Source organism: Amycolatopsis sp. NPDC039088, assembly GCF_055598845.1.
In genome coordinates, this window is the sequence record NZ_JBVKAE010000026.1 from 1 (window position 1) to 113,899 (window position 113,899).

The window sequence follows — 113,899 nt, forward strand, 5'->3', positions numbered from 1 at the left end:
GGCTCACCGGAACCCCACGCGCCACCACACGAACCAGCCCGATCCGCCACCTCGCCCTAGCCCCAGCCGCCTGACCAGAGAAAACCAACAGCATCACTCAACGTCCCAATTCCTTCATAGACGTCGGCCTGCGCCATGATCAAGAGGTCCCCGACCTGCACGATCCCGACATTGCCGGGACCCTACTCTCAAGGTAGGGAAGGAGGCCTTTACGGACTTTCCCGGCTAGAGGCTCGCGGTGAGAGATGGGCTGGATGGGCTGTCAGACACCGGTGTTGTTCCACGACGCGGGGTCGCTGCCCGGCACGTGCGTCGCTTCTGTCCACTGTGGATTCGCTCCGGGCAGCACGCCGGGCATCCTGACCCTGGTCAGCCGTCCGAGCTGGCTGTCGACGTCCTCCAGCCACTCGGTCCCGTCGAAGCCCGAGGGACCGGGTTCCTTACGCCCCAACGAGTCCAGCCACTGCGCGGTGCCAGCCAGCGAGGTACGAACGTGCCAGCTGCCGCCCTCGGTCATCGCCCGGCGCAAGGCGGTCATGATCGCCGCCGCGGTGAGCCAGCCGGTGGCGTGGTCGAGCGCCTGCACCGGAAGCGGTCCCGGACCGTCGAGCCCGGCGGCCTTCCCGCCTTCGTCGGCGATCCCCGACGCCATCTGCACCAGGCTGTCGAACCCGCGCCTGCGCGCCCACGGCCCTTCCCAGCCGTAGGCCGACAGGTCCGCGACCACGATCCCCGGATGGAGTTCGGCGAGTGCCTCCGGCGAGAAACCCTTGGCCACCAGCGATCCCGGCCGGAAACCCTGCAGGACGACGTCGGCGCGGGCGACCAGCTTCCGCAGCCGCGCCCGGCCGGCCTCGGACTCCAGGTCGACGTACGCCGACCGCTTGCCCATCCCGGTGTCGACCGCCAGCGGCGGCACGGTCGGCAGGTTCGCCGAACCGACGTGCAGCACGGTCGCGCCGTGCGCGGCGAGTACCCGGCCCGCGACCGGTCCGGCGATGACATGCGTCAGTTCCAGGACCCGTACGCCGCCCATCGGCCGGTCGGACTCGAAGAGCCGCCGGGGTTCCGACGGGCCGAGCGGCCGGATCTCGGCGACCGGCAGCGCGGACGAGGCCTGCCCTTGCTTGTGCGCCAGCCACTCCTCGCGGGAGCGCAGCACGGCCGCGGCGCCACCGGCGCCGATCACCGCGGACTCGACCTCGTACTTCGACTTGGCCGCGACGACCTTCTCGAACGCCGCGCGGGTCGCGGGCACGCCGAGGCCCCAGCACACGGCGGAGACGTGACGCGGGTAGTTGCAGTGCAGCCGCACCCAGCCGTCGTTCGCCCGGTAGTCGCCGGACAGCGGCGCGCTGAACGGCACCGGCTCCCCGTCGACCCGGATGTACTGCTCGCTGTGGAACGACGCCGCGGCGTGCCGGGTGTCGACCGAGACCTTGCCCGGCTCGATTCCCCGCACCCGCAACAGTTCCCCGGCCGCCAGCGTCGCCGCGGCGATACTCGACGTCGCCGCCTCCTCGACCCGGAAGATCCCGGGCAGGACGGACCCGGGGCCGGTGACCTCGACGGCGTCTTCGGCCAGGGTGTCGCCGGTGAGCGTGGTCCAGACGCGGGCGTCCACTGGGGCGTTCACTACGGCAGCAGGGCGATCAGTTCGGCGGGGGCCACCTTGGTCCCGGTGTAGAACGGGATCTCCTCGCGCACGTGGAGGCGGGCCTCGGTGCCGCGCAGGTGGCGCATCAGGTCGACGATGCGGTGCAGTTCGTCGGCCTCGAAGGCCAGGATCCACTCGTAGTCGCCCAGTGCGAACGACGCGACCGTGTTGGCGCGGACGTCCGGGTAATCGCGGGCCTCCTTGCCGTGGTCGGCGAGCATCTTGCGGCGCTCGTCGTCGGGCAGCAGGTACCACTCGTAGGACCGCACGAACGGGTAGACGCAGATGAACTTGCGGGCCTCTTCACCGGCGAGGAACGCCGGGATGTGGCTCTTGTTGAACTCCGCCGGGCGGTGCAGCGCGACCTGGCTCCACACCGGAACCGAGGCGCGGCCGAGCGGCGTGTGCCGGAAACCGCTGTAGGCCGCCTGGACCTGCTCGATCTCCTCGGCATGCCACCAGATCATGTAGTCGGCGTCGGCCCGCAGCCCCGAAAGGTCGTAAACCCCGCGGACGACGACGCCCTTGGCCTCCAGCGCGTCGAGGTACTCGGTGGTCTCCGCGGTCGCCTGCGCGCGGTCGTCGCCGAGCTTGCCCTGCTCGGCCCGGAAGACCGACCAGGCGGTGTAGCGGATGGTGTCATTGAGCTCGTTGTAGTTCAGCCGCGCCATACCGCCATCTTGGCACTGCCGGTGCTCAGGAGCCCTCGTGGGTCGGTGTGATCCCGGCGATGCGCCGGGCGGCCGCGTCGGCGGTGGCGATACACGCCGGGAGCCCGACGCCGTGCAACGTCGCGCCCGCCACGGCGAGCCCCGGCACGGCCGCGACGGCACGTTCGATCCGCTCGACGCGGACGAGGTGCCCGGTGCCGTACTGCGGGAGCCCGCCGCCCCAGCGGGTCACCAGGGTGTCGATCGGCTCGGCCGTGACACCGGTCAGCCGGGCCAGGTCGTCGCGGACCACGCGGACGAGTTCGTCGTCGTCGGCGTGCAGCGCCCCCGGTTCGCCGAAGCGACCGACCGAGCCACGCACCAGCACCGGGCCTTCGCCGTACTGCGCCCACTTGCGGGAGGAGAAGGTGAACGCCTTGGCGGCGAAGGGTTTCCCGGCAGCGTCCCGCTCCCCGGCGCCGATCAGCACCCCGGACGACTCCGGCAGCACGGTCCCCGGCGGGAGCGCGAGCGCGACCACCGCCATCGAGGCGAGTTCGACCTTCGCGAACACCGACGAGGCCACTCCTGCGACACCGTCGAGCAGCCGCCGCGCCGAAGGAGCCGGGACGGCGAGAAGGACGGAGTCGGCTTCGAGGTCGTCGACCTGCCAGCCGGTGGCGGTGCGCTCAAGCGCCGTCACGGTGGTCCCGGTCCGGATCTCGGCGCGGGACAGCTCCGCGAGCCGGGCGATCAGCGTCCCGAGGCCGCCCAGCAAAGTGCCGAAGACCGGCGCCGTACTCGGCGAGGCGGGCATGAGCGACGCGGCGCCTTCGGTGAGCGAGCGTGCGCCGCGATCGATCGCGGACGCGAGACCGGGCATCGTGGCACGCAGCCCCAGCCCGTCCGCTCCCCCGGCGTAGACGCCGCCCAGCAGCGGGTCGACGAGCCGGTCGACCAGTTCGTCGCCGAACCGTTCGCGCAGCAGCGGGCCGAGCGGTACGTCCCCGTCGGGCAGTTCCATCGGCGGCAGCGACGATTCGGCCTCGACCAGGGCGCGGCCCTTCTCCGACAGCACCCCGGCGACGGCGTCGGCCGAGGCGGGAACGCCCATGACCGTGCCCGGCGGCAGGCCGAGCACGGAACCACCGGCGTGGATCTTGGCCCTGGCCTTGGTGGGGTGGACCAGGCTTTCGCTCAGCCCGACCTCGCGGACCAGGGCCAGCGCCTCGGGACGGCGGGTGAGGAAAGCCTCCGCGCCGACGTCGTAGCGTGCCCCGGCGAGCTCGACCGTGCGGAGTTTCCCGCCGAGGGACCCCGTCGCTTCGAAGACGACGATCCTGGCGTCTTCGCCGAGCAGCGTCCGCAGGCGGTAGGCCGCGGTCAGTCCCGAGATACCGCCACCGACGACGGCAATGGTCTTCACGCCCTTCACGGCTGAAGCTCGTGCACCAGCCCGACCACGCGCGTCAATACGTCGGGGTCGACACCGGGCAGCACGCCGTGGCCGAGGTTGAAGATGTGGCCGTCGGCCGCGCGGCCCTCGGCATGCACGCGCCGGACCTCCGCTTCGAGCACCGGCCAGGAGGCGTGCAGCAGCGCCGGGTCGAGGTTGCCCTGCACGATCCCGCCACCGAGCCGCCGGACCGCTTCGTCGAGCGGGATGCGCCAGTCGACGCCGACCACGTCGGCACCCGCGTCGCGCATGGCCACCAGCAGCTCGCCGGTGCCGACGCCGAAGTGGATCCGCGGCACGCCGTACGCGGCGACCGCGGACAGCACCTTCGCCGAATGCGGCAGGACGAACTCGCGGTAGTCCCGCTCCGAGAGCGCGCCCGCCCACGAGTCGAACAGCTGGATCGCGTCGGCCCCGGCGTCCAGCTGCGCGCCGAGGAAGGTGATCGCCATGTCCGCCAGGCGCCCGGCCAGCTCGTGCCACAGCTCCGGCTCGGAGTGCATGAGCGCCTTGGTGTGCTCGTGGTTGCGGCTCGGCCCGCCCTCGATGAGATAGGAGGCCAGGGTGAACGGCGCGCCCGCGAAACCGATCAGCGGCGTCTCGCCGAGCGACCCGACCAGCAGCCCGACGCCCTCGGCGACCCGCTGCACCTGCTCCGGGTCGAGGACCGGCAGCGCGCGCACGCCCGCGGCGTCGCGGATCGGCGAGGCCACGACCGGGCCGGTACCGGCGACGATGTCGATGTCGAGCCCCGCCGCCTTGAGCGGGACGACGATGTCACTGAAGAGGATGGCCGCGTCGACGCCGTGACGGCGGATCGGCTGGAGGGTGATCTCCGCGAGCATCTCGGGGTCGAAGCAGGCTTCGAACATCGAGGTGCCTTCGCGCAGTGCCCGGTACTCGGGCAGCGACCGGCCGGCCTGGCGCATGAACCACACGGGGGTATGCGCCGGGCGTTCGCCGCGCGCGGCGGCGAGGAACGGCGCTCCAGGCAGGGCGCGACGGGCCGCCGGGACGGTCTGCGCGGGAGAAGCAGCTGAAGGAGACATCACGGTTCATGGTGCCATGGGCGCTCAGCGGCCTTACTCTCGGCGCGTCTGCGCCCCGAACCGGACTATCGCGTCCTACAGTCGGTTGGTGACCGCGATGACGTCAGTACCCGATCTCTTCCGTGAAGCCGTCGCGGCGTTGCAATCGGTCCGGCCCCGTCCCGAAGTGCAGCTGGAGACGATGCGTCCGCCGCAGCGCCTCGCGCCGTGGTCGTACGCGGTGAGCTGCGAGGTGGAGGGACCCGCGGACGTACTGGCGTCGGGACGGCTGGTGCTGCTGCACGATCCGGATGGCCAGGAAGGCTGGGACGGCGTCCTGCGGCTGGTCATGTACGTCCGCGCGGAACTCGACCGGGAACTGGCGACCGATCCCTTCCTGCCCGCCGTGGGCTGGTCGTGGCTGACCGACGCGCTGGAAAGCTCCGGCGCGGAGTGGACGGCGCTGGGTGGCACGGTCACCGAGACGTCGTCGGCCCGCTTCGGCGACATCTCCGGTCCCGCGCGCACCGACGATCTGGAGCTGCGGGCGTCCTGGACGCCGACCGACGCCGCCCTGCGGCCGCACGGACAGGCCTTCTGTCAGGTGATGGCGAGCGTCGTCGGACTGCCTCCGGTCGGCGTGACCCTCTTCGGACAACGCCAGTCCTCCTGAGCCCGGCCGCCTCCTGAGCCTCGCCGCGCGTCCCGACACGCCGGAATCCCACTAATCGAGACATAGCATTCGGGTTATTTTGCGATTCCCGGTCGGCTAGCGCTGCTAGGAAAGCTAGCGATACTAAAGGTCCCTTGCTCCCCCGCGCGAACCGCGGCTGGAAGTACGTGAAGGACCCCTTCACTGCGCCTAGCGCAAGCAAGGGGACCTTCATGCACTCGCGAGCCCCCGCGAAGCGCCCGTAGACGCCTTCGCCTACGCCGTACGCGAGACCCTGAGAGCGTCCGTACGCCGTCGAGACCGCCCATAGGGCCATCTGGACTAGACCAGCCCCGACCAGCGGAGAGCCTGCCGTCCAGAGGTCTGGACCACCCCGTTCGTGCTACGCACAGTGTCACTGACCGCAACAAGATCAAGTCTGCCGGAACCGGCTCTCGTGACACCCCGAGTTGCTTCCGGAGCGTTACGGTCACGGTCACCGAGCGAAGTGATCATGACGCTCCGCGAAGTTGATCAAGCCCCATGCCGGAGGGACATTCCGCCCTCCGCCGCACCGCCGTCCGGCGGTACCGGGAAGAGGCACCGGCAGGTGCACGACCCATCTGCACAGTCGGTTGAGCCCCGGTAACTGAAGTCCATCGCGTTCATTTGGCGATGTGTTAGCCACCGGCTGTGTACTAGCCCGATCGTGTTACTACGAACTCCCTGAGTGACTGCCGGTTTGAGATAGATACCCGTTCGATCCCCCCGCGACGGCCTCAGGGCGGCTACAGTGCCATCGACGACACCACTTTCGGTCTAAAGCTGGCGCGGCTGAACGGCCGAAAGTCCCGGTGCCGGTCGGGGGGCACGACCGACTCCAGGGAGGTAGTGACGTGGCTACCGTCGGCATTTCTCAGGCCGTCCGATCCACGCCAGCCGGTTCATTGCCGGCGAGCATGGTTCCGCACCCGCGGGAAGAGCTTTTTTCCGTGTTGGTGGTCGATGACCACCCGCTGTTGAGGGAGGCAATCTCAGCAAGACTCGCACAGATGGGTGCGGGCACCGTCCACGAGGCCGCCACGGTGGCCGAGGCGAGGGCGCGAGCACAGGCCACTGGGCCTTGTGATCTGGCGATCCTCGATCTCGGACTGCCGGATGGCAGTGGCATCGAGCTGGTTACGGAACTCCGTAGCCAAGGCTGGCCTCGAGTAGTGGTGCTCGCTTCATCAGACGACCCGTACGCGGTCAGGTCGGCGTTCCAGGCCGGCGCCCAGGCATACCTGCTCAAGTCGGCATCGCCGGTCGTAGTGACCGACGGCGTCCGCAGGGTGCTCGAGGGCGGCGTCTACGCGGACCCGAGCGTCGCACCGGTCCTGGCCACCGGCACCCGAGTCGCCGGCACCGACAACACCCCGCGCGAGCTTTCGGCGCGCGAGGTCGAGGTGCTGCAGCTCGTCGCCGACGGCCAGTCCAACAAGGAGATCGGCGAGGAACTCAGCCTCTCCGCTCTCACCGTGAAGTCTCACCTCTCCCGCATCGGGCGCAAGCTCGGCACGGGTGACCGGGCTCAGATGGTGGCGCTGGCCATGCGTGCCGGCGTGATCCGCTGACAAAGGCGAACTGCCCTGCGGGGCGGGCGGACCAGGCGCGGTCCGCTCGTCCCGTAGGGTCTTCACCTATGGAAGGCGACCGACCAGGAGCACCAGAGGCGGACTCGACGACCGGCACCGAAGACTCCGGTGCACCGGTTCTGCTACGCGAGCCCTCCGAGGGCACTCCACCGGTGATCGCCGACGCGACCGCCCTCGCCGAAGCCTGCGCGAAGATCGCGGGCGGCAGCGGGGCCATCGCGGTGGACACCGAACGCGCGTCCGGCTACCGGTACTGGCCCAAGGCCTATCTGGTGCAGCTGCGCCGCGAAGGTGCCGGCTCCTTCCTCATCGACCCCATTCCCCTCGAAGGGCAGCTCGCACCCCTCGCGGAAGTGCTCAACGACGCCGAATGGGTGCTGCACGCGGCCTCACAGGACCTGCCGTGCCTGGCCGAACTCGACCTGCGTCCGAAGAGCCTGTTCGACACCGAACTCGCCGGACGTCTCGCCGGGTACGAACGGGTCGCCCTCGGCACCCTCGTCGAACTCCTCCTCGGCTACCAGCTGGAGAAGGGGCACAGCGCCGCCGACTGGTCGAAGCGCCCGCTCCCGGTCGATTGGCTCAACTACGCCGCCCTCGACGTCGAGCTGCTCATCGAACTGCGCGAGAAACTCGAAGCCGACCTGGCCGCCCAGGGCAAGCTCGAATGGGCCCAGCAGGAGTTCGAGGCCGTCCGCACCGCGCCGCCGCCCGCACCTCGGGCCGAGCCGTGGCGCCGGACATCGGGCGTGCACAAGATCCGCAGTGCCCGTGGCCTCGCCGCGGTGCGCGAGCTGTGGCAGGCACGGGACGAACTCGCCCGCAAACGCGATCGGGCGCCGAGCCGGATCCTGCCCGACAGCGCGATCATCAACGCCGTCACCGCGGATCCGAAGACCGTCGACCAGCTGCAGGCGCTCCCGGTGTTCAGCGGCCGGGTCCAGCGCAAGTACACCGCGAGCTGGCTGCGGCACCTCCAGAACGCCCGCTCGCTCCCGGCCGACGAGCTGCCGACCCCTGCCCAGCAGACCGACGGCCCGCCGCCGGTGAACCGCTGGTCCGACAAGGATCCCGACGCCGCCGCCCGGCTTTCGGCCGCTCGCGCCGCACTGGCCGCAATCGCCGAAGAGCGCAAGCTGCCGGTGGAGAACCTGCTGCTGCCGGAACTCGTGCGCCGCACCTGCTGGCGTCCGCCCGCCGATCTGAGCGAGGAGTCGGTCGCCAAGGTCCTCGGCGACGGCGGCGCCCGGCCGTGGCAGATCGAGCTGACCGCGGCGGCGCTGAGCAAGGCACTGCACTCGACCGCCGCCGCCTGACGGAGCCCGATCGGACCCACGCCTCACCGCGGCCTTCTTCGTCAGCTCTCCAGCAGGGCCCGGGCGGAAGTGCGCAGACCGGCGTCCGGTTCCCCGAGACCGGCGAGCCTCAGGACGCTGTCCGCGCCTTCGACGGCGTGCGCCTCGACGTCCAGGTCCGGGCGGTCGCGCCGGACGATCGCGATGCTCTCCACGAGGCCGAACACGAGGTCGGTCCGGATGCCCGCGAGGTCGCCGGGGACCCCGGCCGCCTCGACGAGGGCACCGTAGACGCGTTTGAGTTCCGCCCGTTCGGCCCGGAACCGCGCCAGCCTCGGCGAGGAGATCTCCGGTAGCAGGTACAGCGCGCCGAGGTTGTGCCGCGCGCTGCCGAGCAGGTGGATGTCGGCGTAGGCGAGCGCCCACAGCCGGACGCCGACCGGCGCGTGCACGGCCGAGAGCTCGCCCGCGACGTCGAGCGACGGCCGGACGGTGTCCTCCAGCAGTGCCGCCAGAATGTCCTCTTTGGACGGGAAGTGGTAGTAGAGCGACGCCTGGCGCAGGCCGGCGCGTTCGGCGATGGCCCGCGTGGTCGTCGCCGCGTATCCGGCGCCGGTGAACAGCTCCCCCGCCGCGTCCAAAACCGCGAGGCGCGCCTCCCGCTTGCTCGCCGCCGCGCCGCTGGCCCTCGGCCTGCCCACCCCGGTCGTTTTCGTCATCTATCCGATCCTGCCATTTCTTCGCGGCGATCTTTGTTACGTCCGGCGGTCGGCTCAGGTTACCGAATCCGGTATCTGTTAACACCGCACTTACCAGGCGGAGATGAGAAGGACCCCGCATGCCCTTAATTTCGGTCAGCCGATCGAAATTCGGCCCTTCAGACAGGAGCCCTCGCAATGCCCTCCGAAGACCTTTCCGCCTTCGGGTATCGCCAAGAACTTCGCCGGACGCTCGGCGGTTTCTCGGCCTTCGCCGCCGGTTTCTCCTTCGTTTCGATCCTGACCACGGTGTTCCAGCTGTTCGCCTTCGGCTATTCCTTCGGGGACACGCTGTTCTTCTGGACGTGGCCGCTGGTGCTCGCCGGGCAAATGCTCGTCGCGCTCAACTTCGCCGAACTCGCCGCCCGTTTCCCGCTGGCCGGATCCGTTTACCAGTGGGCGAAACACCTGTCGCCGGGATTCGCGGGCTGGCTCGCGGGCTGGATGATGCTGGTGGGCTGCGTCGTCGCGCTCGCCGCGGCCGCGATCGCGCTGCAGGTGGTGCTCCCCTCGGTCTGGAGCGGCTTCCAGCTCGTCGGCGGTGACCCGGCGGTCACGTCGCCGACCGGGGCCACCAACGCGGTCCTGCTCGGCGCCCTGCTGATCGTCTTCACCACGGCGGTCAACGCAGCCGGCGTGCGGCTCATGGCACGGATCAACGACGTCGGGGTCGCGGCCGAACTCGTCGGCGTCCTGGTGCTGATCGCCGGTCTCGCGTTGTTCGCCGTCCGCGGTCCGCAGGTCGTGCTCCAGCCCGCCGTCGAAAACCCGGGCGTAAGCGGAGTACTCGCTTCCGCCCTCATGGCCGCATACGTTCTCTACGGTTTCGACACCGCCGCCTCGGTCGCCGAGGAGACCAAGGACGCCCGCCGCACCGCGCCGCGCGCCGTGCTCCGCGCGCTCCTGATCTCCGGGCTCGGCGGGCTCGCGGTCGTCCTCACCGCGCTGATGGCGGCACCGAGCCTGACCGACGGACAGCTGGCCGGGAAGGGCCTGCCGTACGTGATCACGGCCGTCTTCGGCGACACCCTCGGCCGGATCTTCCTCGCCGACGTCGCGATCGCGGTCGTCGTCTGCACCCTGACCATCCAGACCGGCACCGTCCGGCTGATCTACGCGATGGCCCGCGACGGCGCGCTTCCCGGCGCCAAACGGCTTTCCGCGGTCAACTCCCGCACCGGCACACCGATCGCGCCCGCCATCCTGTCCGGGGCGCTCGCCATCGCGCTCCTGGCGCTGAATCTCGGGAACCCGACCATCTTCAGCACCATCACCGGTACCTCGGTGGTCGTGGTCTACCTCGCCTACCTTCTGGTGACCGGACCGCTGCTCCTGCGGCGCCGCCAGGGCCGGTTCACCGCCGAACCAGGCCATTTCTCCCTGGGACGATGGGCTATTCCGGTCAACGTCGCGGCAGTAGGGTACGGCGCGATGATGATCGTCAACATCGCCTGGCCACGAGCCGCGATCTACGACCTGGCGGGCACCGGCTCCGTCTGGGTCCTGTTGTTCCCGATCGAGTTCGTCGGCGCCGCGCTGCTCACCGGCTACCTCTGCTGGCGCCGCCGCTCCGCGCTCACCACGGTTCCCGTCCCCACGATCTGAAGGAAGGTTCCATGAGCACGACATCGACCACGTACGGCGCTCGCGACCACGCCCGCGCCCAGGCGGGAACGGTCGCCGAGACAATGCCGTCGATCCCGGCGTCCACCTGGCCGGACCCGCCGCCGGGGATCGACCCGGCGAAGCTGGTCTGGGCCGAGACCGTCGCCGGTGGCGGCTACACGCACAAGGTGCTCGCCCGCGGCACCGAGCTACGGTTGACCGACGTCGAGGGAGACGCCTGCGCGCATCTGCTGCTGTTCAACGCCGACCAGCCGTGGGAGCGGCTGAACGTCGCGGACACGGTCAAGGTCCAGTGGAACGCCTACCTCGGCGAGGCGATGGCACTGCTGTCCGATCAGGCCCGCGTGCTGGCGACGGTCGTCGCCGACGAGAGCGGCAAGCACGACGCCCTGTGCGGAACCTCCACTGTGGACGGAAACGCCGAGCGGTACGGCGACGGCAGCCCGCAGGGTGGTTCGCCGTCGGGGAACGCGCTGTTCACGCTCGCGGCGGCGAAACACGGGCTCACGCCGCGCGATCTGCCGCCTAGTCTTTCCTTCTTCCAGGGCGTCCGCGTGGAAGCCGACGGCGGGCTGACGTTCACCGGCTCGGCCGGACCGGGCAAATCCGTGGTCCTGCGCACCGAACTCCCGGTCGTCGTCCTGATCGCCAATGTGGCGCATCCGCTCGACCCGCGCCCGGACTACCCGGTCACCCCGCTGCGTGTCCTCGCGCAGCGCAGCGCTCCATCCACACCGGACAGTCCTGAGTGGACAGCGTCGCCGGAAGCCCAGCGCGCCTTCGAGAACACCGCCGACTACCTCACCGCCAGGGGGATCGCATGACCACGACGATCGTCTCCGACACCGAGGTCGCCGCGCGGGCACCGTACTCCACCGTGCTCCGGCGCGGCGAGACCTTGACCATCATCGACCTCGGCGGCAACCAGGCCGTCGACTTCCTCTGCTACGACGCCGCAGACACGGCCAAGAGGTACAGCGCGGCCGCCACGATCGCCGCGCAGCGCAACATCTTCCTCACCACCGGCAGCGTGCTGCGCACCGGCGAGGGCGCGCCGCTGCTGACCGTCGTCGAGGACACCTGCGGGCGGCACGACACCATCGGCGGCGCCTGCAGCAAGGAGTCGAACAGCCTCCGGTACGGCCAGCACACGCGCCACCAGCACGCCTGTGTGGAGAACTTCCTCACCGAGGGCGCGAAATGGGGCCTCGGCAAACGGGACCTGGTCAGCAACGTCAACTGGTACATGAACGTCCCGGTCGAACAGGACGGCACGCTCGGCATCGTCGACGGCATCTCCGCGCCCGGTCTCGAAGTCAAGCTCCGCGCCGAAACCGACGTCCTGGTCCTGGTGTCGAACTGTCCGCAGATCAACAACCCCTGCAACGGTTTCGACCCGACGCCGGTCAGGATGATCGTCACCGGCGGTGGCGAGTGAAGCTGCTCGTCGCCAACCGGGGGGAGATCGCGGTCCGGATCCTGCGGACCGCCAAGGAGATGGGCATTCCGACGGTGGCGGTCTACTCCGACGCGGACCGCACCGCCGCACACGTGAGGCTCGCCGACGAGGCCGTCCGGCTGGGTCCGGCGCCCGCCAGGGAGAGCTACCTCCTCGGCGACGCCATCATCGAGGCCGCGCTGAAGACCGGAGCGGACACGATCCACCCCGGCTACGGTTTCCTGTCCGAGGACGCCGCTTTCGCCAGGGCGGCGGAAGCGGCCGGGATCAGGTTCGCCGGACCCACCGCCGAACAGCTGGAGGTGTTCGGCAGCAAGCACACCGCCCGTGACAAGGCCGTCGGCGCCGGTGTCCCGCTGCTGCCGGGTACCGGGCTGCTGGACACGCTCGCCGACGCCGAAGCCGCGGCCGCCGAGATCGGCTACCCGGTGATGCTCAAGGCCACCGGCGGGGGCGGCGGGATCGGCATGCGCGCCTGCGCTTCGGCCGGAGAGCTGCGGGACGCCTGGGACGCCGTGCAGAGCATCGCGGCGAAGAGCTTCTCGACCTCGGGCGTCTTCCTCGAACGGCTGGTGACCCGCGCCCGGCACGTCGAGGTGCAGGTGTTCGGCGACGGTACGGGTGAGGTGCTGGCGCTGGGCACGCGGGACTGCACCCTGCAGCGGCGCAACCAGAAGGTGCTCGAAGAATGCCCCGCCCCGGGACTTTCCGAAGGGGTGCGGGAGAAATTGGTCTCGGCGGCCGTCGATCTCTGCGCGTCGGTGCGCTACCGGTCGGCGGGCACGGTCGAATTCATCTATGACCCGGACCGGGAAGAGGCCGCCTTCCTCGAAGTGAACACGCGGCTCCAGGTGGAGCATCCGGTCACCGAGGCGGTCTACGGGATCGACCTCGTCGAGTGGATGCTCCGGCTCGCCGACGGTGACACCGGGATGTTCGCCACCGCGCCGGAACCACGCGGGCACGCGGTCGAAGCCCGGGTCTACGCCGAGGACCCGGCGGCCGGACACCGGCCGAGCGCCGGTCTGCTGACCCGCGCCGACTTCCCCGACGGGGTCCGCGTCGACACCTGGGTCGAGGCCGGGACGACGGTGACCACGCACTACGACCCCTTGCTGGCCAAGGTGATCACCGTCGGCGCGGACCGGGCCGGGGCGCTGGCCGCGCTGGGGGCCGCGCTCGCGGAAAGCCGGGTGGACGGCGTCCGCACGAACCTCGGGCAGCTGCGCGCGGTCGCCGCCGACCATCGGCTGCGTGAGGTCACGCACGACACCGCGACGCTGGACGCGATCACCGATCCCGAACCGCGGATCGAGGTGGTGCGGGGCGGCACGATGACCACCGTGCAGGAATGGCCGGGACGGCTGGGGTTCTGGCACGTGGGTGTGCCGCCGAGCGGACCGATGGACGACCTCTCGCTGCGACTGGGCAATCGCGCGCTGGGCAATCCCGAAGGCGCACCGGGTCTCGAGTGCACTGTGGACGGTGTGTCACTGCGGTTCACCGACGCCGCAATCGTTTGCGTCACGGGTTCCCCGTCACCGGTCACCGTGAACGAGGAGGCCGTTCCGCAGTGGACTCCGGTCGAGGTGCCCGCGGGCGGTGTCCTCGACGTCGGCACCGGCACCGCCGGGCTCCGCGCGTACGTCCTCGTTCGCGGCGGGATCGACGTGCCGGGCTTCCTGGGCAGCGCGGCGACGTTCACCCTGGGCGGTTTCGGCGGGCACGCCGGGCGCGCGCTCGCGACCGGCGACGTCCTCTCCCTCGGCCCGGAACCGGAGAACGCCGTAACGGGACCGGTTCCCGAGTCCGAACGTCCGGTGTTCGCGACGCACTGGGAGATCGGCGCGTCCGAGGGACCGCACGCGGCTCCGGAGTTCTTCACCGCGGACGACGTCGAAACGTTCTACGCCACCGACTGGGAAGTGCACTTCAACTCCGCGCGCACCGGTGTCCGGCTCGTCGGGCCGCGTCCGCGCTGGGCCAGGGAGGACGGTGGCGAGGCCGGGCTGCATCCGTCGAACATCCACGACACGCCGTACGCGATCGGCGCCGTCGACTACACCGGCGACCTGCCGATCCTGCTGGGCCCGGACGGGCCGAGCCTCGGCGGTTTCGTCTGCCCGGCGACGGTGGTGACCGGGCAGCGCTGGAAACTCGGCCAGCTGCGGCCGGGCGACACCGTGCGGTTCGTGCCGATCACCATCGAGCACGCGGGCGCGTTGCGGACGGACCCCGCCACCGCGGTCAAGGCGAGCCGGAAGCCGATCGACGACGGCGGGATCTTCGGCCGTCTGTCCACATCGGACGAGAACCCCGAGGTCACCTACCGGCGCAGCGGCGACGACAACCTGCTGATCGAGTACGGCCCGATGAAGCTCGATCTGGCCTTGCGGATGCGGGTCCACGCCCTGGCCGACAGGCTGGCCAAGGAGGGGCTCGACGGCGTCGTCGACCTGACGCCCGGTATCCGGTCGCTGCAGGTGCACGTCGATCCGGACGAGCTGCCGGTCTCGAAGCTGCTCGGCATCGTCCAGGAGGTGGAGCACGATCTGCCGCGCACCGCCGACCTGGTGGTGCCGAGCCGGACGGTGCGACTGCCGTTGTCCTGGGACGACCCGGCGACCCGCGAGGCGATCGAGCGGTACATGGCAGGCGTGCGCGACGACGCGCCGTGGTGCCCGTGGAACATCGAGTTCATCCGGCGGGTCAACGGTCTGTCCAGTGTGGACGACGTCTACCGGACGGTGTTCGACGCCGAATACCTGGTGCTGGGTCTCGGCGACGTCTATCTCGGCGCCCCGGTGGCGACTCCCCTGGATCCACGGCACCGGCTGGTCACCACGAAGTACAACCCCGCGCGCACGTGGACCGCGGAGAACTCGGTCGGCATCGGCGGTTCGTACCTGTGCATCTACGGGATGGAAGGTCCCGGCGGGTATCAGTTCGTCGGGCGGACCGTGCAGGTGTGGAGCGGCTGGCGGCAGCGCGGGTCGTTCGAGCCGGGGTCGCCGTGGCTGCTGCGGTTCTTCGACCGGATCTCGTGGTACCCCGTTTCCGCCGAGGAACTGCTGGACCTGCGGGCGCAAAGCTCGGCGGGGGAACTGGAACTCGACATCCGCGACGGCGAGTTCGCGCTGGCCGACCACGAACGGTTCCTCGCCGACAACGCCACCGACATCGCCTCGTTCCGGGCGAAGCAGAGCGCCGCGTTCGAGGCGGAACGCCGGGCCTGGGCGGCCGCGGGCGAATTCGACCCTCGTCCCGAGCCCGTAGGCGCGAAGGTCCCGAGTGCGAAGGTCGAAGTCCCTCCCGGCGGTCACGTCGTCGAAGCGCCGTTCGCCGCGACGGTGTGGCGGGTGGACGTCGAGCCGGGCAAGCGGGTGGACGCGGCGGAGACGCTGGTGATCCTCGAAGCGATGAAGACCGAGGCGCGGATCCCCGCGCCCGCCGCTGGGGAGGTCGTCGAAGTACTCGTCTCCCCCGGCGACCAAGTTGCCCCCGGCACTCCGCTGGTGGTTCTGGGAAGGAGCGCGGGATGAGTGTGCTGGAGCGGGTTCGTGCCGCGTATCACCGGATCGCCCGGGTCGACCGGCCCGAGATCTGGATCGACCTGCGTCCCGAGGACGACGTGCTCGCCGACGCCGAGAAGCTGGAAGCCCGTCGCGCGGCCGGGGAGCCCTTGCCGTTGTACGGGAAACTCGCCGCCGTCAAGGGGAACATCGACGTCGCCGGGCTGCCGACGACGGCGGGATGTCCCGAATACGCCTACCGTCCGGACGAGGACGCGCCCGTGGTGGCGCGGCTGCGCGCGGCCGGGGCGCTGATCCTCGGCACGACCAACCTCGACCAGTTCGCGACCGGCCTGGTCGGCACGCGCAGTCCGCACGGCGCGGTCCGGAACGCGATCGACCCGGCCTACGTTTCGGGCGGGTCGAGTTCGGGCTCGGCGGTCGCGGTGGCGCTCGGGATCGCGGATCTCGCGCTGGGCACCGACACCGCCGGATCCGGCCGGGTTCCGGCGGCGCTCAACGGAATCGTCGGCCTGAAGCCGACGCGGGGCCTCTTGCCGACGACCGGTGTCGTGCCCGCGTGCGCGAGCATCGACTGCGTGACGGTGTTCGCGCGGACGGTCGACGAGGCGACGGCGGCGTTCGCTTGCCTGAGCGAGCCTCGGGATCTTCCCGCGGTCAACCGTCCCGTCCGGATCGGCGTGCCGGAGGCGTTGGGTCCGCTGCAGGATGGCTGGGCGGAGGCGTTCTCCGCAGCGGCCGAGTCGTTCCGTGCGGCCGGGGCCGAACTGGTCCCTGTCGACATATCGGCGTTCCTGGCCGCGGCGAGCCTGCTGTACGAGGGCGCCTTCGTGGCCGAGCGGTACTCGGCGGTCGGTGAGTTCATCGACGCGCACCGGGACGTGGTCGATCCTTCGGTACGGCAGATCATCGGCGCGGCCAAGGACATCCCGGCGCATCGGCTGTGCACCGACCTGGCGACGCTCGACGACCTCAAGCGGGAGACGGTGGCCGTTCTGTCTACTGTGGACTGCCTGCTGACGCCGACGACGACCGGGCATCCGACGATCGCCGAAGTCGAGGCCGACCCGCTCGGCGTGAACGCGCGGCTGGGCCGGTTCACGAACTCGACCAACCTGCTGGGTCTGTCGTCGCTGGCGGTACCCGCCGGAACCGTCGCCGGCCTGCCGTTCGGGGTGATGCTGGTCGGCCCCGCCTACGCCGACCGGATCCTCGCCGACGTCACCCGGCTGGTGCCGCGCCGGACGCGGATCGCCGTCGTCGGTGCCCATCTGCGCGGGCAGCCGCTGAACCACGAACTGACCTCGCGGGGCGGCCGGTTCGTCGCGGCGGGGCCGACGGCGGCCGAGTACCGGCTCTACGCGCTGGACACCGTGCCGCCCAAACCCGGCCTCGTCCGGGTCGCCTCGGGTGGCGAACCGATCGAGGCCGAGGTGTGGGACCTGCCGCTGGCCGGATTCGGCGAGTTCGTGGCGGGTGTCCCCGCGCCGCTGGCGATCGGGAAGGTGCGGCTGGCCGACGGGAGCGAGGTGTCCGGGTTCGTCTGTGAGCCTTCAGCGATCGAGGGTGCCGAGGACATCACACGGTTCGGCGGCTGGCTCGGTCACCTGGCGCGGTGATTCCCTGGTGCGGCGCGGGCCCGGCTCGCGCCGCACCAGGGAACAAGCCACCGCGCCGAGCGCGACCACCGCGATCGGCAACGCCAGTGTCGGGCGCAGCGCGTCGGTGAACGTCGCGTGGTGGGCGAGCCGGTTCTGCAGCAGCGCACCGACAGCGGCGCTGCCGAGCACGGTGCCGACCTGGCGGATCGTGTTCAGCACGCCGGACGCGGCCCCGGTGAGTTCCGGCGCCACCCCCGCCATCGCGAGCGAGACCATCGGGCCGAACACACAGCCGATCCCGGATCCGGCCACGATCAAGGCGGGCTGGAACTCCCACCCCTCGCGGCCGTCGTCGGCGATCACCGCGAACCAGGCGAGCCCGGCCGCGAACAGGACCAGCCCGGTCATCAGGACGTACTTGCCGCCGAACCGGTCCGCGACCCGGCCCGCGATCGGCGACAGGACCGCAGACACCACCATCGCGGGCGCCATCACCAGCCCGGCGAGGAGCGCGCTGAAGTGCAGCACCGTCTGCAGGTACAGCATCACCGGGAGGAAGAGCCCGATCATGCCGACCTGGACGGTCGCGGCCACGAACCCCATGACCGCGTAATCCCGGCCACGGAAGAGCGCGAACGGCAACAGCGGTTCGCCGCCCTGCCTGCCGCGCTGGTGGAGGAGGAACACCGCCAGCAGCACCACGGCGCCGCCCAGCAACGCCCAGATCCCGCCGTTCCAGCCGTAGCGCTGCCCTTCGGTGAGCGCGAAGGTCAGCGCGACGAGGGCCGCCGTGACGATCACGGCGCCGAGGATGTCCAGTTTGTGGCGCGTGCCGCGGCGGACGTCGGGGATCAGGGTGAGCGCCAGAACGAGCACGAGCGCGCCGATCGGGACGTTCACGAAGAAGATCCAGCGCCAGCCGACGGTGCTGACCAGGAGGCCACCGAGCGTCGGCCCGGCGATCGTCGCCACCCCCGCGACCGCTCCCCAGACCCCGAGCGCCGTCCCCCTGCGCTCAGGCGGGAAGGTGGCGACGATGAGCGTCATCGACTGCGGGATCAACGCCGCCGCGCCGAGCCCCTGCAGCGCGCGGGCGGCGATCAGCTGAGCCGGATCACGCGACAGTCCACAAAGGATGGACGCCGCGGTGAACAACGCGACACCCCAGAGGAACATCGTGCGCGGGCCGCGCAGATCACCCAGCCTGCCCGCGGTGATCAGCAGCGCGGCGAGCATCAGGACGTAGACGTTGATGACCCACAACAGCTCGTCCAGCGGCGCGTGGAACTCGTCGAGCATGCCGGGGAGCGCGACGTTGACCGCCGTCAGATCCAGCAGGGTCATGAAGAACCCCAGGCTGAGGATCAGCAGTACCGCCCAGGGATCGCCGCGCCTCATGCCGTCTTGGCGGCCTGGAGGCTCCAGATCCGGCCGTCGGGGTCGCGGACGGTCATCTCCCTCGTGCCGTAGTGCGTGTCCTCGAACGGCGTGACCACCTCGACCACCGGGTCGGGACGGAAACCGTCCTCATCGGACACCTTCAGCGCGATCTGCAGTCCGGGGTCACGGTTCTCCGGGACCTCGACGACGACGAAGTACGCGCCCTCGCCGTTGCGGAAGACCCCGGACCCGTCGCCGCTGGTGAGTTCCAGCTCGAAACCGAGCTCCTGGAAGAACTTCGCGGCCTTGCCCCAGTTCCTGGTCTCCAGGAAGACGGCTTCGATTCCTTCGGTCGCCATGTCACTTCTCCTTGTCTTCGTCGGCTTCATCGAGGTAGGCGCGCAGGGCGTCGGCGACCAGCGCCGACAGGGACGAACCCGACTCGATGGCACGGAACTTGACCTGCTTGATCAGCCCGACCGGCAGGTACACGTTGAACTGCTTGACCTCCTCGTCACCCATGGGTCGATGCTAGCACTCTAGGTTGCTAGCAAGCTAGGGTTAGTTCTCACCAGGCGTTTTCCGATTTGGTTGGCCTGCCGGGGTGTTCTGGGAACAAGGTCACAAACCCTGGCGGCCCGCCGGTCGCGCGGTAGCTTCGGAGTGGTGTCCACCACATTCACCGCCAGCCGCAGGACCGCGATCAGCGTGCTCGTGGCGCTGGGACTCGTCGGGATCGCGATGGTGTCGCTGGGGGCCACCGGTGGTCTGCCGTTCGCCGTCGAACCGGTGGCCGGTCAGCCGCTCGCGATCCTCGAAGAGGTCCCGGGACCCGAGACCGGCCCGACGTGCGCCGTCGACAAACGGTACGTCGACGAGGAGACCTTCGGCATGCGCCCGGACGTGGTCGACGCGTGGAAAGCCCTGCGCGCCAAGGCCAAAGCCCAGAACATCACCCTCTGCGTGAACGACGGCAAGCGCAGCCGGGCACAGCAGCAACGCGAGTTCGACAAGGCCGTCCAGCGATTCGGCTCGGTGGAACAGGCCAAGAAGTGGGCGTTGCAGCCGGAGACGTCCATGCACGTCAAGGGGATCGCCGTCGACATCCAGCCGCTGAATTCGGCGTCGTGGGTGGACAAGAACGGCGGCGCGCTGGGCTGGTGCCGCCGCTACGACAACGAGAAGTGGCACTTCGAGTACGACCCGGCCTACATCACCGGCGGCTGTCCCGCCCTGCTCCCCAGCGCCACCGGCAACTAGACGTCCGCGCGACGGTCGTGAGCGCCGCGTGTCGTCCGTCTGGGTACGCGTGTCGTCCGCTCACCCCCACGACTAGGGCGTGTTTCACAAGTCTGTTCGATGGGCTTCGTGATCCAGGTGGTTCCTGGCGGTGCGGGCGGATCGGCCTCGTACCGGGTCGTACTCGGCCGCATCCGCCCGTGCCGTCAGGGACCACCTGGGCGCGAAGACCGCGAACATGACTTGTGAAACACGCCCTAGGCCACAGCGAGTGTCTCCACCACATACTTCGTGGCCTCGGCGAGCAGTGTCTCGTCGTAGGGGGCGTCCTTGGCCGCCTTGCTCGACATGATCGCCACGACCATCGGCGCCCGGTGCGGCGGCCATACGATCGCGAAGTCGTTCATCGTGCCGTAGTCGCCGGTCCCGGTCTTGTCGGCCACGGTCCAGCCGGACGGCAGGCCCGCCCGGATCCGCTGGGCGCCGGTGACGTTGCGCTGGAGCAGGTCCCGGAGGAAGTCGCGCTTGTCGGCCGTCAGCGCGTCGCCAAGGACGATCTTCTGATAATCGGTGCCGAACGCGCGCGGTGTCGTGGTGTCGCGCGGATCGCCGGGGGTGGCCTCGGTGATCGCCGGTTCGAGCCGGTCCATCCGTGTGACGGTGTCGCCGAGGCCGCGGGCGAAGGCCGTCAGCTCCCCCGGTCCGCCGAGATCACGCAGCAACAGGTTGCCCGCGGTCCCGTCGCTGAATCGGACGGCGGCGTCGCACAGCTGGCGGATCGTCATCCCGGTGGCCACGTGCTGTCCGGTGACCGGGGCGTGCTTCATCAGGTCGCTCCGGGCATAGGTGACTCGGGTTTCCAAGTGCGACAACGGATTGCGCTGCAGGACGGCAGCGGCCGCGACCCCTTTGAACGTCGAACAGAACGCGAAGCGCTCGTCGGCGCGGTGTTCGACCGTGGCACCGCCCTCGGTGTCGAGCGCGTACACGCCGAGCCTGGCGTCGAACTTCTTCTCCAGCTCCAGCAACCGGTCGTGGAACTGCCGGGCGGTCGAAGGCGGCGGAGGCGGTGGCGTGGGAACGGACGGCTTCGCGGGCGGAGCCCCTCGAGTGCACGCGGCCAGCGGTACGAAGACCGCCATCCCCAGCAGCCCACGACGGGTGACGGCCGGACCCGGCGATGTCATCGTGATCCCTCCCCCTGATCACTTCGAACATAGCAACTTCTTGACCTTCGCCGGATCGGCCAAGCGGCCGACGCCGGCCCCTGGAATGCCCCCGGGAGTGTGCCTTCCCCCACTCGACCGGGCCACCATCCTGGTTACCGACGGGTAACCGGGGCTAGGGTGCGGTCAGGACTACCTCTACTTCAGGAGCATTCGTGGCCGCAGGAGCAACACCGCTCGCGCCGAACGCGCGGTCGGTACGCAATGTCGCCTTCGTCGAAGGGGTGCGAACGCCCTTCGGCAAGGCAGGCGAAAAGGGCATGTACGCCGGCACCCGTGCCGACGACCTCGTCGTCAACGCCATCCGTGAACTGCTGCGGCGGCATCCCGAGCTGCCGCCCGAGCGCGTCGACGAGGTGGCGATCGCCGCCACCACCCAGATCGGTGACCAGGGTCTGACCATCGGCCGCACCGCCGCGCTGCTGGCGGGCCTGCCGAAGTCGGTGCCCGGTTTCGCGCTGGACCGGATGTGCGCCGGGGCGATGACCGCGGTCACCACCACCGCGAGCGGGATCGGTTTCGGCGCCTACGACATCGCCATCGCGGGCGGCGTCGAGCATATGGGCCGCCACCCGATGGGCGAGGGCGTCGACCCGAACCCGCGCATCATCGCCGACAAGCTCGTCGACCCGACGGCGCTGGTGATGGGCCAGACCGCGGAGAACCTGCACGACCGGTTCCCCGAGATCACCAAGCAGCGCACCGACGCCTTCGCCGCGCGCAGCCAGGAGAAGTACGCCGAAGCCGTGAAGACCGGCAAGATCGGCCCCGAGCTGGTCCCGGTCGCCACCCGTTCGAAGGAACTGGGCTGGGGGCTGGCGACCGAAGACGAGCCGCCTCGCCCGGGTACCACGGTCGAGCAGCTGGCCGGGCTGAAGACGCCGTTCCGGCCGCACGGCCGGATCACCGCGGGCAACGCGGCGGGCCTCAACGACGGCGCCACCGCCGCGCTGCTCGCCGACGAGGACACCGCCCGCGAACTCGGCCTGCCGATCGGCATGCGGCTCGTCGGCTACTCCTTCGCCGGTGTCGAGCCGGAGGTCATGGGCATCGGCCCGGTGCCGGCCACCGAGAAGCTGTTCAAGCGCACCGGCCTGTCGATCGACGACATCGGCCTGTTCGAGATCAACGAGGCGTTCGCCGTCCAGGTGCTCGCGTTCCTCGACCACTTCGGCATCGCCGACGACGACCCGCGGGTCAACCAGTGGGGTGGCGCGATCGCCTGCGGTCACCCGCTCGCGTCGTCCGGGGTCCGGCTGATGACGCAGCTTTCGCGTCAGTTCGCCGAGCGCCCCGACGTGCGCTACGGCCTGACCACCATGTGCATCGGTATCGGCATGGGCGGCACTGTGATCTGGGAGAACCCGGCCTACAACGGCTCCGAGGGGGCGAAGTAATGACTTTCACCGCTGAGCAGGCGAAAGCCGCTTTCCCCGACGAGGTCGTCACGAACGCGGTCACGCGCCTGGTGAAGGTGCCCGGCCTTGAGAAGCCGGTCGCGCTGATCACCTTGGACAACGGCCACGACCACACCCGGCCGAACACCTTCGGCCCGCAGGGCCTGGTGAGCCTCAACGCCGCGATCGACGCCGCCTTCGCGGCCGAGCCCGCCGCGATCGCGGTCACCGGGAAGCCGTTCATCTTCGCCGTGGGCGCCGACCTTTCCGGTGTCGAAGCGGTCGCGGATCCCGCGCTGGCGCGGGAGATCGCGCAGACGGGGCACGATGTGTTCCGTCGTCTCACCGAGACCGAGATCCCGACGTTCGGGTTCATCAACGGCGCGGTGATGGGCGGCGGGCTCGAACTCGCGCTCTCCTGCCACTACCGCACGTTGTCGGAGAACACCCCCGCGATCGCGTTCCCCGAGGTGTTCCTCGGCCTGTTCCCGGGCTGGGGCGGTACGCAGCTGCTGCCGAACCTGATCGGACCGGACGCCGCGGTCACCGTGATCATCGAGAACGCGCTGGCGCAGAACAAGATGCTCAAGGTCGCGCAGGCGGCGGAGCTCGGCATCGTCGACGAGGTCTTCGGTTCGGCCGACTACCTCGAGCAGTCCCTGCTGTGGCTGGCGAAGGTCGTCAACGGCGAGATCACCCCCGCCCGCCGCGAGATCGACCGCGGCGCCGGCTGGGACGCCGCGATCGCCCGCGCCAAGTCCATTGTGGACGGCCGGACGAAGGGCGCGTCCCCCGGCGCGACCAAGGCCGTCGAGCTGCTGGAGCTGGCGCGCGAGAACGATCTGGACCGCGGCTACGCGGCCGAGACCGACGGGCTCGCCGAGCTGCTCATGGACGACACGCTGCGCGCCGGGCTGTACTCGTTCAACCTGGTCAACAAACGGGCGAAGCGACCGGCGGGCGCACCGGACAAATCCTTGGCGCGCAAGGTGAACAAGGTCGGCATCGTCGGCGCGGGCCTGATGGCCAGCCAGATGGCGCTGCTGTTCGTCCGCCGTCTCAAGGTGCCGGTGGTGCTCACCGACGTCGACCAGGAGCGGGTCGACAAGGGTGTGTCCTATGTGCACGGTGAGATCGACAAGTTGCTGGCCAAGAAGCGGGTCTCACCGGACGGCGCGAACCGGCTGAAGGCGCTCGTCACCGGCTCGCTCGACAAGTCCGCCTTCGCCGACGCCGACTTCGTGATCGAAGCCGTGTTCGAGGAACTGGGCGTCAAGCAGAAGGTCTTCGCCGACCTGGAGCAGTACGTCTCCCCCGAGGCGATCCTGGCGACGAACACCTCGTCGCTGTCGATCACCGCGATGGCGTCGCAGCTCGAGCATCCGGAGCGCGTGGTCGGTTTCCACTTCTTCAACCCGGTCGCGGTGATGCCGCTGCTGGAGATCGTCCGCGCGGAGAAGACCGACGACGCCACCCTGGCCACCGCGTTCGCGCTGGGCAAGCAGCTCAAGAAGTCGAGCGTGCTGGTCAAGGACGCGTCCGCGTTCGTGGTCAATCGGCTGCTGCTGCGGTTCCTCGGCGAGGTGCTGGTGACCGTCGACGAGGGCACGCCGTTCGACGTCGCGGACAAGGCGCTCGAACCGCTGGGCCTGCCGATGACCCCGCTGACGCTGATGCAGCTGGTCGGCCCGGCGATCGCCCTGCACGTCGGGGAAACCCTGCACGAGGCGTTCCCGGACCGGTTCACCGTCAGCGAAAACCTCGACCGCTTCGTCAAGGCGGGCAAGAAGGGCGTCTGGCAGTGGGATGACAAGGGCAACGCCACCGTCGATCCCGAGGTCGCGGAACTCTGGCAGCGCGGCGACTCGCCGTCGACGTCCGAGCAGGTGCGTGACCGCGCGCTGGCCGCGATCGCCGAGGAGATCCGGATCATGCTCGACGAGGGTGTGGTCGCCGAGGCGCAGGACATCGACCTGTGCCTGATCCTCGGTGCGGGCTGGCCGTTCTGGCTCGGCGGCATCACGCCGTATCTGGACCGGGCCGGGGTGTCCGAGAAGGTCAACGGCAAGCGGTTCCTGGCTCCGGGTGTGGCGAGCGTTCCGCTCTCCTGACCTCAGCGTGAAAGGCCACCGTCGGCGATCTCTCGATCGCAGGCGGTGGCTTTTCGCGTATTTCGCCGACTTTGTGGCACTTGCCCGCGATTTCCGGAACACTCACCCACACCTGGGTTTCCAGGTACTGGGGAAGAGAACACACTGGGAGGAACGATGAACAAGATCGTCGTGCGCGTGGGCCTGGGGGCCGGCGCGGCGGTTCTGGGAATGATGCTCGGAGCGGGTGTGGCGGGCGCTGACGACAGCGTCCGCATCACCGGTGACGAGACCGGCAGCGTCCGGATCACCGGAGTGGACAACCGCGACTTCGGTGTCACCCCGGCCAACCGGGACATGTAGCGGGGAACCCGGCTCTCCGGCCATCCGCCGGGGAGCCGGGCTTTCACCGCTCCCCGGAAGGCGGACAGGGCGGGGGCGTGACGTTCATCCGGGCGGCGAGCCGTGCGGGGTCGAGGACGTCGACCTTGTGCGCCTTGGGGAATCGCTGCCGCAGTTCGTTCGCCCACGCTTCGGCGTCGGTTCCGGCGACAGGTACGAGGTGCACGACCGCGGGAAGGGCCTCCGGGGTCGTCTGCTTCACCAACTCCGGCTGGCTCGCGAAGATCTCCTTGAACCGTTCGTAGGCCTGCTGCTTGGTCTCGGTCAGCACGCGACGCGCTTTCGGGTCGTCCCGGAGCCCTGCCGCGGCGGAGGTCATCTCCTGGTCTGTTCCGACGTACATGACCAGCTGGACCCCGCAGAGTTCCCGCTTGCCGAGCGCGGCGGGCGCGGTGTCCCGGCTCTGGGCCACCAGGTAGGCAGGCGTGGCGCCGATCCCGCCGAGCACCACAAGGGCCGTCGTGACGGCCGCGACGACCAGCACGGCACCGGCGCTGAGCACCCAGAGCGACCGGCGTGACGCTCTGGGTCTCCTTCTCTCTTCTTCCACAGGGACGATCATCACACGGCGCCGTCCGTTGGCCGTTCGGCCACCACCTGTTCAGCGAAGCTCTTTAGCGTGCCGCCGGTGAACAACGAAAATCCCGGCGTGGACCGGCGCGGTTTCCTCAAGCGGGCGGGCCTCGTGTCCGCGGCGGCCGTGGGCGCGCCGCTCGCCGCCACGGCCCCGGCCGAAGCCCTCGATCTCGAACTGGACCTCGACATCGATGTCAGACGACTCTTCGGCCGGGACCGCTACCGGTGGCTGGTGGGCGATCACCACATCCACACCCAGTACTCCTACGACGCGATGTACACAGTGGACGGAATCGCCGACGCCGCCCGCCGTCACGGTGCCGACTGGGCGGTGATCACCGACCACGGCCACGCCACGCACGAGAAGTCTTCGGTGGAGCGGACGAACGCCGCGGTCAGGGCGGCGCAGCGCGAGCACCCCGATATCCTGCTGTGGCAGGGCATGGAGTGGAACGTGCCGGGCGCCGAGCACGCGACGCTGTTCTTCCAGGCCGGCGCGGACCAGGCGGTGAAACTGCGTGAGTTCGAGCGCGCCTTCGACTGGCGTCTGACCGGAACCGAACCCGGTACGCCGTCGAACGAGGCCCTGGCTGTCGCGGCGATCCGCTGGCTCGCGGCCGAGGAACGCGCGCGGCGGATCCACGCGCCGGTGGTGGTGATCAACCATCCGCTGCGCAACGGCAGGATCGCGCCGCACGAGATCCGCGCGTTGCGCGACGCCGCGCCCGGCATCGTCATCGGGATGGAAGGCGCGCCGGGCGCACAGGCCGACGGTTTCCCGAAACCGCTCGGGAGCGGCGGTGGCGCGCGTGGCGGGTACGGCAACTCCCCCGGCTCGAACTCGTGGTCCGGCTTCCCGGAGTCGGCCTACCGCACCTACGGCGGCTTCGACTGGAGCACCGCGACCGTCGGCGGGCTGTGGGATTCCCTGCTCGCCGAAGGGAAGCCGTGGTGGATCACCAGCAACTCCGACTCCCACTACAACCGCGGCGACACGCTCGTGCGGCCCGGCGTCCCCGACGGGTACTACGACGAGCACGGTAACTACCCGGACCCGATCGACACCGGCGTCCCGCAGACTCTGCCCCCGTACGCGGACTTCGCCCCCGCCGAGTTCAGCCGGACCGTCGTCGGCGTGACCCGCAAGAGCCACGAAGGGGTGCTGGAGGGTCTGCGGGCAGGCCGGGTCTGGGTGGTCCACGGCGGGCTGGCGCAGGAACTGGAGTTCGGCGCGTACAGCGGCTGGAGCTCGGCCACCATGGGCGGAAGGCTCCGCGTCCGGCGCGGCGACGACGTCACGGTCGTGGTCTCGGCGCGGCTCGCGGCCCGGCCGAACGGCGGCGGCACGATCCCCCGGCTCGCACGGCTCGACCTCATCGCGGGACCGGTCACCGGCCCCGCGGCCGACCCTGACACCCAGACGGCCCCCGGCACGCGGGTGGTGAAGTCCTTCGAACCGCGATGGGCGCCCGGACGGCAGGTCGCCTTCCGGTACACCTTCCGCAACGTGCGTGAGTCGTTCTTCGTGCGGACCCGCGGCACGGACGGCAGGGAACACGTGCCCGGCGGCATCGAGCCGAGCGCCGACGTCATCGGGCGATCCAACCCATTCGAGGACCTGTGGCTCTACGGCAATCCGGTCTTCGTGGACGTCCGCCAGGCGTAGGGTTCGCCCATGCTTTCACTGAGCAGGAGACTGCTCGTGCGTTCGCTCATGGCCGCCCTCCGGTTCCTGCTCGGTCTTCCGGAACCTCTGCTGCGCCTGGTCGCCGGCCGCCCCGTCCGCCTGGACGGGCAGCGGCTGGCGACCAGTTCACAGGTACTGATCAAAATGTCCAGATTGGCGCCGTTCGACTATCCGCACCGCAACGGGAGCGTCGCACGGGCGCGGGCCGAACTGAACCAGGCTGGGGCACTGGCCGGCGCCGGGATCGGCGGGGACGTCCGCCAGTCCGATCACGTCTTCACCGGTCCCGCCGGGCCGGTGCGGATCCGGCTCTACGAACCGGCGGACGCCGCGTCGCCGGGTCCGGCGCTGGTGTTCTTCCACGGCGGCGGCTTCGTGCTCGGCGGGATCGAAACGCATGAGGGAGCGTGCCGCTACCTAGCCGAAGAGGCCGGGACGCGGGTGGTCTCGGTCGATTACCGGCTCGCTCCGGAACACCCGTTCCCCGCCGCCGTCGAGGACGGCATCGCCGCCTTCGCCCACATCCACGCGAACGCCGGCCGCTACGGCCTCGACCCGGCACGGCTCGCCGTCGGCGGGGACAGTTCCGGCGGCAACCTCGCCGCCGTCGTCGCGCACGCGGGCGCCCGCGGCGAGGTCGCGCGGCCGGTGTTCAGCCTCCTGCTGAACCCGGCGACCGACGCGTTCGGCACGCATCCGTCCCATGAGCTGTTCGGCCTCGGGTTCCGGCTCGACACCGAGGAACGCGCTTGGTACCGCGACCGCTACCTCTCGGACGAGACGCTTTACCGCGACCCGCGCGCGTCGGTGCTGTACGACGAACACGTCGCGGGCCTGCCGCCCACTTACATCGCGACGTCGGGCTTCGATCCCTTGCGTGACGAAGGGGAGGCCTACGCCCGGAAACTGGCCGACGCCGGTGTCCCGGTGATCCACCGTCGGCATCCCGGGCAGCTGCACGGCTTCGCGAGCCGGGCGGGCATCGATCCGTCGGCTCGGCAAGCCCTGCTGCACGCGGCCGGCGTCCTCCGAGCGGGACTGGCCCTCGCTCACCGCGTTTAGAGGACTGGTAAGGCGAATCTGACGTGTCGCGAAAGCCACTTGCAGGACGTCACATGTCCCGAAAGTGGCTTTCGCGACATGAGCAAGCGGGCGCCGACTCGAGGAAACGCGCACCGCGGAGTGCCGGCCACGACGCCATTGCCTTACCCCTCGGACCCGGGTTATGCATGAAGGAATCGGGACACTCAACGATGCTGTTGGTTTATTCGGGTGGGTCACGCGCCGAGGAGTTGCGCTAGACCGGCCGCAGGGGCGATCAGCTGCCCACAAAGAACCAACCCCATGCCTGAATGGGCCTCTTCTGATGGTCCGTGAAGGCCTCCTTCCCTACTTTGATGGTAGGACCCCGGCAAAGTCGGGACCGTGCAGGTCGGAGGCCTCTTGATCATGGCGCAGGCCGACGTCTATGAAGGAATTAGGACGTTGAGTGTCCCAATTCCTTCATAGACGCGGGGTCGCACCCGGTTGCGAAGCTTGATCAACAGAACTTCAGGGGCATGCCCCTGAACCTGGTGTACCTCGAGTGTGGAGGATTGGGGACGTTCACCGTCCCAAATCCTCCACACTCGGACCCCGCAGGCATCAGCGATGCCACATCCGAACCACCAAGAACAAGTGCCAACCAGCAACTCTGCGACTTTGCCGCAACCCTGACTTTCAAGGTAGGGAAGGAGGCCTTCACGGCACGCGGGCAGCGAATCGCAGGCTGGAGCGCCAACCCCAAGGCTCACCGCGTTTAGAGGATTAAACGCGGTGAGCGAGCGGTCAAGAGAGCGTGTCCGGGTCCGGCCCCAGCCGCTTCCCCTGCTCCAGGGTCGCGATCGCGGCGCCGTCGTGCGCGTCGAGCGCGAAGTCGAAGACGTCCATGTTCTCCGCGATCCGCTGCGGCGTCACGGACTTCGGGATCACCAGGTGGTTCATCTCGATATGCCAGCGCAGTACCACCTGCGCCGGTGTCTTGCCGTGCTTTTCCGCGATCGTGGTGATCTTCTCGTCGGAGAGCAGGTCCCCGCCGCGCGCCAGCGGACCCCAGGCCTCGGTGACGATCTCGTGCTTCTCGTGGAAGTTCCGGAGCAGCGGCTGTTGCAGCCACGGGTGGCACTCGATCTGGTTCACCGCCGGCACGGTCCCGGTCTCCTCGATCAGCCGCTCCAGATGCGGGATCTGGAAGTTCGAGACGCCGATCGCCTTGGCGCGGCCGTCGGAGGCGATCTTTTCCAGCGCCCGCCACGTTTCCACGTACTTGTCCCGCGACGGCAGCGGCCAGTGGATCAGGTACAGATCGACGTACTCGAGACCGAGTTCGCGAAGGCTGGTGTCGAAGGCGCGCAACGCCGAGTCGTAGCCGTGCTCGGTGTTCCACAGTTTCGTGGTGACGAACAGTTCCTCACGCGGCAGTCCGCTGGTGCGGACGGCCTCGCCCACACCCCGCTCGTTGGCGTACAGGGTCGCCGTGTCGATGGCGCGGTAACCGGCCTCGATGGCGGTGCGGACCGCGCCGACGACCTCGTCGTCGCCGATCTTGTACACCCCGAATCCGAGCTGGGGCAGGGACGTTCCGTTGTTCAGCCTGATGCTGGGGACCATCCTTGAACCGTAACCCCGGCGAGGGCTCAAGGCAGAGCGGGCAGGTGGACGGTCACCGAAAGGCCGCCGCCCACAACGGGTTCCGCGGACACCGTGCCACCGTGGGCGTCGACGGCGGCCCGCACGATCGAGAGGCCCAGCCCGGCGCCGGTGCGGGCGGTCCGCGCGACGCCCGCGCGGCGGAACGGTTCGAACAGCTCGGGTACCGCGGCCGGATCGAGGAGACCACCGGACGACCGCACCCGCAGCACCGACCACTGTGGACCGGCCTGGGTGACGACGTCCAGCCAGCCACCGTCGACGTTGTGCCGCACGGCGTTCTCCAGCAGGTTGCCCGCGATCCGTTCCAGGAGCGCGGGATCACCGAACGTCGGCGCGCCCGGGGTCGCGAATTCGACGCGGAGACCGCGTTTCTCCGCTTCGGCCCGCACCGCCCGCCACGCGCTCGCGACGATCACCGCGAGATCGACCGGCTCCCTGGCCGCCAGTCCCGCGCCGTCCGTGCGCGCGAGCAGCAACAGCGAGCCGACCAGCCGTTCGGCCCGTTCGGTCGCGTCGCGGACCACCTCGGCCATCCGCCGCAGTTCGGCTTCGTCGGCGTTTTCGTCGGACAGGGTGACGTCGAGTTCGGTGCGGATGACCGCGAGCGGTGTCCGCAGTTCGTGGCTGGCGTTCGCGACGAAGTGCCGTTGCGCGTCGAAGGCGGCCTGCAACCGGTCGAGCATGTCGTCGAAGGTCTCGGCCAGTTCGGCGAGTTCGTCTTTGGTGCGGACTTCACCGATCCGCTCCCCCATCGACTCGATCGAGAGACGCCTGGCCGTACCGGTGATCTCACGCAGCGGCTGCAGGACCCGCGCGGTGAACGTCCACGCGAGGATCCCCGCCGCCAGCACGACGAAACAGAACGCGACGGCGCCGAACAGCAGCACCCGGTTCCGCGAGTACACCCGCAGATGCTCGGTGACGGCGGAGGCGTCGACGTCGATCCCGTCGACCCGCACCGTGGTACCCGGCGGCAGTCGCGGAACGGCGGAAACCGCGTCGCCGACCAGATTCCAGGTCAGCCAGAGCAGCAGGACGCTGACCAGAGCCACCAGCCCGGTCGCGAGCAGCGTGACCCGCGCGCGCAGGCTGCGGGCGCCGGACAGGTTCACCCGCGTGCGGTCCCCTGCTCCGGCACTCGGTACCCGGAGCCGACGACGGTTTCGATGATCCCCGGCTCGCCGAGTTTCTTCCGCAACGTCATCACGGTGACCCGGACGGTGGTGGTGAACGGATCGGCGTTCTCGTCCCACACACGTTCGAGGAGTTCCTCGCTGCTGACCACCGAACCGGCGGCCGACAGCAGCACTTCCAGCACGCCGAACTCCTTGCGGGTCAGCTCGACCGGCCCGCTCGCGCGGCGGACGGTCCGCCTCGCCGGATCCAGTTCGACGTCGCCCGAGGTCAGCAGCGGCGGCGCGGCCGGGGTCGCCCGGCGACCCAGGGCCCGCACCCGCGCGACGAGTTCGGGGAACGCGAACGGCTTGGCGAGATAGTCGTCGGCGCCGAGGGAAAGGCCGTCGACACGGTCCGACACGGAACTGCTCGCGGTGAGCATCAGCACGCGGGTCAGCTCGCCGGACGCGACGATCTCACGGCACAGGTCGTCACCGGACATGCCGGGCAGGTCGCGGTCGAGCAGCACGACGTCGTACCGGGTGACGGTGGCCTTCTCGTGCCCGTCGTCCCCGGTGAGCGCGATGTCCACCGCCATCCCCTCGCGCCGCAGGCCGCGTGCGATCGCGTCGGCGAGGGGTTCTTCGTCTTCGACTACCAGAATTCGCACGACCCCACGTTGCCACATTTACCTGAGAGTGACCTGATTGGACTCAGCCGCAGCCTTACGCCCAGCGGAGGGCGAACCACAACCGCATCCGGATCTCCGGATCGGCCAGGTCCACGCCCAGTGCCCGTTCGATCTGGCCGATCCGGTGCCGGACGCTGTTGCGGTGCACACCCAGTTCGGCGGCCGTCCGGTCCCAGCCGCCGTGGTGCGCGAGCCAGGTCCGCAGCGTGTCGACCAGTTCGCGGTCGCCTTTCTCATCGAGTTCGCGCAGCGGCGCCAGCGCTTGGGCGGCGAATCCGGCCGCCGCGCCGGGGGCGATCAGCGCGTCCAGGCCGAGCCCGGACGCCTCCGCCACCACCGGCCGCTCCAACGCGGCCGCCCGCCGCAGCAGCAACTCCACTTCGGCGCCCGCTTCCGGGAGCCGCTCGGGCGGGACGGGCGAACCCACGACCGCCAGCCAGCCGTCGGCACGGAGCCGGTCGAGGTCCTCGATCTCGGGCGCCTCACCGACGATCGCGGTGAAGCGCGGCCCCGGCAGCAGCCGCACGAGCGGGGTGTCGAGCCGGGCGCGCAGCCAGTCGTAGCGCGCGGCGACCTCGTCGGGGCCCCGGCGGTAAGCGATCCCGGCGACCAGACGGCGTTCGTCCCCGCCGAGCACGTCGGTTTCGCCGAGCAGCAACGCGGTCGCGGTGGCGCCCAGTCCGGCCGCGTCCGAACCCGCGCGGCCCACCAGTCCGAGCAGCGCCGCCCCGACCGACAGGATCGAGCGGTCCGCGCCGTCGAACCGGGCGGCGCGGCCGACCACGACCAGATGCGACGCCGTCGCCTGCGGGTACACCGGTTGAGCGACGACGTGCGTGCCGTCGGCCAGTTCTGTCGTCGCGCTGCGGATTCCCCGGCCCGACCGCAGGGTGGCGAGCAGCTCCCCGACCTCCGGCGGCAACGGTGACGGGGCCCCGTAGTCGGCGGCGAGGATGTCGCCGACACCGACCATCGCCACCCATGCCCGTAGCCGCCCGGCCAGCGCGCTCGCCAGTTCACCGAGTCCGTCACCGGCCGCCCTGGTCAGCGCTTCGCGCGCGGCCGTGATCCGCCGTTGCTCCCGCTGTCCCGCCTCCGCCAGCGCGACCGACACCGCCCGGCTGATCGCCAGGAACGGCGTCCGCGGCGGGACGACCACCAGTGGCAGACCGTGCCGCGCGCACGCCGACCGCAACGGCGGGGGCAGCGTCTCGTGGGTCCCGGGCGTGAGCCCGAATCCCAGTGCCGAGATCCCGCTGTCGGTCAGCCGCCGGACGTAGCGGTCGACCTCGGCAGGCTCCACCGGCAGGTTCACCCCGGCGGTGAGCAGCAGCTCCGCGCCGAGCAGGTACGGCGCGGGGTCGCGTAACTCGCTGACGTGGGCCCAGCGCACCGGGGTGTCGAGCGCGCCCGGCCGCAGCGTCTCCACGACCGGGTCGAGTGCCAGTTCCGGGTTGCCGACCACCGCCCGTAACGGGACATTCACCTCGGAGCCGAGTGGATCGTGGGTTTGGGTCATTTCGTCCTCAACTGTACGCAACCTTGGCTGGATCATCCTATGTCGTTCACCAGGCGAACGAACCTACGGTGACCCGAACGAAGCGAACAGCCCAAGGCAAGGAGGACACCGTGGCCGGTGACTACGCGGTGATCGCGCTTTACATAGCGGGCATGATCGGGGTCGGCTGGTTCGGTCTGCGCCTGGCGAAGACCAAATCCGACTACCTGGTCGCGGGCCGCCGCCTCGGCTGGTTCATGTACTCGGGCACGATGTCCGCGGTCGTCCTCGGCGGCGCTTCGACGGTCGGCGGCGTGAAACTCGGCTACACCTACGGCATCTCCGGCGCCTGGCTCGTGATCGCGATCGGCGTCGGCATCCTGGTCCTGCACACACTGTTCGCGCGGCGACTGGTGAAACTGCGCGTCTACACCGTCGGCGAGATGCTCGACCTGCGCTACGGCGGTTCCACCAGCGCCATCTCCGGGGTCGTCATGTGGGCGTACACGCTGATGCTGACCGTCACCTCGACGCTGGCGTTCGCCACCATCTTCAAGGTCCTCTTCAACGTCCCGAGCTGGGCGGGTATCGCCATCGGCGGGTCGATCGTGGTGCTCTACTCGGTACTCGGCGGCATGTGGTCGATCACGCTGACCGACATCGTCCAGTTCGTCATCAAGACCATCGGTATCCTGCTGATCCTGCTGCCGGTCTCGATCGTCTCGGCGGGCGGCTTCGACGGGATGGCCGCGCGGCTCGACGAGAGCTACTTCGAGCTCACCGCCATCGGCGGCGACACGATCTTCACCTACTTCCTCATCTACAGCTTCGGCCTGCTGATCGGCCAGGACATCTGGCAGCGCGTGTTCACCGCACGCACCCCGGGGATCGCCACCGGCGGCGGTGTCGTCTCCGGCGTCTACTGCCTGGTCTACGGCCTCGCCGGCGCGCTGATCGGCACCGCGGCGAAGGCGCTGTACCCGAACCTCGCCAGCGCGCAGGACGCGTTCGCCACCATCGTCGAGCAGCAGCTGCCTGCCGGGATCCGCGGCCTGGTGCTCGCGGCCGCACTGTCGGCGATGATGTCGACCGCGAGCGGCGCGCTCATCGCCTGCTCCACGGTCAGCACCTCGGATCTGCTTTCCAAGCTGGGCCTCAAGAAGGCCGTCGACGAGGTCCGCAGGAACCGGGTCACCACGCTGATCCTCGGTATCGTCGCGATCGGTATCGCCATGGTCGTGGACGACGTGGTCAACGCGCTGACCATCGCCTACGACATCCTCGTCGGCGGCCTGCTGGTCGCGATCATCGGCGGACTGGCCTGGAAACGCGGTACCCGTCAGGGCGCGCTCGCGTCGATGGTCGTCGGCACGGTCGTGGTCATCGCGTTCATGTTCGTCGACGGCGTCGAAGCGAACAGCCCGATCTACTGGGGGCTCGGCTCCAGCCTCGCGGTCTACCTCGTGGTCAGCTTCCTGACCCCGCGCACCTCCGAGGAGATCCTCACCGTGTGGACCCGCCGCCTGAACGGCAGCGCGGTCGCCGAAGAAGAAGAGGCGAAACTCGCCGCTTCGAAGTCCTGAAACCCTTATACCCCAAGAAGGAGACACCGTGCCTGAGCAGCGCCCGATCGGACCCGTCGACTCATCGAAGGTGCCCCGGTTCGCCGGTTTCGCCACCTTCGCGAGGCTGCCACGGATCGATCAGGTCGAGCGTGCCGACGTCGCCGTCGTCGGAGTGCCGTTCGACGCCGGGGTGTCCTACCGCCCCGGCGCGCGGTTCGGCCCCGCCGCGGTGCGTGAGGCCAGCAGGCTCCTGCGCCCGTACCACCCGGAACTCGACGTCTCGCCGTTCGCCGAAACGCAGGTGGTCGACGCCGGCGACATCGCGCTCAACCCGTTCAACATCGGCGAGGCGATCGAGACCCTGCAGGACGAGGCCGAGGCGCTGACCGCGAACGGGACGCGCCTGGTGACCGTCGGCGGCGATCACACGATCGCGTTGCCGCTGCTGCGCGCGGCGGCGAAGAAGCACGGTCCGGTGGCATTGCTGCACTTCGACGCGCACCTCGACACCTGGGACACCTACTTCGGCGAGCCGTACACCCACGGCACCCCGTTCCGGCGGGCGTCCGAGGAAGGCATCCTCGACACCGAAGCGCTGTCCCACGTCGGCACGCGCGGCCCGCTGTACGGCAAGCGGGATCTGGAAGAGGACCGCCGCCTCGGATTCGGCATCGTCACCTCCGGCGACGTCATGCGCCGCGGGGTCGCCGAGACCGTCGACGCGCTGCGCCAGCGTATCGGCGGTCGCCCGCTCTACATCTCCGTCGACATCGACGTGCTCGACCCCGCGCACGCGCCGGGCACCGGCACCCCCGAAGCGGGTGGCATGACCAGCCGCGAACTGCTGGAGATCCTGCGCGGGCTGCGGGACTGCAACCTCATCGGAGCGGATGTGGTGGAACTGGCCCCGGCTTACGATCACGCCGAGATCACCGCCATCGCGGCCTCCCACGTCGCCTACGACCTGGTGAGCCTGCTCAGCCTGGGAAAGAGCGAATGACACAACGGATAGGCGGCGACGTCGTCGTCGAAACCCTGCGCGCGCTCGGCGCGGACACCGTGTTCGGGCTGCCGGGCCAGCACGCGCTCGGCCTGTTCGAAGCGCTCCGGCGCGCGGACGACCTGCGGGTGATCAGCTCACGGGTGGAGAACAACCTGGCGTTCGCGGCCGACGGGCACGCCCGCGCCCGGCTCGCCGCGGACCCCGAGGGCCCGGTCCCGGTGACCCCGATGATCGTGTCGACCGGCCCCGGCGCGCTGCTGACCTTGGCCTCACTGCAGGAATCCCGGGCGGCGTCGGTGCCGGTGCTCGGCATCTCCAGCCAGATCCCGGTCGCCGGACTCGGCGGTGGACGGCACGGCTATCTGCACGAACTGCCCGATCAGCAGGCCAGCTTCCGTGACGTCGTGAAGTCGGTGCACGTGGTGCGGACCGTGAGCCAGATCCCGACGGCGCTGCGTGAGGCCTGGGAGTCGGCGTCGACAGCGCCGTACGGTCCGGTGTGGGTCGAAATCCCGCAGGACATCCTGCTGGCGCCGACGGAACTGCCGCGGATCACGTCGGTGACCGCTCAGCCCGCTCCGCTCGCGCCGTTGCCGGAACTGCTCACCGAGGCCGCGAATCTCCTTGGCGCGGCGAAGAATCCGGTGATCCTGGCCGGTGGCGGCGCGTTGCGCTCGGGCTCCCACGCCGAACTGAAGGCACTCGCCGAGGCCTTGCGCGCGCCGGTGCTGTCGACGTTCGGCGGCAAAGGCGTCTTCGGCTGGGACCACGAACTCTCCGGGCAGTCCTGGCTCGAAGACTGGCACAGCACCGAGTTCCTCGCGAACGCCGATGTGCTGCTCGTGCTGGGCTCCGGGCTGGGCGAGCTGTCCAGCAATTACCGCGAGTTCGCCCCGCGAGGGCGGATGATCCAGGTCGAGGCCGATCTCGGGAAGCTGGAGTCGAACTACCCGGCGCTGGGTATCCACGCCGACGTCCGCCTTGTCCTGCAAGGACTTCTGGAGCAGGTGCCGTTCAGCCAATCCGACGGTGCCGCCGAAGCGGCGGTGGCGGATCTGCTGGCCAAGGTGCGCGAACGCCTCGGCGCCCAGCCTCTCGATGTCGAGCGCAAGCTGATCGACGACATCCGGGCGGCGGTGCCCGAGGGCACGCAGACGTTCTGGGACATGACGATCGCGGCCTACTGGGCCTGGTCGGCGTGGAACCCCGATGGCGCGCCGATCCACACCGCGCAGGGGGCGGGAGGGCTCGGCTACGGTCTGCCCGGCGCACTCGGCGGCGCGGCCGCGACCGGCGGCCCGGTGCTGGCGGTGTCCGGCGACGGCGGGGCGATGTACGGCATCGCCGAACTCGCCACCGCGGTCCAGCACGGACTCGACGTCACGTGGCTCGTCATCGACGACGGCGGTTACGGCATCCTGCGCGAATACCTGACCGGCGCCTTCGGCCAGTCCACGGCCACCGAACTGGCGCGACCCGATTTCGCCGCGCTGGCACGCTCTTTCGGTCTCTCCGCCACGGTGTCCTCTTTGGACACGATCGGCAAGGACCTCGCCGACGCGCTGGGCACGCCCGGTCCTTCGGTGGTCGTCCTCCCCGCTTTGCTGAAGATGTTCGAGCCGACCCACCTGGAGAAGAAATGACTCAGGTCCTGAACTTCGTCGACGGCACCGAGGTACCGGCGGCGGGCTCGCGGACGCTCGACCTGGTGAACCCCGCGACCGGTGAGGTCTTCGGCACCAGCGTGCTGTCCGAACAGTCCGATGTGGACGCCGCGCTGGCGGCCGCGGACCGCGCGTTCAAGGTGTGGCGCAAGAGCACGCCCGCCCAGCGTCAACTGGCGCTGCTGAAGATCGCGGACGCGGTCGAGGCCCGCGCGGAGGAGTTCGCCGCCCTCGAAATCCGGGAGACCGGGAAGATCCGGTCCGTCGTACTGGACGAGGAGATCCCAGAGTGTGTCAGCGCGCTGCGGTTCTTCGCCGGTGCGGCCCGGCAGCTCGAAGGCACCGCGTCCGGGGAGTACCTGCCGGGGCACACGTCGGCGATCCGCCGGGAGCCGGTCGGTGTCTGCGCGCAGATCGCACCGTGGAACTACCCGCTGATGATGGGTGTCTGGAAGATCGCCCCGGCGCTGGCCGCCGGGAACACCGTCGTGCTGAAGCCCGCCGAGACCACGCCGTCGACTGCGGTGCTGCTGGCGAAGGTCGCGGCGGAATTCCTGCCGCAGGGCGCGTTCAACGTGCTGTGCGGCGACCGCGACACCGGCCGCGCGCTGGTGAGGCACCCAATCACCGAGCTGGTGTCGATCACCGGATCGACACGCGCGGGCATCGACGTCGCCACCGTCGCGGCCGCCGACCTCAAGCGCACGCACCTGGAGCTGGGCGGGAACGCGCCACTGCTGGTCTTCGGTGACGTGGACCTGGCCGAGACGGCGGAAGGCATCGTCGGCGCGGCGTTCTACAACGCCGGGCAGGACTGCACCGCGGGCAGCCGGGTGCTGGTGGACGCGGCGATCCACGACGAGTTCCTCGCGGAACTGACCAAGGCCGCCGCCGTGCAGGCACCCGGCCGGGATTTCGGCCCGCTCAACAGCGAGGCTCAGTTCGACCGGGTACGCGGGCTCGTCGAGCGGCTGCCGTCCCATGCTCGCGTGGAGACCGGTGGCCTGCCCGCCGGTGACCGCGGTTTCTTCTTCTCCCCCACCGTGATCTCGGGTCTGAAGCAGGACGACGAGATCGTGCGGGAGGAGATCTTCGGCCCCGTCATCACCGTTCAGTCCTTTGTGGACGATGACGAGGCGGTGCGTCTGGCCAACGGCGTCCCCTACGGACTGGCGTCGTCGATCTGGACCAACGACCTGGCACGCGCGACCCGCGTCTCGGGCGAACTCGACTTCGGCTGCGTCTGGGTCAACACCCACGGGCCGCTGGTCGCCGAAATGCCCCATGGCGGCTTCGGGCACTCGGGCCACGGAAAGGACCTCTCGTCCTACTCCTTCGCCGAGTACACCCGCGTGAAGCACGTCATGACCCGCTTCGCCTGACCCGCGTTTCGCCCTCTGGACGCGGTAGTTGCGTGTGCAAGGACCGCATTCAGAGGACTAAACGCGTACTTGGAGGTCCCCATGGGTGAGAAGATCACCGAAGTCGAGCAGCACGGAATCGCGCCGATCCCGCCGGAGGAGCAGACGTCGCGGCCCCGCGACCTGTTCCGCATGGCGTTCGGCGGCGCGAACACCTTCGCCACCATCATCCTCGGGACGCTCCCGATCGCCTTCGGCCTGAGCTTCTGGGCGGCGGTGGCGGCCACCGTCGCGGGTGTGGTCGTCGGCGCGCTGGTGCTCTCGCCGATGTCGTTGTTCGGCCCGCTCACCCGGACCAACAACGCCGTCTCCTCCGGCGCGCATTTCGGCGTCGTCGGCCGTTGTGTCGGTTCCTTCCTCTCCCTGCTGACGGCGATCACCTTCTTCGCCATCTCGGTCTGGGTCAGCGGGGACGCCGTCGCCGGTGCGGCACAACGGCTTTTCGGCTTCGACGGCGGTGAGGTGCTCCGCGGCGTCGCGTACGGCGTCATCGCGATCGCGACACTGGTGGTGTGCATCTACGGCTATCGGTTCATGCTGCTGGTGAACCGGGTCGCCGTCGTACTCGGCACGGCGATCATGCTGCTCGGGATCGTCGCCTACGGCGGCACCTTCGACCCCGGTTTCGCCGGCACCGGCGTCTACGCCCTCGGCGACTTCTGGCCGACCTGGATCCTGGCCGCGCTCACCACGATGGCGAACCCCATCTCGTTCGGCGCCTTCCTCGGCGACTGGACGCGCTACATCCCCGCGCGCCACAGCCGCCGTTCCCTGCTGGCCGCGCCGTTCCTGGCGCAGGTGGCGACGTTACTGCCGTTCGGCTTCGGCATCGCCACCGCGACACTGGTCGCGGACCCCGGCGACTACATCACCGGACTGACCGCGATCTCCCCGCTCTGGTACGCGATCCCGCTGATCGTGGTCGCGCTGATCGGCGGGCTGTCCACCGGCACGACGTCGCTCTACGGGACCGGGCTGGACTTCAGTTCGATCTTCGTGAAGCTGAGCCGGGTCCAGGCGACGCTGCTGATCGGCTCGCTCAGCGTGGTGTTCATCTTCGTCGGCAATTTCGTACTGGACATGGTCTCCAGCATCAACGCCTTCGCCACGCTGATCGTGCTGTGCACCTCGCCGTGGATGGTGATCATGATGATCGGCTTCGTGCTGCGGCGCGGGTTCTACGACCCAGACGACCTCCAGGTGTTCAACCAGGGCCGCGAGGGCGGCCGCTACTGGTTCACCCGAGGCGTGAACTGGCGTGCGATGGCCGCATGGATCCCGGCGACGACACTGGGCCTGCTGACCGCCAACACGCCGATGATCGCCGGACCGTTCAAGGACATCGCGGGCGGCGTCGACATCAGCATGGTGGTGACGCTGTGCACGGCGGCGATCGCTTATCCCTTGCTCGTCAAGCTCTTCCCTGAGCCGCGCGAGGTCTACGCGTACGCGGAACCCGTCGCGACACCGGCGGTCGTGATCGCGCAAGAGGCCTAGGCGAAGCGACGCAGCGCGCCGAGGAACAAAGCGTCGAAGGCGCGGTCCGGGAGCACCCGGCGCACGAACAGGATCGGCTTGGCCCCGAAACCCGCCGCGTAGCGGGTCTTCGGGCGCCGGGTCCGGACCGCCTTCACGATGACGTCGGCGATCACCTGGGGCTTGGAGCCCCGGGCGGCCTGGTCGAAGAACTTCGCCAAGGCCTTCGCCTGCGGCGCGTAGGCGGTGTCGCCCGAGGTCTTCAGCAGGTTGTCGATGGCGATGCCACCCCATTCGGTCTTGATGGCGCCGGGTTCGATCACCACGACGTCGATCCCGAACGGCTTGAGCTCCAGCCGCAGCGAATCACTCAGGCCTTCGACGGCGAACTTCGTCGAGTGGTACCAGCCGCCGAGCGGCTCGTAGATCTTGCCGCCGATCGACGAGACGTTCACGATCTTGCCGGAGCCCTGTGCGCGCATATGTGGCGTGGTGAGCTGGACCAGCCGCGCGAGACCGAAGAGGTTGACCTCGAACTGGTACTTCCCCTCCGAGAGCGGCACGTCTTCGAAGGCGCCATACGAGCCGTAGCCCGCGTTGTTGACCAGGACGTCGATGCGGCCGGTCTCCTCGATGATCCGCTCGATCCCCGCGACCATCGACGCGTCGTCGGTGACGTCCATCTTGAGGACCTCGATCCCGCGTTCGGCGAGCCCCGCCATCCGCTCGACGCGCCGCGCGGCCCCGTAGACCGTGTAGCCCGCGTCCTTCAAGGCGAGTGCCGTGGCTTCGCCGATCCCCGCCGAAGCGCCCGTGACCAGTGCGACCTTCATCGTCGATCTCCTAACTAACCAGTTGGTTGCTAACTCAGGCTGCCACGGCCTGATCTGGATGTCAACCAAACAGTTAGTTAGAGTGGGTCCCATGGTCAGGGACAAGGAAGCGACCAAGCGGAAACTGCTGGACGCGGCGACGCACGAGTTCGCGACGTACGGCATCGCGGGCGCCAGGGTGGACCGGATCGCGAAGAACGCCGGCGCCAACAAGGCCCTGATCTATGCCTACTTCTGCAGCAAGGAAGAGCTTTTCGAGAAGGTCGTGCAGGAGCAGGTGGACCTCGCGATCAGGTCCGTCCCGATCACTCCCGACGACCTGCCCGGCTACGCGGGACGGCTGTTCGACCGCTACCTCGAACACCCCGAAGTCCTGCGGCTCATGGGCTGGCTCCGGCTGGAGCAGGGCTTCGACGCCATGCCGGAAGCCGAACGACGGGCATACGCGGACAAGGTCGCCGCGATCCAGGCGGCACAGCGCTCCGGATCCGTGCCGGACCACTTCGACGCCGAGGAGTTGCTGAGCCTCGTCGTGCACCTGTCGATCCTGGGCTTCACCTCCGCCGCCGCGACCCGCGACCTCGTCGTCCGCTCGGTCAACCGGCTCGTGGGAACCTGAGACACTTTTCGCGCGACCACTGGGTAAATCACCTGGGAGGTCGTCTTGCAGCGCCGAACTTTTCTGCGTGCTTCAGCCTTGTCCGCCGGTCTCGTGGGCGTCACCGCGCCCGCCGCTTCCGCCGCCGCCCCGTTACGGGTGCAGATCCTGATGTTCGACGGCGTGGAGGAACAGGACTTCATCGCACCCGTCGAAGTACTGGGGCTGGCGGGGAAACTCACCGGCGGCGCCGTGGTCACCTCGCTCGTGGCGGCGGGCCGGCCCGGACCCGTGAAATGCACTTATGGCACCGTCGTCGAGGTCCCGCGCGGCTGGTCGCCCGGCGAGGCCGACGTCCTCGTGGTGCCCGGCGGCGGTTACACCGACCGGAACGGGCCCGGGGTGCACCGGCTCAACGCCGATCAGGGTTTTCTGCGGCGTCTCGCCGCGTCGCGGGCGCTGCCCGTCGGGATCTGCACCGGCACGATGGTGCTGTCCGCCGCCGGCCTGACGAAGGGCCGCAACGCGACGACACACAACGGCGCGAAGGCGGATCTGGCCGCACAGGGCACGAAGGTGATCGACGCGCGTGTCGCCGACGACGGGGACCTGATCACCGGCGGCGGGATCACCGCGGGACTTGAGGTTTCGCTCTGGCTCGTGGAGCGATTCCTGGGCGCGAAGGCCGCGCAGCGGGCCGAGGTGGTGCTGGAGTACGAGCGGCGAGGCACCGTCTGGCGGGCCTAGCGCGTGCTCTGAAAGGTCCTTTCCTTGCAAAATTTGCACGGAAAGGACCTTCCATGGCGCTTGTCAGCTCGCCGACTTACCTGTCCGAGCTTGCCGAGCAAGAATTCGGCTCACCGTAGCTTGATTCGTGTGGTTGGCCTGAGCGATCTGCCGCTGTGAGATCCCCATCGCGGCAGCTTCGCAAATCAACTCATGCTGGGCCTTTGTCGCCAAAACGGTCGCGTTGGCCGCCTGTCGCATCGCCCCAAACATGTCAGCTCGGTCGAGGGCGACGAAAGTGGACACCTTTTCCATGTCGGCAAGATAGCGTTGCGGTATCTAAATCACTGACCAAACACGCGCGACCGGCGGCGCGTGAAGGCCCCCTTTTCTCGGCTGAGCCCAGGGCCCCGGCAAAGTCGCATAATCGCTGGTCGGCTCCATTGCTAGCGCGGGTCAAGGCGAACGTGTCGTGGCGGACCCGGCGGGAGCGGATTCATACAAAGGGGCCTCACCTGGCTCCCGACTGTCCATAAGGGACACTTCTCGGGACAAAAATGCCCGATTTGGGCATCTTGCACGGTTTCGCGAGGGGCCGAGTGGGTGGTTTCGCGTGGCTGGATGGATGGCGCGTGTGATCAGACGGAGGACACGTGTGACTGGATGGATGACACGCGGGAGCGGCAGGTTTCGTCGCGTGTTCTCCGTTCACTCACGCGTGCCCTCCGCCGGATCACGCGTGTCGCCCGATGGCAGGTACCTAAGACACAAGTAGCCCTCACCCGAACCGCCACTCACACCATTCCTCCGAAACCACACCCGCAGCCCCGCGGCCTCCAGAATCAAGCCTGCCCTACCTCGACTTTGCCGGGACCCTGACCTTGAGAGCAGGGAAGGAGGCCTTCACGCGCCGCCGGTGTGACTGGTGGTGCCGCTGAGGCTCATGATGGCCCTCCAGGCTCGCCCGCCGTAGGTACCTAAAACACACTTGGCCAGAACCGTCATTACCACTCACGACCACCAAGCTCAGCGATGCGTGTCCTCCGGCGCCGGAGTCCGGCTGGCCAGTTTGGCCGACCACTCGGTGACCCGCCGCGCGACGTCCTGCGCGGTGAGCCCGACGCGGGCCAGCACCTCTTCGCGCGAGCCGTGCTCGTGGAACACCTGCGGCACCGCGAGATCGCGCAGCGGCACGTCGCATTCGGCGTCGCGGAACAGCGCGGACAGCGCGGAGCCGAAACCGCCGTGACGGCCGCTGTCCTCGACGGTCACCACCAGCTTGTGCTGCTCGGCCAGCGCCACGAGTTCCGCGGGCGCCGGGACGACCCAGCGCGGGTCCACCACGGTCACACCGATGCCCTGGTCGGCCAGCCGGTCCGCGGCGGCGAGCCCGAGCATGGCGAACGCGCCCACTGCGATGAGCAGCACGTCGGCGTCGCCGGACGGCTTGCGCAGCACGTCCACCGTGCCGACGCGTTCGACGGCGGGCACGGAGTCGATCACGCCGCCCTTGGAGAACCGCAGTGCCGTCGGCCCGTCCTCGACGGCGACGGCCTCCCGCAGTTCCTCTCGCAGCGTGCCGGCGTCTCGCGGCGCGGCGACGCGCATGCCCGGCACCATGCCCAGCAGCGAGAGGTCCCACATGCCGTGGTGACTCGGCCCGTCCGGCCCGGTGATACCGGCGCGGTCCAGCACCAGCGTCACCGGCTGGCGATGCAGCGCGACATCCATCAGGACCTGGTCGAACGCCCGGTTCAGGAAGGTCGAGTAGACGGCGACGACGGGGTGCTTGCCACCCATCGCGAGCCCCGCGGCCGAGGTCACCGCGTGCTGCTCGGCGATACCGACGTCGTACCAGCGGTCCGGGTACGCCTCGGCGAACTTGTGCAGCCCGGTCGAACGCAGCATGGCCGCGGTGATCGCGACGACGTCCTCGCGGTCGGCGCCGATCTTGACCAGTTCGTCGGCGAAGACGCCGGTCCAGCTCGGGCCCTTGACCGGCGGCAGACCGGTTTCAGGGTCGATCGGGTCGGTCTGGTGCATCTGGTCGGCTTGGTTGGTCACGGCGGGCTCGTAGCCGTGGCCTTTCTCGGTGACCACGTGCACGATGACCGCGCCGCCGAAGTCGCGGGCGCTCTGGAACGCCTTCTCCAGCGCCGCGAGATCGTGGCCGTCGACCGGGCCGAGGTACTTCAGGCCGAGGTCGGAGAACATCATCTGCGGGCTCAGCGCGTCTTTGAGCCCCGCCTTCGCCGCGTGCAGTGCCGCGTAGATGGGCTTGCCGACGAACGGCGTGTGCCGCAGCAGTTCCTTGCCACGGTCCAGCACGCGCTCGTAGCCCGGCTTCAGCCGCAGCGCCGCCAGGTGGTCCGCGACGCCGCCGATGGTCGGCGAGTACGAGCGGCCGTTGTCGTTGATGACGATGACGACCGGACGGCGCGGGTTCGCGGCGATGTTGTTGAGCGCCTCCCAGCACATGCCGCCGGTCAGCGCGCCGTCACCGACGACGGCGATCGCGTGCCTGCCGCCACCGCCGAGTTCGAACGCCTTCGCCAGACCGTCCACATAGGACAACGCGGTCGAGGCGTGGCTGTTCTCGACGAGGTCGTGCTCACTCTCGCCGCGCGCCGGGTAGCCGGTGAGGCCGCCGAGCTGGCGCAGCTTGCCGAAGCCGTCATGACGGCCGGTGACGATCTTGTGCACGTACGCCTGGTGGCCGACGTCCCACACGATGGCGTCGCGCGGCGAGTCGAAGACCCGGTGCAGCGCCATCGTCAGCTCGACCACACCCAGGTTCGGGCCGAGGTGACCACCGGCGAGCCGCACCTTCTCGACGAGGAAGTCCCGGATCTCCGCGGCCAGCTCCCCGAGCTGATCGGAGTCCATCCGCTTCAAGTCGGCCGGTCCGTGCACGGACTCGAGCAACGTCACTCTCCCACCTCGCCTGATTCCTCTTCCGCCGTTCCGGCCAGTCTACGGAGCCCGGCTGAGAACCTTCCGTCCGCCGCGTCACGGGTCACATGTCAGAAAATCACCACACGGTACCCAATGGTGTGAACATGGTCTCTTTTGCCAAGTAGCGGTCACGTCAGGTGGCCGACATAATCGCTCCTCGACGGTTAAGAAGAAGCCCGGTTGGAGTGGCTTGATGGCGGATTTTTTCATCGGTGGCGAGTGGGTCGACGCGGTCGGCCGCGGTCGCAGGGAAATCCGCTGCCCGGCGGACGGATCACTGGTCGCGGAGGTCGCCGAGGGCACCCGCGAGGACACCGAAGCGGCCATCGCCGCCGCGCGGAAGGCGTTCGACACCGGTCCTTGGCCGCAGACGCCCGCGCAGGAACGCGGTGACCTGCTGCTGAAGACCGCCGACCTGCTCGACCGCGACGTCGCGGCCTTCGCACGCGCCGAGTCGCTCGACACCGGCAAACGGCTGGTCGAGAGCGAATACGACATGGCGGATATCGCCGCCTGCCTGCGCTACTTCGGCAAACTCGCCGCCAACGACGCCGGCCGCGTGGTCGACACCGGCAACCCGGACGCGTTCAGCCGGATCGTGCACGAGCCGGTCGGCGTCTGCGGGCTGATCACGCCCTGGAACTACCCGCTCCTGCAGACCATCTGGAAGGTCGCCCCCGCGCTCGCGGCGGGCAACACGTTCGTCCTCAAGCCCAGCGAGCTGACGCCGCATACCTCGATCATGCTGATGAAACTGCTGACCGAGGCCGGGCTCCCCGCCGGCGTCGCGAACCTGGTGCTCGGCGCCGGCGCGCAAGCCGGGGCGCCTCTTTCGGAGCATCCGGATGTCGATCTCGTCTCGTTCACCGGCGGCCTCGCCACCGGCAAGATCATCGCCGCGTCGGCCGCAGCCACCGTCAAGAAGGTCGCGCTGGAACTGGGCGGCAAGAACCCGAACGTCGTCTTCGCCGACTCCGACTTCGACACCGCCGTCGACTACGCGCTGACCGCGGTGTTCCTCCACTCCGGTCAGGTCTGCTCGGCCGGGGCGCGGCTGATCGTCCAGGAGGAGTGGCACGAGAAGTTCGTCGACGAGCTCGTCCGCCGTGCCGAACTGATCCGACTGGGTGGACCTTTCGACCCGAAGGCTGAAACCGGCCCGCTGATCTCGGCCGCCCATTTGGAAAAGATCGAACGCTACGTCGCGGCCGCGCTGGAAGAGGGCGCCGTCCTGCGCACCGGCGGCAAACGCCCCGACGATCGCGAGCTGGCGAAGGGCCACTACTACCTGCCGACGATCCTCGACAACGTGAAGCAGGGCAGCAGCGCCGTCGTCGACGAATCGTTCGGCCCGGTACTCACCGTCGAGACCTTCACCGACGAGGACGACGCCGTCCGCATCGCCAACGACACGCATTACGGCCTCGCGGGCGCCGTGTTCACCTCGGACGCCTCGCGCGCGCAGCGGGTCGCGAACCGGCTGCGGCACGGCACGATCTGGATCAACGACTTCCACCCGTACCTGCCGCAGGCGGAATGGGGCGGCTACAAGCAATCCGGCTTCGGGCGCGAACTGGGCCCGACGGGCTTGGCCGAGTACACGGAGGCGAAGCACATCTACCAGAACCTCCGGCCCGCACCACAGCGCTGGTTCTCCGGGGAGCCCGCGTCCAGCTAAAGAGGGGAAAGTGCCGATGAGTACTCCTTCCGACGACGGCCTTGCCGGTTTCGGCTACAAACAGGAACTCGAAAGAACGCTCGGCAATTTCCACACCTTCGCCGCCGGGATCAGCTACATCTCGATCCTGACCGGGACCTTCCAGCTGTTCTACTTCGGTTTCAGCTTCGGCGGGCCCGCCTACTGGTGGTCGTGGCCGATGGTGTTCGTCGGCCAGCTGATGGTGGCGTTGTCGTTCGCCGAACTGGCCGCGCACTATCCCGTGGCCGGGTCGATCTACAACTGGTCGAAACGGCTCGGCAGCCCGCACGTCGCCTGGCTGGCGGGCTGGATGATGCTGACCGCCTCGATCGTCAGCATCGCCGCGGTCGCGCTGGCCTACCAGATCACGCTCCCGCAGATCTCGTCGTTCTTCTCGTTCTCCGGTGACAGCGCGGTCAACGCGGTCATCCTCGGCACCGCCCTGATCCTGTTCACCACGCTGGTGAACGCCTGGGGCGTCAAGCTGATGGCGCGGATCAACAGCGCCGGGGTGTTCATCGAGCTGATCGCCGCGGTCCTGCTGATCATCGCGCTCGCGGTGAACATCACCCGGGGTCCCGAGGTCGTCATGCAGACCAACAACACCGGCGCCGACCAACCGTGGGGCTACTTCGGCGCGTTCCTGGTCGCCTCGCTCGCGTCCACGTACGTCATGTACGGCTTCGACACCGCCAGCTCGCTCGGCGAAGAGTCCCATGACCCGCGCAAGAACGCGCCCAAGGCGATCCTGCGCGCCCTGATCGCGTCGTTCGTCATCGGCGGGCTGATCCTGCTGCTGGCGCTGATGGCCGTCGGCGACATCAACAACCCCCAGATCGCGACGGGCGGCCTGCAGTTCATCGTGCTCGACGTCCTGGGCAGCACGGTCGGCACGATCTTCCTGCTGGCGGTCGTCATCGCCATCACGGTGTGCAACCTGGCCGTGCAGTCGGCGTCGATCCGGATGATGTTCGCGATGGGCCGCGACAACAACCTGCCCGCCGGGAAACATCTGGCGAGGGTGTCGCCGAAGACCAAGACCCCCGTGGTCCCCGCGATCGTCTCCGGCGTCATCGCGGTGCTGATCCTGGTGGTCAACGTCGGCCAGCCGCAGATCTTCACGGTGATCACCAGCATCGGCATCATCATGATCTACCTGGCGTACCTGCTGGTCACCATCCCGATGCTGGTCAAACGGCTGCGCGGGCAGTGGCCGCCGCCGAAGGTAGCGGGGACCAAGTACTTCTCCCTCGGCAAACTGGGCCTGCCGGTCAACATCCTCGGCGTGCTGTGGGGCGGCGCGATCGTGGTGAACCTGGCGTGGCCGCGGCGCGAGGTCTACAACGCGACCGAGCCGTACCACTGGTACCTCGAATGGGGGGCCGTGCTGTTCGTCGGCGCGGTGGCGGTCGTCGGTTTCGCGTATTACTGGTTCGTTCTGCGGCACAAGAGCGGCGTCCTGGCCGATCACGCCGCGGCGGCACATCCCGAGGAGGCAGCACAGTGACCGGAGAGTTCGACTACATCGTCGTCGGCGGCGGGACGGCGGGCTCGGTGGTCGCGGCGAGACTCTCGGAGGATCCGGACGTCACCGTGGCACTGCTGGAAGCGGGACCGTCCGATGTGGACGACCCCGCGGTGCTGGAGCTGACGAAGTGGATGGCCCTGCTGGAATCGGGCTACGACTGGGACTACCTGGTCGAGCCGCAGGAGTCCGGCAACTCCTTCTTGCGCCACGCCCGCGCGCGAGTGCTCGGCGGTTGTTCGTCGCACAACTCGTGCATCGCTTTCTGGGCACCGGCGGAAGACCTCGACGAATGGTCGTCACTCGGCCTGCCAGGCTGGTCCGCGAAGGACATCTTCCCGCTGTACAAGCGTCTTGAGACCAACGACGGTCCCGGCGACCACCACGGTCGCTCGGGCCCGGTGACCATCCGCTCGGTACCGCCGAACGACCCGACCGGCGTCGCGCTGCTCCAGGCGTGCGAGCAAGCCGGGATCCCCCGGGTGGAATTCAACTCCGGCAAGACCGTGACGCACGGCGCGAACTGGTTCCAGATCAACGCGCGCGAAGACGGCACCCGCTCGTCGGCGTCGGTGTCCTATCTGCACCCGATCATCGGGAAGCGGCCGAACCTGGAGATCATCACCGGCGCCCGGGTCCGGCGGCTGCTGTTCGACGGCAAACGCTGCACCGGAGCCGAGTATCTCGCCGACGACCTGATCCACGGCATTTCCTTGCGTGCCCGGCGCGAGGTCATCTTGTCCTCCGGCGCGATCGACACCCCGAAACTCCTGATGCTGTCGGGAATCGGCCCGGCCGAGCATCTGCGCGAAGTCGGCGTGGAGGTCTTGGTGGACTCCCCCGGCGTCGGCGAGAACCTGCAGGATCACCCCGAGGGCGTCATCCAGTGGGACGCGCTGCAACCGATGACCACCGAATCCACGCAATGGTGGGAAATCGGCATCTTCACCACCACGGAGGACGGCCTCGACCGGCCGGACCTGATGTTCCACTACGGCTCCGTGCCGTTCGACATGAACACGCTCCGGCAGGGCTACCCGACCACGGAGAACGGCTTCTGCCTGACACCGAACGTCACCCGGTCCCGATCGACCGGCACCGTGCGGCTGCGCACCCGCGACTACCGGGACAAGCCGAAGGTGGACCCGCGGTACTTCAGCGACCCGCACGACATGCGCGTGATGACCTACGGCATCAAACTGGCGCGCAAGATCGCCGAGCAGCCCGCCCTGGACGAATGGGCCGGGACGGAACTGGCGCCGGGCAAGGACGTCAAGACCGACGACGAGATCGCCGACTACCTGCGCAAGACACACAACACGGTCTATCACCCTTCGTGCACCGCGAAAATGGGCGGTGACGACGACCCGTCGGCCGTGCTGGACGCCCGGCTGCGGGTGCGCGGTGTCGAGGGTCTGCGGGTCGCCGACGGTTCGGCGATGCCGTTCCTGGTCGCGGTGAATCCGTGCATCACGACGATGGCGATCGGCGAGAAATGCGCGGACATGCTGAAGGAGGACGCGCGCTCCTGAGTCGCTGCTGGCTTTGGTTTCGGCTTTGGGCACGTTGGGGTGGGGCGGGTCCTCCGGGATTCGCCCCACGTCTTCACTGCGGCGGTGTCGGTACGGCGCGATCGCGGCAGGGTCGGGGCGAGAACATCGAGACCGCGGTGACGTGGCCGCGGGGAACGACCTCGTGGGTTTTGGTGGAGGTCGTTTAAGCTTGGCGGGGGTGTCGCCGTTTTCCGGCAATCGGGCTCTCGTGCTGGTGGCCATGAGTGGGAGGCCCGGCATCTTCGGCTGTCAGAGCCACACCGGCCGCACTAGCACTAGCCGCAGACCCTGAAAGTATTCACATCAGCTCCAGGCTGGAGACCAGGTGGGCTGTCGCCATTTTTCGGCGATGGGATTCCGGCCAGGTTTCTTGTAGAAGAGACCTGCCTGACCGCGAACCGGCACCTCTCCAACCGCCAAAGGCACGCCAGTCACCGCTGTCTGACAGGAACCCTGCCCGAGCCCTCGCCGCTGACCGACAATGGGGTGTACGTCAGTCGGGCAGGAACCGGCACGACTCCATGTGCGCCGGAGCCGTCGCCACTATCCGGCAACGAGATTCCTGCCCCTCGCGCTGCACAAAAACCTACCTGACCGCCAAACCGGCACCTCACCAACCGCCAAGTCACCGCCGCCTGACAGGAACCCAGCCGAAGCTGTCGCCGCTGACCGGCAATGGGGTGTACGTCAGTCAGCCGCGAACCGGCACGACTCCACGCGCACCGGAGCCGTCGCCATTACCCGGCAACGCGACTCCTGCCCCCGCGCTGCACAAAAGACCTACCTAGCCGCGAAACCGGCACCTGTCCAGCCGTCAAAGCCCGGCTCGAGCCGTCGCCGTTTCCCGGCAACGAGGCTCAGAACGGTGGCGGTTCCTCGCCGGGAGGGCTTGGCGTGCGGGGCTCATGCAGCGGTGGCGGTGTGCTGTCGTAGCTGTTGGCCGGTGGGGGTGGTGACGGTCAGCGTGCCGTCAGCCGCGAGGCGGTAGGTCCAGCCGGGTTCGTCTTTGAGCCGGTGATCACGACGGCAGAGGTCGACCAACTCATCGGCGGCGGTATGGCCACCGAACTGCCACGGCACCACATGATCCAGATCGCACGCCTGCGCGGGACGCCCGCACCCCGGTCTTCGACACTCACGATCCCGCACCCGCACAAACTCACCCAACCCCGCCGTAGGCCGATACCGATCCCGCCCCAAATCCAACACCTGCCCCGACAACGGATCAGTGATGATCCGCCGCAACACAGCATCCGGCCCCGTCGCGATCTGCCGCGCCAACCCCGCCGGGATATGCCCGTGTCCGGTCAGTTCGGCGGGATCGTTGTTGAGCCCGAGGTAGGTGAACAGGTCCATGTACAAGGACACCTCGGTACGTTCACTCGGGCCGCCCTGTCCGCCCAGCAGCAGATCGAGCGCGACATCGGCGCGGAGCTGATCCAACGTCCGGGTCTCCCCACTCTTCCGTAGGGCGCGGGCCTCACGATCGATCCGCCGGTAAGCGGCAGTGACCTTCTCCACCGGGCCGTCCTCGACCTCGATCGACGCCACCCCCGTCTCGCCCTGGCGCAGAGTGAGACGACGCCCTTCGCGATGGTGTGCGGTACGTTTGTCGGCGCCGTCACGGTCGACCGTGGTCGCCGCATGATTCGCCGCTTTCCGGATCTGATCGGCATTCCTGCCCGGTAACCGATCCTCCAACACGGCATCTGCGGCACGGGCGTTCTCATCGGAGAGCCAGGCAGTGGCGGCAGCGACCTTCATCGCACCGAAACCACACAACTTCCCCTGATCCAGCAAACCCAGAGTGCGCGGCAGGCGCGTGGCCAACGCCTCGGCGGTGGAGACCATCGCACCCGCGTGATTGTCCACAAGAGACAACTCGAACGCGACCTCCTGCACCACACTCCCCACACCCCCACGATGCCGACTCAACTGAGCCAACGCCCGAAACCGCACCGCCTCCAACCGCGCGATCCCCGCCGACGCCGCCCGCGCCACAGCGACGGAATCCTTGTCATCCAACGAATCCACGGAAGCATTGACCAACTCCAAGAGGTCGGGATCGGTGAGTTCTTCGAGAAGCGCCGCCGACGCGGCCGTGTAGGTATCCACGCCAAGAACCGTACAACCGGCCACCGACAGTTCCCGATCACACGAACACCGTGAGGCGTTACCGTTTTTCGGCAACGGGATCCGAATTCCTTGCCGCGCAGAAGAGGCAATCCCGGCATTCAGGGAAGGGAATCCTTGACGACGGCCGGGGTACCCCTGCTGCCGGTCATCTGCTCCAGCGCCCACGCCCGCCCGAACTCGGCCAACGCGGGCCCCGACCAGAAAGCGGAGATGCTGACCCCTTTCCACAGCAGCATCTTCGGCCCGTTCAGGGTGCCGTGACTGACCTGTACCTGGATCGCGCCCTCGGCCCAGGCGAAGACGAAGTGGGCGTACATGAACATCCACGCCTGCCTGCCCAGCAGATCCCGGACGAGCACCGGCCCTTCGGAGACATGGGGCGCCGTGTAGATGATCTGCTTCCGCCCATTCCGATAAGTGATTTCCTGCGCCGTTACCCCAGGCGGCAACACCGAAGGAAGATAGTCCATGATTCGAGACCCGTTCGCATCGAAAGCCCGCTACCCCGTGAACACGAAATTCAAGTTAGCGAGCACCCGGCGCTCGGGCAAGGAAAACGAAGCCCTGCCATTCCGACGGTCTACAAAGGCGCCGTTATTGCAACAACGCAACGCATTCGACGTGCTGAGTCATCGGGAACGCGTCAAACGCACGAAGATCACTGAGGCCATACCCGTGCTCCGCGAACAGTGCGATGTCGCGGGCCAGCGCCGCCGGGTCGCAGGCCACGTAGACGATCCGGTCCGGCGAACCCTCCACAATGGATTCGACGACGGCTTTGCCCGCGCCCTTGCGCGGCGGGTCGAGGACGACGACGTCGACGGGTTTCGGGGCGTCGGCCAGCAGATGCTCGACCCGGCCGGAGCGCCAGTGGACCTGCGGGAGATCGGCCAGGTTCTCCTCGCCGTCGGCGACGGCGCGGCGGCCGGATTCCACGGCCAGCACGCGTCCCCCGGTGCCGACCTGCTCGGCCAGCACCGAGGCGAACAGGCCGACGCCGGCGTACAGGTCCCATGCCACGCCGTCGCGCGGCGCTTCGGCCCATTCGGCGACGACGGCGGCGAGCGTGTCCGCGGCGGCCGGGTGGACCTGCCAGAAGCCGTGGGCGTCCAGCCGCCAGTCGCGGCCAGCGGCGTGCTGGACGGCGAGCCCGCCCGTCAGCTGCCGGGACCGGGTCTTGCCGTGAACCGTCGACAGGTCGCGAAGGTGGACCTTGCCTTCGCCGTCCTTGGTGACCTCGATTTCGGAGCCGGGCCGCCACTTCCGCGAGACCACGTCGTCGAGCGCGCCCGGGACGGTGATCGGGCAGTCGTCGATGGGGATCACGCGGTGGCTGTGGTTCGCCCGGAAGCCCGCGCGGCCGTCCTTGCCCGCCACGAGGCGGACGCGGCTGCGCCAGTCCAGCGGACCGCCCTCGAGCGCTTCGACGACGACCTCGCGCTCGATCCCGGCCAGCCGCTTCAGCTGCTCCGCGACCACCGTGGCCTTGAGTTCACGCTGGTAGCCGGGCGCGGCGTGCTGCCAGTCGCAGCCGCCGCACTCCCCCGGCGCCGCGAGCGGGCACGGCGGCTCCACGCGTTCGGGTGAAGCCTCCAGCACCTCGATCGCGTCGGCGCGGCAGAACGAGCCGCCCTTGTCGTCGGTGATCGAGGCCAATACCCGTTCGCCGGGCAGCGCGTGCCGCACGAACACGACCCGCCCCTCCGCCCGCGCGACGCAGTGCCCGCCGTGCGCGACCGCGCCGACCTCCAGCTCGATCGTCCGTCCGAGCCACGTACCGGTCGACGCGTCAACAGTCATTCTGCTTTGTCCTTAGTCTTTTCGGTCTTTTCGATCTGCTTGACCACGGGGGAGAATCCGCGCCGCACGTCGCCAGCCGCGGGGCGCGCCTTCCGGTCACGTTTGATCGCCTTTTCCGACGATTCGAGCTGCCACGGCACACTGGTCACCATGACACCGGGCTGGAACAGGAGCCGCCCCTTGAGCCGCAGCGCGCTCTGGTTGTGCAGGACCTGCTCCCACCAGTGCCCGACCACGTATTCGGGGATGAACACGGTCACCACGTTGCGCGGATTGTCGCCGCGGACGCGCTTCACGTAGTCCAGCACCGGTTTCGTGATTTCCCGATACGGCGATTCGATCACCTTCAGCGGCACTTTGAAATTGTGGTCGTCCCAGTCTTGGACGAGTTTGCGCGTTTCGAGGTCGTCGACGTTGACCGTGACGGCTTCGAGGACGTCGGGGCGCACGGCCTTGGCATAGGAAAGCGCGCGCAGGGTCGGCAGGTGCAGTTTCGAGATCAGCACGATCGCGTGGTTGCGGGAAGGCAGGACAGCCGGCTTCCGCTCCATCGCACGCAATTCCTCGGCGACCCGGTCGTAGTGCTTCCGGATCGCGGTCATCAGGATGTAGATGGCCACCATCGCCGCGATCGCGATCCAGGCGCCGAGCAGGAACTTCGTGATCAGCACGATGATCAGCACGGTGCCGGTCATGGTGAGGCCGATGGCGTTGACCGTTTGCGATCGGCGCATCCGCCGCCGCGCCGTGGGGTCGGTCTCCCTGGCCAGGAGTCGGTTCCAGTGCCGGAGCATGCCTGCCTGGCTGATCGTGAACGAGACGAACACGCCCACGATGTAGAGCTGGATGAGCTTCGTGACCTCGGCGTCGAAAGCGATGATCAGCACCAGCGCGAACGCCGCGAGGAACAGGATGCCGTTGGAGAAGGCCAGCCTGTCGCCGCGGGTGTGCAGCTGGCGCGGCAGGTAGCGGTCCTGGGCGAGGATCGAGCCCAGCACCGGGAAGCCGTTGAATGCGGTGTTCGCGGCCAGCAGCAGGATGATGCCGGTGGCGAAGGAGATGTAGTAGAACGCCGGCGTGAAGTCGGAGAACACCGCCTGCGCGATCTGCGCGACGATCGTCTTCTGCTCGTAGCCCGGCGGAGTGCCGGTGAGCTGCGTTTCCGGATGCTCGGCGAATTTGACGTCGGTGACGATCGCCAGCGTGATGATGCCGACCAGCATCGTCACCGCGAGCACGCCCATCATCAGCAGGGTGGTCGCCGCGTTCTTGGATTTCGGCTTCTGGAACGCCGGGACCCCGTTGCTGATCGCCTCGACCCCGGTCAGCGCCGCCGCGCCGGAGGAGAACGTCCGCAGCAGCAGGAAGAAGAACGCGAAACCGGTCAAGGAGGCTTCTTCGTGCAGTTCGAAGGAGGAGCTCTCGGCCCGCATGTCGGCACCGGAGGCCGTTTCGATCAGCCCCCAGATCACCATGCCGAGAATGCCGATGATGAACCCGTAGACCGGAATGGCGAAGGTTTTGCCCGATTCGCGCACTCCGCGAAGATTCAAGGCCGTCAGCACGACCACGATGACGACCGCGACGATCACCTTGTGCTGCGCGACCCACGGCACGGCCGAGCCGATGTTCGCCACCCCGGACGACGTCGACACCGCCACCGTGAGCACGTAATCGACCAGCAGCGCGCTGGCCACGGTGAGCCCGAATTTGCCACCGAGATTGGTATTGGCGACTTCGTAGTCGCCGCCGCCGCTGGGATAGGCGTGCACGTTCTGCCGGTAGGAGGCGACCACGACCAGCATGACGACCGCGACGGCGACCCCGATCCAGGGCGCGAAGGCGTACGCGGACAGACCGGCGACACTGAGGGTCAGAAAGATTTCCTCAGGCGCGTAGGCGACGCTCGACAACGCGTCGGACGCGAAAATCGGCAGCGCGATGCGCTTCGGCAGGAGCGTATGCGAGAGGCGGTCACTCCGGAATGGGCGTCCGAGGACGAGCCGCTTCAATACGGTCGGGAACTTCGACACCTCAAGAGAGTAACGGCGACGCGCAGCGTCTCCCTTGAGGGTGGCGGTGGGGAGGACGGTGAAGCTGACGAGCGATGCTCACGGTAGGTTCGGCGCTGGTGTGACCGGGTACCTGCGGACGGGTGAAACGTTCGCTGATTAAGGAGGCAGTGCGTGCACGTGGTGATCATGGGATGCGGCCGGGTCGGCGCATCTCTGGCCGCGGCGCTGGAGCGGCTGGGGCACGACGTCGCCATCATCGACAAGACCCAGCAGGCGTTCCGGCGGCTCGGCAGTGATTTCCACGGTCAGCAGGTGGTCGGCGTCGGATTCGACCGGCAGGTGCTGATCGAGGCCGGGATCGAACGCGCGGGTGCCTTCGCGGCGGTGTCCAGTGGCGACAACTCCAACATCATCTCGGCGCGGGTGGCCAGGGAGAACTTCGGCATCGACAAGGTCGTCGCCAGGATCTACGACCACAAGCGCGCGGCCGTCTACGAGCGGCTGGGCATCCCGACCGTGGCGACCGTCCCGTGGACGACCGACCGGTTCCTGCGCAACCTGCTGCCCGACGGCGTCGCCTCGGCGTGGCGTGACCCCTCCGGCAGCGTGGCGCTCCTGCAGCTACCGCTGCACGAGGGCTGGGTCGGGCGCAGCGTGCGCGAACTGCAGGACACGACCGGGGCACGGGTCGCGTTCATCATGCGGTTCGGCACCGGCGTGCTGCCCGACACCAAGGCCGTGATCCAGGCCGACGACGTCGTGTACGTCGCCGCGAAGTCGGGCACCGTCAGCGACGTGACCAGCGTCGCCGCTCGCGAACCGGAAGAGGAGAACTGATGCGGGTCGCGATTGCCGGGGCAGGCGCGGTGGGCCGGTCGATCGCCGCGGAGCTGATCGACGGACGCCACCAGGTGATGCTCATCGAGCGCGAGGCCGACCAGTTCGAGCCGCACACCGTCGAGCAGGCGGACTGGGTGCTCGGCGACGCGTGCGAGGTGTCGATCCTCGAGGAGTCCGGCATCGAGCAGTGCGACGTCGTGATCGCCGCGACCGGTGACGACAAGGCGAACCTGGTGGTCTCGCTGCTGGCGAAGACCGAGTTCGCGGTACGCCGGGTGGTGGCGCGGGTGAACAACCCGGCCAACGAATGGCTGTTCAACGACGCCTGGGGCGTCGACGTCGCAGTCTCGACACCGCGGATGCTCGCGGCGATGGTCGAGGAGGCGGTGAGCGTCGGCGATCTGGTGCGGCTGATGACCTTCCGGCAGAGCCAGGCGAACCTGGTCGAACTCACCCTTCCGGAGGAGACGCCGCTGGCGGGCAAGGCGGTCAGCGAGATCAACCTGCCGCGGGACGCGGCGCTGGTGACCATCCTGCGTGGTGACCGGGTGATCGTGCCGCAGCCGGAGGACCCGCTGGAGCCGGGTGACGAGCTGCTGTTCGTGGCGACCTCGGACGTGGAACCGGAGATCCGGACCGCCCTGGGGTACTGAGCGGACCTGTCACGGTCCCCTCAAGTGCTATGAAAGGTCCTTTCCTTGCAAAATTTGCAAGGAAAGGACCTTTCATAGCACGCGGGACTTGACGGGAAAGGCTAGTTCTCCACGCCGGGCGCCTGGGCGTACTTCTCCCGCAACCGCGCCTCGACCTCGGCGTCGGTCTCCTCGGGAGGCGTCTCCTCGCCCAGCGCCTTGAGGTGCTTCTCCGACCGCCGCACCGCCCAGACGACGGCGAGCAGGCCGAGCGCGTACAGCGGGTATCCCATCGCGATCTTCGCGAAGGCCAGCCAGCCGGTGTAGTCCTCGTCGTAGAGCCAGCGCTGCACGACGAACCGGGCGCCGAAGATCAGCGCCATGGCGGCGGTCGCGATCGAATAGGAGATCAGCGACTTCTTGTCCTTGCGCCAGGCGTGGCCGTTGCCGTTGAGCGCGTTCCACACCACGCCGGCGAGCGGCCAGCGGACGACGATCGACAGCACGAAGACGCCGCAGTAGACCAGGCTGGTCCAGATCCCGAACAGGAAGAAGCCCTTGGCCGAACCGGTCCGGTAGGCGATGAACGCCGCGATCGCCACGCCGAAGAAGCCGGAGATGGCGGGCTGCAGCGGCTCCTTCCGCACGATCCGGAGCACCGTGATGGCCACCGCGCTGCCGACGGCCGCCCAGATGCCGACGGTCAGGCCGAAGATCGCGTTCGCGATCACGAACACGATGACCGGCAACGAGGAGTAGAACAGCCCCGACAGCCCGCCCATCTGTTCCAACAGGGTGGGCTGGGGCTTCTTGTCCTCGTCCGGTTCCCCGGTCTTCTTCTGTTCGCCGCCGGCGGGTTCAGTCACGATACGGGATCAACTCACAGGGCTCTGAAGTTCGTAATAGGGGTTGTACAGCACCTTTTGACCATCACGTTCGGCCATCCGGCCGCGCACCTTGATGGTTCGCCCGGGTTCGATTCCGGCGATCCGGCGGCGTCCGAGCCAGATTAGCGTCACACCCTGCGTGCCGTCGAACAGCTCGGCCTGCAGTGTCGCGGCCTCGTTGGTCGGGCAGAGCTCCACGCTGCGGAGTCTGCCGAGCACCGTCACCTCTTCGCCCGAACGGCAGTCGCAGGCGCGCTGCGCCCCGCCCGCCACGGATTCTTCGGACAGATCGTCGGCGTCGAGATCATCGACGTCCCTGGTCAGCTTGCGAACCAACCGGCTGAAGTAGCCGCCGTCTTTGGCGGACATAACGGTGCTCCTGTGCTCCGGGGCCCCCGACTCGAACGGCCCGTGCGTATTCCAGCGTAACTGTGTTCAGCCAGGGAAACCGGTTTGGGAGAGGATCGCAACGTGACCTCCGCTATTCCGCCTACGACGGCAGTAGTGCTCCCCGGTACCGGGTCCGACGAAGTGTTCGTCCGCGACGTGTTCTCCGGCCCCCTGCGGGCCCTCGGCATCCGGTTGCTCGCCCCGCCGCCACCACCGGGAGACCGTCTCGCGGACGGCTATCTCGACGAGCTGGACCGGCTGGCCGACGCGCACGGACCGCTGCTGGTCGGCGGCATCTCGTTCGGCGCGCACCTGGCCGCGGAGTGGGCGGTCCGCGATTCCGGCCGCTGCACCGGCCTGCTGGCCGCTCTCCCGGCCTGGAACGGTCCGGCCGGGCGAGCACCCGCGTCGCTCGCCGCGCGGCTGTCAGCGGATCTGGTGGCCGAAAACGGGGTCGGCGGCGCGCTGGCGAAATCGTCCGACGGCGTCCCGGAGTGGCTTTCGGCGGAACTGGGCCGGGCGTGGCGACGGCACGGCGACGGACTCGCGGCGAGCCTGCGGACTGCTGCCTCCCGGGCGGCCCCGGAGCTCGACGACCTGAAAGGCCTCGACGTACCCGCCGGGATCGGCGCGTGCGTGGACGATCCGATCCATCCGGTGGCGGTCGCGCGGGCCTGGGCGGACGCCCTGCCGCGCGCCGAGGTCGGCGAGTCGACGCTCACCGCGCTCGGCGCGGACCGGGAATCCCTCGGCCGCGCGACCGTCCTGGCCTGGCTGAAGGCCGCCCGCGCCTATGTGTCGTGAGTGGTAATGACGGTTCTGGCCAACGGTGTTGTGGTTACCTACGGCGGGTGAGCCGGGTAGCGGTCGGTCCGTGAAGGACTCCTTGAGGGACTCTGGGTCCCTCAAGGAGTCCTTCACGGACACGGAACGCCATCACTAGCCCCAGCGGCACCACTAGTCACAACGGCGGCGCAAGCCCGCAGGCCACGCTTAGGTACCTAGGAGAGGGTTCGCTCTAACCGTCATTACCACTCACGACAGCTCAGCCCTGCTGCTCGGCGATGTGCTGCGCGACCGCGTCGGGCAGCGTGATGGTCAGCGGGGTGCGGACCGGCATCGGCGCGTCACCGCGGTCGACGATGGTGTGCCGCACGATCTCGCGCAGCACCGCGGGCGCCTGCGACGCCTGTGACTGCGGTCCGGCGATGACGCCGCGGAGCATCCAGCGCGGCCCGTCGACGCCGACGAAGCGCAGTGCCACGTCGCCGACGATCGCGGACAGTTCCAGTCCCCACTCCCCCATGCCGACCGAGACCTTGGCGCCGTCGGCCCGCAGCTGCTCGGTGAGCTCGGTGCTGACGTCCTTCCACAGGCCGCCCGACCGGGGTGCCGCGTAGCCGCTGACGGTGATCTGGCCCTGTTCGGTGACGACGTGCACCGCCCGGACACCGCCGCTGTCCGGGTCCATCTCGACCTGGACCTGGGAACCGTCGGGCACCGGGACCTTCACCGAGCCGAGGTCGATCCTCGGGATGCCGTCCTCGGGCGCGTCGGCGATGTCGAAGGGGCCGTCGGCGGTCTCCGACAGCTGCGGCTCGATCTCCTCCGCGCCGTCGTCGTCCCCGGGTCGTTCCTCGACCTCGGGCGCGGCGTGCCGTCCGCCGGGCTTCGCCCCGCGCTTGCGACCGAAAATCCCCACTAGTTCTCCGTTCCTTCCCTGGCTCCGGCTCCCAGTGTGGCGTGTCCGCCCGTGGAGCCATACCCTCCCTCGCCGCGCTCGGACGACTCGAGCTCGGCGACCTCGACGAACTCGGCCTGTTCGACCCGTTGCACGACCAGCTGCGCGATCCGGTCGCCGCGGGTGAGCACGACCTTCTCGGAGAGATCATGGTTGATCAGGCAGACGCGGATCTCACCGCGGTACCCGGAGTCGATCGTGCCGGGGGTGTTCACCACCGAGAGGCCGACCCGGGCCGCCAGGCCCGAGCGCGGGTGGACGAAGCCCGCGTACCCGGGTGGGAGGGCGATCGCGACCCCTGTCCCGACCACGCCGCGTTCGCCGGGCGCGAGGACGAGATCCGAGGTGGTGACGAGGTCGGCGCCCGCGTCGCCGGGGCGCGCGTAGGCGGGGAGGGGGACCGAAGGATCGATCCGGGAAAGCAGTACCTGAACGGTGGACACGGGCGGCGAGACTACCCTGAAGGCGTGGGTGAAAGCGTGAACACGGCCGAAGGCGGCGCCGTCAAGCATTCAGAGCGGCTCTACGTCCCGTGGTGGGGCTGGCCGTTACCGCTGCTGGGCGGCGGGCTGCTCGCGGCGGAGATCGACATGGGTTATCCCGGGCTCCGCGGCTGGCTGCCGTACGTGCTGCTGATCCCCGCGGTGATCGCGCTGATGATCTCGCTCGGCCGGTCCCGGGTGAAGGTCACCGGCGGAGACGAGCCGGAACTGTGGCTCCGCGACGCGCACCTGCCGCTGAAGTACGCGGGCGTCGTCGAGGTGATCGACAAGGAAGAGAAGCGGAAGGCACTCGGCCGCGACGCCGATCCGGCGGCCTTCGTGCTGCATCGGGGCTGGATCGGCCCGGTCGTGCGGGTCTGGCTCACCGATCCCGAAGACCCCACGCCGTACTGGCTGTTCAGCACCCGGCACCCGGAGAAGGTGGCCGAACTGCTCCGCCATCCCGTCAGCAGGTCCTGACGACTTGACAAAAGGGAAAGGGGGCCGGCCTCGCGGCCGGCCCCCTTATTCCTGTTTAGAACCCCGAAACCCCTGTCGCGCCGTCCCCTGTGCCCGTAGGCTCAGGCGCAGTCGCGGCAGATGAGCCGTCCGCCACTCTCCTCCGCCAGCCTGCTGCGGTGATGCACCAGGAAGCAGACGGAGCAGGTGAACTCGTCGGCCTGCTTGGGCACGACCTTGACGGTCAGGTCCTCCCCGGAAAGTCCGGAGAGGTCCGCGCCCGGCAGCTCGAAGTTTTCGGCGGTCGCGTCCTCGTCGACGTCCACGACGCCGGACTGGTTTTCGTTGCGCCGTGCCTTGAGCTCTTCCAACGAGTCTTCGGCCAGCTCGTCGGCTTCGCTGCGGCGCGGAGCGTCGTAGTCGGTCGCCATTTGTCCCTCACCCCTGCGATCAGCTTCGATGTCAGATGGCCCGGACCCGCGAGCGCGCGGCTCGTGAGTCCTTCGTGCCGCTGGTTAACGTCCCAGCGCCCCTGTTTGTGCCCGGCCCGGCAGTGAGCGAGGTCTCTCTTTTGCGCCTCTTACTGCCGCCTGAGCCCGCGAAGGGTAGCTCACGCCGATACCGGCTCTGCAACGAGTCAGACATTGCTGCGAATACGTCACCCAACAGGGGGAACCTGTTCTCGGGACGCTTGTCGTCCGAATGGGTTGCCCCCACATCGGGAACCTCACTCCTCGGGCCTGGTCGCTTGCCCGGAGTGGCCGTCGCGTGGTGCTATCCGGAGGCCCGCGCCGCTCGCCTTCGCCTCAACGCATAGGCTGATCGGACACGACGGTGAGATAAAGCACCGTCCGGGGATCCGGGCTTTGGGGAAGGGACTGGCAGGTGGCGTCGGGGAACGGCATCGGGGACCGCGGGGCGAAGCCGTATCGCAAGCGCAATCCGCTGCCCGCGCTCATCGTGATCGGGGTGCTGGCGCTCGGCGCGGTGATCGTCTGGGTGAACGTCGTGGCGAGCAACGCCGACATCGAGGCCAAGATCCGCTGCGATCCGCCGCCCGCCCCGCAACCGGGCGTCACCTACACGCCGCTGGCCCACAACGGGCTGGACGACCGCGCGCCGGTCCCCCCGGACAAGGTCGCCCTCCAGGTGCTCAACGGCTCCCAAATCCGCGGCCAGGGCGGCATCGTCACCAGCACGCTCAAGGAAATGGGCTTCACCCAGGCGCTCGAGCCGAGCACCGACCCGGCGTACGAGAAGGTCGAAGCCAAATGCCGCGGCCAGATCCGCTTCGGTGAGAACGGCGCGGCCGCGGCCCGCACGCTGAGCCTGGTGGTCCCGTGCGCCGAACTGGTCAAGGACAACCGCAAGGACGCTTCGGTCACGCTCACCACCGGCACCCTGTTGGGTGATATCCGCCCGAAGGCCGAGGCGCGCCAGGTCCTCGACCAGCTCACCCAGTGGTCGAAGGCGCAGCAGGGCAGCGGCGGCGGTGAACAGTCGGCGGGCGGCGGTGCCCCGGTGATCGACCAGGCCCTGCTGAAGGCCGCTCGCGAAGCCCCCTGCTGAACCTGTACTCAAGTGCCATGAAAGGTCCTTTCCTCGCAAATTTGCGAGGAAAGGACCTTTCATGGCGCGCGCAGGGGCTCAGATCACGCCCGCGCCCGAGTCGATCAGCGCCTGACGCAACGGAGCCGCGATCGACGGCGCCACCGCGAAGGTCGCGTCCGGTCCCAGCTCGGTGTCTTCCCCGGGCAGCGACACCTGGGCGCCCGCCTCGGCGGCGATGAGCGCGCCCGCGGCCCAGTCCCAGTGTCCGAGCCCGTGCTCGACGTAGGCGTCCAGCCAGCCCGCCGCGACCGCGCACAGGTCGAGCGAGGCGGCGCCGTTGCGCCGGACGTCCCGCACCCGCGTCGCCAGTCCGGCGACGAACCGGGCCTGTTTGGTGCGCCGTTCGACCTTGTAGGCGAATCCGGTGCCGACCAGGGTCAGATCGAGCCGCTCGGGGGCGTTGACCGACAGCCGCCGCCCGTCGAGGAACGCGCCCTGCCCGCGCGCGGCGGTCCAGCGGCGGCCGCTGACCGGCTCGACGACGGCCCCCGCCACCGAGACCCCGCCGACCTGCGCGGCCACCGACACCGCGAACCACGGCAGCCCGTAGAGGAAGTTCACCGTGCCGTCGATCGGGTCGACCACCCAGGTCACGCCGTCGCCGGCGATCCCGCCGCCCTCCTCGCCGAGCACGGCGTCATCGGGGCGCAGTTCGGCCAGCCGCGCGCGCACCAGCCGTTCCGACTCGTGGTCCACGGCGGTCACCACGTCGGTGTCGGCGGATTTGGTGTCCACCCGCACCTCGCGGCCCCCGTTCATCCCGGTCCAGGCCTCGTGGACCAGTTCGGCGGCCTCGCCCGCGACACGCTCGGCGACACTCTTCAGCAACGTCTCGTCAACTCCCACGTCCGCCATGTCACCACATCCGGTTAAAGTCTCCGAGGCAGGCTTCTGAATCGTGCGAGAAGGGACCACGTCCGTGGTGGAGGCGACCCGAGGTTTCGGTATCGACATCGGCGGCAGCGGGATCAAGGGCGCGCTGGTCGACTTGGCGGAGGGACAGCTGATCGGCGACCGGATCCGGTTCGACACGCCGAAGCCGTCGACGCCCGAGGCGGTGGCGGACGTCGTCGCCGAGATCACCGGCCAGGCCGGCTGGGACGGGCCCGTCGGGGTCACCCTGCCCGCGGTCGTCAAGAAGGGCGTCGCGCACACCGCGGCCAACATCGACCACAAGTGGATCGGCACCGACGCCGACGCGCTGTTCGCCAAACGCCTCGGCCGCGGCGTGGACGACATCGCGATGCTCAACGACGCCGACGCCGCGGGCATGGCGGAGATCCGCTGGGGCGACCCGATCGCGCGGCGCGGCGTGACGGCGCTGCTGACCTTCGGCACCGGCATCGGCAGCGCGGTCTTCCAGGACGGCAAGCTCGTGCCCAACACCGAGTTCGGCCACATCGAGGTCGACGGCTTCGACGCGGAGAAGAAGGCCGCGGCGTCGGTGAAGGACAACGAGGAACTGTCGTATCCCGAATGGGCGGAACGGGTGAACAGGTATCTCAGCGTGCTGGAAAACCTGATCTGGCCGGATCTGTTCATCGTCGGCGGCGGGGTCAGCAAGAAGTCGCACAAATGGGTCCCGTTGCTGGACATCCGGACCCCGGTCATCGTCGCGTCCTTGCAGAACAACGCGGGCATCGTCGGCGCGGCGGCGGCCGCCGCGGAGGGCATCGAGCACTGACGCGCCCGTGCTGACATCGACACCACGGATGTCACTTCGGCGGGTCGGACGGCGTGTCGCGCCCGCCGGGCGGTGATCCGCGCCGCGACGCTGTCACGTATCGTCGTTACAATGGAACACGGCCCCCGGCGGCGGCACTCACCAGAACGAGGGAAACCGCAGGCCGAGGGGTGTTCCCCGAAGTTTGAGGCAGCCGAGACCATCACGCCTCGGCTCGTCATGATCGACCGCTGCGAAAGGGCGTAAGTGGCAGCCGCAAGAACCGCAACCCGAAGCGGGACGAAGACAGCGACCGCAGCCGGCGAGCCGGCCGACGAGGCAGCCACCGGCGCGGCGAAGCCCGCGGCGCGCAAGACCGCCGCCAAGGCGGCCGGCGCGAAGAAGGCCCCGGCGAAGAAGGCTCCGGCCAAGAAACCCGCCACCAAGGGTGTCAAGACCGAAGACGGCGATCCGGAAGACGGTCCGGTAGAGCTCGACGAAGCCGACCTCGAGACCCCGGATCTGTCCGACCTGGAAGAGGTCGAGGTGGACGTCGTCGACGCGACGGTCACCGAAGACACCGAAGAGGACGCCGAGTCCGACGAGGACGCCGAAGAGACGCCCCCGCGGCGCCGCACGGTGGCCGACAAGAACGCCGGAAAGACCTCCGACAACCCGGATTTCGTCTGGGACGAGGAAGAGTCCGAGGCGCTGCGCCAGGCCCGTAAGGACGCCGAGCTCACCGCTTCGGCCGACTCGGTCCGCGCGTACCTCAAGCAGATCGGCAAGGTCGCCCTGCTGAACGCCGAGGAGGAGGTGGAGCTCGCCAAGCGCATCGAGGCCGGGCTCTACGCCGCCGAGCGCGTCCGCAACGCCGAAGAGGAGGGCGAGAAACTCGTCACCCAGATGCGGCGCGACCTCAAGTGGATCGTGCGTGACGGTGAGCGGGCGAAGAACCACCTCCTGGAGGCGAACCTCCGGCTCGTGGTCTCGCTGGCCAAGCGCTACACCGGCCGCGGCATGGCGTTCCTGGACCTGATCCAGGAGGGCAACCTCGGTCTGATCCGCGCGGTCGAGAAGTTCGACTACACCAAGGGCTACAAGTTCTCCACGTACGCCACCTGGTGGATCCGTCAGGCGATCACCCGCGCGATGGCCGACCAGGCCCGCACCATCCGTATCCCGGTGCACATGGTCGAGGTCATCAACAAACTCGGCCGTATACAGCGTGAGCTGTTGCAGGACCTCGGTCGCGAGCCCACCCCCGAAGAGCTCGCGAAGGAAATGGACATCTCCCCGGAGAAGGTCCTCGAGATCCAGCAGTACGCCCGCGAGCCGATCTCGCTCGACCAGACCATCGGCGACGAGGGCGACTCGCAGCTCGGTGACTTCATCGAGGACTCCGAGGCCGTCGTCGCGGTCGACGCGGTGTCGTTCACGCTGCTGCAGGACCAGCTCCAGTCGGTGTTGCAGACGCTGTCCGAACGTGAGGCGGGTGTGGTGCGGCTGCGGTTCGGCCTCACCGACGGACAGCCGCGCACGCTCGACGAGATCGGCCAGGTGTACGGGGTGACCCGTGAGCGCATCCGGCAGATCGAGTCGAAGACGATGTCGAAGCTGCGTCACCCGTCGCGTTCGCAGGTGCTGCGCGACTACCTGGACTGATCCCAGGCTCACGGAAGACCCCGTCACCGTTTCGGTGGCGGGGTTTTTCGCGTCCGGTGTCGAATCGGGGCCCGCTCGTTCGACGCGTGGATATGACGACGAACCCGATCGCGACCAAGAACCTCGACCGCTACGGCTCCGCGGAGCTGCCCTGGAGCCGTCCTCGCGACATCCTCGCCGAAGACACACCCACGGCCGACCTGACTTTTTTCGTGTCGACCGTGCGGCCCGACGGACGGCCGCACTCCGCGGGCGTCGGCGCCGTCTGGGTGGACGACACCCTGTACTTCAAGGGCGGACCCGGCACCCGGCGCTCCCGCAACCTCGCGGCGAACCCGGCCTGCGGTGTTTCGGTGCGCCTGCGAGGAATCGACCTCACGCTGGAAGGCGAAGCCCATCGGGTCACCGATCCGGCGACACTGGAGCGGGTGGCCGCCGTGTACCGGGCCGGTGGCTGGCCCGCCACGGCGGAAGGCGACGCGCTGACCGCGCCCTACAGCGCGCCCAGCGCGGGCCCGCCGCCCTGGCACCTGTACCGGCTCACCCTCCACCGCGCCATCGGCGTGGCAGGCGCCGAACCGTACGGCGCCACGCGCTGGGATTTCGCCAGGTGACCGTCGCGTTTAGTCCTCTGAATGCGGTAGTTGCGTGCGCAAGGATCGCATTCAGAGGACGAAACGCGGGCTCTCAGGGGCGGCCGGTCAGGGTCGTCCACGGGACGTACACGGTGACCCGCTCCCGGAGTTGTTCGTTCATCAGCCACAGCTCCCCCGTCGCCGGCCAGTACGACAGGTTCTGCGAGTTCACCGGCGCCTTGCCGCTGAGCCTCGACGTCGACGTGCCGCCGACCCCGCCGTGCAGACAGGACGGATGGTCACCGGCCACCCCGGCGTATTCCGGGCAGGTCCCGGTCAGCACGAAATATCCGTTGCGTGACACCGCTCCCTGCATGCTCCACACCGGCGACACGAACCCTTCCTTCGCGTGCACGGTGCCGTCGTCCGACAGCTTGGGCAGCCCCGTCGCGCGGTCGAACGGCCAGCGCAGCACCCGGCCGCCGGCGGCGTTGGGCACGTGTTCCGCGGTCACGATCGAGCCGTCGCTGTGGTCGAAGGACATCGTCGCGAGACACGGCCGCACCCCGGGTGCCCCGGTGCAGGTTCCGCCGCCGGGGTACCAGTAGGCGCCGATCTGCGGCATCGCGTAGTCGTAGAACGCCGCGTGGTACTTGCCGTCCGAGCCCTTCCCGACGACGCCGGAGCTGTCGTCGACCTTCCAGAAGTGCGTCGTGTCGAAGACGCGCACCACTCCCCCGGTGGTCGCGACGAACAGGCGGTTCCCGATCCAGGTCATCCCGTGCCCGTGTCCCTGCACGACGGCGAAGTTGTCGTTCGACGTCGGTTCGACGAGCAGCACGTGCCGGTAGCCGAGCCCAGTCGCGTCCACAAAGGACAGACGGACCATCGTGTCGCCCGGGGTGTGCCAGGAGGCCGCCACGACCCGTTTGCCGCCGACCTTCCCGGTCGCCGCGTCGGCGTCGCCGGAGCCGGTCAGGCCCTGCGGGATCCAGTCGTTCGTCTTGTCGTCTCCCGCGTCTTCCCAGCAGAATCCCGCCGGTTTCAGCGCCGTCGCGAGATATGTGCCGTGGCACAACGGCCGCGCGGTCCGGTTCGCCGACGACAGGATCTCCGGCAGGCCACGCGCCGGGAGCTGGCGCTCCAGTGCGGCGATCCGCGCGCCGTAGACGTCGAAGCTCGAACCGGGCGTCCAGCGAAAGCCGTCGACCGTGGCCGCGTCCATCCGCGGGAAAGCGGCCGCGGCGGAGGCGATCCCGGGAACGAGCGCGAACACCAGCAAGAGTGAAGCGAGCAGTCCCAACCTCTTCATGACCGCGAGCATCCCGGCCCCGCGCATACTTTCGATACAAACGCTTCAGGACACCGAAAGTCCGCGCTCGGCCAAGGATTCCTCGACGCGCAGCCGTTCGATCCCTCGGTCGAACCCTTCCGGCAGCTCGTCCAGCCGGTGGTCGACCTCGACCTCCCGGCAGGCCTGGACGAGCAGCGCGTCGTACGCCTGCCGGGTGCCGTACCGGCGGACGGCCGAAGCACCGGGTGGGAGCTCCGCCAGCAGCCGGTGCACCCGGCGGAGATCGGCGGCGAGTTTTTCGATGGGCGGGCCCGCGGGGATGTCCGGTTCGCGGTGACGGCGCCACCGGCGCACCGCCTCGGGGACCCGCAGCGCGCACCAGAAAAGAGCCGACGGCGCCACGGCGACAACGGCGTACAGCGCGACAGGCACGGTGGCCATGACCCATGGTAATCCCGCTCGGCGGGGTCGGAGAAGCCGTGAACCCGGCTATATTCGCGACTGTGTTGACCGAGAAGCTGACCGAGGGCTACCGCTATCCGGACACCGGCGACCACGTTACCGGCATGTTCATCCGACGGCACGAACCCTACGACGGCTACTGGGCGGCCAGCGAGGAGCGCGCGCTCGGCAAGGTCGCCGAGCGGCTCACCGCCACCCTCGGTGCGCGAGCCGGGATCAAGGCGCTCGACGCCGGGTGTGGGGAAGGCAGGCTTCTTCACTGGCTCGCCCGGTTCTCCGCCGAGGTCACGGCCGCAGATCCCGACCGGGACAGGCTGGCGAAGGCGAGCGAGACCGTCGTCGAGGACACCCGGCTCTCCTTCGTCGCTTCGCCGATCACCGAGCTGGACGGCGGCCCGTACGACCTCGTCGTCTGCAGTCACGTCATCCAGCACGTGCCGACTTCGCAGGTCGCGCCCATCCTGCGACGGCTGGCCGAGCTCACCGCGCCCGGCGGCGCTCTGGTGCTGGCCTACAGCCGCGCACCGATCGGACGTGGCGCCTTCAGCCTGGACAGTGTCGAAGGCGGCGAGGTCCGCTCACGCCGGATCGGCCGCGAAGAATTCGACAAGGCGCTACGCGACGGCGACGGCCCGGCGCTCCCGGTCCGCCATCTCGACCCGGCGGAGGTCGCCGCCGACGCCGCCGAAGCGGGCTGGCGCACCGACTGGGAATGGACCTACCACGTCCTCGACGACCTCGGTCCCGCCGACGACCACATCGACCGCGACGAACTGGTCAACGCCTCCGGCCCGCTGCGCCGTCACCTCGGCCGGGATCTGATCACCGTGCTGCGCCGCGAACCCGCATGACGGCGGTGCTCCTCACCTACGCCTGGGCGGTCCCGCTGTCCGAGCGCGAGGCGGGGAAGGTACTGGACGGCGGCCGGGATCGCGGTCTGCTGACCCATCTCGACGGGAAACTCGGCGAGGAATGGACCGCCGCGGAGGACTTCCTCACCACGTACACGACTCCGCCGAAACGCCGCGTGCTGCGCAAACGCACCGGTGGCTCCCGGCTGTCGATCCACGTCGGCGCGGCCAGCCTGCCCTGCGAGCTCATCGTCACCTGGCACCCCGCCTATCACGCGATGACGCTGATCCTCGCCACCACGATCACCGGACCGGAGCCAGAGCCGCCCGCCGCCGGCTTCGATCTCGCCATCGCCGTCCTGCAGAGCCTTCAGGGCCGTGAGGCGACGAACGGGGAGAACGGGCTGCGCGGCGGCTACGGCGAGAAGTCGTTCCCCTCGCTCCTCAAGGCCGTCACCCATATCTTCGAGGACCTGACCAGGGGCTGCGGCCTGACCGAAGGGCTCGGCCGCAAGGGCTGGTGCGTCGAATTGCGGTCCCACGACGGACATCCGCCCGCGCAGCGGGTCGCGGCCGATCCCCGGCCGTTCTACGGGCTGGCGACCAGCGACGAGGGCTGGCGGTTCGTACCCCGCGAGGTCGCCAGGGAAGCGCTCGGCCCCTCCTGGGGCACGCGGTCCTTCGTCTCCGCGTACACGATGGCGGGCGGGATCGTCTGCCTCAACAGCAAGGATTCCGACTACGTCGAGCAGCAGGACGAGCTGATGCGCGGCCCGTTCGGCGCGGTCGAACCGTACTTCGGCATCGACAGCGACGTCGGCGGCCTCGACCACGGCATGCTCTTCATCCTCGAACGGGTCCTGATCCGGATGGCGCTGGCCGACCAGTGGCTGCGCACCGCCCAGCGCGAGATGCGGGCGCTGACGGCGAAGAAGAAGGCCGCGAACCGCACCCGGCTGCTCCGGGGCTCGCTCGACGACATCCTCGAGATGCTGCACTCGGTGCTCCCGCCCGAGATCGATTCGCTAGAACGCCGTCTGGTCACCAGCATGGGGGTGGAGCGGATCATCGCCCAGCTCGACCGCCAGGCCGAGGCGATGGACGAGGAGACCCGCTACGCCTACGAGAACACGGTGAGCGCGCGGGTCACGCGGCTCACCGTGGTGACCATCGTGCTGACGGTCGTCACCCTCGTCCTCGGTGTCCTGCAGGTACTCGTCTCAGTTTGAGCCGCTGCCGCGGCACTGTTTGCGGCCCCGCTCGGCGAACAGCACCCCCACGCCCACCGCCACCATCAGCGCGCTCGCCACGATGTGCATACCCGGCGGGAGCAGGTGGAGCTGCACGAACCAGCTCGGGTCGCCGCCGTCGAGCAGCCGGTTGATCAGCCCTCCCGCGCCCTGCACCAGCAGCAGGATCCCTAGTAGTTCGATCATCGTCACGCCCCTTCCGAAACCCGGTCGTCCTTGGGTGAGAACTGCTGCCACAAGGGGCCGGTAGCGAACCAGATGGCCGTCACGACCCCCAACCGCGGCAGCCAGCTCCACAGCTGCGCGACCTGCTCGGTGTCGCCGATCATGAAGATCAGCGCCAGCAGCACGACGGCGGCGATCCCGCAGGCCAGCACGCATTTACCCCATTCACGCCATTCGGCGCGGACCTTCATCCGCCCCTTCGGCTTGGGCGGTGGTGGCGGGCCGCCCGCGAACCGGTGCGCGAACCGCACGTCGGCCCATCGGATCATCGAAGGCCCGAACACCACGCTGAAGCCGAGATAAACCGCGGCGAGGCCGTGCACGAAGTTCGCCTTGCCGCCACCCTGGAGGTCGAGCACCGTCGCGACCAGCACCACGATGTCGATCACCGGGGTGAGGGCCAGCAGGACGGTGCTCGTCCGCTTGAGCCGGAGCAGGTAGCGGGCCAGCAGGCCGGCGCCGATGGCGACCCAGAAACCGATCTCCCCGGCGGCGATCACCGCCGCCATCGGATTCTCCGCGAAGAAGTCCCAGATCTTGTTCACGCTTCGAGCTTCGCCCACGGTGGTGGTCCGGCGCGTCGGCGAAGGGCAGGAGATCATCGTCATCAGTTCGTAGGACCCCGCCGCCCGTCCCGATGTGCTGGGATGGAGCGGTGCCCACGTTAGTCCCGCGCCTGAGTCACCTTCCGCGGTGGAAGCAGGACCTCGTTATCGCGCTCGGCACCTGGCTCATCGGCGTCCTGGTCTACCTCAGCGGGATGCAGGTACTGCTCAACGGCCCGGACACGACACCACTGTGGATCCGGCTGACCGAACTGACCGTGCTGTGCGCGCTGGAGATGCTGCGCCGCAAGGTCCCGTTGGCGCTGCTCTGCGCGCTGGTCGTGGTCGCCGTGGACGTGGCGATCGGTCCCTCCCTGCCGATCCTCGTCGTCTTCACCGATTTCCTCTACGCCACGACGCTCTACGGTTCGCGGCGGGCCAGCAGGGCGATGATCGGCATCGCCGCGATCGGGACGCTCGCGGTGGTGTGCCTGGCGCTCGTCCTGTCTTCGCAGTGGCGGACGGGGATCCTGGTGGCGTTCGCGTTCCTGCCGTTCCTCGTCACCCCGGTGTGGTGGGCGGCGAACGTGCGGCAACAGCGGGACATCGCCGACAACGAACGGGCGAACGCGGTCCAGCTGGCCACGATCGGCGAACTGGACCGGAAGGCCGCCGTCGCCGGGGAACGCTCGAAGATGGCGCGGGATCTGCACGACGTCATCGCCGGGCATCTTTCGGCGATCGCGCTCCAGTCCGAAGCCGCGTTGTCGATGGCGGACGCCGACCCGCGGCTGTCCAGGAAGGTCCTGAAATCGGTGCGGGAGAACAGTGTGAGCGCGCTGGAGGAGATGCGCGCGATGATCGGGCTGTTGAGGGAGGACCCCGCTTCGGGGAACACCGAGATCGAGGCGACCGCGCCCGCCCGGCTGGCCGAACTGTCCAAATTGGTCGAATCGGCAAGGGCCAGCGGACTGGTGGTCGAAGTCCATTCCACTGTGGATGGAGCCGCGCCGCTCCCGGCCGCCGTCGACCTGACGGCATACCGGATCGCGCAGGAAGCGCTCACCAATGCGGTGAAACACGCCCCCGGCGGCAAGGCCGTTCTCGACATCCGCTCGGGCGGCGGCATACTCACCGTCGAAGTACGCAATGATCTTCAGTCGGGTCACCCCGAAGACGGCGGGACCGGACTCGGCCTGCTGAACATGCGGGAACGTGCCGCCGCGGTGGGCGGCACCCTCGCCGCCGGGCCGTCCGGCGGCGGCTGGCTGGTCCGCGCCGAACTGCCTCTGGAGGGGTCATGACCATCAAGGTGCTCGTCGCCGACGACCACGGCGCGATCCGGGCGGGGCTGATGATGATCCTCGGCAACGCCGAAGGCATCGAGGTCGTCGGCGAGGCCGCGGACGGTGCCACCGCCGTCCGCCAGGCGAAGGCCCTGAAGCCCGACGTCGTGCTCATGGACGTCCGGATGCCCGGCGTCGACGGCATCGCGGCCACGCGGGAACTGACCGCGGAAGGGCTGTGCGAAGTCCTGGTGCTGACCACTTTCGACCTCGACGAGTACGTCCACGCCGCGCTGCGGGCAGGCGCGGCCGGGTTCCTGCTGAAATCGGTGGAAGCGTCGCGGCTGATCGAAGCGGTGAAACTGGTCGCGGCGGGCGAAGGGGTGCTCGCCCCACAGGTCACCCGGAAGCTGATCGCCGCGTTCGCCGAAGGGACCCGCGAACCGTCCAGTGCCCCCGACGGGCTCGCCGACCTGACCGAACGCGAGCGTGAGGTGCTGGCATGCCTGGGCGGTGGCCTGTCCAACGCGCAGATCGGCACCCGGCTGCACATCGGCGAGACCACGGTGAAGACGCACGTTTCGCGCGTACTGACGAAGCTGGAACTGCGGTCGCGGGTACAGGCGGCAATCCTCGCGCAGGAGAACGGCGTCACCCTGGAGGGTTGATCTCCACCGTTCTGCGAGGCGGGCGGCGATCTTCTAGCGTGACCCTTCATGCGCCGAACTCTGGACGTGGACGAGGTCCTGAAGCGACAGGACTCCAGTGAGCTGAAACGCCGCCTGCACGGGCGCGACCTGATCGGCTTCGGGGTCGGCATCATCATCGGCACCGGCATCTTCACCCTCGCCGGCGTCGAAGCCAAGACCCACGCGGGCCCGTCGGTGACGCTGTCTTTCGTGCTCGGCGCCGTCGTCGCCGGGATGGCCGCGCTCTGTTACGCCGAACTCGCCTCCAGCGTGCCGACGGCCGGAAGCGCCTACACCTACGCCTTCGCCACCCTCGGCGAGACCTTCGCCTGGATCATCGGCTGGGACCTGCTGCTCGAGTTCGCCCTCGGCGCGGCCGTCGTCTCGCGGGGCTGGTCCGGCTACCTCGCGAATCTGATGGGCCTCTCCCCCGACTGGTTCGGCGAAGACGCGAAAGTGAACATCGGCGCCGTCGCGATCATCGCCGTGCTGACCGTGATCGCCGTCATCGGGATCAAGGAGTCGGCACGGGTGACGAATCTGCTCGTGCTGGTGAAGGTCGCGGTATGCGTGCTGATCCTCGCGGTCGGCGTGTTCTACATCCGCGGCGAGAACCTCGTCCCGTTCATCCCGCCCGCCCAGCCGCCCGCGGAGACCGCCGGGGCTTTGCACCAGCCGATCGTGCAAGCCGCGCTCGGGCTGGAGCAGTCCGTCTACGGCATCGCGGGAATGGTCACCGCCGCCGCGGTCGTCTTCTTCGCCTACACCGGTTTCGAGGCACTCGCCAACCTCGGCGAGGAGACCGTGAACCCCAAACGCGACCTCCGGGTCGGCATCCTCGGCGCGCTCGGCGTCTGCGCCCTGCTCTACATCGGCGTCTCGCTGGTGCTGACCGGGATGGTGCCGTTCGCCGAGATCGACGCGGGCGCCCCGCTCGCCGACGCCTTCGACCGGGTCGGGCAGCACTGGGTCGGCGCGCTGATCTCACTCGGCGCGGTCACCGGGCTGACGTCGGTGATGATGGTGGAACTGGTGACGATCGGGCGGATCGGCTTCGCGATGGGCCGCGACGGCCTGCTGCCGAAGAAGTTCGGCACGGCGCATCCGCGCTGGGGCACCCCGCATCGGATGACCATCAGCGGCGCCGTGCTGATCGCGGCGCTGGCCGCGTTCATCCCGATCTCCGAACTCGCCGACATGGTCAGCATCGGCGCGCTGTCGGCGATGATCATCGTCGCGGTGGCCGTGCCGGTGCTGCGGAAACGCCGTCCCGGCCTGGAGCGCCCGTTCACCGTGCCGTTCTCGCCGTACCTGCCGATCGTGGCGGCGCTGGCGTGCTTCTACCTCATGCTCAACCTCGACGTGATGACCTGGCTGCGGTTCGCCGCGTGGCTGGTGCTCGGCCTGCTGATCTACGTCTTCTACGGGCGCAAGCACTCGCGCTTCGCGAAGAACGACCTCAGCTCCACAGACCGGCCGTCGTGATCGCGGCGACGGCGGCCTCGGCGTCGCCGTCGTCCACCACGATCAGCATCCGGTTCAGCGCCGCGGCGACCCATTCCACCGGCTGGTCGTGCAATCCGTTGTGCCCCAAGGACGGATAGCCGTCCATAATGGACAAAAGGGTGCCTTCGGTGCCGATCCGCATCCCGGCGACCAGGACGGCATGGCCGCCGGCGGGGCGCCACCGCGACGACCACAGCGGCGGGACACCCGTGTCGAGGTAGTCGAGCAGCGCCCGCACCGGGGTGTCGTGCGCGCCGAATTCGGCCGGGTCGACCTCGGCGATCACCGCGACCCGTGGCAGCCGCCACAGCCCGGCCAGGAGCATGAACAGCGACTGCGGCGCCCAGTGCCCGGTGGCGGGCACTGCGGGCACGGCGGCGAGCCGTCCGCCCGACAGCGCCTCGATCGCCCGCCGGAGGCCGTCCGGCGTGGTGCCGGCCACCGCGGCGACCTCGTCCTGGTCTGAGACGTCGAAGCCCGCGGCGCGCAGGGCGGCCAGCGCCACGAACGGCCCGGCGAGCCCGTCCTTCTGCGGGAGTTCGGCCCGCGCGACGGCGACGAGGTGCTCACCACCGGGGAGCCAGCGCTGTCCCGACAGACCGGTCCGGTCGCCGTCGATTCCGGAGGACATCGGCTCAGTATCGGCGTTCAGAGGGGTGCCGGGCCATCGCGTTTCTCCGGCGAGCGCAGCGCCACCCCGGCTACGACGGCCAGCGTGCCGAGCGCCTCGGGAAGGGTCGGGACCTGCCTCAGCCACAGGAAGCCGATGACGCCCGCCGTGACCGGCAGCAACGCGAGCAACAGCGCGAACCGCGCCTGCCCCGCCTTGCGCAGGACCACCTGATCCAGCGCGTACGGCACGACGGTCGAGAGCACGCCGACCCCGATGCCCAACAGCAGCAAACGTGGCGAAGCCCACACCGCGCCGGTGCCGAGAGCCAGCGGCGAGAGCACCACGGTGCCGACGGCGAACCCGACGGCCAGCCCGTCGATCCCGTTCCCGCCGACCGCGACCCGCTTCCCCAGCAGGATGTACCCGGCCCAGGCTGCCGCCGCGCCCAGCGCGAAGAGCACGCCCAGCAGGCTGCCTTCGAGCCGGACGTCCGCGATGGCCACGACACCGGCCACCACCAGCAGCAACGCGAAGGCGTCGCGGCGGGTGCGCGAACCGAACGCGGCGACCAGCACGGGCCCGGCGAACTCCAGCGCGACGGCCGTGCCCAGCGGCAACCGCGCGATCGCCTCGTAGAAGAGCACGTTCATCCCGGCGGTGACGACACCGAACGCGCCGGCGAGCAGGAACGTGCGGCCGGTCCACGCCGAACGGGGTGGCCGCCGCCACGCCAGCAGCACGACCGCGGCCCCGAGACAGCGGAGCCAGGCCACCCCCGCGGGTGAGGCGACCGAAAAGAGACCTACGGCGACAGCGGCACCGGCGTACATGGAAATTCCGCTGAGAACGAACAGAACCGGGGCCGGGACGCTCGAGAGGCGGCTCCGGACGACTGCGATACCCACTCCCGCATGGTGCCTGACATGGGAAAAGGCGGGTTCAGGGGGAGTCTTCTCCTACGTTGCGTGATTACGCTACGGCATCCGAGGTAATTACCAGTGACAAATGAGACACCCAGGCGGGAACACTTGCGGGCCGCCAAACGTCTGGAAGAGTGGAAGCACGAACACGGCGGAGCCGGGAACGAACGTTTCAGGCATCAGTGCCGAAGTGGTCGTAGCTGGATCGATGGCACCGGGTTACCGGTGCCGGGACGGAGGGAGACTCCAATGACTTCACCGACGCTCACCCGCCCCGAACTGACCGCTGCCGACCGATGCGACCGGTGTGGAGCTGCAGCCCAGGTTCGAGCCATTCTCAGCACCGGTGGCGAGTTGCTCTTCTGTGGTCACCACGCCCGCGCACACGAAACGAAGCTCAAGGAAATGTCCGCGGACATTCAGCGGTAACCACCAGTCCACGACCACCCGGCGGCCGGCTGCTCCCCATGGAGCGGTCGGCCGCCCTGTTTTAGCTAGCAGAAACATACATACCGCGTGTATGTTTCTGGCATGACCAGCGACCTTCTTGGCGAGACGCACGAGGTGGACCTCGGCGGCGCCCGCATCCGCTACCGCGACCGCGGCGAAGGCCCTCCGGTGGTCTTCGTGCACGGTCTGCTGACGAACGGCCTGCTCTGGCGCAAGGTGGCCCCCGCGGTCGCCGACGCCGGGTTTCGCTGCCTGATCCCGGACTGGCCGCTGGGCTCGCATGAGATCCCGGTTCCCGATGCCGACCTGAGCCCGCCCGGCGTCGCCGCGCTCATCGCGCGGTTCCTGGAAGTGCTCGACCTGACCGACGTCACGGTGGTCGCCAACGACACCGGCGGCGCGCTCACGCAACTGCTCATGACCACCTCGCCCGAACGCGTCGGACGGGTCGTGCTGACCCCGTCGGACTCCTTCGAGCGGTTCCTGCCGCCGATGTTCGCCCCTCTGACCACGCTGGCGCGGATCCCCGGTGGCTTCCGGCCGGTGATCCAGGCGATGCGCTCACGACGGCTGTTGAAGGCGACGAAGTTCGTGTGGCTGGCCAAGCATCCGATCCCGGACCATGTCCTCGACGCCTACCTGCTGCCCAGCAGACGGGATCCGGCGATCCGCGAGGACGTCGTACGATTCACCGCCGCGATCGACAAGCGCTACACGCTGACCGCGGCCGAACGGCTGCCCGCGTTCGAGAAACCCGTGCTGCTGGTGTGGGCGCCCGAGGACCGGCATTTCCTGATGCGGCTGGGCAGGAAGCTCGCCGCCGTGCTGCCGAACGCGGAGCTGAAGACGATCGAGGACTCCTACGCCTTCGTGCCGGAGGACCAGCCGGAGCGGCTGAGCGGCATGGTGGTGGAATTCCTGGGTGCCCACGCCACGACGTAGCCAGACCGAGCGCTCGCGGTCGACGCAGACCGCCCTGATCACGGCGGCGCGCCCCCTGTTCGCCGAACAGGGCTACGCCGCCGTGCCCGCCGACGAGATCGTCCGGGCGGCAGGCGTCACCCGCGGCGCGCTGTACCACCACTTCGGGGACAAGCAGGGGCTCTTCCGCGCCGTCGTCGAGCAGCTCGAAACGGAGATCACCGACGAGCTCAAGACCGTCCTGCGGGCCGGGGAGGATCCCTGGACGGCCGCGCTCGCGGCGCTGACGCGGTTCCTCGACGTCTGCGTGCGGCCCGAAGTCGTCCAGATCTCGTTCACCGACGCGCTCGCCGTACTGGGCTGGCAGGAGTGGCGCGCGATCGAGCAGCGGTACGGGCTGGGGCTGATCACGGAGATCCTGGAGTCGGTCGCCGCCGACGGGAAGCTGATCCCGGCGCCGATCCCGGAACTGGCGCAACTGGTGATGACCGCTTGTGGCGAGGCGGCACTGATGATCGCGCACGCCGAGGATCCCGAAGCGGCGAAGGCGCGGTGCCTGCAGGCACTGGTGGCCCTGCTGTCGGGCCTCGTGAAAGACCGCGTTTAGTCCTCTGAACGCGGTACTTGCACACGCAACGACCGCATCCAGAGGACTGAACGCGAGCTAGACGGTGTCCAGGATCATCTCGAACGCCGCTTCGGCCGCGCCCAGCAGTTTCACGTCGGCGCCCAGCGCCGAGCTCACGATCTGCGTCCCGCCGACCGCCCGGCTGACCAGGCTCCGACGGCGGACCTCGGCCGCGACCGACCCCACCACCGAATCCGGCAGCGCGGTGAGTAGATCGCCCAGGACGACCAGCTGCGGGCCGAGGAGGTTGACGACGTTCACCAGGCCCACCGTCAGCCATTCCGAGAACTCCGAAAGCCGCTCCTGGGCGGCCTGCGGGTCGCGGCCCAGTTCGCGCAGTTCGACCAGGATCGCCCCGCGCGGGGTCTCCTCGGGCAGGTCGAGCGCCCGGCACAGGGCCGCCTCGCCGACCTCGGTCTCCCAGCAGCCGCTGGAGCCGCAATAGCAGGGACGGCCGCCAGGCCGGACCGCCATATGCCCGATCTCACCGACGTAGCCCGCTCCGCCGCGCAGCGACGAGCCGTCCGCGATGATCCCTCCCCCGACACCGACGTCCGCGGAGACGTACACGGCGTCGGACGAGCCCCGCGCGGCTCCGCGCAGGTGTTCGGCGATGGCGCCGAGTTCGGCGTCGTTGCCGACGAGGATGGGAATGCGCAGCACACCGCCGAGCCGTTCCCCGAGCGACACGTCGGTCCAGCGCAGGTTGGGCGCCTCGTGCACGTGCCCGTCCGCCCGGCGGACGACGCCGGGCACGGAGACCCCCGCGGCGATCGGCTGCACGCCGAGATCGCTCGCCAGCATGGTGGTCGACTCGATCACATGGGTGATCACCTCGTCGGCCTCCCGCATCCGGCCGCGGAGGTTCCAGCTGTTGCGCCCGAGGATCTGGCCGCCGAACCCGATCAGCGCTATCGCCACGTGTTCGACCTGGAGGTCGACCGCGAGCACCACCGCCGCGTGCGGCTGCGGCAGGACCAGGAGCGAGGGGCGGCCCGCCCCTCGTCCCGGCCTCGGGACCCTCTCCTCGACGACGCCCGCTTCCGCGAGGCCGTCGACAAGGGTCTTGATGGTGCTGCGGTTGAGCCCCAGCTCGGTGGCCAGGGTCGCCCTGGTGCTCGGGCCGCTGACGTGCAGCAACCGGAGCAAGGTCGTGCGGTTGTGCCTGCGCACCTCGTCTGGTCGTGCAACGGGTGTGCTGGTCACGGACTTCATCATTCCATGCGGGCTCAGCGCGGTGACGCAGCCGCGCGGCGCCGGGACAGCGCGTCCACCGTGGCCGCGAGCAACAGCACCAGACCGGTGACGATGTTGACCACCGCCGCCGACTGCTTCAGCAGGCCGAGCGCGTTCTCCACGACCGCGAGGACCAGGCCACCGATCACCGCGTCGACCACGCGGCCCTTGCCGCCGAACAGCGACGTGCCACCGATGACGGCGGCGCCGACCGCGAACAGCAGCGTGTTGAGGCCACCGGCCTGCGGGTCGACCGAGCCGACCTTCGACGAGTAGACGATCGCGCCGATCGCCGCCACCGCCGAGCAGATGACGAACACCGACGCCCGGATCTTCTCGACGTTGATACCGGCGCGGCGCGCCGCCTCGCGGTTGCCACCGACGGCGTAGATGTGGCGGCCGTACTGCGTGCGGTTGAGCACGTAGGTGCCGAGCACCAGCAGGCCGAGCACGATCGGCACGACGTACGGGACGCCGGAGATCACGATGTTCGGGTTGGGCGCGCGGTTCAGCGTCAGCAGATAGGTCGCCACCGCGGCGACCACCGCGATCGCGCCGACCTTGAACAGCACCATCGGCGTCGGCTGGGTGACCAGGCCGCGTTTGAGCCGGGAGAAGTGCTGGCCCAATGTCACCGCGGCGAACCCGCCCGCCGCGATCAGGAAGAGGACCCAACTGCCCACTGTGGACAGATTGCCGTTGGCGACCTTGAACAACACGTCCGAGGTACTGATGCCGAGCGTGCCGCCCTCACCGATGAACTGCAGGATGACACCTTGCCAGGCAAGGAAAAGCGCCAGCGTCACGACGAACGAGGGCATGCCGATCTTCGAGACCAGGAACCCGGTCAGCACCCCGATCGCACCGCCGACGCTGATCGCGAGCAGGATCTCGATCCACGGATTGGCGGCCGTTCCCGACAGCACCAGCGCGATGGCGAGCACCGCGAACCCGACGCCCGCCCAGATCCGCAGGATCACGCCGAGCAGACCGGCGATCGCGAGTACCACGAGGAACGCGATGAACACGCCGTTCCCCATCCCGCCCAACAGGTTTCCGTTGCGCACGTAGTGCATCGCGAGTACGGCGGCGGTGACGCCGGACGCGGTACCCGCGGACAGGTCGATCTCGCCGAGCAGCAGCACGAACACGATGCCCATCGCGATGATCGCCTTGCCGGCACCCTGTGCCAGCAGGTTCGCGATGTTGTTCATCGTCAGGAACGTGTCCGACAGCGACGCGAACACGATCACCAGCACGAGCAGGCCGAGCAACGCCGGGAGCGAGCCCAGCTGTCCCGCCTTGATCCGGGAGAAGTAGTCGCCGATCGCTTCCGACGTTGACATCGATGTCGTGTCGATGCCGAAGTCCGTGATGGCCGCCGACGGGTTGAGCGCGGTGGCCGCCGACTTGCCCCCCTCCGGCGAGGCGGGCTTTGCAGGTGTCTCAGTCATTTCCGGTTCTTTCTCGCCCGTTTTAGAGGACGGCGGCTTCGGGGCGGGCAAGGCCGAGATCGCCGGAGCGGCCGGCGGTGATCAGTTCCACGACCTGGCCGTGGGTGACGTCCTTGGTGTGCACGTTGGCGACGAGACGGCCGAGGTAGAGCACCGCGATGCGGTCGGCGACCTCGAACACGTCGGCCATGTTGTGGCTGATCAGCACCACACCGAGGCCCTGCTCGGCGAGGCGGCGGACCAGGTCGAGCACCTGGCGGGTCTGCGCGACGCCGAGCGCGGCGGTCGGCTCGTCGAGCAGCACGACCTTGGAGTCCCACAGCACGGACTTGGCGATCGCGACGGTCTGCCGCTGCCCACCGGAAAGCGCCGAAACCGGGGTACGGACGGACTTGACGGTGCGGACCGAAAGCGACGCGAGCGTCTCGCGGGCGGCCTTCTCCATGCTGGCCTCGTCGAGCAGCCATTTGCTGCCGCGTTCCCGGCCGAGGAACATGTTCTGCACGATGTCGAGGTTCTCCGCCAGGGCGAGGTCCTGGTAGACGACCTCGATCCCGAGATCCGCGGCGTCACGCGGGCCGTGGATGTGGACCGGCTCGCCCTGGAACTTCACCGTGCCGGAGTCGTAGCCGTGGATCCCGGCGATCGACTTGACCAGGGTGGACTTGCCTGCCCCGTTGTCGCCGACCAGCGCGGTGACCTCACCGGCCCGCACCTCGAAGTCCACGTCGTGGAGGACGTGGACCGGTCCGAAGCTCTTGTTGATCTGCCTTAGTTCGAGGATGGGTTCGCTCATGGGGGTTTCTCGAATTCTCCCGGCTGGGTACCGGGCCGGGACGCGCTGTCGGGAGGAGCGCCCCGGCCCGGTTGTCTGGATTTAACGGGTCAGGAGATACCGAGCTGCGCGCAAGCCGCGGCCAGGTCGCCACCACAGATCTCGGCGGCCTTGACGTAACCCTGCGTAACGACCTCCTTGACGCCGTCCTTGGTGGTCATCTTCGGCTCGAGGAGCACGGACTTGACGTCGCGGTTGCCCTTCGGGTCCTTCGCCTTGCCGGTGGCCAGCGCGTCGGCGCCCGGCTTGTCGCCCTTGGCGAGCAGGACGGCGAGCTTCGCCGCGGCCTCGGCCTCTTCCTTGATCGGCTTGAAGACGGTCATGTACTGGTCGCCGCGCAGGATGGCCATGAGGCCGTCCGCGGTGGCGTCCTGGCCGGTGACCGGGACCTTGCCGTTGAGGCCGTTCTTCTTCAGCACCGTGATGACCGCGCCGGCGAGACCGTCGTTCGCGGCGACGACGCCGTCGACCTTGCCCTTGTTGTCGGTCAGGATCTGCTCGAAGGTCTGGCCACCCTTCTGGTTGTCCCAGTTGTCGATGGCCTGTTCCCGCACGAGCTTCAGGTCGCCGCCGGCGAACTTCGGCTGCAGGACGGACTTCTGACCGTTGGCGAACAGCGTCGCGTTGTTGTCGGTCGGGGCACCCTCGATCATGATGACCTCGGCGCCCTTCTTGTCCTTCAGCGCGTCGGAGAGGCCCTGGCCCTGGAGCTGGCCGACCTTCTCGTTGTCGAACGAGACGTAGTAGTCGGAGCTGCCGCCGAGGTTCAGCCGGTCGTAGTCGATCGTCGGAATGCCCGCGGCCTGCGCCTTCCTGGCCACCGCCGCGCCGACCTCGCTGTTGATGGAGGCGATGATCAGGACCTTGACGTTCTGCCCGATCATGCCGTCGGCCAGCGTGGTGAACTTCTGGACGTCGCCCTGCGCGTTCTGGACGTCGGCGTCGAAGCCCGCGTCCTTGAGCGCCTTGGTCAGGTAGGGCTTGTCGAACGCCTCCCAGCGCGCGGAGCTGGCCGTCTCCGGGAGGATGACGCCGACCTTGCCACCGGTGGCGGCACCACCGGGAGCGGGCGCGGACTGCGAGGAATTGCCGCTCCCGGAGTCCGCGGTGTTGGCGCCACAGGCGGAGAGCACCAGGCCGGCGCCCACTGTCGCGGCGAGGAGGGTAAGGGTTCTGCTGCGCATCCTCGAACCTTTCCGAATCTTGCTCGCGGGCGGCGATCCAGGAGGACCCGTCGCACCATCGCGCATATGTTGTGGGCGACAACATATGCCGCCGAAAGGGTTTCGCGGAAGACGGCTGAATCGATTAAGCCTCATCAAATGGACACGGTTTGGCAACGTGGGCGTAGCAAGGCGTACGAAGTCCAGGCACGTTGACAGTGTGACCGCCACCACTCACGGAGCGTGACCGTGGCTCGCCGAGTCTCTGGGTCCCTAACGCTATGAAAGGTCCTTTCCTTGCAAATTTTGCAAGGAAAGGACCTTTCATAGCGGTTGGTACGGGGCGCTACCAGGAACGCAGGGTGACGATCCGCTCTTCGAGCTGCTCCACCGTCGCCATCGCGGTAGGTGGTCCGCCGCACACCCGGCGCAGCTCGTTGTGGATCGCGCCGTGCGGTTTCTTGGTCCGGTGGTGGTACACGCCCACGAGGGCGTTGAGTTCCTTGCGGAGGCTGCCGAGCCGTTCGCTCACCGACTGCGGCCGTGCCACCGGCGCCTGCTGCTCGGCCTTCGGCTTGCGTCGCTTCTCGTCCGAGAGCTGCTCTTCCTGCCGCTTCCGCAACAAGGCGCGGACCTGGTCCGGTTCGAGCAGCCCCGGCAGCCCGAGGTACTCCTGTTCCTCGTCGGAACCGGAGAACACGGCGGTCCCGAACGAGTTGCCGTCGTAGATGACCTGGTCGAGTTCGGCGGAGGCGCCCAGCGAGGTGAACGCCTTCTCCTCTTCGCCCGGCTCGTCCTCGGTGCGGTTGGCCTGGGCGAGGAGCTCGTCCTCCCAGCCTTCCTTCTCCCGGTGCGGTTTGCCGAGGACGTGGTCGCGCTGCGCTTCCAGCTCACTGGCGAGTTCCAGCAGCACCGGCACGCTCGGCAGGAAGACCGAAGCGGTCTCGCCGGGTTTGCGCGAACGCACGTACCGGCCGATGGCCTGCGCGAAGAACAGCGGGGTCGACGCGCTGGTGGCGTAGACGCCCACGGCCAGGCGCGGGACGTCGACGCCTTCGGACACCATCCGGACCGCGACGAGCCAGCGGTCGGTCGAGTCGGAGAACTCCTTGATCCGCCCGGACGCCTTGGGATCGTCGGAAAGGACGACCGTCGGGTTCTGGCCGGAGATGCGCTGCAGGATCTTGGCGTAGGCGCGCGCGGACTCCTGGTCGGTGGCGATCACCAGGCCACCGGCGTCCGGGATGCCGTTGGCGCGCAGTTGCGCGAGGCGGGTATCGGCGGCCTGCAGCACCGCCGGGATCCATTCGCCTGCCGGGTCGAGCGCCGTGCGCCAGGCGCGCGCGTTCTGCTCGGCCGTCAGCGGCTCGCCGAGCCGCGCGGTGAACTCCTCCCCCGCGCTCGTGCGCCAGGAGGCCTCACCGGAGTAGGCGAGGAAGACGACCGGCCGGACCACGCCGTCGGCGAGCGCGTCGGCGTAACCGTAGGCATGGTCGGCCTTGCTGCGCTGGAAACCCGAGCCGTCGGGCTCGTAGGTGACGAACGGGATCTGCGAGTCGTCGCTGCGGAACGGCGTCCCGGTCAGCGCGAGACGGCGGACGGCGGGCGTGAACGCCTCGCGGACCGCGTCGCCCCAGGACTTCGCGTCACCGCCATGGTGGATCTCGTCGAGGATCACCAGGGTCTTGCGGTTCTCGGTGCGCACGCGGTGCAGCGTCGGATGCGCCGCGACCTGCGCGTAGGTGACCGCGACCCCCTGGTAGTCGCGTGAGGTGGCGCCGGCGCCGTTGCGGAAGTTCGAGTCGATCGCGATACCCGCGGCCGCCGCCGAAGCGGCCCACTGGTGCTTCAGGTGCTCCGTCGGCGCGACGATGGTGATCGCTTCGACGGTCCGGTCGCTCAGCAGCTCGGCGGCGATCCGGAGACCGAACACCGTCTTGCCCGCGCCCGGCGTCGCGACCGCCAGGAAGTCCTTCGGTTTCTTCGTCAGGTACTTCGTCAGCGCGCGGCGCTGCCAGGCACGCAGCGGCCGGGCGGTGCTGTCCTTCGCCGCGGGAGGCGCGCCCAACGTGCCACGATCACGTTCCACTGTTTCCGACATGCCGGTCACCTCCCTCTCCCTCAAAAGCGCTGTTCACCGCTGTCTGACAAGCACTGTGTCCGACAAGCAAAAGCCCCCACTTTGGTATCCGGCCGCGACGCCGGCGCCTGAGGTGAGGGCACTGGGGTGAGCCTACCCGCCGGGCCCGTGGAACGCCGGAAGCGCCACCCCCGTTGTCGGTTTACTCACCCGAAATGCCAGGGGTGACGAGCCGAATGCCGCGGCATGGACCATGCTGGACACCGTCAAGGGCGCTCGGCGCTGGCGGAGGAGCTGCATGAGCGAGGAGAACGGCCGGGAAGAGTCGGCCGCTGGGGTCGCGAAGGTCCGCAGAGGTCCGTTGCGCCTGCTCAGCCGCACGCTCAACAAGGCGTGGGAAGGCAACATCTTCTCCGAAGCCGCCGAAGCCGCGTTCTGGCAGACGCTGTCGCTGCCGCCGCTGCTGCTCGGGCTCCTCGGTTGCCTCGGTTTCGTCGGCGACTGGTTCGGCCAGGAGGTCGTGACCGCGGTCCACGACCGGATCATCACCTTCAGCAAGACGATCTTCAGCGACAACGCCGTCCACGACATCATCGAGCCGACGGTCAACAGCATCCTGTTCGTCGGCAAGGGCGAGATCGTCTCGATCGGCTTCCTGATCTCCCTGTGGGCGGGTTCGTCGGCGATGTCCTCGTTCGTCGACGCGATCACCGTGGCGCACGACCAGTACGGCGTCCGCAACGACGTCTGGCAGCGGATCTTCGCGCTGCTGCTGTACCTGGCCGGGCTGGTCATCCTGGTGGTCGGGCTACCGCTGCTGGCGATCGGCCCGGACCTGCTCCCCCAGTTCTTCCCGAACGACTGGCGCGACACGGTTTCGTACTGGGTCGGCACGCTGTACTACCCCGTTCTCGGGGGGATGATCGTGCTGGCGCTCACCACGCTCTACAAGCTCTCCCTGCCGCGCCGCCTGCCGTGGCACCGCGGCCTGCCGGGCGCGATGCTCGCGATGATCGTGTTCCTGCTCTCCAGTGTCGGCCTGCGCATCTACCTCAACTGGATCACCAAGACCGGCTACACCTACGGCGCGCTCGCCGCGCCGATCGCGTTCCTGCTGCTGATGTTCTTCATCGGGCTCGCGGTGGTCGGCGGCGCCTACTTCAACAGCGCGATCCAGGAGCTGTGGCCCGCCAAGGCGACCAAACGCCAGCGCCGGAAGTGGCGGCGGCTGGAGATGGAACGGGCCAGCGAACGGATCCGCGCCGAGGAGGGCCGCAAACGGTGGGAGCGGACCACCGTCCCGCTGCGGCGTCCCCGTCAGGACGACGAGGCCGAACCGGAACACTCGGTGAACGAAGAGACGCAGAGCGAAGCCGATCAGGTGACCGAACGGCGAAGTTGACACCGGATGGGGGACGCCCTCATCCCGAAGTCGTAGGCGGGGTTCCACCCGTGGTGTGAATCCAGTCCACCCTCCGCCATGAAAGGCTCGCGGCAACCCGCCCGTCCCGAGTCATTCCTGGGGGAGCCCGTCATGTCCACGCTGGCCAGATTGAGCCTGCGCAACCGAAGTCTCATCGGGCTGCTCGCCCTGGTGGTGATCGGCTTCGGCGCCTTCGCCCTGCCGCAGCTGAAGCAGCAGCTGTTCCCGTCGCTGCAGTTCCCGCAGGCGCAGATCATCACGCCCTACTCGGGCGCGTCGCCGGACGCGGTCGACCGGCAGGTGACCGAGCCGCTCGAAGGCGGGCTTCAGGGGTTGAAGGGGCTCGAAGAGCTGAGCTCGACGTCGTCGGAGGGCCTGTCGCGGATCACCGCGCGGTTCGAGTTCGGCACGGACATCGACGCCGCGGTGGGGCAGATCCAGCGCGTCGTCGACGGGGTCAAGGCGCGGTTGCCGCAGAACACCGAGCCGTCGGTGTCGGCGGGGTCCACCGACGACCTGCCGGTGGTGCTGCTCGCCGCCGGGACCACCGGCGACCCGCAGGCGCTCGCGCCCGCGCTGACCGGGGAGGTCGCGCCGGAACTGCGCAAGATCGACGGTGTCCGCGACGTCCAGGTGACCGGCGCGCGGCAGCCGCGGGTCACCATCGCGCTGGACTACGCGAAGCTGGCCGCGGCGGGCGTCGACCCGTCGTCGATCGCCACCACCCTGCAGACCGCCGGTGCCGCGGTCCCGGCCGGGACGCTGACCGAAGGCGACCGGACGCTCACCGTCCAGGTCGGCGGCGGACCGACCACAGTGGACACGATCAAGAACCTTTACCTGACGCCGACCCCGCGTCCCGGTGCCGCGGCGGGCAAGCCGGTCAAGCTGGGTGACGTCGCGGACGTCCAGGCGGGATTCGCGCCGCCGACGTCGATCACCCGCACCAACGGCAAGCCGAGCCTCGGGCTCTCGATCACCATGGTGGAGAACGGGAACGCGGTCGCGATCTCGGATTCGGTGCGGGACAAGCTGCCTGACCTGTCGAAGAAGATCGGCGCCGAGATGAGCGTCGTGTTCGACCAGGGCACCCCGGTCAAGGACGCGATCAGCGGGCTGACCACCGAAGGACTGCTGGGGCTGGCGTTCGCGGTCGTGGTGATCCTGCTGTTCCTGATGTCGCTGCGGTCCACGCTCGTGACGGCGGTGTCGATCCCGCTTTCGGTGGTGGTGGCGCTGCTGGCGCTGTGGACCGGTGACCTTTCGCTGAACCTGCTCACCCTCGGCGCGCTCACCATCGCGATCGGGCGGGTGGTCGACGACTCGATCGTGGTGCTGGAGAACATCAAACGACATCTGGCGTACGGCGAGGAGAAACAGCGCGCGGTGCTCGACGGCGTGCGCGAGGTGGCGGGCGCGGTGACCTCGTCCACCCTCACCACGGTCGCGGTGTTCCTGCCGATCGCCTTCGTCGGCGGGTTCGTCGGCGAGCTGTTCTCCCCGTTCGCGATCACCGTCACCGTGGCCCTGCTGGCGTCGCTGCTGGTCTCGCTGACGATCGTGCCGGTGCTCGCGTACTGGTTCCTCAAGCCGCCCAAGACCCCGGCGAACGAGCACGAGGCCGAGCTCACGCGGCAGGCGGCCGAGGACAAGGAACGCCGCGGGCTGCTGCAGCGCGGGTACGTGCCGGTGATCCGGTTCGCCACCCGGCGCCGCGTCACCGTGGTCCTGCTGGCGCTGATCATCTTCGGCGGCACGGTCGGGCTGGCGTCACGGCTGAACACGAACTTCCTCGACCAGTCCGGCGGGACGACACTGAACCTGTCGCAGAAACTGCCGCCCGGCACCAGCTCCGAGGCCAAGGAGAAGGCCGCGGGCGCGGTGGAGCAGGCGCTCGCCGCCGAACCCGCCGTGGAGACCTACCAGGTGAGCATCGGCGGGGCCGGCTTCTTCGGCATGGGCGGGACGTCGACGAGCATTTCGGTCACCGTCGCCAAGGACACCGACCTCGACGCGCTGTCGAACCGGTTGCGGGACAAGCTGAAGCGGCCGGAACTCGGCGAGGTCAAGGTCGGCGCGGACGCCTCCGGCTTCAACTCCGACGGGGTCTCGATCACCGTCACCGCCCCCGGCGAAGCCGCGCTGAAGCCCGCCGCCGAGCAGGTCCGCCAAGCCCTGTCGGAGGTGCCGGACCTGACCGAGGTGACCAGTGACCTCGCGCAGGGCTCGCCGCGGGTGCAGGTCGAGGTCGACGCCGCCAAGGCCGCCGCGAGCGGGCTTTCGGCGACGTCGATCGGCCAGATCGCGAACCAGGCCATCGCCGGTCGCACGGTGACCCAGTTGCCGGTCGACGGGCAGCGCACGGACATCGTGCTGCGCGCGGGTACGGCGGCCCCGGTGTCGGTGGACGCGATCAAGGCGCTGCCGATCCCGTCGGCCACCGGCGTCGTCCGGCTCGACTCCGTCGCGAACGTGTCCACTGTGGACGGCCCGGCCGCGGTGCACCGCACGTCGGGTGAGCTGAGCACCACGGTCACCGCCAAGAACACCGGCGCGGACCTCGCCGCGACCACCAGGGCCATCCAGTCCAAACTGGACGGTCTGAACTTCACCGGTGGCGCGGCGTACAAGCTCGGCGGGGTCAGCGAGGACCAGCGGGAGGCGTTCGGGAACCTGTTCCTCGCGCTGCTGGCCGCGATCGCGATCGTGTACCTGATCATGGTCGCGACGTTCCGCAGCCTGCTCCAGCCGCTGATCCTGCTGGTGTCGATCCCGTTCGCGGCGACCGGCGCGATCGGGCTGCTGCTGGCCACCGGGACCGCGCTCGGCCTGCCGGCGCTGATCGGGATGCTGATGCTCGTCGGCATCGTGGTGACCAACGCGATCGTGCTGATCGACCTGATCAACCAGTACCGGGCTTCGGGGATGAGCGTCGCCGAGGCGGTGACCGAAGGTGGCAGGCGACGGCTACGGCCGATCCTGATGACCGCGGCCGCGACCATCTTCGCGCTGGTCCCGATGGCGCTCGGGCTGACCGGACAGGGCGGGTTCATCGGCCAGCCGCTCGCGATCGTGGTCATCGGCGGGCTGGTCAGCTCGACGCTGCTGACCCTGATCCTGGTGCCGACGCTGTACACGATGGTCGAGACCCGGAAAGAGAAGCGCCGCGCGAAGAAGGACGCGAAGCGGTCCTCGGCCCCGGCCACCGAGACGTTGACTCCGGAGCCGGCTTCGTAGGAGGCTCGTGAGTGGTCCGAATGAAGTACATGATGGCCCCCTTCCTTGCGCCTGGCGCAAGGAAGGGGGCCATCATGTACTGGGGCCGAGTTTCCTCGGCTGAGCCGAGTGAAGGGAACTTTGAGGGACTCTGAGTCCCTCAAGGAGTCCTTCACGGCACGGGCTCAGCGACGGTGCGAATTGGCGGTTCCGCGTACCCGGATGGACGTCACGCGTACCTGGACGGACGACACGCGGTGAGGGCAGAGACTTGACCACGCCACGCTTGCCTCAACCCTCAATAACCGTCATCACCACTCACGAGACCGGGCGCTAAGCCTTCCGGAACCGCCAGGTCTTGCTGTCGAAGGCCACGCACCACGACGGCGACAACACGATGACCCGCAGAGTCCCATCGGCGGCGACGTCGATGCCCTCGGTCTCGAAGTTCCCGCTACAGGTGCTCTTCAGCGGCAACTGCCCCAGCGAGGTCACCCGCCCGGTCACGTCCGAACCGGACAGCGCACCCGAGAGGTCCACCTGCAGCAACGGCTTGGTGGTCCCGAAGAGCGAGCCTTCGGGGTCGTCGGACGCGCACAGCAGCCGCGTCGCGGTGACGAAGTCGCAGCCCTGGATGTCCCGCATCGGCCGGTCGAGCCGGATCGCGGAAGCGTACGGCAGGTTCGCCGCCGGATTCGTGTGCGCGACGCCGGGCATCGGGTGCACGAGGAGCCGGTCCATCGTGCCCCACTCACCGGCCACCATCCAGCGGGCGTCGGGGGTCACGGCGGCGAACGAGTTGTTGTTCGCCTCCCACGATTCCAGCGCGTGCGTGTAGTTCGCCCAGGTCCCGGTGGGCGACTCGACGCGGAAGAGCTTCGCGCCCCTGTCGTCGCGCTGGTACGGCTCGACGTACCAGCCTTGCGCCGAACCCGGGTCGCCGACGTGGTTCCAGCCCTGCGACGACAGGTTCACCGGCACGGTCGCGATCCCGGTGTAGCGGAAGATGGTCCCGGACGGCCGCTCGATGGTGGCCAGGCCCTGGCCCTCGTCGAGTGGGCGGGCGTTGTCCGAGCCGACCGTTGTCCAACCCGTCACGGCCTGGGCGGCGGCTGGTGAGAACACCGCGACCAACGCGGCGATGGCGAGCACGATCCCGGTTCTACGCATGAAGGCTCCGTCCCGGCGGGTTTTCGCTGGCGGGTACTGAATTACCAGCGAAAACCGGGCCGGGCAGCCGCCATGTGAAGGATTTTCAGATTTTGTCCGGTTTCGGACACCGGAAGGTCAGCCGTCAGTCGCCCGGCTTGAGACCGTCGTAGATCTTCTTGCAGTCCGGGCAGACCGGCGAACCGGGCTTCGCCGACTTCGTCACCGGGAAGACCTCACCGCACAGCGCCACCACGTGCGTTCCCATGACCGCGCTCTCGGCGATCTTGTTCTTGCGCACGTAGTGGAACATCTTCGGCGCGTCGTCGTCGGTGCCGTCGGTGCCCTCGGGACGGGTATCCGGCTTCGGAAGGGTCTGTGTGCTCACCCCTCCATAATGCCCCAAATCCTCCTGCGCACACCGGGGACCTGGCAGGATCTCGCCCATGTTCCAGAAGGTGCTCGCGACGTTCGGTTCGGGCGGGGCGAAGATCGACGCCCGGCTGCTCGACCGCACGGTCTCCCCCGGCCGCCCGTTGCGCGGCGAGGTCCTGCTGCTCGGCGGGGAAGTCGATCAAGAGATCAACGGTCTCGCGGTGAAGCTGCTCGCCCGCGTCCAGATCCCGGACGCGCGCGACCCCGGCGTCGAGGATCTCGAGTTCGGCACCCAGCAGCTGGCAGGCCGCGAGCGCGTCGCGGCCGGGCAGCAGGTCCGCATCCCGTTCGAGGTGGCCCTGCCCTGGGAGACGCCGATCTCCAGCGTCTTCGGCAAGCCGCTGCCCGGGATGGCCGTCGGCCTGCAGACCAGCCTCGACATCGCGAACTCCGTCACCGACCCGGTCGACGTCGACGGCGCCGCCATCGAACCGCTGCCCGCGCAGAAGCGGATCCTGGACGCGTTCAGCCGGATCGGTTTCGTCTTCCGCGAAGCCGTGCTGGAACCCGGCCGGGTCGACGGCGCGACCCAGCAGCTCCCGTTCTTCCAGGAGATCCGTTTCACCCCTTCGCCGCGCTTCGCGCCCGTCTTCACCTCCGTGGCGGTGACCTTCCTGTCCTCGGCCATGGAGACGCAGGTCGTGCTGGAGGTGACCAAGCGGGTCCGGGTGTCCAAGAGCGGCGGGTTCGGCGGGCGCGGGCAGGAGTTCCTCGGCCTGTTCAAGGTCGACCACGCCGCGCTGGACCGGGTCAAGTGGGAGCCACAGCTCGAAGGCTGGCTGCACGAGGTGGCCAAAGCACGCGGGATCTTCGACTGATGACCTGGACCACCGCGGTCACCCGGCTCGGCGGCGACCATCAGATCGCCGCCGTCGCGTGGAACGACCTGGAAACCCGCTACGCCGAGCCGCACCGCCACTATCACGACCTCCGGCACGCCACCGCCGTCGCCCACGACAGCGGCGCGCTCGCCGTCGCCTTCGGGCTGAGCGCCCGCGAACGAGCCCTCGTCGCCATCGCGGCGTGGACGCACGACGTCGTCTACGACGCCCGTCCCGGTGACGACGAACGAGCCAGCGCGGCCTGGACCCGGGCCGAGCTCACCAACGCCGGGGTCCCCGAAGCCGACATCGCGCGCACCGAAGGCCTGATCCTCGCCACGATCGATCACTCCGCCCCCGACGACGACCTCCTCGCCACGACGCTGCTCGACGCCGACCTCGCGATCCTCGGGGCCGCACCCGAGGTCTACGAGGAGTACGCGAGCGGCGTCCGTGCGGAGTACTCGATCTACTCCGACGAGGACTGGCGCGCCGGCCGCACGGCCGTGCTGGAGAACCTGCTGGCCAGGCCGCGGCTGTACCGCAGTGACATCGCGCGGGCGCGCTGGGAGGGCAAGGCCCGCGAGAACCTCGCCACCGAACTGACCCGCTGGCGTGACACGGACCCACATCACCGATGATGTTCGCTCGTGACTCCGCAACTGTCCCTTCACGAAGAGGTCGCCTCCGCCCTCGCCGACGGTGATCCTGTCGTCGCGCTGGAGAGCACCATCCTCTCCCACGGTCTCCCGCCCGGCCGCAACCTCGACGTCGCCAAGCGGCTGGAGCGGGTCGTGCGGGACGGCGGCGCCGTGCCCGCGACGATCGCCGTCCTCGACGGCGTCCCGCTGGTCGGGCTCTCCGGCGAGCAGCTGGAGCGCGTCTGCGCGCCCGGCGCGGACCTGGACAAGCTCTCCCTGCGCGACATCGGCCCGGCCGTCGGCCTCGGCCGGTCCGGGGCGACGACGGTCGCGAGCACCGCGGCGCTGGCCGCCGCGGCCGGGATCGGCATGTTCGCCACCGGCGGGCTGGGCGGCGTGCACATGGGCGCGGCGCAGAGCTGGGACGTCTCGGCCGACCTTGGCGTGCTCGCGAAGGTGCCGACCACGGTCGTGTGCTCCGGGGTGAAGTCGGTTCTCGACATCGCCGCGACCCTCGAGGTGCTGGAGACCAACTCGGTACCCGTGCTGGGCTACCGCACCGGCGAGTTCCCCGCGTTCTACCTCCGCTCGTCCGGCTTCGAGGTGCCGTGGCGGGTCGACGACGCCGCGCAGGCCGCCTCCGTCATCGCCGCGCATCGGGCATACGCGAATTCCGGGGTACTGCTGGCGAATCCGATCCCTGAAGCGTCCGAAATGGACAAAGAACTGCACGACCGGTTGCTCGCCGAAGGACTGGAGCTCCTGCGCTCGCGAGGAGTTCACGGCAGCGACGTGACGCCGGTGCTGCTGGAGCACTTCCACACCGCCAGCGGCGGCGTGAGCCTCGACGCGAACGAGGCACTGGTGCTGTCCAACGCGGAACTCGCCACCGCGGTGGCCGTCGCGCTCGCCGGGAACGCGGCATGAGCGGCATCGTGGTCGTCGGCGACGTCGGCCTGGACGTGGTCGCGCGCCACGAGGGTCCCATCCCGCACGGTGGCGACATCCGCGCGAAGGTCCACTTCACCAGTGGCGGCGCGGGCGCGAACACCGCGCTCTGGCTGCGTGCCGAGGACGCGGAGACCACGCTGATCGCGCGGATCGGCGACGATTCCGGCGGCCGCATGGTGAAGAGCGAACTGGAGGCGGCGGGTGTCCGCTGCTCCTTCGCGGTGGATCCCGAGGAACCGACGTTCTGCGTCGTGGTGCTCGTCGACGGCGCCGGTGAACGGAGCATGCTCGCCGACCGCGGCGCGAACGCGCGGTTCAGCCCCGAGGACATCACCGAGGAGGCACTGAGCGGCGCGAGCCACCTGCACCTTTCGGGCTACGTCCTGCTGTACCCGACATCACGGCCCGCGGCGCTCGCCTCGCTGGCCGCGGCGAAGAAGGCCGGGCTGACGACGTCGGTCGACCCGCAGGCGGCGACGCTGATCACCGATCCGGCGCAGTTCCTCGAAGACGTGCGCGGCGTCGACCTGCTGATGCCGAACACCAGCGAACTGGTCGCGCTGACCGGGTCGAGCGATCCGGCGGCGGCGAAGGAACTGCTGGGCTACGTCGGCGAGGTCGTGGTCACCGCCGGTCTCGACGGCGCCAGCTGGGTGGACGCGGGCGGCAACATCACTTCGGTGCCTTCGCAGCCCGCCGACTGCGTCGATTCCACCGGCGCGGGGGACGCCTTCGACGCCGGTGTGCTCGCGGCGTGGCTGCGCGGCGAGTCCACGGTGGAGGTCCTTCGGGCCGGTACGCGACTGGGTGCCCAGGCGGTCGCGAAGGTCGGCCCGCAACCCTGACGCGCGGCGTCGCTGTTTCGACCGGCGCGGTTAGCCGACTACTTGCGCCGGTGTGGGTGTGTTTCGGGCAGTGAGTGTCCTGATTCCCTCATCGTCGCGAGGTAGCACCGGTCGTGCCACTCAGGACCGCACCACACGCCACCGGTCCTGGGGTCCGAAGGAGTTCGGTCGAGGTCCGGGGTTGCGGCAGGAGCTGAAGGACGCTTTCACCGCATGCGATGAGAGGAAAGGCCCCTTCAGCACGGCACGGGTGGCCGTAGCTCGCGAACAGGCGGAACGACCTCGCCCTCGTCTCATGGCGAAGGCCAGCCCGCGGCCGTAGCCGCCCTGCCGTGCCATGAAAGGTCCTTTCATGGCACGCGCGAAACGAGTCAGCCGCCGTCGATGACCTGGTGCCCGCCGCCCTCGATCCGGGTCGGTTCGGCCTGGTACCGGTTCACCGCCTCGCTCTTGCGCGGCGGCCGGTCGTTGGCCACCAGGACGGCGATCCACGGCAGCGGGATCGAGATCGCGATCAACGCCAGTGCCAGCCACCAGGTCTGGTAGAAGATCCCGGCGAGGATCAGGCACGGGATGCGGAACGACATCATGATGATGTACTTCCGCTTCCGTTTGGCCAGCTGCTCTTCGTAGGACGGGGCGGCTTCGGTGATCAGCACCGGAGCGGGTTCCCTCGGTTCGGGACCGTGGGCGGGCGCGTTCACAGCACCACCTCCGGCTTCCATGCTCCCACTCGCCGGGCTCATCCGACACCCGGGTGGGTGAGCCGATGCCAGGCCGCGACCACGAGTGCTTCGACGCCCGCCGACAGGGTCGGATGCGGGATCGGCGCGAACAGCGGCGAGTGGTTCGACGGGATGTCCTGTTCGAAGCGCCCGGCGGTCATCGCGGAGATGACCTGCTGCTCGTCCATCCCGCCCACCAGCCAGAACACCGACGGTACCCCGGCGGCGCGGCCGAACTCGCTGAAGTCCTCACTGCCGGTGACCAGCGGTGCCGGCATGACGCGCCCCTCGCCGAAGTGCTCCCGGAACGCGGCGGTGAGTGCGTCGGTGGCCGTCTCGTCGTTCTCGGTGACCGGGAACGCGCCGATGCGCTCGATCTCGGGCGGTTTCGGCGCGCCCGCGGTGGCCGCCTCGCCGTGCACGATCCGTTCGACCGCCGCGACCACCTTCTCCCGCACCGCCTGGTCGAACGACCGGATGTTGACCTCGAGCACGGCGTGGTCGGCGATGATGTTGTGCGCGGTGCCGACGTGCAGCGAACCGACGGTCACCACCGCCGACTCGGTCGCCGCGATCTCCCGCGAAACGATGGTCTGCAGCTTGAGCACCACGGACGCGGCGAGCACCGCGGGGTCCACCGTCGTCTCGGGGCGCGAACCGTGCCCGCCCCGGCCGTGCAGGGTGATGCGCAGCGCGTCGGTGGCCGCCATGATCACGCCCGGCCTGGTCAGCACCCAGCCCGCCGGACCGGGGACGACGTGCTGGCCGAATACGACGTCGGGCTTGCCCGCGGGCCCGAAGACCCCGTCGCGGACCATCCCCGCGGCGCCGTCCCCGGCTTCCTCTCCCGGCTGGAAGACGACCATCAGCGTGCCGGACCAGTGCTCACGTCCGGCCGCCAGCAGCGAGGCGGCGCCGGAGAGCCAAGTGGCGTGCATGTCGTGGCCGCAGGCGTGCATCACCGGGAAATCGCGGCCGTCGGCGTCGACCCCGCGCGCGGTGCTCGCGTAAGGCAGGCCGGTCTTCTCCTCGACCGGCAGCGCGTCGATGTCGGCACGCAGCATCACCTTCGGTCCCGGCCCGTTGCGCAGCACGCCCAGGACGCCGGTGCGCCCGACGCCGGTGTGCACCTCGTAGCCGTCGGCCTCCAAGCGCCGGGCCAGTTCGGCGGCGGTGCGGGTTTCGGCGAACGACAGCTCCGGATGCCGGTGGAGGTCGGTGTACAGATCTTCCAGTCCGGGAAGCGCCGCTTCCAGCGGTGCCAGGACACTCTTAAGGCTCACGACCCAATCCTGGCAGTATTACTCAATGTGAGCAGCCCCATCGCACCCCATCCATCGCAATTACCCACCGTGAGCACACGAGCCGCCCTCCCCGAACTGTCCGCCGACGTCTGCGCGAGGCTGCGGGAAGCCTTCCACCGGACGGGTTACGACGCCGACGGCGTGGTCGAGGCCCTCGGCTCCGCGCACGCCGCCCTCGGCCGCGGCGAGCCCGAACTCGCCTACCGCGCGACACGCGACGCCGGGGAACTCGGCACGCTGATCCGGCTGTTCCTCCTGGGCTCGACCGAACCCGAGAAGGACGTCGAGGCCGCTTTCGCGCCACTGGCCCTGGATGACGCGGTCGCCGCGACGCTGCTCGTCCCCGCGGCCGACGGTTACCGGGCCGGGCTCGACGTGCGCCCGCATGGCGACGACGAAGGCTCCTGGTGGGTCGTTTCGGACCTCGACGCCGACGTTCTCGGCCGGACTGTGCCTGAAGACCACGTGCTGGGGGTCGGGCACGCCTCGCTCAGCCTGATCCGCGCCACCAGCCGCCGCGAGGTCGGCAGCCTGCTCGATCTCGGCACCGGCAACGGCGTCCAGGCGCTGCACGCCACCCGCCACGCGAAGAAGGTCACCGCCACCGACGTCTCGGCGCGCGCGCTGGCGCTCGCCGCGGCCACCTTCCGGCTCAACGAACTGGACGTCGAACTCGTACCGGGCGAGTGGTTCGCGCCGGTCGCGCGCCGCCGGTTCGACCAGATCGTCTGCAATCCGCCGTTCGTGGTCGGCCCGCCGAGGGTCGACTACACCTACCGCGACTCCGGCCTCGCCGGCGACGACGCCAGCGCACTCGTGGTGCGGCAGCTGCCCGGGTTCCTCAACGACGGCGGGACCGGTCAGCTCCTCGCGTCCTGGCTGCATGTCGAGGGCGAGGATTGGGGCGATCGGGTGACCCGCTGGCTTCCCGCCGAGACCGACGCGTGGTTCGTCCAGCGGGACATCGCGGATCCGGGTCTGTACGTCGGCACGTGGCTGCGCGACGCGGGTATAGACCCCCGCTCCCCCGAGGGCCGCGCGAAATCCGGCGCCTGGCTCGATTGGTTCGCCGAAAACAACGTCCAGGGCATCGGCTTCGGCTTCGTCACCCTTCGCCGTGCCGCCGGCCAGACGCCGACGATCGTGTGCGAGGACCTCCGCCAGGCCTACGACGACCCGCTGGGCGCCGAGGCGGCGAACTGGCTGGACCGGGTGGAATGGCTGCGCGCCAACGGGGATTCGCTCCTCGATGTCCGGTTCCGCGTTCCGGAGAGCGTTCTGCTGGAGAGCGTCGCCGAGCCGGGCGAGGAGGGCTGGGCCACGACCGTCCAGCGGCTGCACCGCACCGACGGTCCCGGGTGGTCGCACGAGGTGGACGAACTGGCGACCCGGTTGCTCGCCGGCTGTCAGGGCGCGCTGCCCCTGGAAGACCTGATCGTGCTCCTGGCGGCCGCTCAGGGCCTCGAACCGGAGGAACTGGCCGCCGCCGCGCTGCCCGTCGTCCGCGAACTGGTCCGGCACGGCATGCTCCTCCCGGCCGTCTGATGCGGGCGGTGGTGGCGAGGGTCACGGAAGCGAGCGTGACCGTCGGCGACGAGGTGACCGGCGCCATCGCCGAGCCGGATTTGCTGGTGCTGCTGGGAATCCACGTCGACGACGACGTGACGAAGGCGGCGACGGTGGCTCGCAAACTGCACGAAGCTCGCATACTTCGCGACGAAGAGTCCTGTGCCACCACCGGTGCTCCCCTACTTGTCGTAAGCCAGTTCACCCTTTATGGCGATACCCGCAAAGGCCGCCGTCCGTCGTGGACGGCGGCCGCCCGGCCGGAAACCGCCGAGCCGCTCGTGGAAGCAGTGGTCGAGGCTTTGCGCGAACGCGGCGCCAGGGTCGAAACAGGCCGGTTCGGGGCCATGATGGCGGTCCGGAGCGTGAACGACGGTCCGTTCACGGTTCTGTTAGAGGTCTAGACCACGTTTGTTTCTCCCCCGCACGGGCATTCTCAGGAAAAGCTCAGGGTTGGTGGAGCAACGCCCCAGGTCAGCCGCCCGTCTCCTGTATAGCGGCCGGGAACGTTTTCGGACCTCCCGGCGTTGAGCCAAGTGTCCAGCCAAGCTGGGACGGCGAGGAGTAGCGGGTTTCCACAGGGCTTGCTACGCCGAGACGGATCCGGTGGACACATCGCAGCACGTTCAGCCCGTGACCGGGGAGGCAGAATGTCAGTCCAGACTCTCGAACGCGAAGCGCGCGGGATTCGCGAGCGCCGTATCCCGGCGCAATCCACCCAGGAGCCGGTGACAGCGGGGGTGCTCACCGACGCCGACCTCGACGCCCAGAGCCCGGCCGCGGACCTGGTTCGCGTGTACCTCAACGGAATCGGCAAGACGGCGCTGCTGTCCGCCGCCGACGAGGTCGAGCTGGCGAAGCGCATCGAAGCCGGGGTGTTCGCCCAGCACGTCATCGACACCGCCGAGAACCTCACGCCGAAGCGGCGCTCCGAGATGAGGGCCCTCGTGCGTGACGGCCACGTCGCGAAGAACCACCTGCTGGAGGCCAACCTCCGCCTCGTGGTCTCACTCGCGAAGCGCTACACCGGCCGGGGGATGCCGCTGCTCGACCTGATCCAGGAGGGGAACCTGGGTCTGATCCGCGCGGTGGAGAAGTTCGACTACTCCAAGGGGTTCAAGTTCTCGACCTACGCCACCTGGTGGATCCGCCAGGCCATCACCAGGGGGATGGCCGACCAGGGACGCACCATCCGGCTGCCCGTCCACCTGGTGGAACAGGTGAACAAGCTGGCCCGCATCAAGCGTGACCTGCACCAGCAGCTCGGGCGCGACGCCACGCACGAGGAACTGGCCGCGGAATCGGGCATTCCGGCGCACAAGATCTCCGATCTGCTCGACCACTCGCGTGACCCGGTGAGCCTCGACATGCCGGTCGGCACCGAGGAGGACGCCCCGCTCGGCGACTTCATCGAGGACTCCGAGGCGACCGACGCCGAGAGCGCCGTGATCTCCGGTCTGCTGCAGGACGACCTGCGCCGCGTGCTCGCGACGCTGGACGACCGGGAGTCCCAGGTGATCCGCCTGCGCTACGGCCTCGACGACGGCCAGCCGCGCACCCTCGACCAGATCGGCAAGCACTTCGGGCTCTCCCGTGAGCGCGTTCGCCAGATCGAGCGAGAGGTCATGTCGAAGCTTCGTCAGGGTGAGCGGGCCGACCGCTTGCGCGCCTACGCTTCGTAATCCCCACTGCGCCTTTAGACGCTCGAAAAGCGACACCCGTTCGGCAGCGTTGACTTATGACCTGCGTCACGAGACCGTCGAGCAGGTAATAAGTCTTCGCGGTCGGGTGTTCGCGCCCGGATCGCTTTCCCCGGGAGGTCGGGTCCGTCGGGGTGGGCCCGGCCTCCCGAACTAATTTGTGGGGCCCCGCGACAAATTGCGGAGTGCGAATTGCATTCCCGCCGCCTTCACCTGGACGTGACGCCGGTCACCTGGGGCCCGCCTAGTACCGTGGGCGGGTTCCCGATGCCGGCAAAGGAGCCCGCGCAGTGGCGCCCACCACGTTCCAGCACACTGAAGTCCTTCCGCTCGCGAAGGACACCCACACCGAGTACCGGCTGCTCGGCACCGAAGGTGTCGAGGTCGTCGAGGCGGCGGGCCGGAAGTTCCTCAAGGTCGAGCCCGAAGCGCTGACCAAGCTCGCCAAGACCGCGATCACCGACATCCAGCACCTGCTGCGCTCGTCACACCTGGCGCAGCTGCGCGCGATCGTCGACGATCCCGAGGCCAGTGGCAACGACCGGTTCGTCGCGATGGACCTGCTGCGCAACGCGGCGATCTCCGCCGGCGGCGTCCTCCCGATGTGCCAGGACACCGGCACCGCCATCGTGATCGGCAAGCGCGGCGAGGGCGTGCTCACCGGCGCCGACGACGAACGCGCGCTGTCGCGAGGCATTTTCGACGCCTATCAGGAGTTGAATCTGCGCTATTCGCAGATGGCGCCGGTGAATTTCTGGGATGAGCGCAATACGGGTACCAACTTGCCCGCGCAGATCGAGCTCTATCACAAAGACGGCCAAGGCGACCCGAGCTATGAATTCCTGTTCATGGCCAAGGGCGGCGGCAGCGCGAACAAGACGTTCCTCTATCAGGAAACGAAAGCGGTCCTGAACCCGAAGCGGCTCGCGAAGTTCCTCGACGAGAAACTGCGCAGCCTCGGCACCGCCGCCTGCCCGCCGTACCACCTCGCGATCGTCGTCGGCGGCACGTCGGCGGAGTTCAACCTCAAGGTCGCGAAGCTGGCCTCCGCCCGCTACCTCGACGACCTGCCCACCGAGGGTTCCGAGCTGGGCCACGGTTTCCGCGACGTCGACCTCGAACAGCAGGTGCTGGAGATGACGCGCCAGTTCGGCATCGGCGCGCAGTTCGGCGGCAAGTACTTCTGCCACGACGTCCGCGTGATCCGCCTGCCGCGGCACGGCGCGTCCTGCCCGGTCGGTGTCGCCGTCTCGTGCTCGGCAGACCGCCAGGCCAAGGCGAAGATCACCGCCGACGGCGTGTTCCTGGAGCAGCTCGAACGCGACCCGGCCCGGTTCCTGCCCGACGTCACCGAGGACGATCTGTCCGACGAGGTGGTGACCGTCGACCTCAACCGTCCGATGGCCGATATCCGCGCCCAGCTTTCGCAGCTGCCGGTGAAGACCCGCCTGTCGCTGACCGGCCCGCTCGTCGTCGCCCGCGACATCGCGCACGCGAAGATCGCCGAGCGGCTCGACGCGGGCGAAGAGATGCCTCAGTACCTTCGCGACCACCCCGTGTACTACGCGGGCCCGGCGAAGACGCCGGAGGGCTACGCGTCGGGTTCCTTCGGACCGACCACCGCGGGCCGCATGGACTCCTACGTCGAGCAGTTCCAGGCGGCGGGCGGTTCCCTGGTGATGCTGGCCAAGGGCAACCGGTCCAAGAAGGTGACCGCCGCGTGCGAGCAGCACGGCGGGTTCTATCTCGGTTCGATCGGCGGCCCGGCCGCGCGGCTCGCGCAGGACTGCATCAAGAAGGTCGACGTCCTCGAGTACGCCGAGCTGGGGATGGAGGCGGTCTGGAAGATCGAGGTCGAGGACTTCCCCGCGTTCATCGTCATCGACGACAAGGGCAACGACTTCTTCGAGGCCACCTCGGAACCGGTGCTGCAGATCAGCTTCCGGTGATATGAAAGGTCCTTTCCTTGCAAATTTCGCAAGGAAAGGACCTTTCATGGCGCGCGTGAGCGCGTTACCGCATCTGCTTCAACACCACGGTCCGCTCCCCCAGCGGCGCCGCCAGCGTCACCGAGATCACCGGGTACCGGATGTCCATCGTGCACATCTGGCCGGTCTGGCCCTTGAGTTCGGTCAGGTTGATGGTGACCCGGTTCCCGTCCTGCTGCGCCGCCTCCGCGGTCGCGTGCCCGCAGCCGCCTTCCTGGCCGCGGATGTTCAGGATCGTCCCGCCGTTGCTGGTGTGGACCTCACGCGGATAGTCCGCGGGAAGCGCCGACGCGTCGAGTTGCTTGTCCGGCAGCTTGGTGCTGCCTTCCGGCACCTCCTGGCGCGGCGCATTGGGGACGCCGGGCTGGCTCCCCGGTGCGGGAGCGGGCGACGAGGAAGGCGGCACGGTACTCAGGTTGCCGCTGCCCTGGCCGCTCCCGGGTTCCACCGCCTGGTTCTGCGCCCCGCAGGCGGATACCGCAACGACGATCAGGCCTAGGCCGATGACATTCGTTAAGTACCTCATGTGCCTAGGACGGAACGGGACCCTCATGGGGTTGCACATGATCTCAACCCGCTTCCAGAACGACGGCCCGCGAACCGATGGGCTCGGCCAGCCGCACCGGCAGGACGGCGTAGCGGATCACCTGCGGGCACATCCGTCCGGGATCCCCGTGGTCGATCTTGATCTTGACCACGACCCGCTGCGCGTTCTGCTCGGCCAGGTTCGCCGTCGCCTCGTCACAGCCGCTGAGTTCGACGTGCACGTTCAGCGTCGTGCCGGTTCCCGCGCTGGCTTGAGCGGGCACCTTGGCGTCGACCTGCGACGGCGGCAGCATCGCGTCCGAGGGCGGTGGGCCGACGGTCGGCCGCGACATCGGTGGTTTCGCGACCGGCGGGCTCGCCGGGAGTGAGGTGGGCAGATCCGAGGGTGTGGTGACGACCGGCGGGGTACTCGTGTTCGCCGGTGCTCCCGGGCCGCCCGCGCCGCAGGCCGCCGTCGCGGCGAGCACGAGCCCCGCGCCTAGCGTCTTCGCTGCGTTCTTCATGGCTTCAAGACGGAGCGAACGCCCGATGAGGTTGCATCACCGCCGCTCTGTCATTCAACGCTGGGCGGCGCGTCCGCGAACCAGCCCGAGGAGCACGACCCCCGCGAGGGTGACGGCCAGCAGCAGCACCGTGCTCGCCGAGGCGAGGAACACCTGTCCCCGGTCCGTGAGCGCGAAAATGCTCGCGGGCAGCGTGCGCCAGTCCGGTGGGTACAGCATCATCGTCGCGCCCAGTTCGCCCATCGACATCGCCAGCGCGAGACTCGCCGACGCCGAGATCGACGGCAGCAGCACCGGCAGCCGGACCCGGAGCAGCACCCGGACCGGCCCCGCCCCAAGGCTCGCCGCCGCCTGCGCCAGCAGCGGGTCCATCCGCGCGATCGCGGCGGAGACGGTGCTGAAGGAGAACGGCAGCAGGATCATCACGTGCCCGAGCAGCACGATCCAGCGCGTCCCGTTGAAGGCCAGCGGCGGACGGCTGAACGCCACCAGCAAAGCCAGTCCCAGCACCACCGATGGCACCGCGATCGGCAGGTGGAACAGGGTGTCGACGGCTTTGCGGACCCGGGGGCCGGCGGACCGCGCGGCGAGCGCGGCCCAGGTCCCCAGCAGCACCGAGACCAGCGAGGCGATGACACCGGTCTGGATGCTCACCGAAAGGCTCGCGAACGTCTCCCCCGACAACGCCTGCGCGAAATGCGAACCGGTGAGCGCGCCCGGCAGCAAACCGGTCCAGTTCCCGGCGACCGACGCCAGCACGATCATCAGCAGCGGCGCCAGCACGATCGCGGTGAACAGCACCGCGAACACCGTCCACAGCAGGATCCGGCTACGCCTCGTCCACAGCAGCACGACGGCCTCCCTTCGTCAGACGCCGGTAAGTTCCGTACAGGGCGAGGGAGAACACGACGTTGACCACCGCGATGACACACGCCTGCGGGAAGTCGAACGTGACGATTCCCTTGCCGTAGACCAGCATCGGCAACGTCGTGACGTCCTTGGCGCCGAGGAACAGCACGATGCCGAACTCGTTCATCGCCAGCAGCATGGTCAGGCAGGCGCCGGAAGCCAGTGACACCCACGCTTCCGGCAGGATCACTTGACGCAGTACGCGGCCGGGTTTCGCGCCGAGGCTGGCCGCGACCTCCATCTGCGCCGAGGAGACCTGGCCGAACGCGGCGAGCGCCGGCCGCATCACGAACGGCGTGTAGAAGGTGATCTCCGCGAGCAGGATCCCGAACGGCGAGTACAGGAAACCGCCGGCGCCCAGGATTCCCGCGCTGCCGTAGATGAAGGTGAAGGCGAGCGCGATGAGGAACGACGGGAACGCGAGGACGGTGTCCACCAGCCGCGAAAGCGTCCGGGCACCCGGGAACGGGACGAACGCGATCACCAGCGCGAGGAACGTCCCGAGCACCACACAGCCCGCGGTGGCACCGAGGGCGAGCGCGACGGTCTTCCAGGCGGCGTCCCGGAATTCGGCCGAACCCAGCACGTCCAGCCATACCGACAGGCCGAACTCGCCGGTCTTCGATTCCAGCGATTGCAGGACGACCAGCACGAGCGGATAGCCGAAGAACCCGAGCAGGACGAGCACCGGCGGCAGCAGGAGCCAGCCGCGGGCCGCCGGTTTCTCCCGGCGCCGCGCCGGTGCCGACGGGGCGGCCAGTGCGAGGCCGGTCATCCGATCCCCACCAGTGGGCAACCGTCCGGAATGGACACTCCGACCCGCTCCCCCACGCCAGGCAGCCCCTCGACGTCGGGAACCTCGGCCCGTACCTCGCCGCCGTCGTGCGCGAGTTCGAGGTCGAGCCGGAAACCCGTGCCGCGCCACTGGACGCCGCGCAGGATCGCGGGCAGCGCGCCGGGAGCGTCCACCGCGGTGATCCCGACCCGGTGGGGCCGGACACCGAGCGCGACCGGCTGCCCAACCCGGATCACACCGGACGGGTCCGCCGCCAGTTCACGGCCACCGAGCCGGACCCGGGTGCCATCGGTGCGGATCAGCTCCACCGGGATGAGATTGGACGCGCCGAGGAAGCTCGCGGTGAACTCCGTCGACGGCCGCTGGTACAGCTCACGGCTCGGGCCGAGTTCGACCAGCTTCGAGTCGCGCATGACCGCGATCCGGTCGGCCAGCGCCAGCGCCTCACCCTGGTCGTGGGTGACGTAGATCAGCGTGGTGTCGGGCAGTTCGGCCCGCAGCCGCAGCAGTTCCGCGACCATGTCCTCGCGCAGGGCGGCGTCCAAAGCGGACAGTGGTTCGTCCAGCAGCAGCACCCGAGGCCGGATGGCCAAGGCCCGCGCGAGCGCGACCCGCTGCTGCTGCCCGCCCGAAAGCTCACGAGGGTAGCGGCGGGCGTACTTGCCCATCCCGACCAGTTCCAGCGCTTCGGCGACCCGGCTCTCGGTTTCGGCACGAGGAGTCTTGCGTGCCTTGAGCCCGAACGCGACGTTCGCCTCGACGCGCATATGCGGGAACAGCGCGTAGCTCTGGACGACCACACCGAGACCGCGCCGATGCGGCGGCAGGTCGGTGACGTCCTCGCCGTCGAGCAGGACCCGGCCGGTGCTCGGCGCGACGAAACCCGCGAGTGCCTTCAAGGCCGTCGATTTGCCGGAGCCGGACGGCCCGAGCATGGCAAGGGTCTCCCCTCTCGCCACGGTGAGGTCCAGTGGCGAAAGCGCGGTCGTCTGTCCGAAACGGACGGACACCCCGCGGAACTCGACCGCCGGGGTCATCGGCCGACGGCCTTCTTGTACGCGGCGAGGCCGGCGTCGAGCTTCGCGAGCACGGCGTCCCAGTCCGGCTGCCAGATCTCGACGCCGTCGAGCGCGGCCTTCACCTTCTCCGCCCGCGGCCCGGACGGCGTGACGTCGGTCCGCGCCGGGGCGCCGAAAGCGTCCACGGCCTTGCCCTGCACCTCGGTCGAGAGCAGGAAATCCAGGAACTTCTTGGCGTTCTCGGCGTGCGGCGCGTTGTTCACGAGACCGGCGTAGTACGGGAGCGCGAACGTGGACCGCTTGCCCTGCGCGTCGGCCGGGAAGAAGACCTCGAATCCACCGCTCTTCTCGATCGAGGCGAGGTTCATCTGGACGTCGCCGTTGGCCACCAGGATCTCGGCCTTGGCCACCTTCGGCTGCAGCTTGCCGGTGGAGGACGACGGGCCGACGTTGTTGGCTTCGAGTTTCGTGAGGTATTCGAGCGCGCCCTGTTCACCGAGGACGTGCTGGAGTTGCAGCAGTACCGCGGTGCCGTCACCCGCCTCACCGGGGGTCGAGTACTGGATCTTGCCCTTGAGCGCGGGCGCGAGCAGGTCGTCCCAGGTCTTGGGCGAGACCTGGGGATTGCGGATGAAGCTGAGGTAGTTGTTCATGATGGCGAAGTAGCGGCCCTGGCCGTCCTTCTGCCCGGCGGGGACCTGGTCGATCCCGGACGGCGCCGTGGTGGCGAGCAGGCCCTGCGACGCGGCGCGCTGGATGAACGGCGGAAGCGTGACCAGGATGTCGGCCTGGGTGTTGGCCTTCTCCTTCTCCACCCGCGAAGCGACTTCTCCCGATCCGGCGGTGACCGCCTGCACGGTGATCCCGGTCTTCGCCTTGAACTCCTCGACGCGCTGGGCGTACCAGTCTTCGAGTCCGTCCACTGTGTACAACGTGACGGTCTGGTCGCCGGACGCGCCACCGGCGGTGCCGCCACAGGCGGCCAGGGTGACCGTGAGCAACCCGGCGAGGGCGGCGGCCGCGAGTTTCTTCATGTCGTCAAAGCTCCTTTTAGGACAGCATGCTGGGGAGGTCGCGGACGGATTCGAGGACGTGGGTGGCTCCGGCGGCTTCGAGCTCCGGCTTCTTCGCCGATCCGGTGAGCACGCCGACGACGACCGAAGCGCCCGAGGAGAGGCCGGTTTGGATGTCCGAGGGTGTGTCACCGGCGACGGCGATCCGGCGGACGTCGCTGATTTCGAGCCGCAACGCGGCGGCGAGGACGAGGTCGGGGAACGGACGGCCACGCACGCCTTCTCCCGGCGCCAACACGGCGTCGGCGAGGCCGCGCCAGCCCAGCGCGTCCAGGATCGCGTTCTGGGTGGCGGGTGCGAAGCCGGTGGTGAGCGCCACCTTCACGCCTCGCGCGCGCAGCTCCTGGATCGTCTCCTCGGCGCCGGGGATCGGCTCACAGTGGCCGTCGGCGACGAGTTTCCCGTAGGCGGCCTGGAATTCGGTGTTCGCGCGCTGGGCGAGATCCTCGTCCCCGTCGAGCAGGGCGCGGAAGACGACGATCTTGGACTGACCCATGGTTTCGACTACGTAGTCGAGCATTCCCGGGTAGCGCGTGTCCTCTTCGGACACTCCGGCGGCGGCGATCGCCTCGGTGAAGGCACGGATCACCAGGCCGTCGTCGGCGACGGTGGTACCCGCCATGTCCAGGACGACGAGTTCGGTGTTCACCACGACAGCTCCTCGGCGGTGTCTTCGGCGATGGCGGGGGAACAGGTCATGCCCCGGCCACCGGGGCCGGTGACGAGCCAGGCGTTGTCCGCGACACGGGCGCGGTGGACGATCCGGGCGGTGTCGACGGTCTGGGCGTAGACCCCGGCCCAGCGGCGGGCGATACGCGGGAGCGGCCGTCCGAGCAGCGCCCCGGCGACCTCGGCCAAGTGGTCGTACGGGTCTTCGGTGGTGTCGAAGGAGAACGGCTCGTCGTACTCGTGGGTGTCGCCGATGGTCAGCGAGCCGTCGAGGCGCTGGACCATGAGCAACTGCATGGCGTTCGCCGCGGCGACGGCACCCTGCGGCTGGCGTGCGTTGAGGTCGTCGAGCGCCTCGCCGCGGTACGCGGGGTAGTAGCGGAAGCTGTCCGCGTCGGCGACGGTGGTGGTGAGGGCTTCGCCGAGGGGCTCGGTCTGGGCCATCTGCAGCCGTACGCGGCGGATCGGGGTCTGCCCGGCGAGTTCCTTCACCAGACCGCCCATCCACGCGCCGGTGCACAGGACGACAACGTCGCCTTCGTGGGTTTCGCCGGTGTCGTCGACGACGCCCCGGGTGGTCAGGTCGCGGATCTCGCGGCCGGGCACCCAGGTGTAGCGGCCGGATTTCGCCAGTTCGGCGCGCAGCGCGGGCTGGGCGACGCGCGGTTCGACGGCGGCGTCGCGGTCGCACCAGAGCGCGCCGAGGAACTCGCCGCGCAGGGCCGGGTTCAGCGCGCGGGACTCGGCGGCGTCGAGCAGCTTGAAGCCGCGCTCCTCCGTGCTCGCCGCGGCGGCGCGGGCGACGGCGAGTTCGGCCTCCGTGCGGACGACGGTGAGGGAGCCGTTCGGCCGGAAGCCGATCCCGGGCACGCGTTCGCCGATGCGCTCCCACAGCACTCGCGCCCTGGCGGCGGTCTCCAGTTCGAGCCCGGTGGCGCGGCCGCCGACCCAGACCAGCCCGAAGTTGCGCACGGACGCGCCCCGGGCTTCGGGTTCGCGTTCGATCTGGACGACGTCGTGGCCGCGTTCGACGGCCTGCCAGGCGTGCTGAGTGCCGAGCACTCCGCCGCCGATGATGAGGATTCGCACACCGCAGACGCTCGCCTGCGCGCACCAACGCCTCGTGACCTTGGCCCTAACCCTAGGTGAAGTACCTTCGAAACTTGGACCAGACCTGTTATCTTTGCGTTACATTACACCGCGTTTCGTCCTCTGAATGCGGTCGTTGAAAGTGCAAATACCGCAACTAGAGGACTAAACGCGTGAGGGGTTACTCCACGCGGCCGAGGCGGGTTTCGAAGGACAGCCGGTCACCGCGGAACAGCGACCGGACGCGTTCGAACGGGATGCCGTCGGTTCCCCACGACGTCCGGTGCATCAGCAGCATCGGCAACGCCGGATTTGTCCCGATCAACAGCGCTTCCCGGGGTGTGGCGAGCACGGTCTCGACTCGCTCCTCGGCGCCGTCGAAGACCACGCCGAGCCTTTCCCTTAAACACGCGTAGAGCGACTGTGTGGGATCGAACACATCCATGAGCGTCGGGAATCGCTCGGCGGTGAGATAGGTCGATTCCAGCCCGACCCGCTCATCGTCGGCCAGCAGTACCCGCTCGATGTGGATCACGTCGTCGTCCGGATCGATTTCCAGTTCCGAAGCCAGCGACGGACCGGCTTCCCGGCGTTCCAAAGAGATCAGATTCCGGCCCGGCTCGATGCCCTGCCTCCTGAGTCCTTCGGTGTAACTCACCAAAGCGAGCGGCTGCACGAGCTTGGGGCCCGCGACATAGGTGCCGCTCCCCTGCCGCCTGCTGAGACGGCCTTCGAGCACGAGCTCGCCGACGGCCTGGCGGACCGTCGCGCGAGAAACCTCGAAACGTTCGGACAGTTCCCTTTCGGTGGGAAGTACCGCACCTTGCCCCAATTCGGAGATCACGTCGAGCAGTTCGACTTTGACCGCGTAATAACGTGGAACGCGGCCGTGTTCGGGAATACCGTCCCGGACCGGGCCGTCGGCAGAAGGATGGACTCTTGGTGAACGTGTTCTCACTGTCCAGATCTTAGGCCGAGTTCACCTGGGCTGTACTGACCCGAACGAAGTGTTCATGCCACGCTCACACTCGTGGACGAACAGAACTCCCTCGCCCGGCGGCTCGGCACCCGCGACGCCGTCTTCATCGGCCTCGGCTCCATGATCGGCGCGGGGGTCTTCGTCGCTTTCGCCCCCGCCGCGCGAGCCGCGGGCGCCTGGCTCCCGGCGGGGCTCGCCCTCGCCGCCGTGGTCGCCTACTGCAACGCGACGTCTTCGGCGCGGTTGGGCGCGCTCTATCCGGCGTCCGGCGGCACCTACGTCTACGGACGCGAACGGCTCGGCGAATTCTGGGGGCATCTGGCCGGCTGGGGGTTCGTGGTCGGCAAGACCGCCAGTTGCGCGGCGATGGCGTTGACCGTCGTCACCTACGCCGCTCCCGGACTCGGCCAGCCGTGGCGGGGCCTGTTCGCGGTCGGCGTCGTGGCGGCACTGACCGGGCTCAACTACCGCGGTGTCCAGCGTTCGGCTTTCGCGACCAGGCTGATCGTGTCCATCACGCTGACGATCCTCGCGCTGGCGGTGGCGGCGATGCTCTTCGGCGGCGGCCTGCCGTCGGGATCGCCGGGTTCGGTCGCCGCGCCCGGCGTCGGGGGCGTGCTGGAGGCGGCAGGCCTGCTGTTCTTCGCTTTCGCCGGCTACGCGCGGATCGCGACACTGGGTGAGGAGGTTCGCGATCCGGCGCGCACCATCCCCCGGGCGGTGCCGATCGCACTCGGGCTGGCGTTGGTCGTCTACGCCGTGCTCGCCTTCGTCCTGCTGTACCAGCTCGGGCCGGATCTGCTGGGCCGCAGCCCGGACCCGATCGCGGAGGGGGTCGAGCGGTCGTCCTGGTCGTGGTTGACCCCCGCCGTGCGGGTGGGCGCGATGCTCGCCGCGGTGGGTTCGCTGCTCGCGCTCGTGCTGGGCGTTTCACGCACCACGCTGGCCATGGCGCGCGACGGGCATCTCCCGCGCTACCTGACCGCGGTCCACCCCCGCTTCGGCGTCCCGCACCGGGCCGAACTCACCGTCGGCGTCGTCGTCGCCCTCCTCGCGAGCACCGTCGACCTCCGCGGCGCGATCGGCTTCTCCTCGTTCGCGGTGCTGGCGTACTACGCCGTCGCGAACGCCAGCGCGCTGACGCTGCGGCCGGGGTCCCGGCTGATCGCCGTCGTGGGCCTGCTCGGCTGCCTGGTGCTTGCGTTCAGTCTTCCGGCGGTTTCGGTGCTCACCGGTTCAGGAGTACTGGCGTTAGGCGCTCTGGGCTACGCCATTCGTCGGCGCTTCGCGTCGAACGTCCGTTAATCACCATCATCGGTCGAAAGATCCGAAGAAAGTCGGTTGTCCCGGCATCCGTCCACCTGCTGTAGTCAGTTGGCCGCAGTCAGTCTCCCTGCCTCCACTGTGGACAGCCGGAAGGAATGAACCCTTGGACATCAAGCGTCGGTTCAGCCTGCTCAAAAAGACCCTGATCGCCGTCGCGGCGGCCGGAACCCTGGCGGGTCTCGCCACGGCTCCGCAAGCCGCGGCCGCTCAGCCGCCGTCCACCGACGTGGTCGGTGGAACCCGAGCCGCCCAGGGTGAATTCCCTTGGATGGTAAGGCTTTCCATGGGCTGCGGTGGTGCGCTCTACACCCAGCAGATCGTCCTGACCGCCGCGCACTGCGTGTCGCGGACCGGGGCCAACACGACCATCACCGCGACCCTCGGTGTCGTCGACCTGCAGAGCACCGCGGCCAAGAAGGTCAAGTCGACCTACGTGTACCGGTCGCCGACCTACCCCACCTCCACCGGTGGTGACTGGGCGCTGATCAAGCTCGCCAGCCCGGTCACCGGGATCCCGACCCTGCCGATCGCGGGCACGACGGCCTACAACAGCGGCACGTTCACCGTGGCCGGCTGGGGTGCGGCGACCGAGGGCGGGGCGCAGCAGCGCTACCTGCTCAAGGCCACCGTGCCGTTCGTGTCCGACGCGACCTGCAAGGCGCAGGGCGGCAGCTACGCCGACCTGATCGACAGCGCCGAGATCTGCGCCGGCAACATCGACTCCGGCGGCGTCGACACCTGCCAGGGTGACTCGGGCGGACCGATGTTCCGCCGCGACAGCGCCGGTGCCTGGATCCAGGTCGGCATCGTCAGCTGGGGCGAAGGCTGCGCGCGGGCGCACGCTCCCGGCGTCTACACCGAGGTGAGCACCTTCGCGACCGCGATCAAGAACGCGGCCGCCGGGCTCTAGCCTCAGCGCACGGCATGCCATGAAAGGTCCTTTCCTTGCGAAATTTGCAAGGAAAGGACCTTTCATGGCGTTCGGGACACCTCAGCGGGTCTTGTCCAAACGCGACAGTGCTTCCTCGTACCCCGAAACGAGTTCCGCGATCACGTCGGCGACCGGCCGCACCCGGTCCATCCGCCCGACGATCTGCCCCACCGGCATCGAGACGACCGTCGGATCCGCCGCGTGATGGATCCTGTTGTGCGCGTGGGAAACCAGCAGGTTCTGCAGCGGCATCGGCAGCGGTTCGGGCGCGTCGGGCGCGGCCCACGCCTCGGTCCACCGCGTCTTGAGCAGCCGCGCCGGTTTGCCGGTGTAGATCCGTGTCCGGACGGTGTCGGACGAACCCGCCGCGACCAGCGCCCGTTGCATGGCCTCGGATTCTCCCATGGTCTGCAGATATTCCTCGGTGGCGAGCCAGAACGAGCCCATCCACACCCCGGAAGCGCCCAGCGCGAGCGCCGCCGCGACCTGTCGTCCTGAGCCGATCCCGCCCGCGGCGAGCACCGGCGCCCGGTCGCCGACGGCGTCGACGACCTCGGGCAGCAAGACCATCGACGCGATCTCGCCGGTGTGCCCGCCCGCCTCATAGCCTTGCGCCACAACGAGATCGACGCCGTTGTCGACGTGCCGGACGGCGTGTTCGGCCTTGCCAGCCAAAGCCGCGACCGGCACGCCCTTCGCGTGACACTGTTCGATGACGTCGACAGGTGGTGACCCCAACGCGTTGGCGATCAACCGGATGGGGTGCTTGAGCGCGACCTCGACATGTGACCGGGCGACCGAATGCAGCCAGCCCAATACGCCGGCGCGTTCGTCGGTGTCGTCCGGCAGCGGTGGGACGGCGAGGTCACGCAGAGTCCGCTCCACGAAGTCGCGATGCTCCTGCGGGATGTGTTTCGCGAGATCGATCGACGTCCCCTCGGCCGGGATCTTGGCAGGCATCACGATGTCGACGCCGTAGGGTTTGCCGCCGGTGTTCTCGTCCATCCAGGACAGGACGGCGTCGAGTTCGGCGGCGTCGTTGAACCGCACGCAGCCCAGCACGCCCAGCCCACCCGCCCGGCTGATCGCCGCGGCGACGTGTTCGGACGGGGTGAACCCGACGATCGGCAGGTCGATCCCGAGCCGCTCACAGAGAGACGTCCGCATGTGGTTCCTTACTCATGCCGGTTGGATGGTGACGGGCTCGTGCTCGCTGGCGTAGCGCTGCGCCCAGGGATAGTCCGGTTTTCCGCTGGGAGACCGCCCGATCTCCTCGGCGAGCCAGAGGGTGCGCGGCACCTTGTACCCGGCGATCTCGGTACGGACATGCGCCTCGAGCGCGGCGACGTCCAGGTCTTTGCCTGCCCGAGGCTGGATCACCGCGGCCACGCGCTGGCCGAGCCGGTCGTCGGGGATGCCGATCACGAGCGCGTCGAAGACGTCCGGATGCGACTTCAGCGCACCCTCGACTTCTTCCGGGTAGACCTTCTCGCCGCCGGTGTTCACGCACTGCGACCCCCGGCCGAGCAGGGTCACCGTGCCGTCTTCCTCGTAGCGCGCGTAGTCACCCGGAACGACGTAGCGCTTGCCGTCGACCTCGATGAAGATCTTCTCGGTCTTCACGGGATCCT

104 protein-coding genes and 1 pseudogene (1 of these 105 cut by a window edge) are annotated in these 113,899 nt (G+C 69.0%); 52 read left to right on the plus strand and 53 right to left on the minus strand.

Annotated elements, in window-relative coordinates; translation table 11 throughout:
• Positions 1-262 precede the first annotated feature (262 nt).
• Genes ACZ7KI_RS29125 through hemE form a run of 4 tightly spaced genes read right to left on the minus strand, consistent with a single transcriptional unit; the run spans position 263 to position 4,812 of the window.
• Positions 263-1,636 carry a CoA transferase gene (locus ACZ7KI_RS29125; RefSeq protein WP_470276251.1) on the minus strand — a complete coding sequence of 458 codons (1,374 nt, stop codon included), beginning with the start codon at positions 1,634-1,636 and terminating at the stop codon, positions 263-265.
• Entirely contained in the window at positions 1,636-2,328 is a 693-nt protein-coding gene (gene hemQ / locus ACZ7KI_RS29130) for a hydrogen peroxide-dependent heme synthase (RefSeq protein ID WP_470276252.1), read from the minus strand. The genes ACZ7KI_RS29125 and hemQ overlap by 1 nt, the downstream gene beginning before the upstream one ends.
• Before the next feature lie 25 nt (positions 2,329-2,353).
• Complete coding sequence (gene hemG, locus ACZ7KI_RS29135; RefSeq protein ID WP_470276253.1) at positions 2,354-3,733, minus strand: protoporphyrinogen oxidase; 1,380 nt, start codon at positions 3,731-3,733, stop codon at positions 2,354-2,356.
• A 5-nt stretch (positions 3,734-3,738) separates the two neighbouring features.
• Positions 3,739-4,812: a uroporphyrinogen decarboxylase gene (gene hemE, locus ACZ7KI_RS29140; RefSeq protein ID WP_470276254.1), complete on the minus strand. Its 1,074-nt coding sequence runs from the start codon at positions 4,810-4,812 to the stop codon at positions 3,739-3,741.
• 88 nt (positions 4,813-4,900) lie between these two features.
• On the opposite strand from hemE, the gene ACZ7KI_RS29145 reads away from it, so the two are divergent.
• The 3 genes from ACZ7KI_RS29145 to ACZ7KI_RS29155 all read left to right on the plus strand — a co-directional run bounded on the left by ACZ7KI_RS29145 (position 4,901) and on the right by ACZ7KI_RS29155 (position 8,393).
• The gene (locus ACZ7KI_RS29145) at positions 4,901-5,464 is read left to right on the plus strand and encodes a DUF3000 domain-containing protein (protein ID WP_037304423.1); all 564 of its coding nucleotides are present in this window, start codon (positions 4,901-4,903) and stop codon (positions 5,462-5,464) included.
• 875 nt (positions 5,465-6,339) lie between these two features.
• Entirely contained in the window at positions 6,340-7,056 is a 717-nt protein-coding gene (locus ACZ7KI_RS29150) for a response regulator (RefSeq protein ID WP_465465929.1), read from the plus strand.
• A 68-nt stretch (positions 7,057-7,124) separates the two neighbouring features.
• Positions 7,125-8,393, plus strand: a complete 1,269-nt coding sequence (locus ACZ7KI_RS29155; RefSeq protein ID WP_470276255.1) for an HRDC domain-containing protein — start codon at positions 7,125-7,127, stop codon at positions 8,391-8,393.
• A gap of 41 nt (positions 8,394-8,434) precedes the next feature.
• Here the strand turns inward: ACZ7KI_RS29155 and ACZ7KI_RS29160 are convergent, their stop codons facing one another.
• Positions 8,435-9,091, minus strand: a complete 657-nt coding sequence (locus ACZ7KI_RS29160) for a TetR/AcrR family transcriptional regulator (protein ID WP_465503531.1) — start codon at positions 9,089-9,091, stop codon at positions 8,435-8,437.
• Positions 9,092-9,268: 177 nt separating this feature from the next.
• Between ACZ7KI_RS29160 and ACZ7KI_RS29165 the strand changes: the two genes are divergently transcribed.
• The 5 genes from ACZ7KI_RS29165 to ACZ7KI_RS29185 are packed head-to-tail and all read left to right on the plus strand — an operon-like array spanning position 9,269 to position 17,367.
• Positions 9,269-10,735, plus strand: coding sequence for an amino acid permease (locus ACZ7KI_RS29165; protein WP_470276256.1), 1,467 nt, complete (start codon positions 9,269-9,271; stop codon positions 10,733-10,735).
• Positions 10,736-10,746: 11 nt separating this feature from the next.
• On the plus strand, positions 10,747-11,580 hold the full coding sequence (locus ACZ7KI_RS29170) for an urea amidolyase associated protein UAAP1 (protein ID WP_470276257.1): 834 nt from the start codon (positions 10,747-10,749) through the stop codon (positions 11,578-11,580).
• Positions 11,577-12,194 carry an urea amidolyase associated protein UAAP2 gene (locus ACZ7KI_RS29175; protein ID WP_470276258.1) on the plus strand — a complete coding sequence of 206 codons (618 nt, stop codon included), beginning with the start codon at positions 11,577-11,579 and terminating at the stop codon, positions 12,192-12,194. Before ACZ7KI_RS29170 ends, ACZ7KI_RS29175 begins: the two co-directional genes overlap by 4 nt.
• The gene (gene uca, locus ACZ7KI_RS29180; protein WP_470276259.1) at positions 12,191-15,757 is read left to right on the plus strand and encodes an urea carboxylase; all 3,567 of its coding nucleotides are present in this window, start codon (positions 12,191-12,193) and stop codon (positions 15,755-15,757) included. Before ACZ7KI_RS29175 ends, uca begins: the two co-directional genes overlap by 4 nt.
• Positions 15,754-17,367, plus strand: a complete 1,614-nt coding sequence (locus ACZ7KI_RS29185) for an allophanate hydrolase (RefSeq protein ID WP_470276260.1) — start codon at positions 15,754-15,756, stop codon at positions 17,365-17,367. Before uca ends, ACZ7KI_RS29185 begins: the two co-directional genes overlap by 4 nt.
• Here ACZ7KI_RS29185 and ACZ7KI_RS29190 read toward each other — a convergent pair.
• From ACZ7KI_RS29190 to ACZ7KI_RS29200, 3 genes are read right to left on the minus strand one after another with little or no spacing between them, the layout of a single operon-like run.
• The gene (locus ACZ7KI_RS29190; RefSeq protein ID WP_470276261.1) at positions 17,302-18,747 is read right to left on the minus strand and encodes a DHA2 family efflux MFS transporter permease subunit; all 1,446 of its coding nucleotides are present in this window, start codon (positions 18,745-18,747) and stop codon (positions 17,302-17,304) included. The genes ACZ7KI_RS29185 and ACZ7KI_RS29190 overlap by 66 nt on opposite strands.
• Complete coding sequence (locus ACZ7KI_RS29195) at positions 18,744-19,088, minus strand: VOC family protein (RefSeq protein WP_470276262.1); 345 nt, start codon at positions 19,086-19,088, stop codon at positions 18,744-18,746. The genes ACZ7KI_RS29190 and ACZ7KI_RS29195 overlap by 4 nt, the downstream gene beginning before the upstream one ends.
• A 1-nt stretch (position 19,089) precedes the next feature.
• Positions 19,090-19,251, minus strand: coding sequence for a CopG family transcriptional regulator (locus ACZ7KI_RS29200; RefSeq protein WP_465503539.1), 162 nt, complete (start codon positions 19,249-19,251; stop codon positions 19,090-19,092).
• Positions 19,252-19,392: 141 nt separating this feature from the next.
• Between ACZ7KI_RS29200 and ACZ7KI_RS29205 the strand changes: the two genes are divergently transcribed.
• Entirely contained in the window at positions 19,393-19,989 is a 597-nt protein-coding gene (locus ACZ7KI_RS29205) for a D-alanyl-D-alanine carboxypeptidase family protein (protein ID WP_470276263.1), read from the plus strand.
• Between the two features lie 236 nt (positions 19,990-20,225).
• On the opposite strand, the gene bla is transcribed toward ACZ7KI_RS29205, so the two are convergent.
• Positions 20,226-21,155 (minus strand): class A beta-lactamase, encoded by a 930-nt coding sequence (gene bla, locus ACZ7KI_RS29210; RefSeq protein WP_470276264.1) that lies wholly within the window; start codon positions 21,153-21,155, stop codon positions 20,226-20,228.
• Between the two features lie 194 nt (positions 21,156-21,349).
• Between bla and ACZ7KI_RS29215 the strand changes: the two genes are divergently transcribed.
• The 3 genes from ACZ7KI_RS29215 to ACZ7KI_RS29225 all read left to right on the plus strand — a co-directional run bounded on the left by ACZ7KI_RS29215 (position 21,350) and on the right by ACZ7KI_RS29225 (position 25,044).
• Complete coding sequence (locus ACZ7KI_RS29215; protein WP_470276265.1) at positions 21,350-22,591, plus strand: thiolase family protein; 1,242 nt, start codon at positions 21,350-21,352, stop codon at positions 22,589-22,591.
• Entirely contained in the window at positions 22,591-24,702 is a 2,112-nt protein-coding gene (locus ACZ7KI_RS29220) for a 3-hydroxyacyl-CoA dehydrogenase NAD-binding domain-containing protein (protein WP_470276266.1), read from the plus strand. The genes ACZ7KI_RS29215 and ACZ7KI_RS29220 overlap by 1 nt, the downstream gene beginning before the upstream one ends.
• A 156-nt stretch (positions 24,703-24,858) precedes the next feature.
• A complete protein-coding gene (locus ACZ7KI_RS29225) occupies positions 24,859-25,044 on the plus strand; it encodes a hypothetical protein (RefSeq protein ID WP_470276267.1) in 186 nt (61 codons plus the stop codon).
• A gap of 43 nt (positions 25,045-25,087) precedes the next feature.
• Here ACZ7KI_RS29225 and ACZ7KI_RS29230 read toward each other — a convergent pair whose 3' ends face one another.
• Positions 25,088-25,633: a permease-like cell division protein FtsX gene (locus tag ACZ7KI_RS29230; protein WP_470276268.1), complete on the minus strand. Its 546-nt coding sequence runs from the start codon at positions 25,631-25,633 to the stop codon at positions 25,088-25,090.
• 78 nt (positions 25,634-25,711) lie between these two features.
• Here ACZ7KI_RS29230 and ACZ7KI_RS29235 point away from each other — a divergent pair, with 78 nt between their 5' ends.
• Both ACZ7KI_RS29235 and ACZ7KI_RS29240 read left to right on the plus strand, forming a co-directional pair.
• Entirely contained in the window at positions 25,712-27,325 is a 1,614-nt protein-coding gene (locus ACZ7KI_RS29235; RefSeq protein WP_470276269.1) for a PHP domain-containing protein, read from the plus strand.
• 9 nt (positions 27,326-27,334) lie between these two features.
• Positions 27,335-28,408, plus strand: a complete 1,074-nt coding sequence (locus tag ACZ7KI_RS29240) for an alpha/beta hydrolase (protein WP_470276270.1) — start codon at positions 27,335-27,337, stop codon at positions 28,406-28,408.
• Positions 28,409-29,173: 765 nt separating this feature from the next.
• Here ACZ7KI_RS29240 and ACZ7KI_RS29245 read toward each other — a convergent pair.
• Genes ACZ7KI_RS29245 through ACZ7KI_RS29260 form a run of 4 tightly spaced genes read right to left on the minus strand, consistent with a single transcriptional unit; the run spans position 29,174 to position 33,363 of the window.
• Positions 29,174-29,995, minus strand: coding sequence for an aldo/keto reductase (locus ACZ7KI_RS29245; protein ID WP_470276271.1), 822 nt, complete (start codon positions 29,993-29,995; stop codon positions 29,174-29,176).
• Between the two features lie 26 nt (positions 29,996-30,021).
• Positions 30,022-31,149, minus strand: a complete 1,128-nt coding sequence (locus ACZ7KI_RS29250; RefSeq protein WP_470276272.1) for a sensor histidine kinase — start codon at positions 31,147-31,149, stop codon at positions 30,022-30,024.
• Complete coding sequence (locus ACZ7KI_RS29255; protein ID WP_465503548.1) at positions 31,146-31,823, minus strand: response regulator transcription factor; 678 nt, start codon at positions 31,821-31,823, stop codon at positions 31,146-31,148. The genes ACZ7KI_RS29250 and ACZ7KI_RS29255 overlap by 4 nt, the downstream gene beginning before the upstream one ends.
• Before the next feature lie 55 nt (positions 31,824-31,878).
• Positions 31,879-33,363, minus strand: a complete 1,485-nt coding sequence (locus ACZ7KI_RS29260) for a PucR family transcriptional regulator (protein WP_470276273.1) — start codon at positions 33,361-33,363, stop codon at positions 31,879-31,881.
• Positions 33,364-33,473: 110 nt separating this feature from the next.
• On the opposite strand from ACZ7KI_RS29260, the gene ACZ7KI_RS29265 reads away from it, so the two are divergent.
• The 5 genes from ACZ7KI_RS29265 to ACZ7KI_RS29285 all read left to right on the plus strand — a co-directional run bounded on the left by ACZ7KI_RS29265 (position 33,474) and on the right by ACZ7KI_RS29285 (position 40,492).
• Positions 33,474-34,925 carry a sodium:solute symporter family protein gene (locus tag ACZ7KI_RS29265; protein ID WP_470276274.1) on the plus strand — a complete coding sequence of 484 codons (1,452 nt, stop codon included), beginning with the start codon at positions 33,474-33,476 and terminating at the stop codon, positions 34,923-34,925.
• A 28-nt stretch (positions 34,926-34,953) separates the two neighbouring features.
• Positions 34,954-35,907 carry an agmatinase gene (gene speB, locus ACZ7KI_RS29270; RefSeq protein ID WP_470276275.1) on the plus strand — a complete coding sequence of 318 codons (954 nt, stop codon included), beginning with the start codon at positions 34,954-34,956 and terminating at the stop codon, positions 35,905-35,907.
• Positions 35,904-37,553 carry a thiamine pyrophosphate-binding protein gene (locus tag ACZ7KI_RS29275; RefSeq protein WP_470276276.1) on the plus strand — a complete coding sequence of 550 codons (1,650 nt, stop codon included), beginning with the start codon at positions 35,904-35,906 and terminating at the stop codon, positions 37,551-37,553. Before speB ends, ACZ7KI_RS29275 begins: the two co-directional genes overlap by 4 nt.
• Positions 37,550-38,956: an aminobutyraldehyde dehydrogenase gene (locus tag ACZ7KI_RS29280; RefSeq protein ID WP_470276277.1), complete on the plus strand. Its 1,407-nt coding sequence runs from the start codon at positions 37,550-37,552 to the stop codon at positions 38,954-38,956. The genes ACZ7KI_RS29275 and ACZ7KI_RS29280 overlap by 4 nt, the downstream gene beginning before the upstream one ends.
• 81 nt (positions 38,957-39,037) lie before the next feature.
• Entirely contained in the window at positions 39,038-40,492 is a 1,455-nt protein-coding gene (locus ACZ7KI_RS29285) for a purine-cytosine permease family protein (protein ID WP_470276278.1), read from the plus strand.
• Here the strand turns inward: ACZ7KI_RS29285 and ACZ7KI_RS29290 are convergent.
• Positions 40,489-41,304: an oxidoreductase gene (locus ACZ7KI_RS29290; protein ID WP_470276279.1), complete on the minus strand. Its 816-nt coding sequence runs from the start codon at positions 41,302-41,304 to the stop codon at positions 40,489-40,491. The two genes, ACZ7KI_RS29285 and ACZ7KI_RS29290, sit on opposite strands and share 4 nt — an antisense overlap.
• Before the next feature lie 91 nt (positions 41,305-41,395).
• Between ACZ7KI_RS29290 and ACZ7KI_RS29295 the strand changes: the two genes are divergently transcribed.
• Together ACZ7KI_RS29295 and ACZ7KI_RS29300 are read left to right on the plus strand one after the other, a co-directional pair.
• Entirely contained in the window at positions 41,396-41,923 is a 528-nt protein-coding gene (locus tag ACZ7KI_RS29295; protein ID WP_470276280.1) for a TetR/AcrR family transcriptional regulator, read from the plus strand.
• A 78-nt stretch (positions 41,924-42,001) separates the two neighbouring features.
• The gene (locus tag ACZ7KI_RS29300; protein WP_470276281.1) at positions 42,002-42,649 is read left to right on the plus strand and encodes a DJ-1/PfpI family protein; all 648 of its coding nucleotides are present in this window, start codon (positions 42,002-42,004) and stop codon (positions 42,647-42,649) included.
• Positions 42,650-42,712: 63 nt separating this feature from the next.
• Here ACZ7KI_RS29300 and ACZ7KI_RS29305 read toward each other — a convergent pair whose 3' ends face one another.
• A complete protein-coding gene (locus ACZ7KI_RS29305) occupies positions 42,713-42,943 on the minus strand; it encodes a hypothetical protein (RefSeq protein ID WP_470276282.1) in 231 nt (76 codons plus the stop codon).
• Between the two features lie 711 nt (positions 42,944-43,654).
• Positions 43,655-45,559, minus strand: a complete 1,905-nt coding sequence (dxs, locus tag ACZ7KI_RS29310) for a 1-deoxy-D-xylulose-5-phosphate synthase (protein WP_470276283.1) — start codon at positions 45,557-45,559, stop codon at positions 43,655-43,657.
• A 217-nt stretch (positions 45,560-45,776) separates the two neighbouring features.
• Here dxs and ACZ7KI_RS29315 point away from each other — a divergent pair, with 217 nt between their 5' ends.
• Genes ACZ7KI_RS29315 through ACZ7KI_RS29325 form a run of 3 tightly spaced genes read left to right on the plus strand, consistent with a single transcriptional unit; the run spans position 45,777 to position 50,339 of the window.
• The gene (locus ACZ7KI_RS29315; protein ID WP_470276284.1) at positions 45,777-47,261 is read left to right on the plus strand and encodes an aldehyde dehydrogenase family protein; all 1,485 of its coding nucleotides are present in this window, start codon (positions 45,777-45,779) and stop codon (positions 47,259-47,261) included.
• Between the two features lie 16 nt (positions 47,262-47,277).
• Complete coding sequence (locus ACZ7KI_RS29320; RefSeq protein ID WP_470276285.1) at positions 47,278-48,789, plus strand: APC family permease; 1,512 nt, start codon at positions 47,278-47,280, stop codon at positions 48,787-48,789.
• Positions 48,786-50,339 carry a GMC family oxidoreductase gene (locus ACZ7KI_RS29325; protein ID WP_470276286.1) on the plus strand — a complete coding sequence of 518 codons (1,554 nt, stop codon included), beginning with the start codon at positions 48,786-48,788 and terminating at the stop codon, positions 50,337-50,339. The genes ACZ7KI_RS29320 and ACZ7KI_RS29325 overlap by 4 nt, the downstream gene beginning before the upstream one ends.
• 878 nt (positions 50,340-51,217) lie before the next feature.
• Here ACZ7KI_RS29325 and ACZ7KI_RS29330 read toward each other — a convergent pair.
• The 4 genes and pseudogenes from ACZ7KI_RS29330 to ACZ7KI_RS29345 form a co-directional block, all read right to left on the minus strand.
• Positions 51,218-52,415: pseudogene (locus ACZ7KI_RS29330) on the minus strand (HNH endonuclease signature motif containing protein).
• A gap of 179 nt (positions 52,416-52,594) precedes the next feature.
• Entirely contained in the window at positions 52,595-52,966 is a 372-nt protein-coding gene (locus ACZ7KI_RS29335) for a hypothetical protein (protein ID WP_470276287.1), read from the minus strand.
• 124 nt (positions 52,967-53,090) lie between these two features.
• Positions 53,091-54,296, minus strand: coding sequence for a class I SAM-dependent RNA methyltransferase (locus tag ACZ7KI_RS29340; protein WP_470276288.1), 1,206 nt, complete (start codon positions 54,294-54,296; stop codon positions 53,091-53,093).
• Positions 54,293-56,329 (minus strand): APC family permease, encoded by a 2,037-nt coding sequence (locus ACZ7KI_RS29345; RefSeq protein WP_470276289.1) that lies wholly within the window; start codon positions 56,327-56,329, stop codon positions 54,293-54,295. The genes ACZ7KI_RS29340 and ACZ7KI_RS29345 overlap by 4 nt, the downstream gene beginning before the upstream one ends.
• 153 nt (positions 56,330-56,482) lie before the next feature.
• Here ACZ7KI_RS29345 and ACZ7KI_RS29350 point away from each other — a divergent pair, with 153 nt between their 5' ends.
• Together ACZ7KI_RS29350 and ACZ7KI_RS29355 are read left to right on the plus strand one after the other, a co-directional pair.
• Positions 56,483-57,148 carry a potassium channel family protein gene (locus ACZ7KI_RS29350; RefSeq protein ID WP_470276290.1) on the plus strand — a complete coding sequence of 222 codons (666 nt, stop codon included), beginning with the start codon at positions 56,483-56,485 and terminating at the stop codon, positions 57,146-57,148.
• A complete protein-coding gene (locus ACZ7KI_RS29355) occupies positions 57,148-57,804 on the plus strand; it encodes a potassium channel family protein (RefSeq protein WP_007033567.1) in 657 nt (218 codons plus the stop codon). Before ACZ7KI_RS29350 ends, ACZ7KI_RS29355 begins: the two co-directional genes overlap by 1 nt.
• A gap of 101 nt (positions 57,805-57,905) precedes the next feature.
• On the opposite strand, the gene ACZ7KI_RS29360 is transcribed toward ACZ7KI_RS29355, so the two are convergent.
• Both ACZ7KI_RS29360 and ACZ7KI_RS29365 read right to left on the minus strand, forming a co-directional pair.
• Positions 57,906-58,649, minus strand: coding sequence for a DUF3159 domain-containing protein (locus ACZ7KI_RS29360; RefSeq protein ID WP_470276291.1), 744 nt, complete (start codon positions 58,647-58,649; stop codon positions 57,906-57,908).
• A 9-nt stretch (positions 58,650-58,658) separates the two neighbouring features.
• Positions 58,659-59,039 (minus strand): OB-fold nucleic acid binding domain-containing protein, encoded by a 381-nt coding sequence (locus ACZ7KI_RS29365; protein WP_470276292.1) that lies wholly within the window; start codon positions 59,037-59,039, stop codon positions 58,659-58,661.
• Positions 59,040-59,141: 102 nt separating this feature from the next.
• Between ACZ7KI_RS29365 and ACZ7KI_RS29370 the strand changes: the two genes are divergently transcribed.
• Positions 59,142-59,864, plus strand: coding sequence for an alpha/beta fold hydrolase (locus ACZ7KI_RS29370; protein WP_470276293.1), 723 nt, complete (start codon positions 59,142-59,144; stop codon positions 59,862-59,864).
• Positions 59,865-60,105: 241 nt separating this feature from the next.
• On the opposite strand, the gene ACZ7KI_RS29375 is transcribed toward ACZ7KI_RS29370, so the two are convergent.
• Both ACZ7KI_RS29375 and dut read right to left on the minus strand, forming a co-directional pair.
• Positions 60,106-60,762, minus strand: a complete 657-nt coding sequence (locus ACZ7KI_RS29375; protein ID WP_470276294.1) for a DUF3710 domain-containing protein — start codon at positions 60,760-60,762, stop codon at positions 60,106-60,108.
• On the minus strand, positions 60,762-61,244 hold the full coding sequence (dut, locus tag ACZ7KI_RS29380; protein WP_026467910.1) for a dUTP diphosphatase: 483 nt from the start codon (positions 61,242-61,244) through the stop codon (positions 60,762-60,764). The genes ACZ7KI_RS29375 and dut overlap by 1 nt, the downstream gene beginning before the upstream one ends.
• A 24-nt stretch (positions 61,245-61,268) precedes the next feature.
• Here dut and ACZ7KI_RS29385 point away from each other — a divergent pair, with 24 nt between their 5' ends.
• Positions 61,269-61,763, plus strand: coding sequence for a DUF3093 domain-containing protein (locus ACZ7KI_RS29385; RefSeq protein ID WP_470276295.1), 495 nt, complete (start codon positions 61,269-61,271; stop codon positions 61,761-61,763).
• A 101-nt stretch (positions 61,764-61,864) separates the two neighbouring features.
• Here ACZ7KI_RS29385 and ACZ7KI_RS29390 read toward each other — a convergent pair whose 3' ends face one another.
• A complete protein-coding gene (locus tag ACZ7KI_RS29390; protein ID WP_005164528.1) occupies positions 61,865-62,173 on the minus strand; it encodes a DUF4193 domain-containing protein in 309 nt (102 codons plus the stop codon).
• 454 nt (positions 62,174-62,627) lie between these two features.
• Here ACZ7KI_RS29390 and cei point away from each other — a divergent pair, with 454 nt between their 5' ends.
• On the plus strand, positions 62,628-63,311 hold the full coding sequence (cei, locus tag ACZ7KI_RS29395) for an envelope integrity protein Cei (protein WP_470276296.1): 684 nt from the start codon (positions 62,628-62,630) through the stop codon (positions 63,309-63,311).
• Between the two features lie 78 nt (positions 63,312-63,389).
• On the opposite strand, the gene ACZ7KI_RS29400 is transcribed toward cei, so the two are convergent.
• On the minus strand, positions 63,390-64,208 hold the full coding sequence (locus ACZ7KI_RS29400; RefSeq protein ID WP_470276297.1) for an inositol monophosphatase family protein: 819 nt from the start codon (positions 64,206-64,208) through the stop codon (positions 63,390-63,392).
• Between the two features lie 67 nt (positions 64,209-64,275).
• Between ACZ7KI_RS29400 and ppgK the strand changes: the two genes are divergently transcribed.
• The 3 genes from ppgK to ACZ7KI_RS29415 all read left to right on the plus strand — a co-directional run bounded on the left by ppgK (position 64,276) and on the right by ACZ7KI_RS29415 (position 67,295).
• On the plus strand, positions 64,276-65,037 hold the full coding sequence (gene ppgK, locus ACZ7KI_RS29405) for a polyphosphate--glucose phosphotransferase (RefSeq protein WP_470276369.1): 762 nt from the start codon (positions 64,276-64,278) through the stop codon (positions 65,035-65,037).
• Between the two features lie 246 nt (positions 65,038-65,283).
• Positions 65,284-66,681 (plus strand): RNA polymerase sigma factor, encoded by a 1,398-nt coding sequence (locus ACZ7KI_RS29410; protein ID WP_470276298.1) that lies wholly within the window; start codon positions 65,284-65,286, stop codon positions 66,679-66,681.
• A 92-nt stretch (positions 66,682-66,773) separates the two neighbouring features.
• Complete coding sequence (locus ACZ7KI_RS29415; protein ID WP_470276299.1) at positions 66,774-67,295, plus strand: pyridoxamine 5'-phosphate oxidase family protein; 522 nt, start codon at positions 66,774-66,776, stop codon at positions 67,293-67,295.
• A gap of 73 nt (positions 67,296-67,368) precedes the next feature.
• On the opposite strand, the gene ACZ7KI_RS29420 is transcribed toward ACZ7KI_RS29415, so the two are convergent.
• The gene (locus tag ACZ7KI_RS29420; RefSeq protein WP_470276300.1) at positions 67,369-68,568 is read right to left on the minus strand and encodes a hypothetical protein; all 1,200 of its coding nucleotides are present in this window, start codon (positions 68,566-68,568) and stop codon (positions 67,369-67,371) included.
• Between the two features lie 45 nt (positions 68,569-68,613).
• A complete protein-coding gene (locus ACZ7KI_RS29425) occupies positions 68,614-68,991 on the minus strand; it encodes a hypothetical protein (RefSeq protein WP_470276301.1) in 378 nt (125 codons plus the stop codon).
• A 62-nt stretch (positions 68,992-69,053) separates the two neighbouring features.
• Between ACZ7KI_RS29425 and ACZ7KI_RS29430 the strand changes: the two genes are divergently transcribed.
• Both ACZ7KI_RS29430 and ACZ7KI_RS29435 read left to right on the plus strand, forming a co-directional pair.
• Positions 69,054-69,863, plus strand: coding sequence for a class I SAM-dependent methyltransferase (locus ACZ7KI_RS29430; protein WP_470276302.1), 810 nt, complete (start codon positions 69,054-69,056; stop codon positions 69,861-69,863).
• Entirely contained in the window at positions 69,860-71,092 is a 1,233-nt protein-coding gene (locus tag ACZ7KI_RS29435) for a hypothetical protein (RefSeq protein WP_470276303.1), read from the plus strand. The genes ACZ7KI_RS29430 and ACZ7KI_RS29435 overlap by 4 nt, the downstream gene beginning before the upstream one ends.
• Here the strand turns inward: ACZ7KI_RS29435 and ACZ7KI_RS29440 are convergent.
• Positions 71,084-71,299 (minus strand): hypothetical protein, encoded by a 216-nt coding sequence (locus ACZ7KI_RS29440; protein ID WP_470276304.1) that lies wholly within the window; start codon positions 71,297-71,299, stop codon positions 71,084-71,086. The genes ACZ7KI_RS29435 and ACZ7KI_RS29440 overlap by 9 nt on opposite strands.
• A gap of 2 nt (positions 71,300-71,301) precedes the next feature.
• Positions 71,302-71,883: a hypothetical protein gene (locus ACZ7KI_RS29445; protein ID WP_470276305.1), complete on the minus strand. Its 582-nt coding sequence runs from the start codon at positions 71,881-71,883 to the stop codon at positions 71,302-71,304.
• 110 nt (positions 71,884-71,993) lie between these two features.
• Here ACZ7KI_RS29445 and ACZ7KI_RS29450 point away from each other — a divergent pair, with 110 nt between their 5' ends.
• The 3 genes from ACZ7KI_RS29450 to ACZ7KI_RS29460 all read left to right on the plus strand — a co-directional run bounded on the left by ACZ7KI_RS29450 (position 71,994) and on the right by ACZ7KI_RS29460 (position 75,343).
• Entirely contained in the window at positions 71,994-73,187 is a 1,194-nt protein-coding gene (locus ACZ7KI_RS29450) for a sensor histidine kinase (RefSeq protein ID WP_470276306.1), read from the plus strand.
• A complete protein-coding gene (locus ACZ7KI_RS29455) occupies positions 73,184-73,837 on the plus strand; it encodes a response regulator (RefSeq protein ID WP_470276307.1) in 654 nt (217 codons plus the stop codon). Before ACZ7KI_RS29450 ends, ACZ7KI_RS29455 begins: the two co-directional genes overlap by 4 nt.
• A 66-nt stretch (positions 73,838-73,903) precedes the next feature.
• Complete coding sequence (locus ACZ7KI_RS29460) at positions 73,904-75,343, plus strand: APC family permease (protein ID WP_470276370.1); 1,440 nt, start codon at positions 73,904-73,906, stop codon at positions 75,341-75,343.
• On the opposite strand, the gene ACZ7KI_RS29465 is transcribed toward ACZ7KI_RS29460, so the two are convergent.
• A complete protein-coding gene (locus tag ACZ7KI_RS29465; protein ID WP_470276308.1) occupies positions 75,318-75,995 on the minus strand; it encodes a DUF6885 family protein in 678 nt (225 codons plus the stop codon). The two genes, ACZ7KI_RS29460 and ACZ7KI_RS29465, sit on opposite strands and share 26 nt — an antisense overlap.
• Positions 75,996-76,012: 17 nt before the next feature.
• Positions 76,013-76,807 (minus strand): EamA family transporter, encoded by a 795-nt coding sequence (locus ACZ7KI_RS29470; protein WP_470276371.1) that lies wholly within the window; start codon positions 76,805-76,807, stop codon positions 76,013-76,015.
• 339 nt (positions 76,808-77,146) lie between these two features.
• Between ACZ7KI_RS29470 and ACZ7KI_RS29475 the strand changes: the two genes are divergently transcribed.
• The 3 genes from ACZ7KI_RS29475 (at position 77,147) to ACZ7KI_RS29485 (ending at position 78,875) form a co-directional block, all read left to right on the plus strand.
• Positions 77,147-77,326, plus strand: coding sequence for a DUF7455 domain-containing protein (locus tag ACZ7KI_RS29475; protein ID WP_016332937.1), 180 nt, complete (start codon positions 77,147-77,149; stop codon positions 77,324-77,326).
• A gap of 102 nt (positions 77,327-77,428) precedes the next feature.
• Positions 77,429-78,289, plus strand: coding sequence for an alpha/beta fold hydrolase (locus tag ACZ7KI_RS29480; protein WP_470276309.1), 861 nt, complete (start codon positions 77,429-77,431; stop codon positions 78,287-78,289).
• Positions 78,270-78,875 carry a TetR/AcrR family transcriptional regulator gene (locus tag ACZ7KI_RS29485; protein ID WP_470276310.1) on the plus strand — a complete coding sequence of 202 codons (606 nt, stop codon included), beginning with the start codon at positions 78,270-78,272 and terminating at the stop codon, positions 78,873-78,875. Before ACZ7KI_RS29480 ends, ACZ7KI_RS29485 begins: the two co-directional genes overlap by 20 nt.
• A 57-nt stretch (positions 78,876-78,932) precedes the next feature.
• On the opposite strand, the gene ACZ7KI_RS29490 is transcribed toward ACZ7KI_RS29485, so the two are convergent.
• The 5 genes from ACZ7KI_RS29490 to ACZ7KI_RS29510 all read right to left on the minus strand — a co-directional run bounded on the left by ACZ7KI_RS29490 (position 78,933) and on the right by ACZ7KI_RS29510 (position 85,685).
• Positions 78,933-80,114, minus strand: a complete 1,182-nt coding sequence (locus ACZ7KI_RS29490; protein WP_470276311.1) for an ROK family protein — start codon at positions 80,112-80,114, stop codon at positions 78,933-78,935.
• Between the two features lie 11 nt (positions 80,115-80,125).
• Positions 80,126-81,586, minus strand: a complete 1,461-nt coding sequence (locus ACZ7KI_RS29495; protein ID WP_470276312.1) for a sugar ABC transporter permease — start codon at positions 81,584-81,586, stop codon at positions 80,126-80,128.
• 22 nt (positions 81,587-81,608) lie between these two features.
• Complete coding sequence (locus tag ACZ7KI_RS29500; protein ID WP_470276313.1) at positions 81,609-82,382, minus strand: ATP-binding cassette domain-containing protein; 774 nt, start codon at positions 82,380-82,382, stop codon at positions 81,609-81,611.
• An 89-nt stretch (positions 82,383-82,471) separates the two neighbouring features.
• Positions 82,472-83,605 (minus strand): sugar ABC transporter substrate-binding protein, encoded by a 1,134-nt coding sequence (locus tag ACZ7KI_RS29505; RefSeq protein WP_470276314.1) that lies wholly within the window; start codon positions 83,603-83,605, stop codon positions 82,472-82,474.
• A 325-nt stretch (positions 83,606-83,930) separates the two neighbouring features.
• Positions 83,931-85,685, minus strand: a complete 1,755-nt coding sequence (locus ACZ7KI_RS29510; protein ID WP_470276315.1) for a DEAD/DEAH box helicase — start codon at positions 85,683-85,685, stop codon at positions 83,931-83,933.
• Between the two features lie 277 nt (positions 85,686-85,962).
• Here ACZ7KI_RS29510 and ACZ7KI_RS29515 point away from each other — a divergent pair, with 277 nt between their 5' ends.
• Both ACZ7KI_RS29515 and ACZ7KI_RS29520 read left to right on the plus strand, forming a co-directional pair.
• Complete coding sequence (locus ACZ7KI_RS29515) at positions 85,963-87,066, plus strand: YihY/virulence factor BrkB family protein (RefSeq protein WP_470276316.1); 1,104 nt, start codon at positions 85,963-85,965, stop codon at positions 87,064-87,066.
• A gap of 132 nt (positions 87,067-87,198) precedes the next feature.
• Positions 87,199-90,324: an efflux RND transporter permease subunit gene (locus ACZ7KI_RS29520; protein WP_470276317.1), complete on the plus strand. Its 3,126-nt coding sequence runs from the start codon at positions 87,199-87,201 to the stop codon at positions 90,322-90,324.
• A gap of 312 nt (positions 90,325-90,636) precedes the next feature.
• Here ACZ7KI_RS29520 and ACZ7KI_RS29525 read toward each other — a convergent pair whose 3' ends face one another.
• Positions 90,637-91,473 carry a hypothetical protein gene (locus tag ACZ7KI_RS29525; RefSeq protein WP_470276318.1) on the minus strand — a complete coding sequence of 279 codons (837 nt, stop codon included), beginning with the start codon at positions 91,471-91,473 and terminating at the stop codon, positions 90,637-90,639.
• 124 nt (positions 91,474-91,597) lie between these two features.
• Positions 91,598-91,840 carry a DUF3039 domain-containing protein gene (locus ACZ7KI_RS29530; protein ID WP_005164469.1) on the minus strand — a complete coding sequence of 81 codons (243 nt, stop codon included), beginning with the start codon at positions 91,838-91,840 and terminating at the stop codon, positions 91,598-91,600.
• A gap of 58 nt (positions 91,841-91,898) precedes the next feature.
• Between ACZ7KI_RS29530 and ACZ7KI_RS29535 the strand changes: the two genes are divergently transcribed.
• Genes ACZ7KI_RS29535 through ACZ7KI_RS29550 form a run of 4 tightly spaced genes read left to right on the plus strand, consistent with a single transcriptional unit; the run spans position 91,899 to position 95,145 of the window.
• Positions 91,899-92,705: a sporulation protein gene (locus tag ACZ7KI_RS29535; protein WP_470276320.1), complete on the plus strand. Its 807-nt coding sequence runs from the start codon at positions 91,899-91,901 to the stop codon at positions 92,703-92,705.
• Positions 92,705-93,349: an HD domain-containing protein gene (locus tag ACZ7KI_RS29540; RefSeq protein ID WP_470276321.1), complete on the plus strand. Its 645-nt coding sequence runs from the start codon at positions 92,705-92,707 to the stop codon at positions 93,347-93,349. The genes ACZ7KI_RS29535 and ACZ7KI_RS29540 overlap by 1 nt, the downstream gene beginning before the upstream one ends.
• 9 nt (positions 93,350-93,358) lie before the next feature.
• A complete protein-coding gene (locus ACZ7KI_RS29545) occupies positions 93,359-94,276 on the plus strand; it encodes a pseudouridine-5'-phosphate glycosidase (RefSeq protein WP_470276322.1) in 918 nt (305 codons plus the stop codon).
• Positions 94,273-95,145 (plus strand): carbohydrate kinase family protein, encoded by an 873-nt coding sequence (locus ACZ7KI_RS29550; protein ID WP_470276323.1) that lies wholly within the window; start codon positions 94,273-94,275, stop codon positions 95,143-95,145. The genes ACZ7KI_RS29545 and ACZ7KI_RS29550 overlap by 4 nt, the downstream gene beginning before the upstream one ends.
• Positions 95,146-95,516: 371 nt before the next feature.
• On the opposite strand, the gene ACZ7KI_RS29555 is transcribed toward ACZ7KI_RS29550, so the two are convergent.
• Complete coding sequence (locus ACZ7KI_RS29555; RefSeq protein WP_470276324.1) at positions 95,517-95,870, minus strand: DUF3099 domain-containing protein; 354 nt, start codon at positions 95,868-95,870, stop codon at positions 95,517-95,519.
• 17 nt (positions 95,871-95,887) lie between these two features.
• Positions 95,888-97,153: an amidohydrolase gene (locus ACZ7KI_RS29560; protein ID WP_470276325.1), complete on the minus strand. Its 1,266-nt coding sequence runs from the start codon at positions 97,151-97,153 to the stop codon at positions 95,888-95,890.
• Between the two features lie 69 nt (positions 97,154-97,222).
• Here ACZ7KI_RS29560 and ACZ7KI_RS29565 point away from each other — a divergent pair, with 69 nt between their 5' ends.
• From ACZ7KI_RS29565 to ACZ7KI_RS29580, 4 genes are all read left to right on the plus strand, one after another.
• Positions 97,223-98,719, plus strand: coding sequence for a DUF7782 domain-containing protein (locus ACZ7KI_RS29565; RefSeq protein WP_470276326.1), 1,497 nt, complete (start codon positions 97,223-97,225; stop codon positions 98,717-98,719).
• Positions 98,719-99,144 (plus strand): D-aminoacyl-tRNA deacylase, encoded by a 426-nt coding sequence (dtd, locus tag ACZ7KI_RS29570; protein ID WP_470276327.1) that lies wholly within the window; start codon positions 98,719-98,721, stop codon positions 99,142-99,144. The genes ACZ7KI_RS29565 and dtd overlap by 1 nt, the downstream gene beginning before the upstream one ends.
• A 246-nt stretch (positions 99,145-99,390) precedes the next feature.
• Positions 99,391-100,422: a sigma-70 family RNA polymerase sigma factor gene (locus tag ACZ7KI_RS29575; RefSeq protein ID WP_470276328.1), complete on the plus strand. Its 1,032-nt coding sequence runs from the start codon at positions 99,391-99,393 to the stop codon at positions 100,420-100,422.
• Between the two features lie 308 nt (positions 100,423-100,730).
• On the plus strand, positions 100,731-102,389 hold the full coding sequence (locus ACZ7KI_RS29580) for a fumarate hydratase (protein WP_470276329.1): 1,659 nt from the start codon (positions 100,731-100,733) through the stop codon (positions 102,387-102,389).
• A gap of 64 nt (positions 102,390-102,453) precedes the next feature.
• Here the strand turns inward: ACZ7KI_RS29580 and ACZ7KI_RS29585 are convergent, their stop codons facing one another.
• From ACZ7KI_RS29585 to ACZ7KI_RS29625, 9 genes are all read right to left on the minus strand, one after another.
• Complete coding sequence (locus ACZ7KI_RS29585) at positions 102,454-102,876, minus strand: hypothetical protein (RefSeq protein ID WP_470276330.1); 423 nt, start codon at positions 102,874-102,876, stop codon at positions 102,454-102,456.
• A 121-nt stretch (positions 102,877-102,997) separates the two neighbouring features.
• The gene (locus tag ACZ7KI_RS29590) at positions 102,998-103,477 is read right to left on the minus strand and encodes a hypothetical protein (protein WP_470276331.1); all 480 of its coding nucleotides are present in this window, start codon (positions 103,475-103,477) and stop codon (positions 102,998-103,000) included.
• A 54-nt stretch (positions 103,478-103,531) separates the two neighbouring features.
• A complete protein-coding gene (locus ACZ7KI_RS29595) occupies positions 103,532-104,329 on the minus strand; it encodes an ABC transporter permease (RefSeq protein WP_470276332.1) in 798 nt (265 codons plus the stop codon).
• Positions 104,307-105,161, minus strand: a complete 855-nt coding sequence (locus ACZ7KI_RS29600) for a 2-aminoethylphosphonate ABC transporter permease subunit (RefSeq protein WP_470276333.1) — start codon at positions 105,159-105,161, stop codon at positions 104,307-104,309. Before ACZ7KI_RS29600 ends, ACZ7KI_RS29595 begins: the two co-directional genes overlap by 23 nt.
• Positions 105,158-106,219, minus strand: coding sequence for an ABC transporter ATP-binding protein (locus tag ACZ7KI_RS29605; protein WP_470276334.1), 1,062 nt, complete (start codon positions 106,217-106,219; stop codon positions 105,158-105,160). Before ACZ7KI_RS29605 ends, ACZ7KI_RS29600 begins: the two co-directional genes overlap by 4 nt.
• Positions 106,216-107,235 (minus strand): 2-aminoethylphosphonate ABC transporter substrate-binding protein, encoded by a 1,020-nt coding sequence (locus ACZ7KI_RS29610; protein ID WP_470276335.1) that lies wholly within the window; start codon positions 107,233-107,235, stop codon positions 106,216-106,218. Before ACZ7KI_RS29610 ends, ACZ7KI_RS29605 begins: the two co-directional genes overlap by 4 nt.
• Before the next feature lie 16 nt (positions 107,236-107,251).
• Positions 107,252-107,926: a phosphonatase-like hydrolase gene (locus ACZ7KI_RS29615; protein WP_470276336.1), complete on the minus strand. Its 675-nt coding sequence runs from the start codon at positions 107,924-107,926 to the stop codon at positions 107,252-107,254.
• Positions 107,920-109,032: a TIGR03364 family FAD-dependent oxidoreductase gene (locus tag ACZ7KI_RS29620; RefSeq protein ID WP_470276337.1), complete on the minus strand. Its 1,113-nt coding sequence runs from the start codon at positions 109,030-109,032 to the stop codon at positions 107,920-107,922. Before ACZ7KI_RS29620 ends, ACZ7KI_RS29615 begins: the two co-directional genes overlap by 7 nt.
• Before the next feature lie 181 nt (positions 109,033-109,213).
• On the minus strand, positions 109,214-109,990 hold the full coding sequence (locus tag ACZ7KI_RS29625) for a GntR family transcriptional regulator (RefSeq protein WP_470276338.1): 777 nt from the start codon (positions 109,988-109,990) through the stop codon (positions 109,214-109,216).
• A gap of 72 nt (positions 109,991-110,062) precedes the next feature.
• Here ACZ7KI_RS29625 and ACZ7KI_RS29630 point away from each other — a divergent pair, with 72 nt between their 5' ends.
• Both ACZ7KI_RS29630 and ACZ7KI_RS29635 read left to right on the plus strand, forming a co-directional pair.
• Positions 110,063-111,316, plus strand: a complete 1,254-nt coding sequence (locus tag ACZ7KI_RS29630; RefSeq protein ID WP_470276339.1) for an APC family permease — start codon at positions 110,063-110,065, stop codon at positions 111,314-111,316.
• A gap of 124 nt (positions 111,317-111,440) precedes the next feature.
• On the plus strand, positions 111,441-112,247 hold the full coding sequence (locus ACZ7KI_RS29635) for a S1 family peptidase (RefSeq protein ID WP_470276340.1): 807 nt from the start codon (positions 111,441-111,443) through the stop codon (positions 112,245-112,247).
• Positions 112,248-112,328: 81 nt separating this feature from the next.
• Here ACZ7KI_RS29635 and ACZ7KI_RS29640 read toward each other — a convergent pair whose 3' ends face one another.
• Together ACZ7KI_RS29640 and ACZ7KI_RS29645 are read right to left on the minus strand one after the other, a co-directional pair.
• Positions 112,329-113,435: an NAD(P)H-dependent flavin oxidoreductase gene (locus ACZ7KI_RS29640; protein WP_470276341.1), complete on the minus strand. Its 1,107-nt coding sequence runs from the start codon at positions 113,433-113,435 to the stop codon at positions 112,329-112,331.
• Between the two features lie 12 nt (positions 113,436-113,447).
• On the minus strand, positions 113,448-113,899 hold the 3' end of the coding sequence (locus ACZ7KI_RS29645) for an acyl-CoA synthetase (protein WP_470276342.1). Its footprint extends 1,165 nt past the window's final position; 452 of the gene's 1,617 nt are visible here — the last part of the coding sequence; its start codon lies beyond the right edge, outside the window; it ends in the stop codon at positions 113,448-113,450.

What these genes read in the sequence shown, in the direction of transcription:
- ACZ7KI_RS29175 (WP_470276258.1), top strand. Translation starts at nt 11,577, where the DNA reads ATGACCACGACGATCGTCTCCGACACCGAGGTCGCCGCGCGGGCACCG.
- ACZ7KI_RS29475 (WP_016332937.1), top strand. Translation starts at nt 77,147, where the DNA reads ATGACTTCACCGACGCTCACCCGCCCCGAACTGACCGCTGCCGACCGA.
- ACZ7KI_RS29435 (WP_470276303.1), top strand. Translation starts at nt 69,860, where the DNA reads ATGACGGCGGTGCTCCTCACCTACGCCTGGGCGGTCCCGCTGTCCGAG.
- bla (WP_470276264.1), bottom strand. Translation starts at nt 21,155, where the DNA reads ATGACATCGCCGGGTCCGGCCGTCACCCGTCGTGGGCTGCTGGGGATG.
- ACZ7KI_RS29550 (WP_470276323.1), top strand. Translation starts at nt 94,273, where the DNA reads ATGAGCGGCATCGTGGTCGTCGGCGACGTCGGCCTGGACGTGGTCGCG.
- ACZ7KI_RS29225 (WP_470276267.1), top strand. Translation starts at nt 24,859, where the DNA reads ATGAACAAGATCGTCGTGCGCGTGGGCCTGGGGGCCGGCGCGGCGGTT.
- ACZ7KI_RS29335 (WP_470276287.1), bottom strand. Translation starts at nt 52,966, where the DNA reads ATGGACTATCTTCCTTCGGTGTTGCCGCCTGGGGTAACGGCGCAGGAA.
- ACZ7KI_RS29510 (WP_470276315.1), bottom strand. Translation starts at nt 85,685, where the DNA reads ATGTCGGAAACAGTGGAACGTGATCGTGGCACGTTGGGCGCGCCTCCC.
- ACZ7KI_RS29315 (WP_470276284.1), top strand. Translation starts at nt 45,777, where the DNA reads ATGGCGGATTTTTTCATCGGTGGCGAGTGGGTCGACGCGGTCGGCCGC.
- ACZ7KI_RS29170 (WP_470276257.1), top strand. Translation starts at nt 10,747, where the DNA reads ATGAGCACGACATCGACCACGTACGGCGCTCGCGACCACGCCCGCGCC.
- ACZ7KI_RS29455 (WP_470276307.1), top strand. Translation starts at nt 73,184, where the DNA reads ATGACCATCAAGGTGCTCGTCGCCGACGACCACGGCGCGATCCGGGCG.
- ACZ7KI_RS29245 (WP_470276271.1), bottom strand. Translation starts at nt 29,995, where the DNA reads ATGGTCCCCAGCATCAGGCTGAACAACGGAACGTCCCTGCCCCAGCTC.
- ACZ7KI_RS29600 (WP_470276333.1), bottom strand. Translation starts at nt 105,161, where the DNA reads ATGACCGGCCTCGCACTGGCCGCCCCGTCGGCACCGGCGCGGCGCCGG.
- ACZ7KI_RS29220 (WP_470276266.1), top strand. Translation starts at nt 22,591, where the DNA reads ATGACTTTCACCGCTGAGCAGGCGAAAGCCGCTTTCCCCGACGAGGTC.
- ACZ7KI_RS29285 (WP_470276278.1), top strand. Translation starts at nt 39,038, where the DNA reads ATGGGTGAGAAGATCACCGAAGTCGAGCAGCACGGAATCGCGCCGATC.
- ACZ7KI_RS29365 (WP_470276292.1), bottom strand. Translation starts at nt 59,039, where the DNA reads ATGTCCGCCAAAGACGGCGGCTACTTCAGCCGGTTGGTTCGCAAGCTG.
- ACZ7KI_RS29495 (WP_470276312.1), bottom strand. Translation starts at nt 81,586, where the DNA reads ATGACTGAGACACCTGCAAAGCCCGCCTCGCCGGAGGGGGGCAAGTCG.
- ACZ7KI_RS29505 (WP_470276314.1), bottom strand. Translation starts at nt 83,605, where the DNA reads ATGCGCAGCAGAACCCTTACCCTCCTCGCCGCGACAGTGGGCGCCGGC.
- dtd (WP_470276327.1), top strand. Translation starts at nt 98,719, where the DNA reads ATGCGGGCGGTGGTGGCGAGGGTCACGGAAGCGAGCGTGACCGTCGGC.
- hemE (WP_470276254.1), bottom strand. Translation starts at nt 4,812, where the DNA reads ATGTCTCCTTCAGCTGCTTCTCCCGCGCAGACCGTCCCGGCGGCCCGT.
- ACZ7KI_RS29425 (WP_470276301.1), bottom strand. Translation starts at nt 68,991, where the DNA reads ATGGCCACCGTGCCTGTCGCGCTGTACGCCGTTGTCGCCGTGGCGCCG.
- ACZ7KI_RS29305 (WP_470276282.1), bottom strand. Translation starts at nt 42,943, where the DNA reads ATGGAAAAGGTGTCCACTTTCGTCGCCCTCGACCGAGCTGACATGTTT.
- ACZ7KI_RS29440 (WP_470276304.1), bottom strand. Translation starts at nt 71,299, where the DNA reads ATGATCGAACTACTAGGGATCCTGCTGCTGGTGCAGGGCGCGGGAGGG.
- ACZ7KI_RS29555 (WP_470276324.1), bottom strand. Translation starts at nt 95,870, where the DNA reads ATGGAAGCCGGAGGTGGTGCTGTGAACGCGCCCGCCCACGGTCCCGAA.
- ACZ7KI_RS29165 (WP_470276256.1), top strand. Translation starts at nt 9,269, where the DNA reads ATGCCCTCCGAAGACCTTTCCGCCTTCGGGTATCGCCAAGAACTTCGC.
- ACZ7KI_RS29400 (WP_470276297.1), bottom strand. Translation starts at nt 64,208, where the DNA reads ATGGCGGACGTGGGAGTTGACGAGACGTTGCTGAAGAGTGTCGCCGAG.
- ACZ7KI_RS29160 (WP_465503531.1), bottom strand. Translation starts at nt 9,091, where the DNA reads ATGACGAAAACGACCGGGGTGGGCAGGCCGAGGGCCAGCGGCGCGGCG.
- ACZ7KI_RS29490 (WP_470276311.1), bottom strand. Translation starts at nt 80,114, where the DNA reads ATGATGAAGTCCGTGACCAGCACACCCGTTGCACGACCAGACGAGGTG.
- ACZ7KI_RS29500 (WP_470276313.1), bottom strand. Translation starts at nt 82,382, where the DNA reads ATGAGCGAACCCATCCTCGAACTAAGGCAGATCAACAAGAGCTTCGGA.
- ACZ7KI_RS29415 (WP_470276299.1), top strand. Translation starts at nt 66,774, where the DNA reads ATGACGACGAACCCGATCGCGACCAAGAACCTCGACCGCTACGGCTCC.
- ACZ7KI_RS29605 (WP_470276334.1), bottom strand. Translation starts at nt 106,219, where the DNA reads ATGACCCCGGCGGTCGAGTTCCGCGGGGTGTCCGTCCGTTTCGGACAG.
- ACZ7KI_RS29290 (WP_470276279.1), bottom strand. Translation starts at nt 41,304, where the DNA reads ATGAAGGTCGCACTGGTCACGGGCGCTTCGGCGGGGATCGGCGAAGCC.
- ACZ7KI_RS29320 (WP_470276285.1), top strand. Translation starts at nt 47,278, where the DNA reads ATGAGTACTCCTTCCGACGACGGCCTTGCCGGTTTCGGCTACAAACAG.
- ACZ7KI_RS29195 (WP_470276262.1), bottom strand. Translation starts at nt 19,088, where the DNA reads ATGGCGACCGAAGGAATCGAAGCCGTCTTCCTGGAGACCAGGAACTGG.
- ACZ7KI_RS29185 (WP_470276260.1), top strand. Translation starts at nt 15,754, where the DNA reads ATGAGTGTGCTGGAGCGGGTTCGTGCCGCGTATCACCGGATCGCCCGG.
- ACZ7KI_RS29610 (WP_470276335.1), bottom strand. Translation starts at nt 107,235, where the DNA reads ATGAAGAAACTCGCGGCCGCCGCCCTCGCCGGGTTGCTCACGGTCACC.
- ACZ7KI_RS29515 (WP_470276316.1), top strand. Translation starts at nt 85,963, where the DNA reads ATGAGCGAGGAGAACGGCCGGGAAGAGTCGGCCGCTGGGGTCGCGAAG.
- ACZ7KI_RS29340 (WP_470276288.1), bottom strand. Translation starts at nt 54,296, where the DNA reads ATGACTGTTGACGCGTCGACCGGTACGTGGCTCGGACGGACGATCGAG.
- ACZ7KI_RS29280 (WP_470276277.1), top strand. Translation starts at nt 37,550, where the DNA reads ATGACTCAGGTCCTGAACTTCGTCGACGGCACCGAGGTACCGGCGGCG.
- ACZ7KI_RS29480 (WP_470276309.1), top strand. Translation starts at nt 77,429, where the DNA reads ATGACCAGCGACCTTCTTGGCGAGACGCACGAGGTGGACCTCGGCGGC.
- ACZ7KI_RS29275 (WP_470276276.1), top strand. Translation starts at nt 35,904, where the DNA reads ATGACACAACGGATAGGCGGCGACGTCGTCGTCGAAACCCTGCGCGCG.
- ACZ7KI_RS29640 (WP_470276341.1), bottom strand. Translation starts at nt 113,435, where the DNA reads ATGCGGACGTCTCTCTGTGAGCGGCTCGGGATCGACCTGCCGATCGTC.
- ACZ7KI_RS29575 (WP_470276328.1), top strand. Translation starts at nt 99,391, where the DNA reads ATGTCAGTCCAGACTCTCGAACGCGAAGCGCGCGGGATTCGCGAGCGC.
- ACZ7KI_RS29420 (WP_470276300.1), bottom strand. Translation starts at nt 68,568, where the DNA reads ATGAAGAGGTTGGGACTGCTCGCTTCACTCTTGCTGGTGTTCGCGCTC.
- ACZ7KI_RS29470 (WP_470276371.1), bottom strand. Translation starts at nt 76,807, where the DNA reads ATGTACGCCGGTGCCGCTGTCGCCGTAGGTCTCTTTTCGGTCGCCTCA.
- ACZ7KI_RS29465 (WP_470276308.1), bottom strand. Translation starts at nt 75,995, where the DNA reads ATGTCCTCCGGAATCGACGGCGACCGGACCGGTCTGTCGGGACAGCGC.
- ACZ7KI_RS29200 (WP_465503539.1), bottom strand. Translation starts at nt 19,251, where the DNA reads ATGGGTGACGAGGAGGTCAAGCAGTTCAACGTGTACCTGCCGGTCGGG.
- ACZ7KI_RS29355 (WP_007033567.1), top strand. Translation starts at nt 57,148, where the DNA reads ATGCGGGTCGCGATTGCCGGGGCAGGCGCGGTGGGCCGGTCGATCGCC.
- hemQ (WP_470276252.1), bottom strand. Translation starts at nt 2,328, where the DNA reads ATGGCGCGGCTGAACTACAACGAGCTCAATGACACCATCCGCTACACC.
- ACZ7KI_RS29240 (WP_470276270.1), top strand. Translation starts at nt 27,335, where the DNA reads ATGCTTTCACTGAGCAGGAGACTGCTCGTGCGTTCGCTCATGGCCGCC.
- ACZ7KI_RS29260 (WP_470276273.1), bottom strand. Translation starts at nt 33,363, where the DNA reads ATGACCCAAACCCACGATCCACTCGGCTCCGAGGTGAATGTCCCGTTA.
- ACZ7KI_RS29390 (WP_005164528.1), bottom strand. Translation starts at nt 62,173, where the DNA reads ATGGCGACCGACTACGACGCTCCGCGCCGCAGCGAAGCCGACGAGCTG.
- ACZ7KI_RS29190 (WP_470276261.1), bottom strand. Translation starts at nt 18,747, where the DNA reads ATGAGGCGCGGCGATCCCTGGGCGGTACTGCTGATCCTCAGCCTGGGG.
- ACZ7KI_RS29590 (WP_470276331.1), bottom strand. Translation starts at nt 103,477, where the DNA reads ATGAAGAACGCAGCGAAGACGCTAGGCGCGGGGCTCGTGCTCGCCGCG.
- ACZ7KI_RS29155 (WP_470276255.1), top strand. Translation starts at nt 7,125, where the DNA reads ATGGAAGGCGACCGACCAGGAGCACCAGAGGCGGACTCGACGACCGGC.
- ACZ7KI_RS29535 (WP_470276320.1), top strand. Translation starts at nt 91,899, where the DNA reads ATGTTCCAGAAGGTGCTCGCGACGTTCGGTTCGGGCGGGGCGAAGATC.
- ACZ7KI_RS29520 (WP_470276317.1), top strand. Translation starts at nt 87,199, where the DNA reads ATGTCCACGCTGGCCAGATTGAGCCTGCGCAACCGAAGTCTCATCGGG.
- ACZ7KI_RS29295 (WP_470276280.1), top strand. Translation starts at nt 41,396, where the DNA reads ATGGTCAGGGACAAGGAAGCGACCAAGCGGAAACTGCTGGACGCGGCG.
- ACZ7KI_RS29525 (WP_470276318.1), bottom strand. Translation starts at nt 91,473, where the DNA reads ATGCGTAGAACCGGGATCGTGCTCGCCATCGCCGCGTTGGTCGCGGTG.
- ACZ7KI_RS29540 (WP_470276321.1), top strand. Translation starts at nt 92,705, where the DNA reads ATGACCTGGACCACCGCGGTCACCCGGCTCGGCGGCGACCATCAGATC.